Raw genomic sequence first — 115343 nt, forward strand, 5'->3', positions numbered from 1 at the left:
TCGGAGCGCTATCTAAAGCACTTCTGAATGGCCCGTAAAAAGAACTTGCATATTTTGCGGCATAACTTAAAATTCCAACATCATGAAAACCATTTTCTTCCAAAGCTTCTCTAATTGCTAAAACTCTCCCATCCATCATATCGCTTGGTGCCACAATATCTGCTCCCGCTTCTGCATGAGAAACTGACATTTTGGCTAAAGCTAAATTCGTTGCGTCATTGGCGATTTTTCCGTTTTCAATAATTCCGTCGTGACCGTAAATTGAGTAAGGGTCTAAAGCTACATCGGGCATTACCACCATTCCTGGAACAGCATCTTTAATTGCTTTAATGGTATTTTGCATTAATCCATTTGGGTTCCAAGCTTCTTTTCCTGTATTGTCTTTTAAATGTTCAGAAACTTTCATATAAAGGTTTACCGCTTTTACACCTAAAGAATACAGTTCTTTACATTCCTTCACGGTAAGATCAATACTTCTTCTGAAAATTCCCGGCATAGAAGCAATAGGTTCTTCTTTATTTTCGCCTTCCATTACAAAAATTGGCATTACCAAGTCGCTCACAGACAGGCTACTTTCTCTTACAAGACTTCTCACAGCTTCATTGGTTCTCAGTCTTCTGTTTCTTGAATATATCATTTTGGAATACTTTTTGAAATACTTCTGCAAATTTAATATAACTAATTCAAAAAACTGTTGTATAATAAGATACAATTGTCTACTTTTGTTATAGTTTATATGCAAAAATCCGTTGAATGAGAAAAATTTTATTTTTTATTTTACTTACAGGCAGTCTTTTAGGGTTTTCAAGTCAATTGAAAGCACAATTAAGAGAGCCTAATTCTGTATCTCAAAAATCTGATGATGGAGTTTTGACTGCATACCCAAATCCGGCGAAAGACATTTTGGTAGTGAAAGCGAAAGATGCTTCTTTAAAAATAAAGAACGTAACTTTCTATTCTATTATGGGTACACAAGTAGCGAGCTACAACATCAATACCAATAGAGCTGAAATTAATATCGACAGACTGAAACCTGGTAAGTACATGATTCGTTACATTTTAAGTGACAATACTCAGAAAGTAACGCAAATTGTTAAACAATAGTATAAAAATCCTGATTATCGTCAGGATTTTTTTTTGCACTTTATTCTCTCTCAATTATTCCGTAACTTTCGGCTTCTAATTTAATTATACTTAAAAACTCACATGTTAAAAGCTGAGCATATTATAAAAACGTATGATTCCGGAAGAAAAGTTGCTTTAAATGACTTTAGTATTTCTGTTCCAACAGGAAGTATTTACGGTCTTTTAGGTCCAAACGGAGCTGGTAAAACTTCGTTTATCCGAATCATTAATCAAATTACAAAAGCAGATTCTGGCGAAATTTATATCGATGGTGAAAAACTAAATCCTTCACACATCAAAAACATTGGTTATATGCCAGAAGAGCGAGGTCTTTACAAAAATATGAGCATTGGCGACCAAATTCTTTACTTCGGAGAATTGAAAGGAATGTCTAAAAACGATGCCCTTTCTGAAGCAAAAAAATGGTTTGAAAAACTTCATATAGACCAATGGTGGAAGAAAAAACTTACCGAACTTTCAAAAGGGATGGCTCAAAAAATCCAATTTGTGGTGACAGTTTTGCACAGACCCAACCTTTTGATTCTTGACGAGCCTTTTTCTGGTTTCGACCCGGTAAATGCCAACTTAATTAAAGACCAAATTATCGATTTGAAAAATAACGGAACCACCATTATTCTTTCTACCCACAGAATGGAAAGCGTGGAAGAAATGTGTGATTCTGTTGCATTAATCAACAATTCAAAGAAAATTATTGACGGAAAAGTTTTTGAGGTTCGAGAAAAATTTAAGAAAAATATTTTTGCTGTAACGCTTTCAGATTTGAATGAAGAAAACTTCACTCTTTTTGCTGAAAAACACAATATTTCAAATCTTAAATACGAACATAACTTAACTTCGTTTGATATTAAAAATGAAATTCCTCAAAACGAATTGCTTTCCGAAGTGTTAAAAACAGGAAATGTAAGAGCTTTCGAAGAAAAAATACCTAGCATGAACGAAGTCTTTATTAATGCTGTATCTAATAATAATTGATTGATGATATTTGATGTTTAATTTAAAATTAATCATCAACAAATCTAACATTTCATTTTAAATCTCTATGAACAATATAATACTTATTACTAAAAGAGAATTCTTAACTCAGGTGAAGAAAAAATCTTTTATTGTCCTTACTTTATTGGCGCCCATTCTTCTACTCGCTTTTGGAGCGGTAATCGGTTTGATGTTTAAAGCCAATGAAACGCACACCAAAATTGATGTTGTAGACCACAGTGGTTTATTCGTAAATGCATTAAAATCGGACGATAATATCAACTATAATTTCATCACAAAATCTGACGAAAGTAAAAAAGTTAACGCTTTAAAAAACGACGAAAATACGGATGGAATTTTAATAATTCCTGAATTAAAAGATTCAGATTATGCCAGTTTTGAGCAAAATACACAATTGCTTCTCAATAATAAAATTGGTTTTGATACCAAGAAAATGATTGCTTCAGAAATTAATGAAGTTCTTAAAAAAGACAAAATCAAAAAACTAGGAATCGAAAATTCTCAACTTGAAGATTTAGACAAAAAATTCTCTCTAAAAACCATTAATATTTCTGAAAACAATAAAGAAGATTCTGACCTTGCTTTTGGGGTAAAAAGTGTTTTAAGTATGCTTTTAATGTACGTAACCTTCATGTTTATCATTATTTATGGAGTACGTGTGATGAGAAGTGTTTTAGAAGAAAAAAACAACCGTGTTGTGGAAATCATCATTTCTTCGGTAAAACCTTTTGAGTTGATGATGGGTAAAATTCTAGGCGTAACCATGGTAGCTCTTACCCAATTTATCGTTTGGATTAGCATGTCTGTTGTTGGAGCACTGGTTTTGAACACAGGTTTTTCTACAATGCCAAAAAGCATTCCTGGAGCAGACCAAGATGTTGCAAGCAAATTTGATATTATGGAAATGGGAACACAGATTTCTCACAGTTTACTTGAACTGAATTTCCCTTTAATCATCTTTGTTTTCATTGTTTTTTTCCTTTTAGGATACATGTTTTACAGCTCTATTTACGCCGCAGTTGGTTCTGCGGTAGACAATGAAACCGAAACGCAGCAATTCACGATTTTTGCGGTACTTCCGTTGATGCTAGGAATGTACGGAAGCTTTACTGTAATGAATAATCCCGACGGACCGCTTGGTTTTTGGTTATCGATTATTCCGTTTACTTCACCTGTGGCGATGATTGCGAGAATTCCTTTTGGCGTTCCGGTTTGGCAAATTGTGCTTTCAATATCACTGCTTTTAGGAACCACAATATTTATGATTTTCGTAGCTGGAAAAATTTACCGTGTCGGAATTTTGATGTACGGAAACAAAGCCAGCTTAAAAGAAATCTGGAAGTGGATTAAAAATTAATCTACTCTACTAACAATTAAAGAAGCCCCGAGATTTTTAGAATCTCGGGGCTTTATTTTTATTGAAAAAAAAATTAATCAAAGATATAGTTTAAACTAAGACTAAGAACCTGTTCAGATTTTTTCTTCTCTGTATTTGGATCTTTTGTTTGAGCTTCTACTAATTTCGGATATGTATTAGATAAACCAAAATCATATTTCAAAGTCATTTCAAGTTGTCTTTTGTAGCTATACCCAAGACCTACACCAATTGCAAAGTTGAAGCTATTCGCTTTCCCACTGATATTCGGATACGCAGGATCTGTAACATTTGGATCATAATAAGGTCTGCTTACCGGCACATTTTTTACTTTTTGACTCAATAAAAAATTAAACCTTGGACCAATTAATCCAAAAAATTCAGATTCAGCTTCCGAAAAATATCCTTTGAAGGAAACCGGAACACTGATATAATTATTTGCATACAATGCATTATATCCCGAAGCCCCTTTTGCATTTTTATCTTTTCCTGTTTCTCCTGCTCCATAATACACTACTTCCGGCTGTAAGAAAAACTGGTTAGAGTTTCCTAACGGAATTAAAGCCAAAAGACCACCTTGAAAGGCAAATCTAGGCCCAGAAGGATTATGCGCATTTTTTACCCTAGAGTAATTGGCGCCTGCCGTAAGACCGTACCTCGTGTTTCTTAGGTCGATCTGAGCTGAAGCTAGGAGGGAAAAAGCTAAAGCTGATGTTAATAAAATTTTTTTCATATCAATTTGTTTATTATCCTAAAATTTTCGCAATAGTAGCGCCAATTTCAGCAGGAGAATCTACAACGTTGATTCCGTTTTCTCTCATGATCTCCATTTTAGCTTGAGCTGTATCTTCAGCACCACCAACAATAGCACCTGCGTGACCCATTGTTCTTCCTTTAGGAGCAGTTTGCCCAGCGATGAAACCTACAACTGGCTTAGTAGAACCACTTGCACTGTACCATCTTGCAGCTTCAGCTTCAAGACCACCACCGATTTCTCCGATCATTACAACCGCTTCAGTTTCTGGATCGTTGATGAATAATTCTAAAGCTTCTTTAGTTGTAGTTCCGATAATTGGGTCTCCACCAATACCGATAGCTGTAGAAATACCGTAACCAGCTCTTACAACCTGATCAGCAGCTTCGTAAGTTAAAGTACCAGACTTAGAAACAATCCCTACTTTTCCTTTTTTGAAAACGAAACCAGGCATAATACCAATTTTAGCTTCTTCAGAAGTGATGATTCCTGGGCAGTTTGGCCCGATCAATCTGCAATCTCTGTCTGCGATGTAAGATTTTACTTTTACCATATCAGCAACAGGAATTCCTTCTGTAATACATACAATTACTTTAATCCCAGCTTCTGCAGCTTCCATGATTGCGTCTGCAGCAAATGCAGGTGGTACGAAAATAATACTTACGTTTGCTCCAGCTTTTTCTACAGCGTCTGCTACAGTATTAAATACAGGCTTACCTAAATGCTCGCTTCCTCCTTTTCCTGGAGTAACACCACCAACAACGTTGGTTCCATATTCAATCATTTGGCTTGCGTGGAAAGTACCTTCGTTCCCTGTAAAACCTTGTACAATTACTTTAGAATCTTTGTTTACTAAAATTGACATTTTATTTATTATTTAAATTTATTTTTTTATTTATATTGCTCACAAATTTAATTAAATTTCTTTGATTAAAGCTAAATCTAAAGAATTTGTTTATTTGAGATTTCTCAGCTTCACTTCTTTTTTTAGATAGGTTTTGTAATCTTCTGCAAACATCCCAATATAAGTACCTTTTTCGAGGTCTCTATTGACACCCGTTTTGCCCAAAATTACCGAGCCAGTCTCGATATTATTACCTGAAGCGATCCCTACTTGTCCCCACAAAGTAACTTCATCCCCAATAATGCAGCACCCTGCAACGCCAACTTGTGAAGCTATCAAGCATTTTTTACCAATCACGGTATCGTGCCCAATCTGAATTTGATTATCTAAAACCGAACCTTCTCCAATAATGGTAGAATCTGTAACGCCTCTATCAATAGTACAACCGTTTCCAATTTCTACATTGTTTTCGATGATAACGTTTCCTACGGAAATAAGTCGGTCGAAGTTTCCATTTAATTTTCTATAATAAAAAGCATCGCCTCCTAAAACGGTATTGGATTGAATGATTACATTATCGCCAATTACAGTTCTATCGCCAATTACCACGTTTGGAAAAATTAATGTGTTTTTCCCAATCGTCACATTGTTTCCGATAACTGCGGATGGATGAATTTTCGTTCCTTCACCAATTTCCACATCATGAAGTGTCTCTGTGAAGTTATAAATTCTCGTAAAGTGGGTATTGATTTTATTAAAATCTCTGAAGGGGTCTTCAGAAATTAAAAGGGCTTTTCCTTCGGGACATTCTACTTCTTTATCAATAAGAATAATGGTCGCAGCAGAGTTTAAAGCTTTATCGTAATATTTTGGATGATTTACGAAAACAATTTCGCCAGCTTTTACTCGGTGAATTTCATTAGTTCCTAAGACTTCAAAATCTTCGGCTCCTACAAATTTTGCTCCGATAATTTCGGCGATGGTTTTTAATTGTTGTGGTTGATGAAACGTCATAATTTATAATTAATGAGCGATAAATGATAATTGATACGAACACAAAAAAACACCAAGAATGTGTTCAATTATAGGTAGATAAAACTGTCCAAAAAAAACAAAAGCTGAAAGTTATTAGCTTTCAGCTTTCTATTATTCTGAATAATTATTCTTTTACTCTTTCTAAGTAAGAACCATCTTCTGTGCTTACTTTGATTTTGTCTCCTGGCTCGATGAACAAAGGAACCATTACTCTTGCACCTGTTTCTACGATTGCATTTTTAAGAGCGTTGGTTGCAGTATTTCCTTTTACTCCTGGATCTGCTTCTACTACTTCTAGGTAAACAGAAGCTGGAAGTTCTGCCGAAAGTGGAGTCTCATCAATCTCTTTCAAAATGATGGTAACTTCTTCACCTGCTTTCATTAGGTTAGAGTTTTCAATCATTTCTTTGTTTAAATACAACTGAGAGAAATCGTCGTTATTCATAAAGTGGAAACCGTTCTCTTCATCATAAAGATATTGAAATTTTCTTGTGATTACCTTTACTTCGTCGATTTTGTGACCTGCAGAGAAAGTATTGTCGATTACCTTACCGTTTGTTACAGATTTTAGTTTTGTTCTTACGAAAGCAGGACCTTTACCTGGTTTTACGTGAAGGAATTCGATTACTTTAAAAATATCGTTGCTGTACTCGATGCACAGACCTTTCTTGATATCGTTGCTTGTTGCCATTAATTCTTTATATTATTTTTTTATTTTGATTTGTACACCGGGATGCTCATTAGCATTCTTCCGGCTCTGTCTACTGCATCAATTCTTGGTTTGGTAAATGTTCCTGCTTCTACAGAAGTTACATATTGACCATTAACAACCGTGTTAAAATTGATGGTATTTACCAAAAGCTGATTTAAATTTTTGTTCATCGCAGATGAGTTTTTTACATCAGATTTTAGGTTTGAATATGATTTTTTAGAATAATCCAAAATTGAATTCACATTTTTTACCGCTACAGAATCTTTTGTAGACCAGTCTAAATTTCTTTTTTGCTGACCATAAACGAAAGCTGAAAATACCGTAAAAACAAAAACCAATTTTTTCATATTGCTATTTTTTTATTATTCTTTTCCAGTTCCGTATCCTTTTACGATACCTCTTGGTGAATTTTGAATAAACTGTAAAATTTCGTCTCTTTCAGCAGTTGGAAGCATTTCTTTTTCGATATGCGTAATTGCCTGAGAAACATTCATTTTCATTTGAAAAATTGCTCTGTAGATTTTTTGAATTTCGAAGATTTTCTCATTCGTAAAACCTCTTCTTCTTAAACCAACAGAGTTTATTCCCGCATAAGACATTGGCTCTCTCGCCACTTTTACATAAGGCGGAATATCTTTTCTCACCAAAGTACCACCAGAAATCATCACATGTTTTCCGATTTTACCAAATTGATGTACAGCAGATAAACCTCCCATTACGGTGTAATCTCCGATTTCCACATGTCCTGCGATTCCGCAACCGTTTACAATAATTACGTGATCCCCGATTACACAGTCGTGTGCAATGTGAGAAGTCGCCATAATTAAACAGTTTGAACCAATTTTGGTGAATCCCAAAGCTTTAGTTCCTCTGTTTACCGTAACACATTCTCTAATCGTGGTATCGTCTCCAATGATGGTTTGCGTGTCTTCGCCGTCGAATTTTAAATCCTGAGGAATAGCTGAAATTACCGTTCCCGGAAAAATTCTACAGTTTTTACCGATTCTCGCCCCATCCATAATTGTAACGTTTGGCCCAATCCAAGTTCCCTCTCCTATCTCTACATCTCCTGCAATAGTTGTAAAAGGCTCTACAATTACGTTTTTACTGATTTTTGCACGTTTATCAACGGCTGCTAACTGGTGAATCATTTAGTCAACTTTATTTTTTGCTACCTGAGCCATTAATTCTGCTTCTACCGCAACAGTATCTCCCACATATCCGTATCCTTGCATGTGTACGATACCTCTTCTGATAGGTTCTATCAATTCAATTTTGAAAATAATTGTATCTCCTGGAACAACTTTTCTTTTGAATTTTACTTTATCTATTTTAATGAAATAAGTAGAATAATTTTCTGGGTCCGGAACGCTTGCTAATACAAGAATACCTCCTGTTTGTGCCAAAGCTTCAACCTGAAGAACTCCAGGCATTACTGGTTCTTTCGGGAAGTGACCCACGAAGAAAGGCTCATTCATCGTTACATTTTTCAAACCTACAACGTGAGAATCTGAAAGTTCCAAAATTTTATCAATCAACAAAAATGGAGGTCTGTGTGGCATCAAACGCATAATTCCGTTGATGTCATAAACAGGCTCTTTTGTTAAATCGAACTCAGGAACGTTTTTCTTTTTCTGAAGTTTCCATTGGCGGTTAAGTTTTTTAGCAAACTGAGTATTCACGAAGTGACCTGGCTTGTTTGCAATAACTTTTCCTTTAATTTTAACTCCTGTTAAAGCTAAGTCTCCAATTACATCCAACAATTTGTGTCTTGCAGCTTCATTTGGATAGTTTAGATTTAAATTATCTAAAATTCCGTTTGGTCTGATTGAAACATTGTCTTTTCCGAAAGCTTTTTTCAACTTTTCAGTAGTTTCTGGAGTAAGATCTTTGTCTACATAAACGATGGCGTTAGAAATATCACCACCTTTAATTAAACCGTGATCTAAAAGCATTTCTAATTCATGCAAAAAGCTGAATGTTCTTGCTGAAGAAATTTCTTCTTTAAATTCTGAAATATTTTTTAGCGTAGCATTTTGAGTTCCTAAAACTTTAGTTCCAAAATCTACCATTGTTGTAATTTCGTAAGTATCTGAAGGAATAATGGTAATTTCAGAACCTGTGGCAGGATCGCTGTAGCTAAGTACTTCTTTTACAACAAGATATTCTCTTGCAATATTTTGCTCTACAACACCAACACTTTCAATAGCTTCTACAAAAAACTTTGAAGACCCATCTAAAATTGGTGGTTCAGAAGCATCCATTTCCAAAAGAGCATTATCTATATCGCAACCTACCAAAGCAGCCAAAAGGTGCTCGCAAGTATTGATTTTAACGCCTAACTTTTCTAAAGTTGTACCACGTTCTGTAGCCACAACGTAGTTTACATCAGCTTCAACTTGAGGATGCCCCTCTAAATCGGTTCTTACAAATACAAATCCTGTATTTTCTTTAGCTGGTTTAATGGTAAGTTTTACTTCTCTACCGGTATGAAGGCCAATTCCAGAAAGAGTAACTTCTTGCTGGAGCGTTTTTTGCATATCACTCATTAGTATTATCTTTTGAGGTATTCTCAAGATTATTTATTCTTTTAGCCATTTCAGGTAAATTTCTGAAATGTACGTAACTTCTTAGATAGTCATTATAACTGATCGCAGGAGAGCCATACAAAGTTTCTTTATCATTCACACTAGAGTTTACCCCACTTTGTGCCTGAATTTTCACTTGGCTTCCTATTTTTATATGTCCTACAATTCCTACTTGCCCACCGATTTGGTTCCAGTCTCCAATGGTTGTAGAACCTGCAATCCCAGCCTGCGCTGCAATTACATTGTTTTTACCAATTTTTACGTTGTGTGCAATCTGTATTAGATTGTCGATTTTCGTTCCTTGTCCAATAACGGTAGAACCAATTGTAGCTCTATCTATACTACAGTTTGAACCAATTTCTACATCATCTTCAATAATTACATTTCCTAGTTGAGGAATCTTCTTAAAACCTTCTGGAGTAGGTTGGAAACCAAAACCATCACCACCAATTACCGTATTAGAATGAATGATACAATTATTCCCAATCACACAATAATCGTAGATTCTTGCGCCACTGTCGATTTTACAATTTTTTCCAATTTTTACACCTTTGCCGATGTAAACTTGCGGATAAATCTGAGTACCGTCGCCAATTTTTGCTTTTTCAGATACGTAAGTGAAAGCACCCACGTAAACATTCTGTCCTAAAACAGCAGATTCGTGAATTGAAGAACCTTCTTCAATCCCCTCTTTTCTTCCTCTCATTTCCTGATACAAATTCATCAGAACCTGAAAAGAAAGATAAGCATCTTTAACAACAATTAAGGTAGGTTGGTAAGTTTTTTCATTAAGAAGATGCTCGGATACAATGATAACCGAACATTTTGAAGTATCGAGATACATAGAAAAACGATCCTGAGCAATAAAAGATAAATGCCCTGATTCGCCGTTTTCTATGGGTGAAACGCCTGTAATTAAAGCGTTTTCATCACCAATGATTTTTCCGTTAATAAAACTTGCAATTTGCGAAGCTGTAAATTCCATATTCTGCAAAGATAAGAAATTCTGTAATTCGCAAACAAAAATTGATTTTCTGATGTTAAATTTTAATAATATTTAAGACTTCAGATCAGAAACTTCTCTGGGAAAAGTAAGTATAAACCTCTTGGTTTTTGTATTCAACAAACCAGACAAAAGCTGATCCTGAGATTGATCTAGCCTTATTTTCTTGCCATTTTTCTGTAAAAGATTAATGGGTTGTTTTTCTGTATCATAAGGAAGAAGCTTGCGTGTAATTTCGTGCACAAGATCACCTCCGTTATTGATTCCGAAAAAATCGTTTGTATTTTTTATTTTTTCTTCAATAAAAGATGCATCGAAAGGCTGTGAGGAAATAATTGTTTTCGGTAAATTTCTCTGAATTACACATTTACAGAAATAACTCAAGATAAAATCTTCCGAATTTTGCCATAACTTCATTGCCTGAATGATGTCGTTATCGTCTAACTGAGTAAAACGTAGAATATCTTCGTCTGTAGCTTCACTTTTTCCTCTGTAAAGAAAATATCGCAAGTTTTCTGTGGCAGGAAGATCTATTCCTTGCGAGATTACATATTTTGCACGCTCCAAAATCTTCACAAGAAGAAACTCTGCTAAAGCAGATGTTTTGTGATAATAGACCTGCCAATACATAAACATTCTTGCCGTAAGAAAGTTTTCTATGGAATAAATTCCTTTAGCATCGATCACCAATTCGCCTTCTTCACAAACATTCATCATAGAAACAATTCTTTCTGTATTGATGTTTCCTTCGGAAACCCCTGTGAAGAAACTATCTCTCTTTAAATAATCTAAACGATCAACATCAAGCTGAGAAGAAATTAATTGGTTGAAAAATTTCCTATGGTATTTCCCTTGAAACATCTGTAATGCTAAAGTTAATTCTCCGTTAAACTCATCATTCAGACGATTCATTAATAATAATGAAAGATTTTCGTGATGCCAATCGTCCATCAACATACTTTCTAAAGCATGAGAAAATGGGCCATGACCAATATCGTGCATTAAAATTGCCAACATTGCCGCTTTTTCTTCTTCCAAAGAAATAGATACTCCTTTTTGCTTCAACGTTTCTATCGCTGTAAACATCAAGTGCATCGCACCAATAGCGTGATGAAATCTAGTATGCGTTGCTCCTGGAAAAATTAAATTTAAAAGTCCGGTTTGCCCAATTCTCCTCAAACGTTGAAAATAAGGATGCTCAATAATATCGAAAAGAATTTCGTGAGGAATTTTTATAAACCCATGAACGGGATCGTTGATGATTTTAAGCTTATTCTGCATACATTAAATACTGGTCGTTGCAAAAATACTTCATTATATCTTAGTTGAGTTTAAATTAGAAAGAAATCTCAGAAATATTCTTCAAAAAACTTTTGAGTACGCTTTATTTGTTTTAATTTCATATCGAATTATAATGTAAAGAGAAAAAAATTTCGCTTTAACTTAGATTTAACTGAAATCTAAAAAACTTTGGCAGAAATTACAATAACTTGGTCGAAGTTTTGATGAAATAACCATACAAAAAATAAATGCAAACATGTCAGACAAGATATTATGGATCGATGATGAAATAGATTTACTAAAACCTCATATCGTATTTTTAGAAAAAAAAGGTTACCATGTAACTCCTGTAAATAATGTGAACGAAGCTTTGGAACTTATGGATTCAGAGAAATTTGCGCTCACATTAATTGACGAAAACATGCCTGGAATTTCCGGTCTTGAGGCCATCCCGATGATTAAAGACAAAGACAGCTCTCTAAAAATCGTAATGGTAACCAAAAGCGAGGAAGAACACATTATGGAAGAAGCCATTGGCTCTCAGATTGCAGATTATATTTTAAAACCGGTAAACCCTAATCAAATTCTACTTTCATTAAAGAAAAATCTGCAACAGGATGATCTTGTTGAGCAAAAGACAATTTTGCAATATCAACAGGAATTCAGAAACCTTTCTATGGAACTGTCTTACCTAAGAACCTACCAAGACTGGGCAGAATACTATAAAAAAATCCTAAACTGGGAAATAAAATTTGATAAAGTAGCAGACAATGAATTTGCAGACCTTCTTCAATCTCAAAAAGAGGAAGCGAATATTCAGTTTGCAAAATTTATCGAGAACAACTACGAAGATTGGCTTCAAGGAAGTGAAAAACCAATGATGAGCCATACTTTGTTCAAAGACAAGGTAAAGCCAGAAATAGAAAAAGACAAAGTTTTACTTCTAATGATTGATAATCTCCGATACGATCAATGGAAAGTAATTGAGCCACTTTTCACCAAGTTTTACAACAAAGTTTCTGAAGATTATTATTACAGTATTTTACCAACAGCAACGCAATATGCGAGAAATTCTTTTTTTGCAGGTTTGATGCCTTCAGAAATTGAAAAACGTTTCCCAGACAAATGGTTTAATGATAATGAAGAAGGCAACAAAAACGAGTTTGAAAGAGATTTCCTAGAAGACCAAATGAAAAGAATTGGTTTAAGCTCGAAATCCATGAAATACTTGAAGATTCTGAACGCCGATTTTGAAAGAAAAATCTATGATGATTTTAACCAACACAAAAACAATGACTTATTGGTGATTGTGTACAACTTTATCGATATTCTTTCTCACGCAAAAACCGACAATCATATTGTAGACCAATTAATTAGAGACGACAAAACTTTCCGTTCGCTTACTTTAAACTGGTTTGAAAATTCTTCTTTGATAAAAATTATTAAAACTGCTGCTGAAAATGGTTTCAAGCTAGTTATCACCACCGATCACGGAACGGTTTACGTAAAAAAACCAAGCCGTGTTGTAGGAGACAGAGAAACTTCTACCAACATTAGATACAAAACCGGAAAAAGTTTAACCTACGAAAACAGCGATGTTTGGGCGGTTACAAACCCTGAAAAACTATTTTTACCAAAAGGAAATCTAAGCTCGAAATATATTTTTGCGAAAAATAATATCTTTTTAGCGTATCCTAAAAATTACAATCACTTTGTAAATTACTATAAAGAAACGTATCAACACGGAGGAATTTCTTTGGAAGAATGTATTATTCCGATCAGTGTTTTGGAGCCTAAATAGCAGATTGTTTTTGTTTGCTTAAACAATCTCAGGTAAATTATATTATAATGTTTCGGGCGGAAAAAATCTTCGATTTTTTCCGCCCGAAACTGTTTTACATTATTTTTATCGCAAAGATTATTTTTAAATCTTTTACTTTAGTGAGCAAAAGATAGTGAACGAGTCGCTTAAGCTTGAATTTATTTATACTTATTGAATAAAAGCTGCTCAATAATTTGTGGGCTTTAGTTTTTTGGATGTTTACTATTAACTTTATTCGTTTGTTTGCGTTTCTTTTTTCTGTAGCAAAGGCAAAACAATTCTTTTAACCATAGGTTTATCACTTTTCCAATCCGGATCATTTTCGGAGTCTTTATAGTTCGTTACCAACTCTACTTCTCCTTGTTGGTTCAGTACAATATATTTTGACATATCGTCGATATTCTCAAATTTTGCAGGAGTTATCGCCGTAAGAAATTCTTTATATTTCTTTGTTCTTCCCCTACCTTTTATATCTTTAATCACAAGAATTTTGGCATGAGGATAAGCCTCTAAAACCATATCTCTTCCTTTTTCTATAAATTGATGATCTTCTGGATCAACCAACAAAACATAATTATCTGTTTTGTAAAACTTCTCTATTAAAAAGAAAGTTGGAATATGGTAGATACAAGGTTTGCACCAACTCGCAAAAGTAAAAAACAGAGTATTAGGTTGTTCAGAATTTTTAGCCAGACATTTTACATCTTCTGCTGTTACAGCATAAATGTTTTCAAAATGTGATTGCGGTAATTTACATTTCTCAATAGGCGTTTGAGAAAAAACTTTTACAAAACAAAATAAAAACACAACTACAAAACACTTTACCTTCCAAAAAAAATTCAACATTATAATATTTATAGTTAACAATCATTTCACCTTTCGCTCTTACCTTAAAAGCTATTATTTTTTAAGTGATGCTGCTAAGATAATGAAGAAAATTCTAATTTTTGTGACTTGTACTTTTTATTTTTTCACCCAAAAAAAATTTCTTGTCATGGAAAACAATATTTACTGTAAATATGTTTCTGATTTAAAACTAATTTTCATTTTGTATTTTTGAAAAAATTAAAATTTTGAGATTAATTACATATAACGTTAACGGAATTAGAGCCGCTTTTACGAAAGATTTTTTAGGTTGGTTAAAGTCTGCAGATCCGGATATTATTTGCATTCAGGAAAGTAAGGCTGGAAATGATCAAATCGATATTGAAAGTTTAGAAAAACTAGGTTATCACAGTTTTTGGCATTCTGCGCAGAAAAAAGGATACAGCGGTGTCGGAATTGCTTCAAAAATAAAACCTAACCACGTAGAATACGGTTGCGGAATTGAAAGCTATGACAATGAAGGCAGAATTATTCGTGCCGATTACGATGGTTTTTCTGCAATTTCAGTTTACGTCCCATCAGCTTCGAATATTGAAAGACTCGACTTTAAAATGCAGTTTTGCCATGATTTTTTAGACTACATCAAAAATCTAAAGAAAACAATTCCGAATCTGATTATTTCTGGAGATTTTAATATTTGCCACGAAGCCATCGACATTCATAACCCAGTTGGTTTGAAAAACACTTCCGGATTTTTACCCATGGAAAGAGAATGGATGACTAATTTCATTAATGAATGTGAGTTGATCGACAGTTTCAGACTTTTTAATAATGAGCCTGATAATTATACTTGGTGGAGCTACAGACAAAACGCAAGAGCCAATAATAAAGGTTGGAGATTAGATTATAATTTCGCTTCTTATTCGCTTAAAGACAAACTTTCAAGAGCGGTTATTTTAAAGGAAGCGGTGCATTCTGATCACTGCCCCGCTCTTTTAGAATTCAATTTATAAAAATTAGAAAGCCAAATAAAAAAGCCAACTGCGTGCAGTTGGCTTTACCATTTAATTATAAGTCTATTATTGCTCGACTTCTACAACTTCATATTCAATTGGGATTCTTCCGTGTGAAAGATCACCAATTTCATCGAACGCTGCTTTAGACATATCTAAAGCTCTTGAAGAATGAAAAGGACCTCTATCGTTGATCTTTACAATTACTTCTTTCCCGTTGTTCAGATTGGTAACTTTTACCATCGTCCCGAAAGGAAGCGTTCTGTTTGCTGCGGTGAATTTGTCATTATCAAATATCTCTCCGCTTGCTGTTTTTTTACCATTAAACTTATCGTGGTAATACGATGCATAACTTGTTTTCTTACCTTCTGCCGAATTCATTGTAAATGAATAAGCGCCAAATGTAGAAATCATCATTATGATTACAAGAATAAATCTTTTCATCACTTTGAAATTTTTTGGGTTATTGACAGGGCAAAAATAAAGGGACAAATATTACCCACCTATTTTTTTTCTTAACGATAGTTAATGAAATCTTAATGAAAAGTTAAAAACCATCAAAAATCGCTTTTCAATAGCATTCTGACAAAGAATGTTAAATAGTGTTAAAAATAAAGCTAAAAAGTTAACTAATTTAACTAATTACAGCATAACAAGTTTCAAAACCATCAAAAAAACCTTTAATAATCAGTATTTTAAAGAATTTTATTAAATAAAAAACCAACACTTAAAAAAGCATTGGTTTTCTATAATTATATATTGAAACTTAAACAAGTTCTCCGTACAAATCAAATTCTTCTGCTGAAGTAATTTTCACATCAGCAAAATCACCGATAGAAATATACGTGTCTTCTGCTGAAACTAAAACCGTATTATCTACATCTGGCGAATCGTACTCTGTTCTTCCGATAAAATAATTACCTTCTTTACGATCAAAAACACATCTGAAAGTTTGCCCAATCTTTTCTTGGTTTTTTTCCCAAGAAATTTGAGACTGCAGTTCCATAATCTCCTCTACTCTCGCCTCTTTCACTTCTTGCGGAACATCATCTTCCAAAACATAAGCTCCAGTATTTTCTTCATGAGAATATGTAAAACATCCCAAACGATCAAATCTCTGAGTTCTTACCCATTCTTTAAGCTCTTGGAAACGCTCTTCAGTTTCTCCAGGATAACCAACAATTAAAGTCGTTCTAATTGCCATATCCGGAACTTTCTCTCTGAATTTATCTAAAAGCGCATTGGTTTTCTCATGCGTTGTCCCTCTCTTCATCGATTTCAACAAATCTGAATTGATGTGTTGTAAAGGAATATCAATATAATTACAAACCTTTGGTTCTTCTCTTATAATATCTAAAACATCTTCTGGAAAACCACTTGGGAAGGCGTAATGAAGCCTGATCCATTCAATTCCTTCTACTTTTACCAACTCTTTTAAAAGCTCTCCTAAAGCACGTTTTTTATAAATATCTAAACCGTAATACGTTAAATCTTGCGCGATAAGAATCAATTCTTTAGTTCCTTTTTTGGCTAATTTTGCCGCTTCAGAAACCAATTTTTCGATTGGTGTAGAAACGTGACCACCTCTCATTAAAGGAATTGCACAGAAAGAACAAGGTCTGTCGCAACCTTCTGAAATTTTTAAATAAGCATAATGTTTTGGTGTAGTTGTCAATCTTTCGCCTACCAATTCATGCTTATAATCTGCTCCTAGATGCTTCAACAAAATTGGCAAATCTCTCGTCCCAAAATACTGGTCTACATCCGGAATTTCTTTCACCAAATCTGGCTTATATCTTTCTGAAAGACAGCCGGTAACAAAAACTTTTTCTACTTCGCCTCTGTTTTTTGCTTCAACGTAATCTAGAATAGTGTTAATGGATTCTTCTTTAGCATTATCGATAAATCCGCAAGTGTTGATTACCACGATGTCGCCGCGATCTTCGTGCACTACTTCTTTTCCGTTTGCTTTTAGTTGGCTCATAAGTACCTCAGAATCATACACATTCTTTGAGCAACCTAGAGTTACCACATTAATCTTTTTCTTCCCTGTTGATTTTGTACGCATCTTTCTATTTTTCAGGGTGCAAAGATACAAAATATTAAAGAGGGATTCATAAAAAAACAAAACCACTTTTATGAAGTGGTTTTCAGTATTTTAAATCAAAAATAATTGAATATAATTTAAAAGTTTTTATCCTTAAAAGAAGGTGCGTTTTTATCTTTTTCTGAAAGAACAGCTTCTTCTGATGAAATTTTCCAGTCGATATTTAAATCGGCATCATCAAATTTTACAGCTCCTTCGGATTCTTTATTGTAAAAATTGTCGCATTTGTAAGAAAAAACTGCGGTTTCGCTTAATACAGAAAAACCGTGTCCAAAACCTCTCGGAACATACAATTGAAGCTTATTTTCAGCAGTCAATTCAATTCCAAACCATTTTCCGAAAGTTGGCGAATGTTCTCTTAAATCTACTGCAACATCCCAAACTTTCCCTTCAAGACAAGAAACTAATTTAGCTTGTGCATGTTCTCCTTTCTGTAAATGAAGTCCTCTTAAAACGCCATAAGAAGATTTAGAAATATTGTCTTGTACGAAATGACCGTTCATACCTGTCAATTCTTCGAACTTTGCTTCGTTGTATTTTTCGAAAAAGTAACCTCTGTCGTCTTCAAAAACGGTTGGTTCTATAATGTAACAATCCTTTAAGGGAGTTTCTTTTATTTTCATAGCGCAAAATTAATGACTGTTGAGTGTAAAAACAACTTTTATTGTTTTAAAAAATATTAACAAGTCTAGTTTTAAGCTGTAGTTTTTAATATAATAAAGATCGTATTCTAGTTTTTTAAGATTTTCTCTTGGTGTTGCCTTTGGAAGATGTACTTGTGCCCAACCGCTAATTCCGGGTTTTACAAGGTGTCTCAAATCAAAATAAGCGTTGTCTTTTATTGATTCTTGTACAAACTTTTGTCTTTCAGGTCTTGGTCCAATCAAACTCATGGAACCATTAAGTACATTAAAAAGTTGTGGAAGTTCGTCTATTTTTGTTTTTCGTAAAAACCTACCCACTTTCAGTAAACGGTGGTCATTTCTTGTGGTAAAATCACCATCATGCCTCTTCGTCATCGTTCTTAATTTAAAAATTCTGAACGGAACCGAGTTTTTCCCGACACGCATCTGAGTAAAAAAAACATTGCCCGGAGAACTAAAGAAAATAAGCATTGCTCCAAAAGCAATAAGCGGAAGTGTTATCGGGAGAAGAAGTAAGCTAACTAAAATATCAAAAACTCTCTTGAAAAAAATATCATCATCACCTAACCCAATCGTAAAAACATCGTCTGCTAAATATTCGTTAGAGGAAAACTTTACCAACGGAATTCGTTTGCTGACTAATTCGTAGAAATTTTGTGCATCAAAAACCTTTACTCCTTTTATTTTAGATTCAATGATTTCGTTGGTCACTTTCTCGGAGATATGATTAACGTTGGTCGTATCAATAATCACATTTTTTATTTTTAATTTAACTATATAATCAGATATATTTCTTTTCTCCGTGTTTGTGTTAAAAAAAATCACCTTATTATCCTTAAGAAAATCTGTTTCCTTTAGAATTTTATAGGAAATATCACTGACATTTACAATGAGATATCGTTTAGGAAAGTTAGTGAGCTTAGAAACTTTCATTTTTTTGCTATCAAAGAATACAATTTGCTATATTTATTATACATTTCATCTACATTAAATCGCTCTTCAAACACCATCCTTGACTTTTTTGCAAATTTGTTATAAATATTTTGATTATTCAGCATAAAAGTAACGCTTTTTGCAATTTCTTCCAAATCAGAATTTAAAAACAGCGCACCGTTCTCATTAATAAGTTCAGAAATTCCTCCCACATTAGTGGCTATAATTGGTTTAGAAAAACACAAAGCCTCTATAAGAGACATCGGAAGTCCTTCATAATTAGAGAAAAGCGCCGCAATATCTGCAAATTTGTAATAATAAAACGCATCTTTAATCTCTCCTAAAAGAAATACATTTTTTGGAATATTTTTTTCATTTTTTTTATTGCCAATCCACAGAAAAACTACATTTTCTTGAGATAAACTTTCCGCAACTTTACAAAAAACATCAAATCTTTTCGGAGGCGCCAATCTCGAAATACTTAAAACCACTTTCGTTTCGCTATTTTTTTTGAATTTTGAAAAAGGGTCGGTTAAAATTGGTTGGGTTTGTGTAAAATCTTTTATTCCGTTGTGAATAACGTGTATATTTTTTGTAATTCCTTCGGCTTTTAAATTTTCAAAATCATAATTACTTACGCCAACAATCGCGGCGCAGCGATGTTGAAGTATTTTTTCAAGCGGTAAAAACTTACGATGTTGCACACGAATAGAATCAAAACCATGAATGGTATAGACAATTTTAACACTTGGAAACGCCAATCTTCCTAAAATTCCAATCTTTGAAGAATGCAAATGAATGACATCTGGTTTTATCTTTTTATGTAAAGCCGATAATTCTTTTGCAACCAAAACATCTTTAAAACCAAGCGCATGTTGCAAATTTTTGATTTTAATTTGTTTTACTTTTGGATGAAGCAATTCCCACATTTCGCCATGAGCCGAAGAAGCTACAAAAACCTCATCTCCATTTTCAGCTGATTTTTCAGCCAGATTAATGACGACAGATTGCGCACCACCCAATTCGGCAAGCGTTATAACGTGTAGAATTTTCATTCTGTAATCATTTTTACATTACGAATTCCTTTTACACTTTCTTCAAAACTCTTTTTCTGAGCAGAATCATCAATTTTTATATCAGAAAAAATAAGTTCTATATTATGGCTGTTTTTGGTAAACCAATAGGGTTTTTCGTTGTTCTTCCAAACCACATTTTGAATCTTTATCAATCCATTAGCGTCGTACAAAGCGTCGTCCGTATTTAACGAAGTTAAAAAACCATGTTTTGAACCGTTATCGTTATGATTTTCAATCTGAATTCGAACCGTTTTAATATCCTCTTTACTTTGTTTATTGAAAGCATTTAAATTCACAGAAATTCCTGCAAGATTATTATGATAGGTATAAATATTCTTTAGTTGAATATCCGTAAGTATGTCTTTTTCCCAGCTTGGCTCAAGGTCGATTCCGCTTTCTGGGTCGTGTCCGTATGTATTTGAAATTAAAATATCTTTCAACAAAACATTTTTTGCTGATGTTACAGAAATTCCGTTTCGTCTTGCTTTATTGATGTAACCGCCTTCAACCGTCACGTTTTGAGAAAAACCACCATTTTCTGAACCAATAAAAATTCCATCTCCAAAAGTACTAGAAATATTGGCATTGATAATTTTCACTTCTTTAGAATTGAGGACACAAATTCCGGCAGACCATTGTCCAGTTTGCGATTTTGTTTTAGAATATCGGCTTCCTACCACAACAGGATTTACGAGCGTTACGTTTTCTGCATCGTAAATTTTTATAACATCAGAAAACCTTCCGTTTGCTTCTCCAATAAACGAAATGGAAGAATTTTTCTGAAAAACGACAGTTTTATTTGAACCAATTTTTAATCCTTTAGAATTGATGTATAATTTGAAATCCGGAAGAACAATAATTTTATTTTCGTCGATTATTTTTTGAACAATCTCTGTGTGGTCTTTTGATTTTTTAAATTTTGAATCGGTGGGAAAAAGATTAGATTTTGCACCGTTTAGATTCCAATTTGGTTTTAAATATGCATCGATAAGCTCTTTTGGAGCAGAATTTTGTGCACGACCATTTTGCGCATTTGATCTACAACCTAAATGCAAAAAGCAAATTGCCAAAGCAAACAAAAAACTAAACTTTTTCATCTTCTAAAAATTGAGTAAATGGTTTCTCACTTATCTTAACCTGATTTCTCCTTTCAATTAAAACATTTTCTTTTCCGAAAAGATAAAAAATAAAATACACAAAACTTGCCATGAAATATCGAAAGCAAAATTTCAAATAATTTAAAGAAAAAAAATTCTTCCTCAACATATAAAATACTCCCGGAAAACCTTTGAAATACTTTTTATAATACTGATTTCCGATTTCTCTGTAAAAAAGCAGCGGCTCTCCCATTGTTTTGAAAACACTTGAATTTTTTGTTCGCATCCAAAGTTCTGCATCTTCCACACGCACCGCTTTCTCGTTGTAAGGATTTTGTCTAAACCAAGATGTTTTCGCCAAAACCGTCGGATGAATAAAAAGAATATTTTCTCCTAAAAAATCATCAGTTAAGTCATATCTTTTCCCAACAACATTATTATTTTCATCAATAGAAAAAGCGTTCGTTCCAAGAACATCAATTTCGGGATGCGCTTCTAAAACAGCCATTTGTTTTTCTATTTTTTGAGGATGCATGATATCGTCGCTATCCATTCTCATCAAATATTCTGTCTGAACTTCTTGCGCAATTTTATTCAATCGAATAGAAAGTTGAAGATTTTTACCATCTGAAAAAACTTTTACGCGGGAATCTTTCAAATATTTTTCAGCAATTTTCATGGAATTATCTGTTGAACCATCGTCTACCAACCACAATTCGAAATCTTTGTACGTTTGTGCCAAGACAGACTGTATCGCTTCATCTAAAAATCGTTCCGCATTGTAAATTGGTATGGCTACAGTAAGTTTCATGCTAAATTTTTGCTGTTGTAAATCGAGAAAAATATAAAGATGAAAACCATAAAAGCTAATGTTCCCATGCTGTATTTTGCTGTTTTATTAATGGTAAATAATGGCGTCAACAAAAACGGAATCGTAATCCACGACATCATTCCCCATCGGTCTGAAAACGGAATCTGAAACATCAAGAAAAACACAGCACTCATCACCATGTAGTATTTTAATAAAATCTGATAACTTTCGTCTTCATAATGCAAAATTTTAGCATTAATAAAAGAAAAGAATCCTAAAAATATAGTATTAAAAGCAGCAAACTGAGCTTTAAACCCAATTGCGTAATCTTCATTATTTTGATTGTTAATATAAAACTCCGCTCTTTGATTATCGACCATGAAAAAATAACTCAAAAGCGAACCGAAAGACAAAATACTTCCTCCAACTGCCGAAATCAACAATACTAAAAAATAGAGAATGTAGTAATAAGCAAGTTTAATTTTTTTCAGAAAAATTACAGCGCCAAAAATCAATAAAACAACAACGGTTGTAATATGGAAACCAACTCCCAAAACCAACGGAATAAGCCAAAATAGTTTCGATGGACTTCTAAAATACAAGCTTATCGCCAAAAGGAAAAACGCCAAAGAAACACCTTGTCTTACGATATTGATTCCGAGATTTTCAAAAAAGTAAAAGCTTACAAAACTGAAACTTACCAAAAAAATATTAAAATCTATTTTCTTTGAAAGAAATAAAATCGAACTGAAAATCAGCCCATTAAACAACAAACTTACAAAAAGCAAAAAAACATGATAGTTATCTGTAAATCTGCTGATTAAGTAAATAAAAACATCAAAAACAAACTGAAAACCAAAATCTAGTCTATCATAAAATTCAAATTGATATTTCACGATAGACGTATCGGTTCCCACTTCTTCGTCTCTCAAACCGAACAGAAAAGCCACCGCTAAAAAAAGTAGACACGCCAAAAAAGTAGATATTGCGTTGTAATGTTTCTTTTTAATATCAACATACATCGAAAAGATGATTGCGACAATCGCAAAAATCCCGTAGATGGCGTATAATTTTAGCTTAAACTCCTCCATTACTCATTCATTCAAGATAATTATTGAATTTTGGATTTGCTAAAAGCGAGACTTTAATTTTTCCCAAAAACTAGATTCTTCGTGATTTCCGTAGCCGTATCCTTTTTGATTTCCGTACCCGAAATTATCAGATTTTACATCATTCAAGACAATATTTACTCTGTTGAGTTTATCATCAGAAGCTGTATGATCTGCATATTCTACATAGCTTTTTTCTGATTTTTCAGAACGCATAATATACAAACTTAAATCTGCCAATTTTGCGATAATGTAAGTATCGGTTACAGGCATTAGCGGAGCAGAATCAATTAAAATATAGTCGTAAATTTCCTTTGCTTTATCAATCAAAATCTTGTATCTGCCGTTATCCAGCAATTCTACAGGATTTGGCGGAATAATTCCCGAGTAGATAAAATCACAATGATCATTCAACTGACTTGGATGAATAATTTGCTGAACATCATCAATATTTCCATATAAAAATTCAGTAAGACCTTTGGCAGACTTCATTTCTGGTCTGTATCTCTGTAATTGCGGATTTCTGATGTCTGAACCAATCAATAAAACCTTTCTTCCTTTTTTCGCTAAACTTAAAGCTAAATTAATTGAAACTAAAGTTTTCCCCTCTCCTTTCACGCTGGAAGTAATCAAAATCACATGATTTTTCTTTTGTGGAGGCAATTGAAGATTAATATTGGTCGCCAAAATTCTAAACGATTCCGCAAGTGCAGAAACATCATTTTGCTGAATTAAATCGTCTTTTTTAGATTTCAAATGAGGAATTTCGGCGATAACAGGTAAAGAAGTTCCTTTCTCGATGCTTTTCTTGTCGGAAATTCTTGTGTTAAAGAAAACTCTAAGGAAAATAATTAAAAACGGAATTCCCAATCCAAGTAGAACTGCGACTCCTAACGAAATCATCTTTTTCGGAGCAACCGGTTTTTTCTTTTTATAAGCCACATCTAAAACGCGGGCTTTATTAGAAGACATTGCAAGCATAATTGCAGTCTCTTCTCTCTTTTTTAGCAATACCAAATAAAGTTCTTCTTTAATCTGTTGCTGCCTTTCAATATTTCTGAAAACACGCTCCTGAACAGGAACTTTTCTCATTCCGGAAGTACTTTTATTTTCTACTGACGCAATGCTGTTGATCGCAGATTGAAGACTTGCACGGTTTTTATCTAAACTTTCTTTAATAGCTTGTTTCTGCTTACGAATCTCGTCGTTCATCGATTTTACAAGAGGATGTTCTGATGTAGAACTTTCTAATAAACGATTACGTTGTAAAACAAGTTGATTATATTCTGCAATATTCGAAGAAGCTTCGCTTTCTTTATCTGAACTTACACCGGTAGGCAAAATATCTGTGTACGATTTATTGTTAATATAATTAGCATACATGTTATTAATTTCCAACTCCGTATACAATTCCATCTTTCTTTTCTCAGCTTCTGCATTGGTTTGTAGATTAATTCCTGCTTGTGCAACAATATCAACCAAATCATTAGAGCTTTTAAAATTTTGCTTCTGCTGTTCTACATCGCCTAACTCTCTAGAAATTAAATCGATTCTATCGTCAATAAATTCTTTTGTTTTTTCAGACTCTGTGTTTTTTTCTGCAATGGCTTCCTGGTTATAAGCAGCAACTAAGGTATTCAGAATATCTTTTGCCTTTTCGATGTTGGGATATTTTACAGAAAGGTCGATTACTGTTGCGTCTTTATTGCTGAGTTTTACAGTCAATAATTCCTGTAATTCGTCTATCAAACTAACTTTATCAGTATAGGTAAAGAAAAGATGGTTTACATCCAGCTTTTTCACCAAAACTGGATTGAATTTATCATTTTTAACAAACATAATGTTCGCGTAAGGCAAACTGATTGTTTTATTGAAAGTTGTTACTATTGGTTGGTGAAGCTCTTCTGAATGTAAGGTAATCTGACTTCCTTTTATCTCAACATCGATTCTTTTTTTCGGAAGTTCGCCAAAAGGCTTTTCATTAATCACCTGAATTTTAACCGGAGATTCAGCCTTGTACAATTCCACATTGTATAAATTTCCTTTTGTATAAATAGGACATTGAAGCGGAAGCGCATCTACCAATTCACCCAGAAGCTTTTTGGAAGCCAAAACTTCCATTTCATTTTCTACGGTGTTAGAATTAAAACCCGTTAAACCCGCTAAACCTTCCATTCCTGGAATTGCATCTGCAGGATTACCCGATTTTTTCGCGTCTTTTATTAAGATTTTTGTGATAACTTCGTAAACTGGAGCGGTTGTTTTTATATAAACCATCGCCAGCAAAACCATAAAAAATACACCAATGGCAAACCAATACCATTTCTTTTTATACGGCTTTACTATTTCTTGCAGAGAGTCTTCTTTATTGTAATCAGTCTTCAACTTTTAGCCCTTTTATTTTGGGTCAACGAAGATAAAGATTTTAGGGCGAAAATAAAAGCAGAACAACGTAAGAGTCCCAATCCTTTACAAAAAATAAAGGCTTTATTTTAAGTATTCGTAAAATTAGCATGAAAAAATAAAAAACTTCACAATTCTTAAACTTAATATAAAGTCAAAAATCATCTTTTGAAGAATAAAAACTTTCTAAAAATCAAAAAAACACTAAAAAAAAGTGTAATCGAACATACAAAAAAAGCAAAAGCAACACCCTTCAACCCCATTGAAGGCACAAAAAACAAAGACAAAACTACATAAACAAAAGCAAACAAAACTTCTGTTGCGATGAATGTTTTCGTCATTACTTTAGAAAGCATGAGGTAAGAAAAAATCAAGGATAAAACTTTGAAAAAATCACCTGCCAATTGCCAAAAGAAAAGCTCCTGCATGGCAAAAAACTTTTCGCTATATAAAATTTGAATAATATAAAATCTGCCCAAATAAATTCCCAAACACATCAAAAGAAATAAAGGTGCAAGAAATTTCATTCCATTTACGACTTCTTTTCTAATTTCTGAATTATCTTTCAAAGCCGAAAGTTTTGGCAGAAAATAGGTTCCCAACGTAATATTAATCATCAAAAGATATCCATCGGAAATCCTTATTAACCCTTGCCAAATTCCTGCATGGTCTAAATCTATCTCTTTTGTAATAAAATTTCTAATTAAAATCTGCGCTAACGGCATTGCCGAAGAACTCACAATCGCCATTACAGAAAAATGCGAAAGGTTTTTAATTATCGTAAAATCAGGTCGTAAAAAATCAAAATTGATTTTATTTTTCAAATGCTTTACCACCAAAAGACAAGCGACAAAAAACACCAAAAACTGGCTTAAAACCAAAGCATATAAAGCTCCTGTAACATTGTAATAATAAATAAGAACAATGGTAAGAACTAAGGTAAAAATACTACTCAAACCATTGATTAAAGTGTATTTTTTAATATATCCTAAACCATTTAAAATGGCTAAAAGTATTGTGTTTAAAGAATAGAAAATAATTCCTACCCCGAAAAGAACAATAACCGATTGATATTTTACGCTATGAAAAATCTTCTCACTCCAATATTTCGAAAAAAGCAGCAAAACCAATGATATAATAGCAGAACAAACCACAGAAATAAAGATGGAAGTATCGTATAAAATCTTTGATTTTCTAGAATCATTTTTAAATTCTGCTGTATATTTTACAATTCCGGAATTCACAGAACCATTGGCTAAACTCAGCATTACAGCCATAAAATTCGTCAAAGAACCTACCAAAGCTACTCCAGCCGGACCTGCAAAACCAGAAATAACTTTCGTCGCAATAAAACCGGACGCAATTTTCACAAAAGCGGTAAATCCAGAAAATATGGTGGTGCTGAAGAGTTTCATTTTTCCTTTTAATTAAGTTTCAAAATAACTTTTACAGCCTCCCAAATAATCTGAACATCATTTTTAAATGACATGTGATTGTAATAATCGAGATTCATCCTCACTTTATCAGGAAAAAGCACTTCATCATTATACTTCAAAGGATTTTCTTTTTGGTCTAAAATATCGTCTTCATTTCTGTATTTTAACCCAGCTTTGCTGATGATTCCTGGTTTCAAATTTAAAACTAAACGATTTTCGCCTTCAAGTAAGTCGTAATATCCTTTAATATCGGGTCTTGGTCCTACAATCGACATTTCACCTTTTAAAATATTAAAAAGCTGAGGAAGTTCATCAAGCTTCGCTTTTCTCATCCATTTTCCAAAATTCGTTTTTTGATGAGACACAGAATGGTAGGTTTGAAATTTATAAATCGTAAAACTCCGCCCAAATCTCCCCACTCTTTCTTGCGTAAAAATACCCGGAAAACCAGTATCGATAGACGCCAGAATAAAAAGAATGAAATAAAACGGAAGCAGAAGAATAATCGCAATAAAAGAAATACTACAATCCATCGCCGACTTCCAAAACGGATATTTTTTCACTATAAAAACGAAGTTTAGGCAAAGATAACAAATTCTGATAGCGCAAAAGACATCTGTTTCAATATAAAAATAACTTAGAGCCTGTTTAAAATTTTATCGATTTTTTATTATCTTTAATGAAATTAATCTTTGCTCAATTTTGATGCTCTTTTGAGCGTATTTTTCACTTCCTATTTTTGATTTAGCCCGCTAAATCTGCAAACACGAAGCAAAAAATCCATCTCAAAATTGCTATAAAAATTTTTGGCAATAAAATTTAAACAGGCTCTTACATCGGTTCAATTTTTTGCTAATAGAAATATATTTAATACATTCGCTTTATGAAAACAAACGCTCAAAATTATTATTACCTGTCTGAAAATTTTTTCGGATAGAGATTTTGTGCTTTACAATACTGAAAACCTCGTCCGATGACGGGGTTTTTTGATTTTTTATTTAATTAGTTCTTCCAATAAAAAGAACGCTTTAAAATCTAAAATTATGAAAGTAACTATTATAGGAGTTGGTTTAATTGGAGGTTCTATCGCTCTAAAACTGCAACAAAAAAAATTCACCGATTTCATCTACGGAATCGACCAAAATATTGAAAACATAAATGATGCTTTAGCTTTAAACATCATCAATGAAGCAGCAGATTTCGAAACTGGAATTAAAAATGCAGACCTCATCATAATCGCTATTCCTGTAGACGCAGCAAGGAAAATTTTGCCAAAAGTCTTAGACTTAATTTCTGACCAGCAAACAGTAATTGATGTAGGTTCTACCAAAGCCGGAATTGTAAATGCAGTGAAAAATCACCCTCAAAGAAATAGATTTGTTGCGTTTCACCCAATGTGGGGAACGGAAAACCACGGTCCAAAATCTGCTATTGCCAAAAGTTTTGCAGGAAGAGCCGGCGTAATCTGTAATCGAGAAGATTCTGCCGAAGATGCTTTAAAAACTGCAGAAAAAGTAGTGGAAAGCCTGGAAATGCACCCTATTTACATGAATGCAGAAGACCATGATATTCACACCGCTTATATTTCGCACATTTCACATATTACGTCGTATGCTTTGGCGAATACTGTGTTAGAAAAGGAAAAAGAAGAGGAAACTATTTTCCAGTTGGCGAGTTCAGGTTTTTCGAGTACGGTTCGATTGGCAAAATCACATCCCGAAATGTGGGTTCCGATTTTCAAGCAAAATAAAGACAATGTTTTGGATGTATTGAACGAACACATTTCTCAGCTAAGAAAATTCAAATCCGCCTTAGAAAAAGACAATTTCGAATATTTAGAAGAGTTAATTAGAAACGCCAATAAAATAAGAGGGATTTTGGATAAATAAATATAAACCTTCAAGGCTATAAAACCTTGAAGGTTAGTTTTTTTTAACATTCAGGAACGTTCACAGCAATTGCTAAACCACCTTCTGATGTTTCTTTAAATCTGTCGTTCATCGATAAAGCAGTTTCCCACATGGTTTGTATTACTTCGTCTAAAGTTACTTTTGCTTTTGCAGGGTCGCTTTCCAGAGCAATATTTGCTGCGGTAATTGCTTTCATGGCGCCCATAGTATTTCTTTCGATGCACGGAATTTGAACTAAACCTTTAATTGGGTCACAGGTTAAGCCTAAATGATGTTCCATTGCAATTTCTGCCGCCATCAAAACCTGACCAACATTTCCGCCTAAAATTTCTGTTAAACCTGCTGCAGCCATCGCGGAAGAAACACCAATTTCAGCTTGACAACCGCCCATTGCGGCAGAAATCGTTGCATTTTTCTTGAATAATGTTCCAATTTCACCTGCTACCAATAAAAACCTTACAATATCATCGTCGCTTGTAAATTCGGTAAAAGCTTGTGCATACATTAAAACTGCTGGAATTACACCACTTGCGCCGTTTGTAGGTGCTGTAATAATTCTTCCGAAAGATGCGTTTTCCTCATTTACCGCCAAAGCGAAACAAGCAATCCATTTATTGATATTAGTAAAATTTTCTTCGGCATCAACCACCTGCTGAAACCATTCATCAATATTTTTATAGACTTTATCGCCTAATAATTTTCTATTGATTCCTGCTGCACGGCGAGAAACATTCAACCCACCTGGAAGAATTCCTTCTTTGTTTACCCCTTTATAAACGCATTCTTTAATATTTTTCCAAATATTTAAGGCTTCTGCTCTGGTTTCTTCTTGAGATCTCCAACTTTCTTCGTTCATTAAAATAAGGTCTGAGATTTTATTTAAACCTAATTTTTCGCAATATTTTACAATATCAGAAGATTTATGACAAGGATAAAGCGTTCTTACACAATGTTTATCAATCGATTTTTTTTCCTGACTCATGATAAAACCTCCTCCAACGGAATAAAAATCCTGCGAAAGTTCGGTTCCATCTTCAAAAACAGCTCTGAAAATCATTCCATTAGGATGAAAATCGAGAGATTCTTTCATATTCAAGACCAAATGATGCCCATAAACAAAAGGAATTTCTTTTTCGCCTCCTAAATTTATGATTTGCGTTTCTTTAATTCGATGAACAATTTCATCAATCTTTGTGGTATCAATGGTTTTAAAATCTTCGCCATTCAAACCCAACATTCCGGCAATGTCTGTTCCGTGCCCAATTCCGGTTTTAGCTAAAGAACCAAAAAATTCTAAAAAAACTTCCTTTACTTCCGCAACAGATTTTTCGCGATTTAGAATCCTGATAAATGCCGAAGCAGCATTCCAAGGTCCCATTGTGTGTGAGCTTGAAGGTCCTATTCCAACCTTAATAATCTCAAATACAGATATTGACTCCATATAAATTTTCTACTTTCAAGAAAAGCAAATATACACGGAAAATACGTTACTACGAAAGATTAGAGAAAAGAGTGATAAAAGACTGAAAATGAATAAACAATAAAATTTAGATTTAAAACTTACTCCAAAAACGATTGCTTTTAAAAGTAATTCACAAAAAAAGCAGCAATCATTACGACCACTGCTTTCACAATATAATTTTAAACACTTACCATTTTAAGCTTTCGCCATGTTGAGACAAATCGAGTCCCATTTCTTCAGAATCTTCTTTTACACGGAGAGAAATCATTGCATCTGTAAGTTTATACAAGAATAAAGACCCGAAAAAAGCAAATACAGAAACGAGCAATAAGGCAATCATGTGATGAGAAAACACTTCAATCCCCCCATGAAGAAGACTTGCGTTTTCGCCATGAGCAAAAATTGCGGTGAGAATCATCCCCATAATTCCGCCAACACCATGACAAGCGAAAACATCGAGCGTATCATCAATTTTCTTTAAAGCTTTCCAATTCACCATAATATTAGATACAATTGCCGAAATAAAACCGATAAAAACACTCTCCTGAATCGAAACAAAACCACAACCCGGTGTAATTGCCACCAAACCGACAACCGCACCAATACAAGCTCCTAAAGCCGAAACTGGGCGACAGTTTAACCTATCAAAAAAGATATACGTCATCATCGCAGATGCAGATGCAATTGTAGTAGTTCCAAAAGCGGTTGCTGCGGTTGCATTTGCCGCCAAAGCCGAACCTGCATTGAAGCCAAACCAACCAAACCAAAGCATTCCCGTACCTAAAATCACGTAAGGAATATTTGATGGTTCATGATGCGGATTTTTTCTACTTCCCAAAACCAAAGCTCCCGCCAAAGCTGCAAAACCTGCGCTCATGTGCACCACAGTTCCGCCAGCGAAATCTTTTACTCCGAAATACTTATTTAAAAGTCCGTCTGGATGCCAAACCATGTGACAAAGCGGCGTGTAAATAATTAAGCTAAATAAAACCATGAAAAGCAAATACGAAATAAATCGTACTCTTTCAGCAAAAGAACCTGTAATTAATGCCGGTGTAATTACCGCAAACTTCATCTGAAATAGAGCAAAAAGTACAAACGGAATGGTTGAAGCCATCGCTTTATGAGGGAAATTACTCACATTATTGAAAAACATATAGGTGAAAGGATTTCCAATGATACCGTAATGTTCGCCGTTCAATTCAAAACCGATAGATTCTCCAAAAGAGAGAGAAAAGCCAACCACAACCCAAAGAATAGAAATCACTCCCAAAGCAATGAAACTTTGAAGCATAGTAGAAATCACGTTTTTCTTACCTACCATTCCGCCATAAAAGAATGACAAACCGGGAGTCATTAAAAGAACTAAACCTGCCGCAGCCAAAATCCAGGCTACATCTGCGCCAACAATGGCAGATTCACCAAGAAAATCCCCTGTATTGGGTGCTGTAAGGTCTGGTCTCCAAAAAAGTCCCCCTATTGCAACGATAGAAATTATGACAAATGAAACAATCCATTTCAATCCTACTTTCATATTATATTTTGTTTTACCCCTACAAAAATATAAATAAATTTAAATAAAAATAGAATTTTTAAACAACTACCCCTTAAAAAATAACATTAATTTAAATAAATATTAATTTTAACAAATTTGAAACATCTTTTGACCGGGTTGCGGGGAAAAGATGGGTTCCACCTTTGATGATGTAATCTGGGTTTGAATTTTTAATCGGAAAAACGATGTCTCGATCTCCTAAAATTTGGATGACATTATTTTGAGGTTCAAATTTCCATTCAGAAATGCGCTGAATAGACCATTTTAAATAATATGGATCGGTAAATCTGAAATACTGAATTACTTTTGGATTTTTAGGGTCAAAAAATTTACGAAACACCGAATAAGTTTCAAGCGTTTTAAGGTTGAATAAATTTACAGGAAGATATTTAGGAATTCTCGTCATTTCTCCCATTTTTATCAATCGGGATTTCTCCTTATGAGATCTGATACTTCCTAGAATTACAGTTTTTTCAGCAGTTTTCAATCGATTAATTTCCTGCACCATAATTCCTCCAAAAGAATATCCTAAAAGGTAAAAAGGTTCAGAATCGTCTACAAATTCTGCCATTCGATTTACGTAGTCTGCAAATTCTTCATCCCGTTTCGGAACCAGCCAGTTGATAAATACCACCTCATGTTGTTCTGGGAAAACCAATCTTTCCAACACTTTATAATCTGCACCTAAACCGCTTACTACATAAATTTTCATTTGTCTATTGTATTCAAACTTTAATATCGCTAAAATAAAAAAAGGACTGCTTCTAAAAAACAGTCCTTCTTGTATTTATAAGAATTTTAACCTTTTATCTTGGTCTTTCGTTATCAACTTTCACTGTAGAAAGTTTAAACTGGATTTCCATCTCGTCTTTAATAAAATGATCTTTAAGAGAAGTTTGGTAGTAAATTTTAAAATCTCTTCTGTTCAAAACAAATTTTGAAGATTCGATTTCTACCGTAAACTGCGTGATGTGAGCATTTGCAGGGAAAGAAATAGTTTTTCTAACACCTTTAATAGTGATATCACCCACAATAGTAGAGTTGTATTCTGCATTTGCTAAAGGAATAATTTTTTTCAAATGGAATTTCGCAGTTGGGAATTTTTTTACTTCAAAAAAGTTTGTTCCTTTTAAATCGGTTGTAAGCTTTTCTTTATCGCTTCCAGAAAGATCAGAAACCTCAAGGCTTCTCATATCGATGATAAACTCACCATCTACTAAAACTGTTTTATCGAAATTAAATTTTCCGCTTTTTAGTTTTAGAGTTCCATAATGAGATGTCGGAACAGTCTTAACCACCTTATGACCCCACCATTTGATCTCAGAAGTAACCACTTTAGAAATTTTATCACCTTTCTTTTGAGCAAATACAAACGACATACTCGCACACATCATAGCACACAATAATAATCTTTTCATTCTTTTTTATTTACAATTCAACAAAAATAAAAAAAAGTGCAGAACTTCTACACTTTTCTCAATATTTTTTTAGATTAAATTACTTTGCGCTTACTTTTACTGTCATATCAATTTCGTCTTTAATAATCGCATCTTTCATTGAAGACTGATAAACGACATCAAATTTCTGTCTATCGATCGTAAACTTGTCTGATTCTAGAGTAATTACACCTTTATTATTAGTAATTTTTGCAGGAAAAGAAATAGCACTTGTCTTTCCTTTTACTGTAAGATTTCCGTTTACTAATGAAGTATATACTTTATCATCATTCTTTTTTACGGAAGTAATTTTAAAAGTTGCTGTAGGAAATTTTTCAACCTCGAAGAAATCACCGTTTTTCAAGTGAGCATTTAGCTTAGTTTGGCCTTCACCAGAAAGATCGGTTGCGTTAATAGAATTCATATCTAAAACGAAAGTACCACCTACAACCTGATTTCCTTTCAAAACAATATTTCCGGATTTCACTTTCACTGTTCCATCATGAGCTCCTGCTTCAGATTTTACAACTTTATACCCCCACCAATGCACGTCTGATGAAACTACTTTTTTTGTTTGTCCAAACGCAAGACCACTTGCCAAAACCGCTAATAGTAATATTTTCTTCATGTATAAATTATTTAAATTATTTTATAATACAAATGTAAAAAACCGCCACCAATAAACAACTTATCCTACGATAAGATATTTTATTTTTCTGGCATGAATATTATCATAAAAAAGCTCCGGTAAAATACCAGAGCTATATATTAATCTTGATAATAAGCGGTATAAAGAGCGACGCCGTTTATACTTGTGCTTTTTGATTTTACAAGATAGATAGGGATATTCTGAAGCATAGACTCCATTTTATCACTGATTTTAAATTTCTGATAAAACTTATCTTTATCGATATAATTAACAAGCATCTGAGGAATATCTCCCGCCAAAATCAAACCTCCTGTTGCTTTCAGCTTAAGCGTTAAACTATTTGCTTCTCTAGCCAAAAATTCTAAAAAGGTATCTAAAGCAATTTTGCTAATCATTTCATTTTCTTCTGTCGCAGATTGGTAAAGCGTTTCTACAAAGTTACCTTTATTCAATCTTTCAGAAAGGTCTTCAGATTCAGGATGCCTTTTTACATCTCTCAAAAATCTATAAATATTAAACAACCCAGATTTAGACAAAACATTTTCCCAACTTACAATACCATACAGATTATTCAAAAACTGATAAAACTCTACTTCTACATTGGTACGTGGCGAAAATTCTGAATGACCACCTTCTGTTGCAAAAGGTCTTAAGTATTTTCCGTCGAAAAAATACCCTGCTTCACCTAATCCATTTCCAGGTGCAATGATAGCAACGTTTCCGCTTTCCAAATGTCCACCAGAACGGATATCTTCCAAATCTGTATCATTTAAAAGCGCCATTCCGTATGCTGAAGCCTCTTGATCGTTCAACATATAAACCTCTTTGAAACCAAATTCTGTTTTAAAATCTTGTACATCAAGATTCCAACCCAATCTTGCAGGGCTACTTTTCCCGTTAATGACAGGTCCAGGAACAGAAATTCCAAAACGCTCTGTGCTCGAAAGAGAGTTTTCTGCAATAAAATCGCGCACAATTTCGTTTAAAGAAGAAAAATCTTTGGTAACATATTTTTTCTGAATCTTCATTTCCAGACCTTCACCTCCCGAAACATAGTATGCAAGTACCGTTTCATCTTCACGAAGGTTGGCTCCTAATATGGTTACATTCTCATTTTTGGTATTTTTTACTCCCGGTAGATAGAGGGGGAATTTCGGGTTCAAGTTCATAATCACAAATTTTAGTAAATATAATAATTGTTTTGGTATTTCTGAGAAGATAAAATAAAACCTTTTCAAAAATAAGAAAAGGTTTGTTTATTAATCGGTTATATTGATTTTTTTTTATTTCCCAAGCGGAATATTGTAAGAAAAACCTGCACCTATACTTCCCACATTATAATCTTGTGACGGCAAATCTGACCCACTTCCTGTAAATACCTTTTGGTACTGAACAAAGAAATTCCAGTTTTGATTATGGTATCCAAGCTCTGGTTTTAGATAAAAACCTCCATCTGGTCTAGAAGCTGTACTGTTAGAAGCAACATTTTTATCTCCCACCAAGAAACCATATCCTAAATCTGCTCCAAAATAAAACCCGGTTTGTTTAGGATATACTCTGAAAAGAGCTGCAACAGGAACAACGCCTACATCGTTATTATCATACCCTTGATTATCTTTTCCAAAATAATGAGTATAACCAGAAGCGATACCTAAACCAAAACCTGGTGTAATTAAGTTTTGATATGCCACATCTACCCCAACTGCAGCAGATGTATTATTAGAAGGAACGGCAATACCTGCAGTAGCTCCAACTTTAATCATGTTATTCATTGCCGCATCTTGTGCACTTACTAAACCTGCAGTAAGAAATGCCGCAGCAAATAGTGTTTGTTTCAACGTTTTCATAATAATGAATTTTTTAAATTTTACGAGTCGGAAAGTGTAAAAACTATGCCAAAGAGAAAAAACAACCCGAAACGACATAATGAAAAACTTACAAAATATTAAAAACCAGTATTTTACAAAAACGAAAATAAAAACGATTTACCTTAAGAAAAACAATAAAAAATCTGATATTTTTCACCTTTAAACTTAATGATACTTCATTATTGATTTAATTAATATTAAATTAATGCTACATATTTTAACTTTAGCTATTAAAAAAATATCCAACTAAAAAAAAGATTTCTATGGGCGAGTTAAATTTCATCAATAATAAACATCTTCTTTGGCGTGCCGGTTTTGGCATTGGTCTTTCGCAAGTTTCAGATTTAAAAAAGATGAATAGAAAAGAGCTTTTAAAAGAACTTTTCACAGAAGATCATTCGCAAACCATAGAATACACAACTGCAGATATTGAAGCAGAAGAGTATACGGCAGCAAAAGCAAATGCTGAAATGCGAAGCCAAATTCAGAAAACCAACCAACGCCAAAATCAGGAGCTCAATCTTAATTTTCTAGAAAAAATGGTAAATTCTAAAAACCAGCTTCAAGAGAAAATGGCTTTTTTCTGGCATGGTCATTTTGCAACACGCATCAACAATCCGAAATTCAACAAACATCAACTTAATATCATTCGAAAACATGCTTTAGGAAATTTCAGAGAACTTCTTTTTGAAGTAAGCAAATCTCCCGCAATGCTGAGCTTCCTCAATAATCAACAGAATAAAAAGGGACATCCTAACGAAAATTTTGCCCGTGAAGTAATGGAACTTTTCACAATGGGGATAGGAAATTATACCGAAAAAGATATCCGCGAAGCTGCAAGAGCCTTTACAGGTTGGGGTTTCGACAAAGTAGCTAATTTCATTGAAAGAACTAAACAACATGATGAAGGCACAAAAACTTTCCTCGGAAAAACAGGAAACTTTAGCGGAGACGATGTTTTGAATATTATTTTAGAACAAAAAACAACTGCAAAATTCATCACGACAAAAATTTATAAATTTTTTGTGAATGAAAAAACTGATGAGACCATTATTAATCAATTAAGCGACAGTTTTTACCGTTCAAATTATGACCTCAAAAAACTAATGCGCGAAATTTTCGAAAGCGACTGGTTTTATGATAAAAAAAACATAGGAAATCGGATAAAATCTCCCACAGAATTGATGGTCGGAATGATGAGACTTCTTCCCATGACGATACAAAATCCTGAAAATTTAATTGTTTACCAAAAACTTTTAGGTCAAATGCTTTTGTACCCGCCCAATGTTGCAGGTTGGCCAAGTGGAAAATCTTGGATCGACAGCTCAACTTTAATGTTAAGACTTCAAATTCCGCAAATCTGGTCTGGATTACGACCTTTAGAAGTTGCGCCTAGACAAGACGACGATATTGATATGGGAATGAAATCTCGAGAAGCGATGAAAAAATCTTTCAACAACCCAAATATCGAAATTGATTGGGCAAAAGTAGAAAAAGCCTTCAACAAAAAGGATTGTGAAGATTTTTTACTTTCTAATCCCGAAAATTTGAATATGAAAACGGTTCAGAATTTTTCTGATAACAGTTTAAAAATGAACATCATCAACCTCATGTCAACACCAGAATATCAATTGATGTAACGTGTTTCAAGATTTGTTTTAACCAAAAATCAAAGTCATGATTATTAAAAGAAGAGAATTCCTCAAAATAAGTTCGCTTGCGACTGCTTCATTTCTCATGCCCAATTTCCTTAAGGCAATGACGCTTAATGAAGCTCTAAACCCAAGCCAAAAAATATTAATCGTTTTACAATTTACTGGTGGAAACGATGGCTTGAACACGATTATTCCGACAAGAAATGATATTTATTTTAAAGAAAGAAATACGATTTCGATTAAAGATTCTTTAGCCTTAAATGATGAAACCGGGATCAATCCTGCGCTTTCCTATTTTAAAGAACTTCATGACAATGGCGAATTATCTGTTCTAAATAATGTTGGCTATCCCGATCCCAACAAATCCCATTTCAGAAGTATGGATATTTGGCATTCTGCAAGCCGAAGTGATGAATATTTAGAAACCGGTTGGCTCGGAAGATTTTTAGATGAAGAATGCTATCGTTGCGAACACCCAACTCAAGCTTTGGAAGTTGACGACATGCTGAGTTTAGCTCTAAAAGGCGACAACAACAAGGCTTTCGCCTTTAAGGATCCGAAGAGATTATACCAAACCAGTCAGGAAAAATATTTTAAATCTTTGTATGACGAACATCATCATGACGACGAAACAGTTTCTTATCTGTACCAAACTTTAGGCTCTACCATCAACAACGCCGAATATATTTTCGAGAAAAGTAAAGCAAAAAAAACAGACCAAACGTATCCCAATTCTCAACTTGGGAAAGACTTCAAAACCGTTGCTTCCCTGATTAAATCAGACATCAATACACAAGTGTATTACCTTTCTATTGGAAGTTTTGATACACACGTAAATCAAAATGAAAGACAACAAAAACTTTTTGGCGACATTAATGAAGCTGTAAAATCTTTCGTTGCGGATATGAAAGCCAACGGAAAATTCAACGATATTTTATTAATGACATTTTCGGAATTTGGAAGAAGAGTTTCCCAAAACGCAAGCAAAGGAACCGACCACGGCACAGCCAACCAAATGTTTTTCATTAGTGGAGGTTTGAAAAAGAAAGGAATTCTAAATGCTCTCCCCGATTTACAAAACTTAAATGAAGGCGATCTAATCTACACCGAAGATTTTCGAAAAGTATATGCCACTGTTCTTAAAAATTGGCTAAATGCAGATTCTTCCAAAGTTTTAGGATGGAAGAACGGAGTGTATGATTTTATTTAAATCTTTACATCAAAATCTAATACAATAATTACCAAAAAGAGACCGCATTTGCAGTCTCTTTTATCTTTTTAAATCTGAGCTTTTGGTTCAGGAATCTGTGGTTGTGTAGATTTTTTCTGGTCTAATTTTTCTGAGATTTTCTTTACGATAAACTCAATCACCAAAGGAGTAACCAAAGCTACAACGGTGCGTAATATTCTGCTTTTCATAATAATTGATTTGTAAGCGATATTACAAGTTTCAAGCCATATTCAATTAGTTCTCTTCATTATTTTGAAGTTGATAGTTGGCAAACGATTCTTTCAATGATTTTTCAATTCTTCGTCTTAAAATATTAGGTTTTAAAACGGTTATAAATTCTCCTAAGCCAAGAATCATCCTTTCCAGTTCAAAATTCAGCTGAACACAAATTTTAAAAGTTGTAGAATCTTCATCTTCCTTTAAAATAACTTGCGAATGATGAAGTGGCTTTGTAATTACATAAGGAGCGTGTTTTGCATTAATTTTAAAAATCACATTCTGTGGTCGCTGACTTTCCGAAACCGTAACGCCAATTACCTCTCCAAAATATCTGTCGAAATCACATTCTGTATCAAAATATTGAATTTTTTCTTCGTGATTAATTTCCAAAATTCTATCAAGAGCTAAGTTGTACATTTTCTGTTTGTGCCAACAAATTAAAAACCAACGGTTGTTATACTCTTTCAAAAGTTGAGGATGCACAATCATAAAATTAGCATCTCTCGCCTTAAAACTTTTGTACAAAATCTTTAAAACCTTTCTATTGACAATGCTTTCATACAAAACATCAATAAATTCTAAGCCCTTCAATCGTTCATTTTTATCCAAATGAATGACCGATTTTTTCTGTGTCGACTGAATAGAATCCTCCAATTTCTGAATAACACCATTCATATCTTTAAACATCGAAAAATCTTTAAACTGCTTCAAAATTTGCACGGCATTATTCATCGCTTTCAAATCGTTTTCATTTACCGAAATTTGATGAATACTGTATTCCGGGTCGCTGTAGCGGTAATATTTTCTTTCGTAAACCTCAATTGGCGCTTCGTAGCCAAATTTTTCGCTTCGCATATTCTGCAAATCAAGCTGAACTGTACGTTTACTCACGAAAGATTCTTTTCCTTCGAACTCAAATAAAGCTTCGGAACATTCATCAATTAAATCTTCCAGCGTATATTTTCTGTACTTATTTTTCAGACACTTGTCTAAAGCTTTGTAGCGAATAAGAGCGTTTTTATTGGAGGACATTTTTTGAGGTTAAGGTTAAGGTTAAGGTTAAGATTGAGTTAAATTGATTCAAGAATATAAAACCTGTAAAAATTCCCCTCCTTTGGAGGGGTGGCGAAAAATCTAAGATTTTTTGACGGGGTGGTTAAAATATAAAGCTTTTTTTTCAACACCAATATGAAATTAATTCTAAAAACTTTTAGGAACCATTCATTATTAATTTTTATCTACGATAAATCCTTGCGTCTTATAAATTTGAGTAAAAAAAGTTACGCTTTGCATTTAACCCAAATTTATTTCCTCGTCAAAGCCTTCCCTTCAAAAGAAACTCCGTCCCAACCGAATTGTATGAAGTTTCTGATGTTTTGATGGTCTGTTCCTTCTGGATTTTTAAGCACATCTTCTCTGTAAAATTCACCGAAAAGATTTAAAGTTTCTTGTTGTGAAAGACTATTCAATTCTGCAAAACTGAAAACTTTGCAAGAACCATTATTTTGGTTGGCTTCGTTTACCGTATTTCCGTTGGTAAATTTTGTAGGCGTGAAATCGTAATGTTCATCGATAAAAGCGATAACATCTTTAAACTGAATTTCCTCTGCCGATTTTTCTAATTGTTCGAATAACATAATATAATTTTATATGTGAATAAATTGTTTTTCCTCGTTAGTTAAGTTTTCTAATCTAATTTCTATACTATTATAAAATCCATCAGATTCTACACATTCTATATAAACATCTCCATTAAAAGAATTAAGGTTGCTTTTAAATTTTTCAGGTATTTTAATTGTAGGAAAACTTTTTTTGTAAAATTCGTAATTTGAGGTTATAATGATATGAGATGTGTATAATTTCTTTCCAAGCAAATTGTTAAAACCAAAAATAAAAAGTGCATCTTCCAACATCACTAGATCAACTCTCTTAAATCTGTATTCTGCATTCCTTTTTCCCGTCACAAAAGTGAAGCATTTTACATTTTCAATCTTATTTAAAATACAAAGATCGCTTCGCAATAATCGCCACATAAAATCTTTTACTGATTTTGACTTTTGCATTTTAATAAAAAATATAACACAAAAAAACAAAACAAAATAAAGAACCAGAAAATAAACCATCTTTATTGTTTACATTAATAAAATACTATCGAACAAATTAAAACCTCATCCTCTCACTACACACCATAAAAAATCAAAGTTTTTTTTTAAACTAATAGCTGTTAAATACCCTAAATCATGTAATTAAAAACCGATATGACTCATGTCTTAAAAAATTCTCATGTCTTTTATCGCAAATTAAATTCAAAAATAATTAAAAAAATTTTTACTACGCAAAAAGATTGCACACTTCAGTATTTACTTTGCACTTAGAAAATGAGAAAACAACTTGTCTTTGCGAGCGAAGCAAAGCAATCCATTAAAAACTAATGAAAAAAATTCAAAAAATTGCTTCGTCGTCCCTCCTCGCAATGACAAAAAACAGGCAAAAACGCCCAAATAAAAACAAAAACAATGAACACAATTACAGGAAACGAATTGATTGCTTTAGGATACAGACCGGGAAAATGGTTTGCCGAAGCTTTGGAACATATTAATAACAACAACTTGGATGAAACCCAAATGATGGAATATTTGGAGCAGTTTAAAACACCAGACCCAATTCCGTTACATAAAGTGGCGAAAGATTTTGTCATTAACATAAGAGCAGAACACGAAAATGAAACCGATAATGTGGAAAAAGTAATCAACACGATGAAAGTTTTGATGAAAACACCTACTTTGGTTCATGGTGCGATTATGCCCGATGCTTGTCCGACTGGTCCTGAAGGTCAGATTCCTGTAGGCGGTGTTGTGGTGGCGAAAAATGCGTTGCACCCAGGTTTTCACTCCGCAGATATTTGTTGCTCTGTGATGTTGACGGATTTTGGGAAAACTCATCCGCAAGAAGTTTTAGATGCAGCCCATTCTATCACGCATTTTGGATATGGAGGAAGACCAAGAGGAGAGCAAATGGCGATGTCTCAAGAGTTGATGGGTGCTTTCAGAGAAAATGATTTTTTAAATGATGAAAAATTAATCAGCATCGCACGTTCACACATGGGAACTCAAGGTGATGGAAACCACTTTCTTTTTGTAGGAACATCAAAAAAAAACAGGAAATACAATGATGGTAACGCATCACGGTTCCAGAGCTCCAGGAGCTGCGTTGTATGATAAAGGAATGAAAGTCGCCAATCGTTTCAGAATGGAACTTTCGCCAGAAACTTTAAAAGAAAATGCATGGATTCCTTTTGAAACCGAAGAAGGACAACAATATTGGAACGCCTTACAATTGATTAGAAAATGGACCAAAGAAAACCACGAATCTATTCACAACGCGACTTTAGAAAAGCTGAATATTGAAAAACAAGACAGATATTGGAACGAGCATAATTTCGTTTTCAGAGATGGAGATTTGTTTTATCACGCCAAAGGAGCAACGCCACTTGATGATAAATTTATGCCCGATATTACGGGTCCAAGATTGATTCCGTTGAATATGGCAGAACCTGTTTTGATTGTTCAGGGAGCAACCAACGAAAGAAATTTAGGATTTGCACCTCATGGAGCAGGAAGAAATTTCAGCAGAAGTTTTCATAAAAAATCTTTGGCGCATAAAACCACAGAAGAAATCTTCGCAGAAGAAACTCAAGGAATTGACGTTCGTTTCTTCACCAATGATATCGACATCTCTGAATTGCCAAGCGCCTACAAGTCTGCCAAAAACGTAAGAGCTCAGATTGAAGAATATGGTCTTTGCGAAATTCTAGATGAAGTAATGCCTTTCGGATGTATTATGGCAGGAGACGTGCAGAAAAATGCGCCATGGAAGAAAAAGAAGAAGTTTAGAAAATAGTTAGGAGATTACGGGCTGCCGTAATCTTTTTTTATGGAGAAATCATATATTTGGGAAAAACTAATTTCAACACATTCTGAAAATCACCGCTGCGCAAAGTCTCCTGACTTTGAGCAATATCAACTCAAACAAATTTTCGTACACAGCTGCGCAAAGTCTTCCGACTTTGAGCAACACAAAGCCAAAACAAATTTTCTTAAATTTATCTTCGCTACTGAAAGTCCCCGACTCCACAACATTTAAAAACAAAAACAAATGAAAGAAGGCTACACTATAAAAGATCAGGAAAAACCGCATTTTATTACCTGTACAGTAGTAGATTGGATAGATATTTTCACAAGAAAAATTTATAAAGACATTGTAATTTCCTCTTTAGATTATTGTATAAAAGAAAAAGGAATGTTATTGTTTGGCTACGTCATTATGAGCAATCATATCCATTTAATCGTGCAATCGAAAGATGGCAAATTATCAGATCTGATTAGGGATTTCAAAAAATTTACGAGCAAAAATATTTTAGAAGCAATACAGACAGAGCCTGAAAGCAGAAGGCAATGGATGCTTGACTTATTCAAAAAAGCTACAGAAACTCATGGTAGAAATAAAAACTATCAGTTTTGGCAATACGGAAATCACGCAGAAGAAATATACACCCTACATTTTATGTGGGATAAATTGAACTACATACACCTAAACCCGATAAGAGCGGGTATTGTTGAAAAAGCACAACATTACATCTATTCTTCAGCAAGTAATTATGCAAATGACAAAGGATTATTAAAAGTTGAACTGGCAGATAATCCTATAATTGATATAATAAAAAAGAATGAGTTTTGGAAGTATAATAGCTATGATGAATAGCATGCACAAAGTCGGGAGACTTTGCGCAGCGGGGTGTTATTTTAAACGAATTTATGATTATTTTTGAAAATAGGCTCAGATTATAAAATCCAAGCCTAACTTTTCTACTTACACACTTTACGGGATAGTGTCAAATAACAATAAAATAAAGTATTATGAGTTTAAATTTTTTTATGCTAATTGTGGCGGTTGTATTGATTATTACAATTAGTATTGGTAAGTTCAATGATTTGCTGTACTCTATTATACAATTTATTTTAGGACTAGTAGTACTTCACTTATGTTGTGACTATTATTTGGATAATGGTATTTTTCATAAAGAATATCCTCACGCTAAAGAAGGGGCTATAATATATTTGGCAAATTATATTTTTTATAGTACACTCTTTTTTTCTTCTTCTTTATTTCTTTTGTTTATAAAAAAAGAAAATAGGAAAAAAAAATATTTCGTAATCCCTGCAATTGTATTTGTTTTAATTTTATTTGTAGTCATTTACATTGAAAATTCTTTTAATTCCTTAGCATTTTTTTTGATAAGTTTGTTTATATCATTTTTCCCATTATATTTTTATTCGTATTATTTAAAGTTTTTGAAAAAATAATTTTTTGAAAAAACACCTTTCAATATTAATTTTACTTTTAAGCATAACTTTTAGTTTTGCTCAAATTCCTCGGCACGAATCCCTTCGTGTGGTTTTTTTTTTTAAAAAGCAATTTCTAAAATTGTATTATTTTTTACCTTTATAAAAATCCTGTGGAAGCAGGTTTGGTTTTTCGAGCCGAAGACTATAGATACAGCAGTGCTGTAGACTATTCTGATGAAAAAGGTTTGTTAGACAACATTGTAGTTTTTAGAATGTTTGATTTCTAAGAAGTCTGACCACACGAAAGGATTCGTGCGGCAGCAGGGACGATAATTTACCTAGTTTTAAATATAAATTTTAGTATTATGAGTACAACAATAAAATACACCAACCTATTAGGCAAAGATATTACATCTCAACAAGTTAGTAATATGAAAGAATATATAGAAAATGTTTTTATAGGAACTCTTTTAAAAAAGAAAGAAACATTAAGGTATATTAAAAATTGGGACAAACTAAGTAAAAAAATTGAATATTATTTAGAGGCTAATGAAAATTTACAGAATGTATTGAGTACAATTATTAGCCAAAATAATCCAGATAGAATAATAATTTTCACCAAAGAAAATGAACAATATGGTTTTGCTCAATGGAGATGGAGAACGTATAATAATTTAGCTCAAGAACAAGGTTTTGGCGGGCTAAAAGTATTGGACAATAAAAATAGAGAGATTTTTTCTTGTAATTATTCTGGAAATAATGCTTACGAAACTGCGACTAAAAATCTATATGAAAATCTTGTAGACAATGCCTCTGAAGATTTACTTTTGACTGTAAAATATGATATTCTAAATAACGAAATCTGGATTACTGATATTAATCAAAAACTAGATTATGGTAATTTTAAACCTTTTGACCCTGATTATATGATTCTATTAAACCCTTCATTATGGTCTTCGCATTCATATTATCATAGTCATTTACCTATTTTACCAAACTCTACAACAGTTTAATACTCATTTCATATAAATAAATGATAACCCCACCGCTGCCGTACGATTTTATCGTGTGGCTTTCTCTTTTAAAACAACTTTCTCAAACCAAAAAAAAGAGCTTCAAATGAAGCTCTTTTATATCTTATTTCACAATCTTGATGTCGATTGCTGAAAAACCTTTCGGCGACTTTTCTTTTTCGTAAGAAACTTTGTTCCCTTTTTTCAAAGGTTCTGTAGCGTTATTGGTATGGAAGAAAATATTCTCTTTCGAGTTGTCTTCTGTAATAAATCCGTATCCTTTTTCGCTGAAGAAAGTAATGATTCCTGTCTTTCTTGGGTCTTCAGCCTCAATTGGCGCTGCCCCAAGACGAATATCATCTAGGCTAATCTCTACTTTTTCTCTTTGATCTGGTGGTGTAGAAGTAAGTTGCCCGTTTTCGTCAACATACATAATCATATCATCCAGACTTTTGCCTTTAGCATTATTTTCCTTACGCTCTTCACGACGAAGAGCTTTTTCTTTTTGCTTTTGTAGTTTTTTCTTAAAGTTTTCTTTTTTGGAGAAAGAATCTGCCATATATTTTTAAAAATTTAAATTGTAAAAAATAATTTCAACAACCTTTGTTGAAAAGTGATTTTAAATTTTTGTCGGAAATCTAAAATATTTTTCAGTAGTGAAAATTCAGATTGCCGGCGCATAAATTCGGCAGTGAGAAAAATGAAAACTGAGGGAGTGTAATGAACAGCAAAGATATGAAAAAGAATTTAAAGCATAACACTCTATTACACAACAAAAAACCACCGGAGCAAATCCGATGGTTTTCATTATTTTAAGCTTCTTCAGTAGGAGCTTGGTTTTCCGCAGGCTTATCACCTTGTGGTTTTCCTTCTGTTTTTGGTTTCCCTTCAGGTCTTGGAGGTCTTGGTAAAAGAACTTTTCTAGAAAGTTTCATTTTCTTACGGTCGTCATAACCCATAAATTTCACCTCAACTTCATCACCTTCAGCATAAGGAACTTTGTCTAATCTCTTCCACTCGATTTCTGAGATATGAAGAAGACCTTCTGTACCTTTAGCAATAGCAACGAAAGCTCCAAAATCCATTACTTTTACTACTTTACCATTGTAAACTTCTCCTACAACTGGTACGAAAGTAATTTCATTAATTTTAGCAACCGCAGCATTGATTTTTTCTCTGTCAGTTCCTGCGATTTCGATACGACCGATTTCTCCAATTTCTTCAATTGCAATAACCGTTTCTGTATCTTTTTGCATCTGCTGAATGATTTTTCCACCAGGCCCGATTACTGCACCGATGAATTCTTTAGGAATTTCCATTACCACCATTTTCGGAGCGTGAGGTTTCACATCTTCTCTTGGTTCAGCAATCGTTTCCGTTATTTTATTTAAGATATGTAATCTTCCATCTTTAGCTTGCATAAGAGCTTTTTCCATGATATCCATAGAAAGCCCTTGGATTTTGATGTCCATTTGGCAAGCTGTGATTCCGTCTGCAGTTCCTGTTACTTTAAAGTCCATATCACCTAAGTGATCTTCATCTCCTAAGATATCAGAAAGTACAGTCCATTTTCCAGATTTTTTATCGGTAATTAATCCCATTGCGATTCCAGAAACTGGTTTCGTAATTTTCACACCTGCGTCCATCAAAGCCAATGTTCCTGCACAAACTGTTGCCATTGAAGACGAACCGTTAGATTCAAGAATATCAGAAACGATTCTGATTGTGTAAGGATTTTCTGCAGGAATTACAGCCTGTAAAGCTCTTTGAGCTAAGTTTCCGTGACCAACTTCTCTTCTTGAAGTTCCTCTTAAAGGTCTTGCTTCACCTGTAGAGAATGGTGGGAAGTTATAGTGTAAGAAGAATTTTTCGTCGTGCTGAGAAATTACGCTATCAACCATATTAGCATCTTTTACAGATCCTAAAGTAACAGCAGTTAAAGACTGAGTTTCCCCTCTTGTAAATACTGCAGAACCGTGCGCTCCTGGAAGATAATCGATCTCTGACCAGATTGGACGAATCGTTTTAGGATCACGCCCGTCTAGACGAATGTTGTCTTCTAAAATCATTTGACGCATTGCTTCTTTCTCTACGTCGTGGTAATAAATTTTTACGAAAGGTGTTACTCTTTCTAGCTCTTCAGCATTATCTACATACTGAGCAAGGAATTCTTCACGTACCGCTTTGAATTTTTCTGCTCTTTCTTCTTTGCTTGAAGGTGTTTTTGCAACTTCAAATACTTTATCGTAAGTTTCTTTCCAAACTTTTTCTCTGATTTCCTCGTCGTGAACTTCGTGAGAATATTCTCTCTTAGGGAAAGCTTTTCCTACTTTTTCTGCTAATCTTTCTTGTGCTTCGATTTGTTTTTTAATCTCTGCGTGAGCGAAAATAATAGCTTCTAACATTTCTTGTTCAGAAATTTCTTTCATTTCACCTTCCACCATTACGATAGAGTCTTTTGTAGCTCCTACCATAATGTCTAGATCTGCTTTCTTAAGGTTTTCGTAGCTTGGGTTGATGCTTAGTTCACCATCAATTCTTACGACTCTAGCTTCAGACATTGGTCCATTGAAAGGGATATCTGTAATTGCGATTGCCGCTGAAGCAGCCAAACCAGCCAAAGCTTCAGGCATTACTTCTTTATCATAAGAAATCAAAGAGATCATTACCTGTACTTCTGCGTGGAAATCTTCAGGAAATAACGGACGTAAAACTCTGTCCACCAATCTCATTGTTAATACTTCATCATCAGAAGGCTTTGCTTCTCTACGGAAGAAGTTCCCAGGAATTCTTCCACCTGCATAGAATTTTTCTCTATAATCTACCGTTAAAGGTAAAAAATCCACACCAGGATTTGCTTCTTTGTTGGCTACAACAGTTGCTAAAAGCATTGTTCCGCCACATCTTACTACTACAGATCCATCGGCTTGTTTCGCCAATTTCCCCGTTTCGATAGTGATTTCTCTTCCGTCTGCAAGAGTAATCGTTTCTGTAAACGCTTGAGGTATACTCATAAATAATTTTGTTTAAACACTCCGTATTGAGTGCGATTTATATAAATTCGTCTAAAAATTCGTTTGCAAATTTAAGCTATTATTTGGTAAAATAGATTTTATTTAAAGATTTAGCCTATATTTTATCTTTTCTACATGATAAATATTTTCAAAAAACTACTTCCGATTTTTCTTTTTGTAAAGAGTATATCCCAATCTCCACTCTAAATAATCTGCAACATGGAAATCTGATGCACGTATTCCAAATGAAGCAGAAAGCCTGTCTGTAATCTGATATTGCAAAGAAACTCTCTGAAAAATCATATTCTCGTCGTATTTTCTTGTTGTTTTAAAAGGATAAACTCCTAAACCAACGTTCACGTACATTTTTCCTATCATCAAACGATACGTAGGAACTACGCTTATCAATAATCTATCATGGGAAAATCGCTTCTTTTCGTATAATGTACTATCTACAACATAACCTTGATGATTGTATTCTTCGTCATAGGTAAGCCCAACTCCTACTCCATATGCAGATTTATTGGAGTATTGATGCATATATAAAGCATCACCACCATACACATTATAATTGTAGCCTTCATACATTTTCAAGTCGAAACGGTTATCGCCTCTGTAAAATGTATCTTTTCTTGATCCAAAAACTGAAAATTCTAGAGTATTATGTTTTTCTACCGGAGTGGAAACAGTATCTGAAACGATAGGTTTTGCTCTTTCAGGATAATAAACAAGGCTTAGTTGCGCTGCAGCCATATTCAAACCTTTGTTGGGCATTTTTGTAGACCCGTTGGAAAGGTGATTGAATTTTACATTCAGACCTAGATCAAAATGCTCCCCAATTTCATACTGCAAACCAGTTCCCAAACTGATAAACATATTTGTTTTCGAACCTAAGGTAATATTGTAAAACTTATTATCGAAATCGTATTCGTTAGAATTAAAAGACATTCCTAAATTTACGCTATGCATCCATTTTAGGCGATTCCATTGTTTTAATTTCGCATTATAAACACCGTAAAAACCATACGGACTTCCCATATCTTTCCCTTTCAACAAATCAAGTGCAAAAAAACCAAAACCAAATTGCGGATAATTATATAATTTTTCCCATTCACGGCTTCCGTCTGTTTGCTTTAAAAACTGAACATTGTATCCCGTAAAAGCTTTGTGTCGGTAAAAATTGAGTTGTTCATTGGTAGGAATAATTCCACCATACTCAAAACCTCCGGAATATGCCCATTTACGATGTTTTAAACTATCTAAACTTTGAGAAAAAAATAAAGAAACTGATAAAATAACAGCACAAAAAGTAAAAATTCTTTTATTCACGAACATTTTAATTATCGAAGTGGCAAATGTAATAATATCTTGATATATTTTGGTGAAAAACAGCAGTTTTCATGAAAAATAAAAAGGCAACCTCTTTCGAAGTTGCCTTGTTTTGAAAATTGTATTGATTATTTTCTTAATCCCAATTCAGCGATAATCGCTCTATATCTTGCGATATCTTTGTTTTTAAGGTAATCTAATAAGCTTTTTCTTTTACCTACCAATTTCACCAAAGATCTTTCTGTGTTGAAATCTTTGTGATTATTCTTCAAATGAGAAGAAAGGTGGTTAATTCTGAAAGTGAAAAGAGCGATTTGTCCTTCAGCACTTCCTGTGTCTTGTGCAGATTTTCCGTGTTTTGCGAAAATTTCTTGCTTTTTTTCGTTTGTTAAGTACATTCCAATATTGTTTAATGATTATTATGTAACAGGTGCAAAAGTACAACATTTTTCCGAAACTGAAAATATTACAATAAAATTATTTAAAAAAGCATCTCTTATCTCACTAAAAGACAGTATTTTTGCATTCGGAAAATGAAAAAACAACTACTCCTCTGTTTACTTACTGTTTTTAGTCTGAATTTTCAAGTAATTTCAGCCCAAAAAACACTTGATGATACGAATATACTTTACTTCAACCCAGAGGTAGAACCCGATGTTGAGGAGATTAAAGAACCTACCAATTTAGCATTCTTTAGCGCAGTTTCAGATAATGTAAGTTTACATAAAAGAACTCGAATGCTAAAAACTGAAACCCAACTCCCCTTTGAAACCAACGACCAGCAAACAATTTCGGATTACGCTCTAAATAATGACGCAGATTTTGTTACGGTTTCTAAAGTAAAATATTTCAAAGTTGGGCTTGGTAAATATGTTTTTTCAAACCAAGTTATTGTAAGCATGAAGCTTTTCGACAAGACAGGAAAACTGGTAACAGAATCTTCTTATGACACCTACAAAAAAAACATGCGTTTGTTGGGATCTGCCGAAAACTCCATCAAAATAGGAACCGCAGGAGCTTTAAAAGAACTTCAGAAAAATCTCAGAAAAATAAAACCTCAGAAAAAAACCAATATCTAGGTTTAAAAAATCCTTAAATTTAACCAGTTCGGCGGTCATTTTTAAAATTTGAGTTATTTTTGCATTGCTAAAAATATTACACCTTGAATCATACTGACGAACTTATCTTCAATCCTGCCGATATTGCCGAAAGACTTAGCGAATTACCCGCTGACGAAAGACTGTTGGCTTTTTTGAAAGTTCCGAAAGAGTATAAAGCAGATGTTTTCTCGCATTTAGACCCAGATTTCCAGGAAGAAACTATCCGAAGTATCGGTAGCGACGATGTTTCTGAAATCCTAAACGCCATGACTCCCGATGATAGAACGGCGCTTTTTGAAGATTTCCCAGACGAATTGATTAAATATTCCATTAATCATCTCAACCCACAGGAAAGAAGAATTGCACTTAAACTTTTAGGTTATAAGTCTAATTCTATTGCGCGTCTAATGACTCCATATTACATTCAAATCAGAAAGGAATGGACCATCAAAAGATGTCTGCAACAAATAAAAAAAGTAGGAAGCAAGGTAGAAACCATGAACTATCTTTATGTAGTTGATGAAAGAAACCGATTGATTGACGATATTGCATTAGGAAGTTTACTTCTTGCTGAAGAAGACACTTTAGTTTCAGAAATAACTGATAATCACTTCGTTGCCATCACCACCAACACAACAAAAGAAGATGCGGTACAATATTTCGAAAAATACGACCGCGCAGCACTTCCCATCATCACAGAAGCTGGAGTTTTGGTAGGAATTGTTACGATTGATGATATTTTAGACCAAATTGAGCAACAAAACACCGAAGACATTCAGAAATTCGGGGGTGTTGACGCACTTGATGACCCGTACATTCAAACACATTGGTGGGAAATGATTAAAAAGAGAGGACTTTGGCTCATTGTACTTTTCTTTTTACAGCTTATCACCGCTTCTGTAATGGGTTTTTACGAAAATGAAATCGAAAAAGCAGTTGTTTTAGCATTATTCATTCCGCTTATTATTTCGAGTGGCGGAAATTCTGGTTCGCAAGCTGCCACTTTGATTATCCGTGCAATGGCTCTACAAGAAATCACGATAAAAGACTGGTGGGTTGTTATGAAAAAAGAACTCCTTACCGGAATTGTTTTAGGAACATTTTTAGGTTTAATTGGTTTTCTTCGAATTATGATTTGGCACAAACTGGGCTGGTTCGATTACGGAACATATTGGCTTTTCATCGGCATTAGCGCCGGAATTTCTTTAGCTATGATTGTACTTTGGGGAACAATTTCTGGCTCTATGGTTCCGTTTATCCTTAAAAAATTCAAACTAGACCCCGCAACTTCATCCGCTCCATTTGTAGCTACTTTGGTAGACGTAACCGGTTTGATTATTTATTTCACAATTGCAGCGATGTTCTTAACCGGAAAACTTTTGTAAAACACATAAACGATGAAAAAAAACTTAATCATCACTTTTTTCACCATTTTCACCTATGGATTTTCGCAAAATACTTACAATACTGAAACAGGTACAATCCATCCATCTAAAGCTACAGTTTCTTTAGAAAACGAAAAAGCAGCCCTCGCAAAACAAATTAGAATTAATAAAATTGTAGGGTTTGCATTTGTAGGTTTAGGAACAGGAGCTATTATATACGGAATAAACATTATTAATACTCACAAAAACGATGAAGAAGGTGTAGGAAAATCAATAGGCATAATGTTTATAACCGCTGGAGGACTTCATCTTGGCGCTTCAGTACCTTTTTTTATTCGTGCAAGCAAAAAGAAAAGGGAAAAAGATTCACTTGAAAATATTTACAAACAAGCAAATTAAGTTACAATGAAAGTTGTTTCTCTCGTCCCCTCTATTACCGAGGCTTTATTTGATTTAGGCTTAACTGAAAACGAAATTATTGGTCGTACAAAATTCTGCATTCACCCTTCTAAAAAGGTAAAAAATGTTCCCATTATTGGAGGTACAAAAAACATCAATATTGAAAAAATAAAAGCACTAAAACCCGATTTAATACTTGCTAACAAAGAAGAAAATGTAAAAAAACAGGTTGAAGCTTTAATGCCAGAATTCAAAGTAACCGTAACCAATGTTGAAAATATTGAAGACAATTATTATCTTTTAAAAAGTTTAGGAAAAACATTCCACAAAGAAGAAATTGCCCAACTTTTTAATCTTAAAATTTATGAAATTCTTCAAAGCACCAAACTAAAATCACCCATTAAAGCTGCTTATCTTATCTGGAAAAACCCTTATATGACGATTGGTTCAGATACTTTTATTCATAAAATTTTACACGAAATAGGTTTCATTAATATTTTTAAAGACCAGAAACGTTATCCTGAAATTCAAGTTGAAGATTTAAAAGATGCCGAAGTTATTATGCTTTCATCTGAACCCTTTCCTTTTAAAGAAAAACATATTGAAGAACTGAAAGAAATTTACCCCAATAAAAAAATTATGATTGTTGATGGTGAAGCTTTTTCTTGGTACGGAACACATATTGCAAAGTGCGAAAGTTATTTTAAAGAATTAATGGCGGAATTTAATTCTGAAAACCTTTAAAAATTTGATTATAAAAATGTTTCGGGCGGGGAAAATCGAAGATTTTCCCCGCCCGAAACCAATAAAAATCTCCGGCTCGAAGAGCCGGAGATTTTGTTTATATTTTACTTATTAAAATTGATAGGATTGCACCGTACACTTTAATAAAACGTCACTTCGAGACTTTAAAATTACTTTAAATCTACTAAAGAATTTTTGCAACTTCTTCACAAAGCCACTCCAAAAGCTCTCTATCTTCGTCTGTGAATGGATTTATCGTATGAGAATCTATATCGATTTGCCCGATATTTTGTCCATCTTTAAAGATTGGAACCACAATTTCTGCTTTAGTATCGATAGAACAGCTTAAATAATTACTTTCTTCGTGTACATCTGGAACTACAAACGTTTCGTTTGATACCGCCACTTGACCGCAAATTCCTTTTCCGTAAGGAATAATCGTATGGTCTGTTGGAGCTCCAACATAAGGACCTAATTTCAACTCGTCTTTATCTCCGTTTTTGAAATAAAAACCTGTCCAATTGAAATAAGCAATCTCCTGATCCAAAAGATGACAAACTTTTTCTAGTTTCTCTTCTACATTATGTTTCGGACTTTCAAGAATAGACGAAAGTCTCTTTTTTAATTCTGACATATTTTAAAATTTTATGAGAATTGTTTTAATGAAAGTTCTTTTTTGTAACCAAACATACTTCTCTCCTTTATCATCTCTGCAACACCATCGGGAACTTGTTTTTCCCAACCTTCAATATTGCACGTAATTTTTCTAAGAATTTCTCTAGAGTAAATCTCAAGATATTCAGGATTGTAAGTAGTAATATCTACGATTCTTTCGTTGGTTTTAAAATACTTATAAAGCTCTTTTAGATTATCTCCCACTTTTAGAGTAGAAGAATCTAGCAACTCTTGCGTTTCTGGGTCTTTGTAAGGGTAAAGATACACTCTCATTCCATTTCTGAAGAATTTACCGAAAGCTTCCAAAATTCCACCAGAAAGGTTTTTATAATATTTCTCGTCAAACACCATCAACATATTATTTACCCCCATTGCTACACCAATGTCGCCACTTGTATAAGCAGAGAAATAATCAATCAATCGATAATATTCTGAGAAGTTTGAAATAATTACAGTGTATCCTAATTTTCCTAAAACATCTACTCTGTCTAAGAAATCTCTTTCATCAATATCGCCATCTGCACGAAGGTTTGAAATGGTAATTTCAATAAAAATCTCAGTCTGCTCTTGTGTACATTGAGAATCTTTCATAAACATATCCATCCCATTTTTCAGCATATCAATGTTTACCTTTGTTACAGGTCTGAAACTTCCTCTTACTGCAAAAATATTCTTTTTGTATAATAAATCTGCTGGAAGCATATTGTTCCCTTCCGAATTGAAAACCACCGCATCGGTCATTCCGTTTTTCACCAACTGCAGCGACATCAAACGATTATCTACATATTCGAAAATAGGACCGCTGAAATCAATCATATCAATCTCAAGATTATCTTTTGCGATATCGTCATAAAGAGATTCAATTAAGATTCTTGGGTTGTCTGAATATTTATAAGCTCCGTAAATTAGGTTCACCCCAAGATTTCCCAGCGTTTCCTGCTGTAACGTAGCATCATTTTCCTTGAATTTTACGTGAATAACAATTTCGTTATACTCCGCTTCTACATCGCTCTGAAAGCGAATTCCTACCCAACCATGACCTTTCATTGTTTTATCAAAGTTGATGGTCGTTACCGTATTGGCGTAGGAAAAGTATTTTCTGTTTGGATAATTTTCTCTAGAAATACGCTCTTCAATAAGAGCTACTTCATATCTAAGCATTTTGCGGAGACGGTTCTGGGTAACATATCTGTTTTTAACCTCTTTACCGTAAATGGCATCACTAAAATCTTTATCGTAAGCCGACATTGCTTTTGCAATAGTTGCCGACGCTCCACCTGCTCTAAAAAAATGTCGAACAGTCTCCTGCCCTGCTCCAATTTCTGCGAAAGTACCGTAAATAGTAGGATCTAGATTAATTGTCAATGCTTTTTGCTTGGGCGTAAGTTTCTGATACATTAGGACGTTTAAATTTTTCGTAAATTTACCAAAATTAAACCAACCTCAAAAGAAAATGAAGTTGAAATTTTTAGGCACCGGAACATCACAAGGCGTTCCCGTTATAGGTTGCAGTTGTGAAGTCTGTACCTCATCAAATCCAAAAGATACAAGATTCAGGTCTTCTGTAATGATTACCTCAGACGAAGGTAAAAAAATACTTATCGATTGTGGGCCCGATTTTAGACAGCAAATGCTTCTGAATCATGAAGGTCATATCGACATCACTTTACTCACTCACGAACACAACGATCATGTTATCGGTTTGGATGATATGCGACCGCTTATCTTCAAAAGTGGAAGAAACATGCCCATTTATTGCTTGGAGCGCGTAGGAAATGAAGTAAAGAATAGATTTCCATATGCTTTTGCAGATGTAAGATATCCTGGAGCTCCTGCTTTTGATTTACATCCTATTCATAACGATAAATTTAATTTTGAAGACGCAGAAATAGATCCTATTGCAGTTTTTCATCACAATCTTCCGATTTTAGGATATAAGTTTAAAAATCTAGCTTACATTACTGATGCAAGCTCTATAAACGATAAAGAAAAACTGAAAAATTTAGATGTTTTAATTGTAAACTGCATTCGTAAGTTTGATCCGCATCCTGCACATTTTATCCTTCCAGATGTTATAAAGTTGCAACAAGAGTTCAAACCTAAAAAAATATTTCTCACCCACATCAGTCATCACTTTGGACGTTATTCTATTGAGGAAGAACAACTTCCCGAAGGAATGCACCTTGCCTACGATGGATTGGAAATATTTTTTTAAAAATTTCTTCAAAATAATTTTTGAGTTTTAATAATTCTTTCTATATTTGCACACCGATTTACAGCACACTGTAACACTTGCCCAGGTGGCGGAATTGGTAGACGCGCTGGTCTCAAACACCAGTTCTTAGGAGTACCGGTTCGATCCCGGTCCTGGGTACCAAGTCGCTTAAAAAGCACTTAAAATTTAAAAACAGAGATAGTAGTATTTTTTACGAAATCTCTGTTTTTGTCGTTTAAAACAGGGTTTTCATAGCGGTTTCAAGAAAATTGAAACTAACATGAAAACAAAAAAAAATTGTCTTCTAGACACAAAATGGGGCACAAATAACATCTTTGTGACCAGCAAGCATTATTTTTCACTTAGAAACTACGTAAACAAAGACAAAAAATCTTTGATTTATCTCGTTATTACTGATGCAAAAGATAAATTTCGCATCAATACACATATTGCCGTGGTGCCAAAATATTGGGATAACGCAAAAAAAAGACTGAAAGATTCTGAAAACTTCGAGGAAATAAATCTTATTCTTGATAATATCGAATCTCGATTAACTACCATTAGAACTCAATACGTTTTGCAAAGGCGACATCTTTCAGCAAAACAAATGCTGAAGCAATTTCAAAGCGAAACTCCCGATTTTGATTTTATCTCATTTTATAGACATCATTTAAAATTTCAGAAATACAAGCCTCAAACGATTAAAAACCATAATACAGTTATTAATAAACTTGTAAAATTCCAATCTGAAATCGCCTTTCACGAAATAACTTTGGAATTCTTCAAGCGATATCGAAAGTTTTATGAAGATAAAAATTCAGAAATTAGTTATCAAAGCGATTTGAAGTGTATTAAAACCTTTCTGAAATTAGCTCATGACGAAGGAATTAATCTGAACATCAATCTAAGCCAATTAAAAGTAAAAGTAGAAAGCACTAATCTAACCTACCTTTTACCTCATGAGGTTAAAAAATTGATTGCCTATTATTTTAATGAATTCATTAATCCTTCGCATATTTTACCGCTTGGTTACTTTTTATTTTCATGCTATACAGGTTTGAGAATTTCCGATATTAAACAAAGAACCCGTGAAGAGATTCTCGGAGAAATGTTTCAGTTTCAGCAACAGAAAACTGGTAATTTTCAAAGTATGAGACTCAATAATGATGCAAGAGCAATCATTAATCATCAACCCGATTTATTTGAAAAATGGATTGTCGAGCAGAAAATAAATGCGCATTTGAAAAAGATTGCGGAAGTCTGCAAGATTGATAAAAACATCACAATGCACGTCGGGCGACATACTTTTGCTACCACTTTCTATCGAAAAACAAAAGACATCAAGAGATTGCAGAAACTTTTAGGACATGCCAATATTCGGCACACCATGCATTACGTGCATTTGGTAGATTCTGAATCTCTTGATGATCTTGACTCAGTTACCTTTTAGTCTTTATTTTCCGTTGTTAATTCTATTTCATAGGTGCTTTCACCTATGAATTTTTTTTGCATATCCTTAATTGAGTGGAAAGAACCGTAACAATATATTTTATCTGAAGCAACCAGATCTCTCAATAAAAAATTATCACTTTTAAAAGTCCATCGAACTGGAACTGCCGTTAATCTATTTTGCACCCAATCATTATAAAAGTTATTATATATATAAGGTACAAGAAAAGAGTTCATATTTAAACAGCGGTTAAATCCACCTTGTAATCCCTCATATCTAATCAAAGAAACCATTGAATCTTCTTCCACCAATTCTACAGCCGTTATTACATCATCAACCGCACCATTTCCCGATGTTACAGGAAGCGGATAAGCTCCGATTTCCAAAGTTTCATATTCATTTTCTGAGTCATCGAATTCTGTTTTTATCTCCGTGCTTGAAATTAAGTACTTTGTATGCTCATACTCGTCTGGACTTCCTAACTTGACCACGTAAGCTTCACGTTCGTTAGGTAATATTTCTTTTAAATCAGTTTCCGAAAAAGATAAATCTTTTGCCGAGTTATAATTTTTATAATTCTTCATAAAGTAAACATAATTTCCAGAGATAATCATTTTGTACTTACGTGCTTTTCGTATTGAGTTAATCAAATTTCCAAATGTAATATCAGGCACGTAATCAACAGCTCTTACATCAAGCGTTTTCCATTGGTAACTATAACCAGGACTCGGCCCTGTTGGAATTAAAAAAACTGAAAAATTCTTTTTCACATCAGTACCTCTACCATCGTATTCTATAGTTACAGAAATTTTCAATACAATATTCGTCCACGTCGTAAACTCTGGAAGAAGTTTCTGAACATCAACCTGTCCACTTGTAACTGTTTCTGAGAGATCTAAAGTATAAATGGTGACGATACCTTGATAATTCGTACATTTTAATTCTGCATGAAAAGAAACAATTTTGTCCCCATCTTCCAAAACTGAAAAGTAATATTCTCCTATAATAGTATCACTTATTGAAGTTTCTTGAGTAACTTGATATCTTTGCCCTGTGTAAAACTTTGCCGGATCAGGCGATAAAACCACCATTGCACGCTTTTCCGCTATATACTCTCTTTTTTCAAATGGAATATTACTGTGATTAAGCATCGCATACCTTAATTCCGGATCATTTAATATATCGCCTGCCAAGATTAAATTCTCAGATGCAAATCCAACTTGAAGAATATGAAATAAATAAACGAAAGCTTTATAACTATAGTAAATGTTATCAATTGGATCATAAATCGAACCGAATGAGCCCGACTTATAATAATTATAAACTCCCCTTCTTTTATATTTTTTTTCATCATCACTATATCTCTGAACTTCTACAGCAGGAAAATTAATATTAACTTCTGGATACTTTTTATCAAGCACTAATAAAGGATAATTATTATCATATCCTTTTTCAATAACATCTAAATCCAGTTCTGCTAGTTTTTTCGCGAAAACAGACAAACTGCTATATCCAAATTCAAGCTGCAGTTTAATTTTTTTATTAACACATCCCACAAACTTTAAATAACCAGGATAAGCGACTCCCTCTTGCCAAACCGTACCATAATCCTTTCTTTTTCTATTTTCTAAATTGATATTACTCGGATCTCCATAAATTCGGATTAACTCATCGGTTAAATATTGCTCAAAAGGATAAGACCAACCCGCGACTAAATCTTCCGAAAAATCCTGATTCGATTCATTGATGGTAAAACCATTTCGAGGAATTTCAATCTTAAATTTCTCGTCTTTTTCGTAAAAAACAATACTGCTATTCATTGATGATAAATTCTAAGGTAAATTCATTAAGCTCACGCATTGAAGATTCTTCTTGCAATTTTTCGGAGATACAAACTGCTTCTATTTTTTTTGTTGGATCATCGCCAAAAATCCAACAACGGTTTGAAGCCATTAATTCTAAAACTTTTTCGGTCTCAGAAAGTAATTTCCACCCAGTATTCAAAGACATTTTTTTTGTTCTGATATACCCTGCTTTTTTCGCTTGAAAATACACAGGTAAGTCGTTGATGAAGTGCGAAAACTCCACATTTTTTTCATTATGACCCGTGAAAGTTATTCCGTTAAAATTATTGTTTTCATCAAGCCAAAAAACATTGATTGAATTGGTTTGCCACGGAAAATTGATTCCTTTTATCGTGTACGCAGATTCGATTAAATTCAAATAATTTTGATCGTACTTATACAAAGGATTTGCCGTTAATAACGCTTGAACCGTTGCAAAACCAGACGAAAATCCATTTGAAAAACCTGCTGAAATTCCGCTTTCATTCGCAAAATGATACTTTTGAATAAACATCATCTGAAAGATATTATCTTCTTCCGAATTCGCCTGTTTATTGTAGGATTTTGAATATTCTTTAAATTTAAAAGTAACCGTTTCGAAAGGATATCGATACACCAATGGAAGCCAAGTATTCCAACTCAAACTTCGCTCCACCGTCGAACCATCTTCCGGAATATTCTTCGATTTTCCTGCATGAAATTTTAAACCTGTAAATTCTTCAAACAAAATTTCATTAAAATCTTCATCGTAAATTGAAACTTTAAGATCAACCAAAGCGGGCTTCATATCTAGATTTTTGGCAGTAAAAAACGATTCGATTTCAGCTTCCGAAAGATAGATATAGGGTTGTATTTCTTTGCCTACGTTCAACTCGCAAAGATCACGATAAATAACATGTCTTGATTTTACAGAGTAAGTGGTTTCTTTGAAAGTAATTATAAAAAACAAGTCGACAAACCTACCCATTTTCGATTCTATGTTAATTATATTTTCATCTAAACAAAACAAATACTGTGGTTGATTTATATCCGTTGAAATTGTTCCCGGATTTTTTATATTTAATTTTACAGGAATTGTTTTTGTTTCAATTGTATTTCCATTTGAAATCTCCTTAACAACTATTTGAATTTCAGAATCAAAAATACCTTCTTGTAAGGTTTGAGTATTTTCTATTTTAAGAGCAAGAACATAAATACCTCCATATCTTTCATCAGTAAGTATTTTAGTAGCCCCAAAAGTAAACTCACCTGATAAAACTCCTACTGAATTATTTCCCGGCAATGCACTGGTGAATGACCATGTAATATCTAAAGTATCAACAGCATGATCTTCTATGTAATTTTTAATAGTTACAGTAAAATCTTGCTTTTTGGTTGAAGTACTGCCTAACAAAATATCAAAATTTAAAACCGAAGGCAAGTTCCATGGCTCTATAGTGGTAGGAAGATTATTTGAACTGCCATTTGCGTTTGGATCAAAAGGATCATTTGGATCAAATGGTGGATTTATTGGATTTCCGTAACTAGGCATAATTATTTCTTTTTAGCTTGATTTTGATAAGAGTTATATTCATCAATCATTTCGATTGTATTCTTCGCAGAGTCCATATCTTTTACGACATACGCTCTAATAGTTGTTCGCTTAAATTCATTCAAAGCTTGAGTATTATTATTCAAAGCTTCTGCATAAACTGAATCGCTTCCTCCTGAATAGTTTGGATCTCGCAATACTGGATAAGAACCTCTTTCATAACCTTGCGCACCTTGCGAATATGCAATCTCATTATGAAGTGCTCTTCTAAACGATGCCGGAAACCCTCGATAGGTTTTATTATCTATGACCATTTCCATTTTATTGTTTTCACCTGCGATAAAGTGAGTAGGTCGGTAAACTGGTCCCGATTTCAACGGTTTACGTACAACATTAAATCTTTTGCCATCTTGCTGTCTGAGCATATCGTACTCCATTCCGAACCCATCTTCGAAACCTGGTGCTTCTGGAAGTGGCTGTTTTGCGATATTGGCAACCTGCATTAAACCAAGCGCACCAACAACTATTGACATTGCCGCAGCAACATATGGGTTTTGCGCTGTCGCCCATATATTCATAATTGCCATCGCTGTATTTGCAGTTGTCTGTGCAATCATGTAATTTCTTTGTCGTTTCGCCGCATCATACTCAAGTTTGTATTTTTCCATTTCAGTTTCTTGATTGAGTCTCTGGATTGCAGCTTCATATTGCTCTTGGTTGATTTGACCATTATCAAGCATTTGCTTTAATTTGTTCTCTCTTCGCTTGGCGTTATTCGTTACTTGTGTTAATTGCGCTTGCTCCTTTTGCTGAACAAAAGAATAATATTGAGAAAATGCACTCTGCACTGCTCCAATTGCAGCACTTATGGTTCCAAGTTTATTGGCACCTGTATCAATATTGGTGAAGAAAGTATCCCAATCGTCGATGGACATTCCGAGAATATCTGTTGAGCCTTGATTCCCAAGTTTATTTTTACTCCCTAACCCTTTCTTACCTTTTTCTTCTTCACCATTTTTTAAATCATTTTTAGCCGCAGAAAGTTTCGCAATTTCATTCTTTGCAAATTCAATTTGCTCGGTGATTTTCTTTCTCTGGTCATCATTAAGAATTGATAAATCTAAACCTTCATACAACGCCATCATATCTCGCAAATGCTTAATATGAAGGTCGATTTCTTGCTTTTGATAAGATTTGGTTAAAGCTTCTTTCCCTTCCTGCCAAGTCGTAATATTTCTGAGTTCTTTTTTAGAAATACGATCTTGTAACCCGGCTTTTAGCTGTGCAAGATTTTCGTAGGAAGCCAATTCTTCATTTTTCTTACGTTCTAAAAGTGCGGCTTCTTTGGTATAAGCATCATCTTGCTCTTTCAGCCATTCTACTTCAGTTTTAGCTTGTAAAGCTTTTCTCTTTTGCGCAAAAACAGATTGTTCACGCAATTTTAAGTTTTCTAAATTATCGTTATTTTCTTTCCAACTTTTCATTAAAGCTTCGTAAACAGCTTTATCTTCTTTGGTTGCTGTATCTATTTTTTTCTGAAGAATATTGATTTCCGTAGCGCCGACTTTCTTTTTATCGATTTCCGCCAACTTTCGTTGCTCTTGAAGATTAATCATATCGATTTCCTTATCATACCCTTCTTTCATCGCTTCAATGGTTGCATCTTCGATATCTAACTGAATTTGTCTAGCCAATTGTGCAGAAGCCTCCCCATTTTTGGCGACATCGTTCATTTCTCGCTCATGTTGCTCTTGTAACCTTTGTGCTTTACGGTCTTCTGCTTCTTTTTCTTTTCTAGCTTTTTCGGCATCTTTTGCCGCCTTGTCTCCATCAGGATCTGGAACGTCGTAATTAGATTTTGCACCGCTTTCGGTTGCAACCGCCATTTTTCTGGTTATCAGATCAATATTAGCATCACTTTCTTTTAATTTTTCATTAAAACCTTCAGCTAAACTATTAAACAATTGTAATTTTCCTTCACTTTCAGCACTAACTTTACCTTTAAACTCTACCTTTTGACCATTAATTGTAGCTGTAGTAGTTGGTGCAATTTCAGATTTAGTTTCATCAATCATTTCAGATTGAGCCTGTAATTTTTCACGCTTTTTATATTCTTCATCCAACAGAGCTTGCAATGCTCTTACTTTAGCCGCTTCTTTAATTTTGGCAATTAAACTATCGTAAACCGATGATAAACGATTGGTTGCTCTGAATTCATCATCCAAAGTACCTTTAAATTCTGGCGCAATTTTAATAAGGTCGTTATATGCTTTTTTCCTTTGGTCTAGCTGTGAATTTTCATCTTTCAAAGTTCTAATTAAAGGATCTACTTTTGCTTTAAATTCTCCAACAGAATCCGCTTGAGCATCTACAACTGCTTTATTCATTCTTCCAGCAATAGTTACATCTTCAATTGATTTCTTCGCCTCGTCTGCATTATCACTCAACATAAAATAGGCAGAAGCCAATAAAGTAATTAAAGTAACCGCAGCTCCTATCGGATTAGCGGCTATTGCTGCACTAAAACCACGCATTGCAAATGTTGCCTGTGCTGTATTTCTAGTCACCAAAGCATAACCTGCCCCGAGCAAATACATACTTGCGGTGTAAAGAGTAGTTAATCCATTAGCGGTTGCTGTAACGAGATTACGGGCTTTTTCAACAATCGTTAATCCCAATACTCTTTCAGAAGTAGTTCTTAACAAAGCATTATACACTCCAGTAATAAGATTTAACCCCGTGTAAGCGACAACCGCCACGGTAACAACTTTTACTAGAAGCAAAAGCTTTTCTCTATAAAAAGTCATCGCACCATTTCCATCTTCAATAACTCCGATAAACTGCCCGAATAATCTTACTGAATCATTAATGAAATTTGCCACGGTTTTACTTGTGAAGACTTCCGCCATTTTCTTCTGAACCTTCTCGTAAATTCCCGCTGCATTATTATTTACCTTATTAAATTCATTGGTTAAAGAAGTTCCTTCCGCAACAGCTTCGTTTGCCAAAGCAACGCTCTGTCTAAATCTATCTGTGTTTTCAGAAGCCGCACCAATAACACGTTGAACTTCATTGTCGCTTAACTTCAACGAATCAAGCACAGTCGATAAATCAGTGCCTTCTAAACCTCGCAGACCTTCAGCAAATTTTAGAAAGAATTCCGCAGGATCTGAATTGATTAAATCCTTAACCTCTTTTTGTGATAATCTCATCACTTTAGCAAAAGCGGCAGTTTCTGTTGATGCAACTCTTATAAACTTTGCAAAACCAGATGAAGCAATTTCTGAGTTGATATTTGATTCTTCAAATGCAGAACCGAAACCTAATAAGGTATTAAGCGCAGGCTTTAACTCTGGAGGCATAGAACCAAGCCTTGCAACGAAGTCAGCAATGTTTTGCTCACTACTTGCTCCCTGCGCAGCCAATTCATTGAGTGCAGAACCAATCTGGTTGATTGAATCTGCAATAGGTAAATCTTTCGTTTCTGAATATAGGGTGGAGATACGCCCAAGACTATTCGCTAATTTATCTACACCTCCTTGCCAACTATCACCGAGTGCGACATAAGCTTTATCTATCTCCCGAGTAAATTCGGATATTTCATTCTTAGCAACACCTAATCTTCCACCTTCTTCGGAAATCTTTAATAAGTCAATTCGCTTTGTTCGGGTATCGAAATCAGCGTATGTTTTCGCTAATGCTTCAACCTCCTTTCGGGTCATACCGGTGGTTTTCTCAACTCCCGACATTGCATCTGCCATCTTATTGTTACGATCGATAACCGCCTGTACAGAAAGACCGAAACCAACTAATATTGCAACAATCCCTGCAATAATTCCAGAGTATTGATTGAATCGATCTGCTAAAGCTCCAAAGCTTAATGAAGTATCTCTCGCTCCATTTCTAACTTCTGCTAACCTAGATGACACTTCGCCTATTCTTTCTTGCAATGCACGATACTGGTCTGAACCAGGCACAACCCTATCCAACTCACGGCGAAGTAAAACCAACTCTTGTTTGAGTTGTTTTACACTCATTTGGCTAATATCTAAGGTATCGCCTAACTCTTTAATCTTTCGATTGTTATTCGTTATTGTGGAAGAGTTATCGTTGATTTGCTTGGTTAAAGCTTTATACTCTTCTGATTCTTTGCCTAAAGTTTTAGCAATCTTTGTACGCTCTTCTCGAAGCTTCTGCGTTTCTTGGGTAAGCTCCCTATTTTTTTTCGTGAGATTGTAAATCTCCTGTTGTGCAGGATTAGAATTAACGACTATGGTCATCGTCATTATCTCATCACGTATCTTTTTTGCTGATGCCATTCTATTGATTTGGTGCAAGATGGCAACAGACGGTGGGATAAAGTGTGACAAAAAATAACACTCATATTATATACAATAAAATGAATGATTTTTTGTGAATTTCATAATGCGTTAAATCCTCAATTATGAATTTAATAAAGAAATTACACTTTTTCGCTTTTAAAAAGGCAAAAACCACCTATTTTACAAAAATAAATGTGAAATTCGTAAAAATACCACCTAAAAACCATATTTCCCGCATTTTTTGAGATTTCGACCGCCCTTTGACGGTCTGAGCGGGTCGTGCACTTCGTAAAATTCACATTTTCGCATGACGAAAACGGAGGGTTAACACATTGATAATATGATAATTAAACTTTATAAAAATTTAAAATCATTCAATTTTGTATGATTTTTTATTGAAAAAAGAACTTTTATTTAATAAAATAAAAAATCTGTTTTATTTGCTTTTTTAAATAATAATTCGTAAATTTAAGTACTTAAATACTTAATTATGACACAGTTAACACAAAAGGCGAACGAAGCGAAGAAAGTAACTTCCGCCACAACAACAGAAACAGCGAAACAAGGCGAAAACACAAAAAAGGCAGATTTGAAAGCCATTTTTGAGACAACAGCAGAAAAACGTATCAAAAACCATCAGCTTTTTATGAAGATTTGCGAGAAATACAATTTTCTAAAGGTAAAATCTGATAAACTGAACGCTTATTTAGTTGGTAGGGATGCGCTAAAAGAATCAGTAATCATTGAAAATTCAGACGGACAAACCTTTGAAATCGGTAACAGCGTAATAATTTCTAAAATATTGGAAGTCTGCCAAACCGAGTTATTTAGATTACTTGAGGAATCAGAAAAAGAAGTATTAAATTTTAACATCTAACAATAAATAATGCGGAGTTCTCGACCGCTCCGCATTATTATAAATACAATGATTAGTTATGACACACATCAGCGACCACAAAGATATTAAATTATCTACCAAAGTACAACAAGTTTTATTTTCAAGAGGTTACAGTCACATTTTTAACTGGGCAGAGTATAGAGAATATAAAGAGCAGACCAGGAACGCTATTTTTAGAGCGGAATCAATTGCGGATTTATTTGTAAAAAATACCTGTGAAATTTCAGATTTTGCCGATTATGAGTTTTAAAGTATTAAAAATTTGCTATTTGTGGCAAAACAAAAAGCAAGTTCCTAAAATCAATATTTCGGGCGAATGGCTGAAAAAAGCAGGTTTTGAAATTGGCAACAGTGTAAAAATGGAAATTATAGAAAATAAAATAATAATCTCGAATGACCATAAAAGTATATAACGGAACAACCGCAGAACCGACCGAAACGGAAACCGTTTTTTATGTGCAAAGTAAAGGCAACCGAGCAGGGCGACCGCTAAAAGAACCACTTCCCAACTGTTGGGAAGTAAGAACGCACAGAAGAATAGATTTTGAAATTTTATACATAGTCTATGAAAGTAGAATTTTAGAGGCTTTTTCACGTGGTTCTGTGATTCCTTTCATCACCTTAACAGATTATAAAAATGTAGTTTTCCCGATTTTAGAAAAAGCAATACACAATAATAGAATCATTAACACACACTATCTGCAGATAAGAAAAATTGAAGAAAATATTTTGCACCAGGATAAAATAAAATCATTGCTTTTTGAAATGAAAAAAACACTATCAAACGAAGTTTTTAAAAATTTATCTATTCACAATTAAACAGAAAACAAATGAATACTTATTTTAAATATTACACAAATGTATTTTTGGCAAAATGCACAGAAAGACACCATAAAGGTGAAATTATTAACGTTACAACCAAGCACGGCAAAGAAAATGAAAGCGAAGTTTTTAATTTAATCTTTGAAAAAGATGGTTTTTTCTATTACTCCATAATAAGAGCAGACGGAACCAACGCACAGACAAGAGCAGAAGCCAAAGCGGAGAGATACAAAAACTGGTCAATTAGCGCAGAAAAAAAAGGAAACCAATATTATCAAGCTTCGCAGGAGGGAAGAGAATTTTTAGCACTCGGAGAACCTATAAAAATAGGACATCACAGCGAAAAACGACACAGGGCACTGATTGAAAGAAATTGGAACAGAATGGGAAAATCTATTGAAATGAGCGAGAAAGCAGAAGCCCACCAAAGTAAGGCGGAATATTGGGAAAGCAAAGCAAACACAATTAATTTGTCTATGCCTGAAAGTATAGAGTTTTACGAATACAAATTGGAGGAAGCAAAAGTAAAACATGAATTTTATAAAGCCAACCCCGAAAAACGAGAGCACTCATTTTCCTTAACCTATGCAAAAAAAGCAGTAAACGAAGCAAATAAAAACCTTGAAATCGCTAAAAAACTATGGTCGTAATAAAAACCCCAATTAAAGAAAGATATCCGCAAGAACTAGCGGAAAAGCTAGAAGAAATAAAAGCCGAAATTAGAGAACGTATGAACGAAAACGATTTTGATTTTATGGAAGTTGAAGAAATTTTCGAAGATTACGGACTAGAACCCGATTATATTTTCGAGGTACTAAATGAAATTTTATAAAAAAAGCGCCATTAATTGGCGCTTATTTTTTATATCAAATTAACCGTTTACAAACGCTTAAAAATTTTTTCCGCTTCGCGGAACGGAAAATAGATTTTTTACTTTCAGAAATTTTCTTTTGTAAAATCTATTTTTTAGGCTGAAAAAGTGTATTTGTGTAGGCGTTTTGATTTTCAGCCTTTTAAGTTGAATTAAGTTTTGTATTTGTCAAGTTTTGACAGTTTTTTAAAGTGTACTATAATTTGAATGATTAATAATAACTATCAGAAAAACAGCAAAAAACAAATATTTGGCTTTATATTTGCAAAATAAAAGGAAGATGCGCTAACATCTTCCTCCAAAAGTTCCCTTAAAAACTTTTTATCAAGAATCCTTAAATTCTCAAGTTACTAAACCGGCACCCAAATAGGCATTGGTCTTTTCTAATAAATGCGTCTACCGTTTACCAGACGGCTTCTGCGAAATATTAACTTATGGGGTATCCCATTTATCATGCGAATTTCTTCCATGGCACTAAATATTTATTGAGGATCATTTACCCATTCATAAGCATCCTCTGACTAGTGATGAGCGTTACCTATTTAGATAACTAAAGCCCTCTATGTAAGGATAAGAGGGCTTATTTTTTTGCTATTAATATTCACTTTATTTTTAGATCACGGTTAGTTTTCCATTTTAATCATAATTTTTTTTGCTTTTTTATTTCCATAATAATAGATTAATATTTAAGTTTAAAAGCAGTGAATTTTGTTTTTTTGAAAAAAGCTGGTAACAATTTTCAAAAATTAATAGCAATAAATATTTATTGTGCTGTTAATATTGATGCAAATATATAATTTTTTTCATTCAAAACGTAATATTTGCGTAAGACTTTTTTACACCACTTCCGGCGCATACGCATAAGAAGAACCGTTCGGACTGCGCACCAATTCCATGTAACGAGGGCGGCAGAGATAGTATTTTAGAGCGTCTGAAAAATTAGTCGATTGCATTGGCAACTTACTGAGAGCCAATTTTTCGGAGGTTTTATTTTTATGGATGGTTTTAATTCCTTCTTTGTCGGTTTTAAGAATCTGAACGGTAAGTTTTAATGATGCTTTGAGCTGCATACACTGTGAGTTATCAATCAAAATCCGAGGCAATCTAGGGTTTGAACCCGATAACATTTGATTGACCACAACATATTCTTGTTGTTGGTAAATCGTACCCTGTCCTTCAGACATTAAATTTACTTTCCAATTTTGTCTGATTCCATCGATTTCTAAAGATTCTAAAGCATTTTTAAAAGATCTTGCCATATCTCTTCCGATTAGCTTCCATTGGTTTCCGGAACGGTCAAAATACAAATCGAGAACTTTATATTGATGGTATTTAAAGAATTTTCCAAACTCTTTTGCCAGTTCTGGAACATCTTTCCCTAATGTGAAAATATTTTTTAAAATTCGTTGAACTCTACCCTGTTCCTGTCCGACAACCAAGGACATCATAGTACCCCAATCGGCTCCTGCTTCTAATTTTCTGTTATGCTGAATAAATCGCAAAGCTCTTGAGGTAATTTCAGGCTTTTCCCCGAAAGAAAAATTGTCGAAAAATTCCATGATTAAACCTTCATCATAAAAATGAGTATCGTCTAATCTCGGATAAAACTTTTCTCCTTCCGAAACTTCCTGCTTCATACTGAGAATTGCCGCTTTAAATCCTTCGATTCCTAATAAATCTAACTGATCATTAAACCAATCTAAACCATGAATATCAGCAATTGCCATCGAAGAAACGACATAAAATAAATTTGACTTGAAACGGCTTTTCATTAGTCGCTCATTCCATCGGTAGAAAGCTCTTTTTTGCTTTTCAAACTCGTTCCTGTCTTTTTTAACGTATGCTTTTACAAGCTTTTCCTTGATATCGTTTACTTCCAAAGAACATTTTAAAATCAATTCGATTTGCTCAACATTCATTAACTCTTCCTGGTCCAGAATCCAATCGTATTCATTCGGCGCCAAAACATTGGGCATATCGGTAGTAAATGTTGTTCCGAGATAGTAATGAGAACCGCCAAAACGAAGCAGCTCTCCACGCTTTGCAGGAAGTAATTTATCCAGTTTAGATTTCGCAATATATTTTACTTCGTCTCCAAAAACATGTTGATATGAATCTCCCGCCAACGAAGAAACCACATCCATACTTGCCAATTTGTAGAGACATCCTTCTTTTGTCGATATTGTATGTTTATAGGTAAGTGGTTTTTTGTAAGGCTTTGCGAAGTTTCTTGGCGGAGCTTCATTCGTAACGTAATCAATCCCTTCTTTATAACCGAGATCATTCCATCCTTTAATCATAGACGGAACAGTATTTCCCAATAAATTCGAATAGTAATCTCCGACAAAGGCTAAGTATGCACCAGGCATTGCTTTTTGAATACGCTGCGAACGGCGCGCATGAATAGTCGTTGTTTTACCAAAAGCACGACCACCAATTACGTTTAAATCCTTTGGATCCACCAAATCAATAAATTGATGTGCAGGATTCAAGTAAACGTATTCTACTAAACCTCCATACTTCCCGTCTTTATCTTCGTAAACTCTTCCCATTACTGTTCTTTTCTAGGATTATTCTCTCCGAAAATCAGTTTGAACGGCACCATATCCACTTCTTTTTTCGCCAATTCTTTCATCTTTTCTGAAACATCCGGAAGCGCATCAATCATTGCAGCGAGTTCGTTTCTGTTGGTTTTTTCAAAGCCGAATTTGGTCACATCGGAAGTTGTAATCTGAATTTGGCGGATAAAATCTTCGTCTACACCGTCCATTTTATCGACATTCCATTCGAGGAATTTCCCGAGTTCCAATAAAATCATAAATGAATCTTTGAAATCACGAGAATTTTTAGCGACTTTAATCGCAGCAACAAAAGCTTTCATTCCATTATCGGCTAAAATTCCCTTCCAAACTTCATTGGATAGCATATTTTCACGATGAAAATATGTGAGTGCATCTTTCACCAACTGCATTGCCTTTGGTCTTTTCATTCGATAAACAATCATTAAGTGATTAATTATCGCCTGATTATTCGGATAGTTGAACATTTGGCGAGACATTCCCCAGATCTTTTCCAAAATTTCCATGTACGCGACCAAATGATCAGGTACATTTTTTGGATCTCCAGTTTCTAAAAATTCCACGAGAAAATCGAGCTCGATTTCGTCGAACTCGGAAGTGAAAATAATATTTGGATTTTCGTCTAATATGCTTTTTCTCTCAAGCTTCATTTTTAGTCGGTATTAAAGATTTCTTCTTTCATATTGTCGAGTTTCTGCTCTTCCTGGAGTTTTGCATATTGCTGTATAGCTGTGAGATTTCCTTTTGAAGCATTTTCGTAAACCACTTTATCAATTATAGCTTTTGCCTGTAAAGTTCCCGAATGATAGGCTTCATAAATGGGAGTTCCCACCGTTTTCCAATCTCGCTTTACCAATCGAACATCTTTCTGCAGCACTCTCGCAATTTTCACAATATCAAAACCGATTGCTGCCAATTCTGTTACCATTTCTAATTCTTCATAAGCGAGAAGAATACACGCTGTAACCGATTTTGAAATGTTTGGATTTTCTTTCTTTTCTTCAACCAAAACTAAAGACGAAATTGGATAAGGCGCTACTTGTGAATGCTCTTCCATAGGATCATCCCCTATTGGGAATTCAATCATTGCAAAATCATCATCTAAAAACTCTCTTACAAAACCTATATTTTTAGGTTTGGCGTCTGGATCAAATTGTAACATTGTTTTGTAAAGCATTTCTAACCCTTTGTCTAAAACCTTTACTTTATCATTTAATTTAATTTTAGCCATTTTAATTGATTTTAAATACCACTTTACATTCTTCAAACAAAGATTTTCTCAAGTCGAAAGCTTCTTTAGAATTCGCAAAAACGTATTGTTCGTAACAGGCATTGTCGCCCCAGTTTCCAGAGCCTTCGATACAATAATAGTCTAGTTCTGTTTTGCAAAGCGTTATTTTGCTGTGATTCCAGGTATAGATTACTGAAATATTTGTAGAAGAATTTGCCCATGAATTGAGCGCATCAATTACCTTCGGATTTCTTTTCATCATAGAATCTGAAACCAAAATATTGATCTTCCCGATTCTCCCTTTATTCTGGAGTTCCTGCAAAGCTTCAATTACCCGCATCGAAACGCTGTAGGTTGTGGCATACAATTCTTCGATAAACTGCAACTGCGAAATATACTCTACAAAAGTGAAAGCATTAAACGCTTGAATGGTCTGCAAAAAGAATATTTCTGAAGGTTCTGGAAGCCTCGGAAGATCAACTTTTACTTTCTCTACCTTAAACGCTTGAACGTTCAGAAATTTAGAAACAAAGGCGGATTTCTCTTCCGCCTTTTCTTCTTTTATTTCAATATTACTTTTCGCAAATAGCATTATTCTTACGTTTTAATTCTTAAACCAATTTTTAATTGAAAACCATAAATTTTTAATACCTTCAATTATATTAGTTTTAAGTTCTTTTTTACAATACTCATTTAACCCATCTTCAATTCCTTGGAATCTACCAGTATGTTGAAGAGATTTATTAAATGTAATCTCATAAGTCGCAGAGCCACTTTCGTTATAACCTAAGAATTTGTGACTTAAAACTGAATACTTCTTATTCTTATCCATTTTTACTTCTCACTTTTTTTAAATTCGTTTTCCAGTCTTTCGTTAGAAAGTTTCTCACGGAGCGTCCAATCGGCAAGGCGTTTTTCACGCGCTTCGTTTGGTCCTTGGTTTTCGATTTCCTTTCTTGCTTTAGAAGCGTTTTTCTGCGCTTTGTTTTTCATTTCTACCAAACCGGCTTCTGAAAGCTCGTAGATTTCTTCCTTAATTTTCAAGTTTGAAAGCTTTGGATTTTCTCCTAAAACTTTACCTGTTTCTTTGTAGAAATCTAATTCTTTTCGGATATCGTCGTTCAGTTGGAAATTATCTACAGCAGATTTTGCCAACTCGAAGAGCTTATCTTCAGCTTCATTGGCATCTAGACCATCAACTAAAGCGTTTTGACTTTCCGCAAACTTTTTCCAAGCTGAAATTTTATCTGCCACTAAAATTTTAAATTCATCAGGACAAGATTCTTCGTTTAAGAAAGGATATTGATCTCTAATTTTTAATCCTTCTTTTGCAGCTTCGTTTTGCTCAAGGGCAACGAAAACAGCTTTTTCGTGTTCAGAAACTTCGGTCGCATCTGCCGAACCTGCGTCTGTGTTTTGGGTTGTGATTTCATTTTGTATATTGTTTCCGTCTGTAGGATTTGCGGGATTTACATTTTGTAATACCTCTTGTGTGAGATTTGTTGTTTCATCACCTACCAAGAATTCTTCCGCTTTGTATTCGTGAATTTCCAAGTCGGAAACTTCAAATTGCTTTTTCACTTCATACTCCAGTTTCTCCAATTTTGTAGCGGAATAACCAAGTTGAAAATTTCTAATCTGCATAAAATTTGCCTTTTGCGAAAGCAAACCCAGCAAGTCGTTGTATCTCTCTTCCGGAGATTTTGTTTTGTCTGCCAAGGCAGCAATAACTTTATTTTTCATACGTAAAATTTTTATAGATATAAATTTTCCTAATAAGAGTGTAGGTTAAAATCCCGTAGAAAAACGGCGGGTAAGTCTGCCATTCTTTAAATACAATAAAGAGAACTGCATAAAACAGAAAAGCGACGATAGAAAGTAAATCTAGCAATGCAAACCATCCCGATTTTCTATACCGAATCTGTTCCGGTTTTATTTTCCTCTGAAATTCTAAGAGAATGATTTCTGAAATAAAGAAAATTCCTGTAAGGATTTTCAGAAGTAATACATCTTGATTATAAAACCATCCAACTGCAATAAAGACTAATAAAATAGACCATTGCAACCAACTAAAGAATCTATGCCCAAAACTCATTTTAATAATTTTGGTAAAGATAAAATGAGGGCGACCGCCAAAGTGTGACAAGTGCGTAGCCGTACAGGAACATAAAAAAACCTCCCGAAGGAGGCCATTTGAAACTATGAAAACTAATAATCAGTCTAGGACTAAGTAAAATATATTTCTGTCTAATGTGTGTGTGATGTACTGGTCGTCATCATCAAGCACAAGTAAATCGTCTTCGATATACCAAAGCGATTCTGCATCTACCAAAATCCCTTGTTGGCTTTTTACATCAACTTTGTTACGGTACTTCATTTTTTTGATTTTATTGGTTCGAATATTTTCAAATCTAACTCTGTAATCTCAAATCTTTTGGGATTGTCGATTTCTAAAATAGGAACATCTTTGGCTATTAATTTCCATCGGGAATTCTTTTTTATTTTTCCAAAAATGCTTTGTAGAGCAATCTTATTCTTGTAATACATAGGATTCTCTTTCCATAATTAAATCATTGAAGGTTTCTGTCTCACTTGCAATTAGATTATTGATGCATCTAAAGGCTCCCTGCACTTTGGTAAACTGCAGTATTTCTATGTCGGTTGAATGAGGAAAAGCTATTTCGAACATTCTGAACAAAACATCATTGGCTTTTTCTAAAGAACCGAGTTCTGAATGTAGATTTAAAACGATTTCAATTACTTTCGTCTGAAAGTCTGTCATTGGATAGCCTGTTTTTGGCAATACATACGGTGTATTCATCTTTTGTAAAAATTTAAAATGTTCTACAAATTGTGAAAAACACATGAATATTTTATCTGAAAATTGCTTAAAACATTGGCTTCTGCACGTTTTTTTGTTTTTCCGTAAGCATGTGTACCACGACCTTCACTGTCTGAAATTTTGGCAAGATAAACGCCATTGAATTTTTGAAAAGCAATTACTGGAGCTTCGTTGCTTTGTTGTACTTGGTTTTGTGTTGTGTTTGACATTTTATTATGATTTAAAAGTTATCCTCATAAAATCCCACAAAAAAAGCCTTGGCTTTCGTGGGAGTCGTCAAACACAAACAGATCCGAGGATAAGTTAACCACTACTTGCCGAGGCAGGTTTTATAATCGTAAAAAATGATTGGATAATTTAAAGGCTTATCCTCTTCCGTTTATGTTTGACACTGCAAACGTAAGACATTTATTTTATTTGTGCAAGAATTATTTTCAATTACCAATCCTCTTTGGTTGTAATTTTTTTATTCATTCCTGCTTTTAAAGTTGAAATTAAATTTTCAATATCATTTTTAATAATATCTCTTATTTCAGTAGTTACTTTTATCTTATATTTTTCAGGTCCACCCGCCATCATCCCTTTCATAGTTGGCAAAAAATCATCATTTGTAATTAGTCCATAGCTCACACTTTTTCCTTCGTGAATAAAATTTGAAAAGGTATATTTATACTTGCCATCTTTGCAGGCAATTTGCGTATCAAAAGTTATCCAACCCTCCCTCGCTACTGAACCTGTAAATATTTTACTTGAGTAACGTATGTTACCCCGACCAACTAAAATATTATTATTAATATCGTCAAGAACTATAACCTCTTTAGGGTCTTTAAATGTATTTGCAAACCACATTTTAGCATTTGCATAGAGTTCCTTTGCAGATTTTGTTGAGTCTGATATTTTCACAATCTCTGAAAATGAATAGGGTTCAGAATTTTGTGCGTGTGAAAGCGTTGCACAAAAGAATACGCTTAAAAATAATAGTCTTTTCATTTATTAGACATTTTCAAATGAAAACTCATCATTAAGCTCACTGCTTTCAAATATAATAACGCTATTTTTTAGAAGTTCAGCAGGAATTAAAGTGGTGTGTCCATCTTTACGATAGCCATAACCGTTTCTTTTTCCATTTAAGCAATCCAAAATACCTTGAATTGTTTTTTGAACTTTTTCGGTAGGAATGTCGATTGAATATTCTCCGTTAACATTCTTGATTGTAATTTTTTTTGTATCCATTGTATGAAAATTTTCCCACTAAAGTAAGAAAAAACCGTAAGACTTTTTTATATAAAAATTCCCGCTGTGAGGCGGGAGGTAAAATTTAAGAAAGCGATTAAGTACATACAACTATAGACTTTGTTAAATTTGATGTTTACAAATTTTCAATGTCTTTCTTAAACTTCTCAATCGCTTCATTTACTTTCAAAACGTACTTTTCTGAAAGTTCCTTTTCGCCATTCAAGATTCGGCGGAAATGGTCGTAACCTAAATCGTATTTTACGCAAAAGTTTTTTAAGTGAATCACCTGGAAGAAATCGTTCCAGTCTTTAAGTATTTGTGGAAAATTCATGTGTTATCTTTTGGTAAAGATACAAAAATAAATCCGTTTTATTTGCTTTTTAAAATAAAAAAGCTCCGATTAAGGAGCTTGGAAACAGATTTTAAAAATTAAATTACGATACATTTAGTATTGTCTTGTCGTAATTCAAATATACAACAATTTATTGTATCACAACTATTTGTTGTGAAATAAAAAAACCGCTCCTAAAAGAAGCGGATAAAACACAAATGATGAAAATTTTTAAATAATAACCAGTTAAAAAATATTATATGGACTATTGTTGCATTTCAAATATACAACAATTTACTGTATCACAATATATTATTGTGAAATTAAATTTCTTTTCCGTCTAAATCTTTTTTCATTTGATTTCGTACAGCTTCCGTTAAACCATACGTTAATTGCCCTTGAATTCCTGCAAAATTCCCCATCAAAATACGGTTGTGAATTTGGGTATCTTTTACAAATTTGATGAGTTTTTTAGGCTTAAGCTGATTGTTTTTGTTAGGTCTTGGTCTACGGCGCTTCATCTCTGCTACTCTGTGGATGAGCCTATGGCTATACTTCAAAGAAACATCTGAAGAATAAAACGAACGACCATCGAAATTATCAGATTCAAAAGCTGAAATTTTAGAAGACTGCTCTTCATCAATCTTATCAACATGCTCTTTCAGCGTGCGTTTTACAAACGCTCTGAAAATTGCCAATTCTTCGTCTGAATTATTCCCCAAAACGTCCATCGTAACCAGTATATGTTTCGTCGTTAAACTGTACTTCCCAACCTGCACACTGTCCTTTGTTGGTAATTGCCATAATGTCTACGCTATTTCTTTCCAGATTAGCGAAAACTTTACAGTCGTTTTTAGAATATTCAAAGAATTTCCCTAAAAAATCCTGCATTACAGGTTGTAATATTTGCTGTTCCTCTTCCGGTTCCTGCGTTTTGTAGTCGATTTTATTTAAGATAAAAAACTGAAAATAGGTAACAAAACCGCCATTGTCGTTTTCATCATTCCAAAAACCTTTGTACGCAGGAATTACCACGACCAACAAAGCATTATCTGTTTTCTGGTGCTTTTCCAATTTATCAATAAAACGATCATCATTAGAAACGAGCTTCACTGAATTAATTTCGGGAATTGTGGAAACAATTTCCATCACCGCTTCTTTTAAAACTTGTATTGTAATCATTTGTTCTCGTTTTTCTGTGCTTCCATTTCAGCTTCACGTTTTTTATTACGAACGGTCATGTCATACATCCTGAGAATGACATCCCAAAAATTCGATTGCTCCAGTTCTGCAAGAGTTCCAAACACGCCACTTTCTGCCAACTGATAAGATGTTGATCGAAAACCGAGCTCTGCCAATTCTGGAAGCACTTCTTCTTCGTCTGAAGCTTTTGCTTCAAACATAATTCTCAAATCAATCTCACGACCATCTACACCAATCACAGATTGAGTTCTCAAAAACTTCCAGAAACTTGTAAAAAGCAGGAAGAAACCGTAAATGTATCGGATGTCTAAATGCTTGAAAAAATCGACACGCCTTTCTAAATCTATCTTTCCGAAAGTTTCACGAGGTCGTAAGTAGAACATGGCAAAAATGTTTACCAAATGCTCAATTTTCCCATCTGTAGAAAACGTCTGCAACTCTCCAACCGCTTCAATAAACTGCTTCCAAGTCATGTCTTTCAGTCCGTCTTTTGGTCCTACAAAAGTCATCATCTTGTACTTTACAGATTTTACAGGATTGTGAACATAATCTAACACCACAGATTCTCTTCCTTCCTCGTCAATTTCAAAAAATGTATCGATAATCTGAGAAGCGACATAAACATTTTCCCATTTTTCTTCTTCTACATTTTCGAGGTCTGCTTTAGAATATTCCATATTCATCAAATTGTAGAGCGCCAAAACCCGAAACTGTCTTTTGTTGAGCTCATTCATTTGATACATCAATATCAGTTTACTCATATCGAGGTACTGATTTCTGTTGCATTCTGCTAAGTTTTCGGGAATCCAAAAACGTCTGTTGATTTCCTGTATCGTAATATCGTGCATAATTAAAGCGTTACAAAGTTATCTTCGGGACCGAAGTTTATCATCGTTACATTTCCTGTTTTGGCATTTGTTTTTGCGACTTTAGTTTCCAACTGGATAAGTAATTGAGCCAATTCATCATCGTAGTACATTACAGCCGATTCAATATCTAGCTGTGAAGCCGACTGATGTTTTTTGCTGCCCGAAGTTTCACGAATGACACCTCTTGGCCACAATTGAACCGATTCTTTTCTTAAACCGTTTTTCATGGCAAAAAAAACGCAAATCTGTTTGGCAAGAGTATTTATGCTCTCTTCTTCATTTGCTTTGAAAAACTCGTACTTTTCGCCCATTCTCGACTTTAAAAGTCGGTTTTGTGCAGAGCGCAATTCTGGAATAAGTTTAAAATACAGCAAATAAAAATCGTTGATGTTTACAAACTCCTGAAAAACCGAAAGATCATAAACAAACAATTCCGAAAGTTTGTAAGCCTTGGTAATTGTTTCGGCTTCCTCTGCCATTTCTGAAAAGATATGACGCAGAATTTCATTTACAGATGAGTAATAAGATCGCTCCATTGCATCGTCGGATTTATCGATCATCCATTCAAAAGCCGATTTTGTATTTTCATCGGTACGGAAAAGCCTTCCCGAAGTGGTATAAGAAACATCGCTTAAAGGCGCGAACTTTCTGAAAGCTCCCAAAGCAATGGCGTAACGGAGTAAGAAAACTAATTCATCTGCCGTAAATTCATCTTCCTCAAAAGTATCTGCTGCAATATTGTAAATTGTTTCACCGATAATCTGTATCACATCTTTCGTTGCTGATTTTATATAAGGCTTTAGCTGAGTCATTGTAAAATCGGCATCTACAAAACCTAAAATCTCATGCAATTCAGATGCATCTTCTGTATCAAAATCGAATAAATATTTCATTTCAGAATTTTTTAAACATTATTTTTTATTCTGTCTTTCGAAGACTGGTCTTGCTGGCGTTGCGCCTCTTCATGGTAAAAGCCAAGTTTTAATTTTGTTCCAGGGAAGTTTGCTTTTATCGCTGCATTAATTGCTTTGGTCACAACATACTCCGGAATATCTTTGCTGATTAACTTAAACATCATATAAGCATACAATTGTTCACTTCCAGAATCTGCAGAACCGGCAGCCGACATTCCGCCCAAAGCTTTATGAATTCCCGCAGAAGTTGCGACAGAAGCATCTGCCTTATCCGCAATTTTTATTTGTGTTTCCACAAAATCTTTAATGTTTTCTTCGATGGGTTTTATCGTCCAACCTTGCTCTATTAAATTCATCCCATCCTGTGCAAGGAAAGTTTTTGTGTGCAAAATTTTGCCGACATTATCTTCATCCGAAAGCGTAGCAATAATGGTTTTAAAAAGCTCTCTTTCATAGGCTTTTATTTCTTCTTCCGAAAACTCACGTCCTTCGTTCATCGCTTTTGTTTCGAGTAATTCTCTTTGGGTATCCCAGAATTTTGCAGGCGAAGTAATGTGATATTTTGCCGACATTGAATTCTTAGACAGCGCACGAAGAATCAACGGAACTGCTGTAGAACGACGAATCCATTCTAACGCTCCAAAAATTGTAGGAATTGCGTAAAAATCTGATGCAAAAGTTTTTGTTCGGGAATACATCACTGCATTTGGCGAAGCAAAAGGATCTTTCGCATCAAACAGATTATAGACTTTGTACGTACTCGGATTTAAAGCATACCATAAATCGCTGAAAATAGCGTGTGTTGGTTTTTCTTTTCCAAACTCCCGAGCCAATCTCGTGTTGTGCGCGCCAAGATTTTCGAGTGAATGAAATTTATTTCTTCCAATTTTAGCTCCATTTGTACGCACAAACTTTGTAAAACCGCCTTGAATAAAATTAAAATCGGTAATGGATTCTAATAAATAATCTTGATAATCCCAAGAATCTAACCATTGCTGAATAACTGTATTTTCCTGCCATTCGCGAACCTTTATGTTTTTATTGTCGGGAGACTTTTCAAATTTTTCAGCGTATAAAAGAGGTCCATTTCCCCAAAGTAAACCTTGCTTTTTTTCAAAAACACCAGGAATACTTGAATTGGAATACACCACATCTCGCAATACTTGCGGAATATCGTTGCGATGTCCATACGGAAGTATTTCTAAATCTTCCAGAAAACTCGCTCCACGATTTACAGACCAATCGAAAGGCGAAATTCCTTCACGATCAAAAAGCCGAGGATCTTCAACTTGATAACTGAAGGTAGCCATTGGCGAAGACACTACTGCATCTGCACCATAATATTCAATTTCTATTTTTTCGTCTTTCATTGTTTGATTTTTATACCGTTGAGCTCCGTAATTAATGGAATATAAAAATGACGTCTTTCGCCTGTGTCCAATCTTATGAAACTGGCTAAAACCTCAGATTTATCGCTTTGATTTCGTCGATATCCTTGCGCGAGAAGTACATTGGTTTCACGCTTTAATCCATCCGATGATTTTCTGCTTTCATCATAACTGTAAAAACTGAAAGAAAACGGAACATTATCACGGGATAAAGTTCGCATCACTTCCATTGCTTTCAGTACAGATATTGTTTTTGTAGCACTCATACGCCAAAAATAAAATATGCCACACTGAAAAAGTGTGACATATTTCTGAGTAAAAAACAACCAAAAAAATTAAACTCTCGACGTCTCCACCAAGTATGTTTTTGTGGCATCTTTGAAGATTCTGAAAGAGATTGACGATCCCGAAAGAGACTTCCAAGCAATACCATCTTTCAGCAATACAATCACATCACCAGTGAACGCTGTTGATGAATTTAAAGTTGCCGCTTTTGCTTGATCTGTATCTTGACCAATTAAGGTCACGATTTGCCCGCTTGTTTTGGTTACAGAAGTAATCGCTGCAGTTGTTGCTGCAGTTCCTACCGTAATTCTTACAGACGATGGATTTGCCAATAAGAACTGAATAGCCGTAGAACCCATTTCCGGAGTAACAGATGTTTCTGTTGGAAGTACTCCAGAGTAAACTCTATACATTGATCTACTTCCGTCCATTTGTTCCCAAGTAAATTCAAAACCTGTTTTATCCTTGTTTGCTTTGAATGCAGGTTTCAAATACAATGGCTTGCAAATGTCTCCAATAATTTTTGCAGTTCCAGAACCATCGCATTTACCTTGAATCAAAATGAAAGGTTTACCCAAATTGTTTACAGAAAACTCTGCCGCATCTGTATCGTCTCCAGGATAATTTCCTACAACTTTTGATTTGAACATTTCCGCATCTTGCTCACCTGTAGTTTCTACAGAATAATCTTTAGATGAAGAAGTAAGGTTGGCAGGAACAGGATACATTCCTGGTTTGAAAACAAAATCTGATGTAGTTCTTACACCATTTTCGTCTACAACGGGAAATCCATATTCTTCCAAATAATCTACAGGAATAAGATGCAAAGGTCTTTCTGTAGTAAAATTAGGAGCACCTGCACCCGCAGGAGCTTTTTTTAAATTACCGATAACTAAAGTCATGATATTTTGTTTTATTGATTAAAAAATTAAGAAAAGAAACCGCCGATTGACGGTTTCAAAAATATTTACCCTCTAGATGTTTCCACCCAAATTCCGTCGAATTTCTTCAATACGATGTATTTCGCAGCAGTATCTAAAACAGCTTCTGAACCTCCAGTTACGATAATCTTTCCGTCTACATTATCCACTGTTAAAGTGTTTGTTGCCTGACCGTAGATTTTCACTTCTGCACCTTCCACTCCGTTAATGATGTCTGCCAATTCTACAGAAGAATTTCCGTCGTAAACAAATTCTGAACCTAGTTTAGAATCGATGGAAGTTGTGCTAAACGTTACCGCTGCAGAAGATGCCACTTCCGGAGCCGATGTTCTGCTCACTTCTTTCCAACCTGTTGCTGTTTTCAGCAAGGTAAGTGTACCTCCGGTTTTCGGATCAAAATCGGCAGTCAAATTTAAGTTACCAATACCACCAGAAATATTCTTAATTAAAGAATTCGTCGTTTGATTAACGTCTCCTTTAATTTTGATGATATGACCAATAGGCATATCAGAATTAATGGTTTGAACATGACCAAGCAAAGCTTTGTCTGTTTTAATTCTGTTGAAAGTAACATCTACCGCATTTCCAATTGGTGCACCGTACATTGGCACATAAAAATTATCGCTGAACATTGGCGCATCATTCGTCCAGATGAACTGAGCCTGACCTAGGAAGTTTGAATTTTCAGGAAGTTTAAAACCTGCAAAAACGAAAGCACAACCTAATTTGTAATCTGCATGAATGAAAGTTTTTCTTTGCAACATTTCCATTCTGTAGATTGATTTTTCGTTTGGAACGTGTTCCAAAATTTCAATATTCTGATCATCCGTCATGAAAAAGGCGTCGCAACCTTCTAAATCTGTAAGTACTACAAATTGAAGATTAGAATAGCCATCTACATAATTTAGATCGTTACCTTGGTAATCGTTGTTCAACTGATTTGCCAATTTGTACCCCGCTTGATAAGCGTTCAGCCTTTTCTGAGATACATAGATTTTCATTCCCAAAGCCATTCTCACTTCGTTTGGCAACCACTCTACAAATTCCTTAATGTAGTCGTAAGTATTAGCATCGGTAATCTTCCCCATAGAAGATTTGAATGCTGCAATTTTTTTATCTAAATCTCTGAATTTGTACAACTGGTATCTCAAACCATTTTGACGGAACAAATAGCTTCCTCTCGCTGTAATACCTTGAGGTTTGAAAACATATACTCCATTGATGCATGAAATTCTGTCTTCCAATCTTGCTTGAGCGTCGATTAATCTTGTTAAATAAGCCATAAAAGACAGCTTATATGGAGAAGACGCGTCTAAATCGTAGATTGAATTGATCCAAGAAGTTTCTAATTTCTGCAATTGATACCCTGTAAACATAAGGTCAATCTCTACAGGATAGATTTTTCTTTTTTCTGCTCCAATAAAGAAGTTCGGATTTTCAGACCATTCTGGTTTTCTTGCTTCTGTTACGTTTGCAACATCAATTACAGCATCTGAAATTTCATCTACAACGCCCATTTGTTTCGGCCAGAAAACCGGAAGACCAAATCTGTCTTTTCTAAGCTCACGTAAAACCTGCGGATTTCTTACATAATATTCTTTCAAATCGTCGTTCAAACGAGCGATAGTCGAAGTATCTGCAAAATCCGTTTCAGCGGCTACTTTGTTTGATAAAACTGCCGCAGCTCTTTTATTCCAAGGAGCGTCTGTACTGAACTCTTTGTTTGTTTCCATACCGAAAAGAGCGGTTGGAGTGGTCATTGCAATCATTGCTGCAATTCCGAAAGCTTTTGCGCCTTTTTGGAATTTCTGCATTACTTCGTCTGGTTCTGGAGTGTTTGCCATAGCTTCGATTTGTTGCTGTTGTTCGTTAATTTTTTGCGTTGCCGCCGCAATTACAGGCGCAGGATTTTCTGGAGTAGGTTTATTTTCATCATCTACACCAACCGCAGTTGCCAAAGCATCTAATGCAGATTGTTTCTGAGCGTCCAAACCTTGCTCTTCATCCAAGACTTCCTGAGCGGCTTTTAAAGCAGCTTCGTACTTTTCACCGAAACCTTCTTTAATCTTTTCGTCTTGCTCCGGAGTAAAAGCGAGTTTTCCAGAGTCGTCTTTCGGTAATTCTTTAATACCCACTAAAGAGTATAAAAAAGCAATCACCGCAGCGAATTTTGTTTTTTTCATAATTTTAAATTTTACTATTGTTAATTAATTGTTGAGTTCCATGAGTGCAATTGCCAGTTGCACGGCTTGTTTTTCGTCTCCGATACTGTCTATCAAACCTATTTTTAAAGCCTCTTTTGCCGTGAAAGTACTTCCGGTAAATAAACCAGGTGTATCTTGTTTTAATTTTTTACGAAGTGCTTTTACATCTTCAATAAAAAGATTGCACATTGGCTCCATTTCCTTTTTCTCTGCTTCGATAAATGCTTCATCGTTTCCTTCGTAATAATCGACTATAGATTGAGCTTTTGTGGTAGATTGAGGAGCGCGAATAATGAGCATTTTATATCCTTCTTTTTCCATCCACTCACGGCTGTCTGAAACCATGGTTAAAACCCCGATAGAGCCGAAAGCTGAAGAAATATTTCCGTACGCCATAATATGATCGGCAATATGGCAAGCCGTCCAATAATGACCAGAAAAAGCTTTGTTTGCTAAAACAACAAAGGGTTTGCGTTTTTCGCTTGCAAATTCTTTCATCATGTTGATGGCATCAACCGAAGAACCAGGACCATCCATTTTTACGACTACCGCACCAATAGATTCATTACTATTAAGCATTCTGAATAATTGCAAATAGTCATCGGCGCCATAATCCCACCAATCGCCATAAGCCTGCAAAAGTCCACGCATAGAAATTACCACCACTTTTTTTTCTACTGCAGACGGAGCTTCGGATTTTGCTTCTGAAAGCATTGCTGCTGCAAAAAATTCTTCACGATTCACTTCAGGAACTTTTATAAGCCCTGCCTGAATATTGATAAGACGTTCTAAGTTTGATGCATAAGCATCATGCAAAAGCCAACGTCCTTGAGCCGGAGAAACGAAAACATTATTTTTCATAATTCCAAAAATAGAATGTGACACGTAGAGAAAGTGTGACAAAGGCCTTTTTGAAATTTGGGAAATAAAAAAGCCACCTGTTAGATCAGGCGGCTCATGCTTTAATTAAATTTTTTGTATTGTGATACAACGCAAATTTAGAATGTATTTTTTATTCTGCATTACGGTTTTCCGTATTAACTAAAAAATATTCTTTCATATTCAGTTTTATCAAGCTCTGCGGGAATCCAAAAAGGTCGAAGCTCTAAAGCTCCACAGATTTTTAAGGAGGTTGCAAAAGTCATTTCGCTTTCATTTTTTAGATTTCTCACCAATGTACTTTCATCTATACCAATAAGTTTGGCGAGTTCTAGTTGTGTTATTCCTTTTTCCTTTCTTCTTTCCGTAATGAAGTTGAAGAATAATTGTTTGCCAGTTTCCGCAGAATTATCGAATTTTGCCATAAGATTTTAATTAATAGTTAAAATTTTATTATTACAAGTAAGCCCTCTTCGGAGGGCTTTTTTTAATTACTTTGAAGTATTAAATTTTTCATCAAATAAATACTTCTTTGCAATTTCATGATTTTCAGAGCCTTGCTCAACATCTACACACAACCAAGCTGATTTCAAATTATTAAATCCACTTCTGAAATTAGGATTTAGATTTTTAGATTTTAATGTTTCATAAGCTTCTTTAGCGTTGCTAGAACTTGAAGTGATGTTAAATCTTAGTGTTGTAATTGCTTTCATTTTGTAAAATTTTAATTTGTTAGTATTTGTTTTATTATTACGATGTAAAGATATAAACTTTTTACTAAACTTGCAAATATGCAAGTAAAAATTTTAGCAAATAACTATGCATTACATATAACTATACGATTACGGTTTTCCTTAAATATCAAAAATTGATAATAGTACTATCTTTGCAAAATGGATAATCTAGAAGAAATAGAAGAAAAGTTTTTAGAGCTTGTAAAAGAACAACACCGTAGATCTGGAGTCGCCAACGGCATCGATTTATTTCACATAAATCTTGAACTGAAAACAGATATCGAAAAATTGAAAACCGTAAGAGATAAACTTCTTAGGGAACAAAAAATTGTAAAAATTAACCACCTAAATGGTGTTTCTTATACGTTACCAAAATAAACTATGTCTCCGACATTGATGTCGGAGACATGGTTTAAGCTTCATTCGTAGAAATCTTCCCTGAAGCTTCGACAATATATTTTTTTACAGCATTTGGTTGTGCAGTCTTCCAGTCGCATCTGCGAATACCTACACATCTATATTTTGCAATGCGAGTAATACTCACGGAATCGCTTTGATTTCCACCGAGAACATGATAACAATCTTTATCTTCAGCTACATAAAAACCAACATGACCACCACCATCACGCTTGAAAACCAAAATATCACCGAGCATTGCGGTTGTTTGTTTGGTTCCAAAGTTATTCCAGTTTAAAGCCCAAAGTGGATTATTCACAGGCTCAAATCCTGCTTTTTGTACAACCTTTGCAACATATAAACCGCACCAAGCAATTTCATCGGAAGTGTAAATTTTCTCAACCCCGACATCTTTTGCCCACGACATGATTGTTGCATTATGTGCCTTTCCTTTAATTTCGTGGATTCCTAAATAACGAACTCCTTCCGCTATAACTTTTGGAGAACCGAGTAAAATATTTGGGTAATTCATTTTTAAATTATTTATAATTATCTAACCTTTATTTTGCTTAAAATTTTAAATAGCTGCTCACATCTATTATTTAATTCTTAAAATTTTCAATTAAAATCTCACTAAATTATAACTCGCTCCAAAGCCTACGGCGGGTAGAGTTTTCCCGATTTCTGGCACAAAATAATATCCTGCTTGAATGCCAATCCCGAAACGTTTTGCGGGTAGTGAAACATCTTTTTTGAAATGCTCCACTCCATTTATTTTTAAATTCTTATCGGGAGAAGTAACAGTAATTTGCTGAACATCTTTAGAAAACAAACTGCTTTTTGTCTCCGTAATCATGTCGAGCTGTGCATTGTATTTATATTCTAAACTCGAATTTCCGAGAGAGTCGGTTTTAGTTTTAGCGGAAAAATACTTGTCTTGATAATATACTAATCTGCTTTTTTCTTTATCGATTTCAGATTTCTGCGCTTTTACCGTGCCTTCAAGTTTTGCCTTAATTCCTTGCAACTCGGTTATTTTTTCGGTTGCAATTTTAAGAGCCGGCGCAAGTGTATCGTAGATGTAATTCGTATAGGTTTTGGTTATGTTATTGGATGCAATTTGTCCAACATTAGGAACATACTTTACTACCGTACTATCGTGATTGTAGATCACTTTAATCGTGTCGGTTTTAGGGTTGTGAATTTCTTTTGCGAGTTTTTCTTCAGGACTTAGCGTAACCCAGTTAAAAAAACTGTTTGCCACTAAAACTCCAATGATAAACAGGAGTGCGATAATTAACATTTTATTTTTCATTTTTTTGATTTTAAAAGTTTCTTTGCTTCTTCTACGGTTTTTTGTCTTAAAGTAGAATCTGCTTCAATAATTACTTCGTTTTGTTTTTTCAAGATTCCTGCATTAACAAGCAGTTGATACGTAAGATTATCGTTTTTAGATTTCTCTTTTTCGTACAATTCTTTCCATTGAGCTTCTGAACTGTCGTTTTTTCTGATATTAATAAAATAGGTAATTCCAAACATCAGAAAGAAAACAGAAGCAACAAAGCCAATTGGATTCTTAATGATAAGCTGCTGAAACTTACCGACCTCTGTACTGTTTGGTAGTGCCATTTTATTTTTTATAATTTCTTAATATTTCTTTGAGATTTGATGCGTTTTTCAGCATTACATTGGTGCTGTCGATTTTTGCGGATTGATGTTGTGAGATTTCCGCCCGCTGCTTTCTGGCGGAAACAATTCCGAAAACGAGAAGCAGAATGTTTATCACCAAAAGAACAAGAATACTTGTCATGATCTCCGCAAAATACTTGTGGTAATAATTATTGAGAATTGTTTTCATTTTAATATTTTGTTTTAAAGCACTCCCATAAAGAGAGTGCTTATTGTTATTTTAGTTTACAAAAGCCTCCCAATCAAAACTACCTGCTCCTGTTACTGTAAATCCTTTTTTAGTTTTAGATGAAATTACAATTGTAGAATTATTGAAAATTCTAACAGTAGGAATCTCTTTAAATTCAAAACCAAAATCTATACTTGTTGAGCTTGAACTTCCTGTTAATTTTTTAGTTGTAAAAACAGAGCTTGGAACACCTAAGAAATCGCTGTTTACATCCAGTACTGATAGAATTAAATCCTTATACAATTCAACTCCAGAATCATTTAAATGCGTTCCGTCGGGTGCGAAAATTCCTGTAATAGCATTCTCTTTCTGATAATAATTCAAATCAATATATGTGATTCCAGCTTCTTTTAACATTAATTTTTGAAGCTTTAAAGCATAATCGAAAGTAAATGGTTTCTCTGCGAATGAAACAGAATCGTGAGTCACAATACATAATGTTGGTACTCCTTGCTGTCTGATTCTATCGAAAACAGCTTTATTATCTTCAAGATAATTAATATCAATTTCATTATACAGTGTAGTACTTCCTTTTCTCCAAGCTCCTCCAAACCATTCTAAGTACTCTCCTTCATATAGATATAAGTTATTGAAATTGACATATAAACCAGTTTCAGCAGCTCGATAGAATACATAATCTGCCCATCCGGTAATTGGTGATTGCGCTAATGTAATATCGCCAAAAAAATTATTAATACGACCTATTCCATTGTCATTTAGATAAGGACCGTTATAAACTACTAAGTCTTGGTTATAAATCGAGTGATAAAATCTGTCTGGTCTGCTTAATTGATCAGCCGCTAAGTTACCTCCCTCTGCTGTTACAATAACATCAACTCTAGGATTAGCCCATGTTTCGAAGCCCCATACATCTAATGTGCCACTTCCATCTATCTTTCTAACCCTGAATATATAATTTGTAGTTTCATTAAATCCACTGATAATAACATTACCCCATTTCAAATCCTCATTTGGAATTTGAAATGCACTGTCTGTGTCTAATACAATACTACTCGTCAATCCAGCATCTGAAATTTTTTGAAAGGTAGAACCTCCATTTGTCGAAACCATTAATTCTAACCTTCTTGTTTTTCCGTTAGAATTATATGTAGACCAAATAAATTTAGCAAATTTAGCACCTGTAAAAGAGAGTTGAATCCCTGCATTATTTTCAGATGTACTACAAAGTCTTAACGAATCTGCTCCAACAGGATAAATATCAGACCATGTGCCTGTTTTAGTAACCTCGGTCGCTACATGATTATAATATTTTACATCTGCATCTTCATATTGAAGTGCTTTTAAAATATAATAAGCAACATTTTTCTGCCACATATTTGGCGGAAAATGCCCCGTAATATACCCTGCTTGAGTTTCAGAAGGATTATTAAAATCTTCTGAGTTAGAAATACCCCACGTTGGGTCTTGCCCTCCAAAAATAGAATCTCCTACTACCGCGGCATTTATTCGATTATAAGCATCTACTTTTTTAGCTTTACGCTTTTTAAAAAATGGTGCTAATTGACTTTGCGATTCAATAATATTCCTTGATAAATCAACAGTAAAACTAGGTAAATCCGCTGATTGAACATATCTTGCGTCTCCCTCAGCTTGTGTTATGTAATTAGCATTAGGTTGCCAATCTCCTATGATTTCACCGTATAATTCTTCTTTAGTGTCTGCAAAAGCTATTTTCAAACCTGTTACAGCAAAATCACCATTCACAAATCCTACTGGCACATCAGCATCTTCTAACACTGTAGAAACACCTATTGTTGTATAAGTTCCTGTATATTCAAATAGTAATATTTTTTCAACTTTAAAAATATCAGTAGCAATTTGTGTAATAGTAACTGCACCATTTACTGAATCACTACCTATTAGTGGGGTATTACCAGTACTTGTAATTATAAAAGCCCCTAGTCTACCAGAAGTATCGCTAGATGGTTGCACTCCTGTTTTAGAGTAAATATACCATTCTATTTTCATGTATCTTCCGTTCTGATTCTCAATTATATTACCAAGTCCTTTATCTACTCCTACACCATTATTAAAATACCAGTAATTCTCGACATTACCACTTCTTGCTGTCCAATTTAACTTATTTATCCCTATACTATTTAGATAAGCATTATCTGTCATAGCAATAGGCAAATCTCTATAATAATTTTGTTCTGCATCATTTTGAAATGCTCCAGAAACTACAATAGATTTTTTTGGATTTGAAGCACCTTGAGCAATTTTGATAATTGTTTCATCAGATTTTCCAACTTCTTTCCAAATAGTTGGAGAAGTAGAAGGTAAATTCGCATTCGTAGATGTTTGCCCATCTAGTAATTGATAAGCAACAAAATTATCCACGCATTGCACTTTCTCCCCTACCGAAGGATTGGTAACAGGGAAATTAAGATCAGCGAATTGCGGGATGCTTTTTGTTGCCTGTGGCAACGGCAAAGCCACTAAAGAATAAACACTTCCATCAAAAGAAATTACGCCAATATTATTTGCAGGTACTACCAAGCCATTTGCATTGGCGTATGTTCCTGGTCCTGCAAAACCCCAGGATTTTGCGGAAGGGAAAGTGGTAGATGTTGTAACGGTTCCAATGAAGTCGGAGGCTTTAAAATCTGCGAGCTTCTTCCACATTGCCAATTGCTCGGTCGTAAGTTCTGGAGAGATTAGCGAAATCTTTGTATCGAGAACGGTTACGATTTGATTGAGAACAAATCGCAGTGTAGATTCTTCAATAAGACCGGAAGTATTATCGATGATATTCTGAATAATTAAATCCAAAAGATCATCAACATTGGAAGGAATATTTGGCATAACTTTTTTATTTATGCCAAAATTATTTCGTTACGTATTGGGAAACTGTGACAAAGATTTGTTCTGAATTTTGAAGTAACTAATATCTCTTGTCTGCAAACGATGCATTGGCCCATCATCTCGCATTCGGTAAAATAGGCGGCGCATCATTTCTATATCGAAATTGAAATTCCACAGGTTATAATCGTCCATCCATTTACGGATTACCGTTTTTATTTTATCTTCCTTGCCTTCCGTCTTACCCAGAACGTAGAAGAAAAAGTTTTGGCGGAAGATCTCGTCGAGTTGACTATCTATTTCCGTCATTAATTCTTCGGGGATTTCTACAAATGAAGTACTTAAATTTTCCCTTTTAAAAAGTTTCTGTTTTGTACAGTATTTCAATCGGTTAGAAGTCTTCATTTCAATGAAGAGATTAAAATCTTTGATGTTTTTTACCGGATAGTCTATTTTCTTGATATGGGAGACAATGAGCTTTCCGATAAAGCTGTGCTTTTCTATCGGTATTACTTTTACTTCCAGTCCGGCATATTTTTTTTCTTTTCCCTTGAGCTCTTTAAAAAAATAGTGGACTAGATGCTCTGATAATTTGAAGGGAACAATCATGTAATATATTTATGTTTTGGTTTGAAATTCAAATGGGAAAATGCTATTGAGTGCCCACGACATGGTGGTAAATTCTTTCACGGTAGATACTGCAGCCGTGATCGATTTGTTTTGATGATAATCGTTTCGGCATAGATCTGTGAAACTGCCATTGCAATAATGCAAACGAATTGCTTTCAGCTCACGGAACCGGTTTAAGATTGTGGTTCTTTGGGTATTCGTAGGAAATTTGAAAGAAAATTCTTTGGTCCACAGGAAACCGGAATCGGTATCTTTTCCATCTTCGGTAAGTGATGGACTGGAAACGGTGAAGTAAACTTCATCAAATGCCGCCTCGCCAATTGATGAGGCGGCAAAGTTTCCCTCCGGAGGAGTGATATTTAGAGACACTTCATCGAGTAGAGATATCAATTCTACTCTATTTATCATATTATCAGTTATTTCCCTTAAAAAATTCATAGAGTAAATATACAATTATATATTGTGAATACAACAATTTGTTGTGATAAATCTCTTCTCTCAATAGCTTAAAAAGTGTAATTGTGTAAACTGCTTATCTATAAGGAAGTTGCACTGTTTTCAAAAGTGTAACCAGGAATATAGCGAAAGTGTATTTGTGTATTTTATCTTTTTAGTACAGTAATTTCTGTATTCTCTTTATAGAGTTACAGTTTTATAAAAAAAGTGTATTATATAGAAAATCAGCGTTTTACCTTGCTAAATACAGAATTACACTTTTAAATCAATTTTTTATATGGGGTAAGGGGAAGGAAAAGGAGGCGGAATTCCGCAGTGGGGTTTGCGGATGAAAAATTGTTGTGGTATTTTTGGAGGAAATAAACTAAACCATGATGGAAAAACTTACCGAAGAGGCAGGAAAGATTAACGAGACCGCTGCAAAGTTCACTGACGAAGCGGGAAAAATAGTTCTCGACCGTTTTAAAAATCCTTATATCTCTACATTTTTAATTTCCTGGCTACTTTTTAACTGGAAACCAATTTCCTTATTTATATTTTCAAAAGGAACTGTTGAATATAAAATTATTTTGATCTCTCAGGAATACTCTGACTTACTACATTATTTTATTTTTCCATTTTTAACGACGATATTATATCTTTTTGTTTTACCTTATTTAAATCAAGCAAATGAGTATTTTCTTCAGAAATCTGTGAAGCATAGAGCAAATTTTGAAAAGAAAAAAGCTTTGTTAAAGATTAATAATGACAAAGAAATAGCAATTGCTAACAATGAAAAACAAGATGAGATAAAGAAAGCTAAAGAGGGGGAAGATCATAATAAATATGTTGACGAACTTAAATTCACTATACAAAAACTTCAGGAAAATTTAAATGAAGAACGAACAAAAACCAACGATTTATTAGTGGATTATGATGAAAAACTTAAGATTGTGAGGGAAGAAAAACAGAATCTGATAGATGAAAATATAGAGATTAATAAAGATAATGATAATCGATTCAATAATCTAAATGATACCATCAATGTTCTTCACGATGAAAATAAATATCTGAAAGAAGAGAAAGCTAGAATAGACTATCAGCTAGATGTTGAAAAATTTGTCAACAGTCGCTATAGAAACATGAAATCGAAAGTTTTGCGATTTGAAGGTGCACAAATATTAGAATATTTTAATAATCTTAATGAGTTAAGCTATTTTGATGTGGATCGTAAACAAGTTGTTTCAAAATCTAGAGTGTACAATATTATTACGGAAGCGGAGCAATATGAAGAAGACGATCATGAACTTAGTGTTAAAAATGCGGTAAGAATAATGAATGAATCAATCAAATAAAAACACCCGCTCAAAACGAGCGAGTGTTTTCATTTAAAATCATTCTGCCCACAGGTCGGGCAACAATTATCTTTTTTCCTGTCGAACCAATCGCCACAAGCAGAGCATTTATGCCATGCTTCGTGGTTAGATTGTTTCATTTCTTTCGCCATATCGGCAACGGTAATAATTACCTTGGTTGCGCGAACGAACGTTTCTGTAAACGCTTTCAAGGCTTCGCTATTGATAGACAGATCCTGTATTGCTTTGTTGAGCTTCTGTTTTTGTATTTGTTGGCGATGCTGTTTCATTTTTTTGAATTAAAAGTTCAAACTTCCATGCGTTGAGATTCTGCGCGATAAACTTTTCTTCTGGCTTATCTCTTTTGCTTACCTCTTTTCCTTGCAGATTGAAGAATACTTTCACTCTTGAGTTATCAGGAATTTCACCGAGCCTTTCGATGGCGTTTCCTGTGACCTGAAATTCTAATGTGTTTTCGTAGGTTTGCCCAGTTCTGTTATCCGTATAAGAAGCATCGAGTACGAATTTCTGCACTTTAAAAGTTTCTGTTTTTTGCTATACCGCTGTGCGGCTTTTAATTGTTCCGAAGATTTCCATGTTAGTTAATATTTTTAAGTTCTGTAAATAAATTTTCTCTTTGTTCTTCTAAATATCTCTTTCGGTTTTGATAAGAGATTTTACCGTTTACATCTTGCCAAACGATGGCATCCTGTATGCAAATCGTGCAGTCGTCAATCTTTTTGTTCAGCTTTAGAATCTCACGGCTGAGTTTCTCGGCTTGCTTTTGTTGGGTGGTTTTAAAAAATTTTATCATTAGTTTTTCTTTTTACCAAAGTTGTTTCCGTAGATAAGTTCCTGTTGCTTTACGAGTGCGAAAGCCCGAAGTTTGGCAGTCATAGGAAAATCGCCAGCTTCTGAAAGTTCCTTGAGGAGATTGCCTAAACTGCAAAGCTCTTCAATCGTCTTGCAATCGTTGAGAAGACCAATTAACATCTTCTGCGAATATTGCGGGGGTTGTGAGGGGGTGGTGTTCATTAGTATAAAGGAGGTTTGGGAGGTTCTATATCTTGATAGTGTGTATATTTCTCTTTCCAAAACCAAAGATTTAAATTATTATCTACATCAATAAACCCTGTTTTAGTATAGACAAAATATAATCTAACTTCTTTCAGTTCTTTAGGAAATTCTGGAAGGCTATCTTCAATTTTCATCCAACCGTTATTATACTCAATACCTTTTATACAGATAGGTCTAATACTTGTACTTTCATTATCTGTTTTATACTCAACTTTATTATTAAAAGGAAGATTATAACAAATATTAAATCTATCTAAGTTATTATAAAGTTCACCATATTGTCTAGAGGAAACCATTAACCATCCATCTTCTTCGATGTTTTGTTTTAAGAATTCATACTGCCCTCCGTAAGCTTCTTGTATTTTTTCCTGTTTTGTCATTTTTTCGTTTTTACAATTTTTGAAATTTCGTTTTCGTTTATCCAGACGTACATGTCTTTTCTGGGTTTTAAGATTTCCACAAGATGTCCGAAGTTTCTTTCGTAGGTGGTTTCTAGCTCGTTATAATCTTCTGGAACGTCGCCAAAAATTTCGTCTATATCTTCCTTTGTAAGGTTTCCTCCTTCGTACATGAAGCCAGTTTTTTTGGCACCACGATACGTGATAATCACAATCTCATAGCTTTTGCGCAACCGAATCCCGATAAGATCAAGATTTAAAAACGCACATTGGAAGCTTAGATATCCAAAGCTTTCCATAAGCTCTTTTTTAGTGGGAAATTGGGAGATGGGCATTAGTCAAAAAGGTTAGAATGTTCATAATTGGTAATCAATATTTCAGTTTTTCGGTTTTTAATATTTGCTCTTGATTTAACCGGAAAAACATTCAATCCTCTTTTTTTGGCTTCAGATAAAACAAATGGGTGAGGAAATTCAGACATCGCGGATTTAATTCCACAATTCTGAACAATATCAAGGCAATCAATTGTATCATCTTTTGACCATGATGGAACGTTATAATAATGCTCTGTTTCAAAATAAATTGGATCTAGATATACAAAGCAATTATCCTTATCATTTACAGTTTTACTGAATGATATCTTAGGCAAAACATCCCTAAAATCTCTATTAGTGATCTTTGCTGTTTTTAGGGCCAATAATGTATTATCAATATTATTCAATAAGGTTAATTTCGCATTGTCTAATCCTAATCTTAAAGTGTCTCCTTTTCCCATGTAAGTAAAATTGGACAAAAAGAGAAATCGCACTGCAGACATTAATTCTGAATCTTCTCGATTTGAACGCCAAAACTTTATTAAACTTTCAGACAGAGGAACTCGTAGAATTTCTTTTTTTAAATTTTCTGTTTCATTTAAAACAATCATATATAAATTAAAAACATCATTATCTAAATCGTTCAATACAGAATATTGTGCTTTGGGTAAGTAAAAAAAACTACCACCTGCACCAAAAAACAACTCTATTCTCATCTTATGCTTGGGAAAATAGTTAACTAGATTCTTCGCTAATTTCCTTTTGTTTCCTAATCTTGTTAAAATCATAATCTCTATTTTAAATAAGCTGAAGTTTTATTTTCTGATTCTTCTGAATCGTCTATTTTTGGCATAATCGAAATATGTTCTACCGATTTATGATAGTGAGATCCTTTTACCATAATTGGATAACCCTGTGAATCATACTGCGGAAGTGTTTTATTGAATCTGTCTTTGAAAACATACCCATTAACAGTACACCAAGCTCTCATTTTCTTCTTGAAGGTATTGCTCACAATATCTCCGAGATACTTTTTATTTCCTTCCCTGCATTTTTCCAAGACAAAATCTTTCTCCAGTTCCTGTCCTACAATTTCTGGTAAATATCGATCTGCCCACTCCTGAAAATGTTGCCCCATGTCTGAGATATGTTTACGCTTCAGAATATTATCACTTGGCGCATTAATCTTATTTCGGCAGCTTAAATAAAACTGAAGGCAAAACCAGTTGAAGTTGATGTCTTTAAACCATTGTTCCTGGTTCCAATCGGTAAAAAGATTATATCCAAAATCGTCTTTCGGTTCGCGCTTTTCTCTGTGCTCATTAGGTGCGTGATAATAATCACTAAAACCTACATCAATACGCCTTCTTACTGTCGCTCCTTCTTGATCTCTTAAAGAGTAATTTGAAGTAAAACAGAATTTTGGAACATATTTAAAAGGAAGTTTGAACTTCTTTTCATTTTTAGTATTTACTTTTAAATCACCTTCAATTACATTGTAAAAAAGTTTCATATCAAAATCACGCTCTACATCATTTACAAAAATTATATCTGTATGCATCGATACTCCTTCGTAGATAAACTTATCATCCTTAAAATTATCTTTACCATTGATATCGAAAACAGTACAATAAAATTTTAACCCTTTAAAAAAAATACTTTTACCCGACCCTCCTTCGGCAACATTATCTTCTAAAACAGCATCATCAATCGCGAACGGAGCAAATGGTTTTGAAGGGTCATTGTAACGGTGAAGCATATAACCTCTTGCGTAGATTTTGTTCACCAAATGTGCTATTTGTCTTTCGTTTTGCTCTTCATTCAGATAGGTAGAGGTAATCTTGAATTTTGTTTTCTGGAAAAATGAGACATCATCGAAGCCGCTTTCTGCCATATTCTTTTTTTCGGTATCCCAATGACAGCGGGAAGTCTGAATCATGTAGTTCAGAGAGTCGCATTTTTCTTCCAAAATATCGATGGTAAATTTTCCAACTTCGGTTTCTTTAATTTTGAAATAAGGTTTTTCCGCAATTTTGAAATCTTTTGGATTAATTTTCATGCAGTCGTTTTCCTCAATAAGATTTTCAAGTAACTGGGATTTTAAAACATACCTATCAAATTTTGCCTGTGTTGTTCCAGCTTTGGTTGTTTTAAAAATTCTATCGCCTAAAAACCAATACTGCGCATCCTGGTCGAAATCCGAAAAATCTAATTCTCTTATGTGCAACCTATCGATAGTAGATTCTGAAATACGATTGGTTGTGATAAGTGAATCCATTAAAGAATAAGACACTTCGCGTACACCTTCACGGCGTTGTTTTTCAATTAAAAAATCTTTGAAGTAGTTTTTAATGTCGGTAACATCTACTTCTTCCACAACGTTTCCGTAGACTTTAGCGAAATAATACCCATCCTTTCGTGATTTATCTAAAATTCTGCAGAAACCATTCAGCCTTAAAAAATAGAATGAGAACATCGGACTGAAATTGTGCGTATATCTTTTCGTTTTTTCGTTGTAAGAAGAAGTCCAAAACTTTGCAGGCATTGTCGCATCCATCATTTCGCCTACTCTTTTGGTAAGTTGCTTTTTCGTCATGTGCTGATTTTCAAAAGCAAAATCTTTGAAGTCTTTTTTATTTTTATTTCTAAAATAATTGTCGAGCCAAAGTGTTCTTACTTCCAAAAATTCTAAAGCCAAATCTTTTGCTTCACGCTTTCCGGTTGCGTCACAATCTGGAACGTTTATAATATCTTCTGCTAACTGCTTTAGATTGTTAAGAACATATCTTGATATTTTTTCAGTTTCAGAATTAAACCAAATAACAGGCTCTCCTAATGCTATAAGATTAAGCCCATCACTTCCGCCAGTTGCAATGGTAATACGTGGAAGCTTCATGTCTTCTCTTTCCACATCGCTTTCATCTGAGTAATTATCATCACGATAATCTTCCAATAAATCTCTAAGACGATTTAAGCCAAATATAAAATCCTTCGGACGACCACCGAGATGATGAAAGCGGTAATCTTTACCATCTTCCGTGAATTTTTTCCCCGCTCTTGGCTTGTAGATTTTTAACCATTCGCCAATCTCTTTATCATCATTAATGAAAGCGAGAATCGGAAATTTGTCGGTGCTTTTGTAGGTTACAACCTTAGAACCATCTTTCGATAGGAAAGAATATTCTTCCAACGAAAAAAGATTTACTTCCTTACAAACTTCTGGAGTAATAAGATGCGATCTGAAATTCCCGTTTTCGTTGTCGCCGTTTTCAGTTCCTTTTATCTCTGGTCCTAAAAGGCCGAGTTCAAAAGAGGTAAAATCTTTTAGCTTGTAGCAAAAGCCTTTGGCGTTTAAAGTACCTTCAAAAAGTTCGGGAGCGCACTCGCGATATTCAGGTTTGTAGACTACTTTTTCGGTCTCCAAAATCTTTATTCCTTTGGCTTGGTACTGGTTTGCCAATTCCAAAACCGCTTCTGTATAAGAGCAGTTATTGGCAAGCGCATATAAGCCAAAACAGTTTTCTGAGTGTACTGTACCACCAAAATCGGTAACACGATACGCCATAACGCCACGAACTTCGAGCAGCTTCATAGAAGCGGATTCGTTTTTATCGTCGTTGTAATCTCTAATACGGAAATTCTTTCTCTCCGTCGCTTGTGGATACAACTCTTGAATAATATCAAACCCATAGTTTGACGCATCAAGGATTTTTAATTCTATATCTCTAAATGTTTGATCTTGGTTGGGCATGGTTATGCGGCTTTTCTAAGGTTAAATAGTTTATTCGCGGTAGCTTCACATATTTTTCGAGCCATTGTAACTTCTACGGCATTTCCGATGAATTTTTTTTGATCTGCTTGAGTTCCGATAAGAACATAATCTTTTGGAAAACCCATAATTTCTTTAAGTTCTTGAATTTTCAGCATCCTCATTTTAATGTCCATAAGTCCATAAATAGCCATGAATTCTTTTATTTTTTTCATCATTAAAGAATCACTTTCATAGATTTCATAGACGATAATATTTCCATCGCTTTTTATAAATGAAAGCAGTTCAGAATTTTCTGAAATTTCAACAAGATAAGGAGGTGTTTTATCCATTCTAGCTATTAAGGTGAAGCAAGGTTGATCTATTGAATTACCGACTCTAGAGTATTGACTATCCATTAAATAATATTTTTTTGCGCTTACTTTTGCGTATTTAGGATTCGTTGTTAAAGCACCTAAAACAGTTTCTACAGAAGCAGGTGTACTTTTCCCAAATTGTTGATCAATAAATGATGAAGTAATTAATGAAAAGCGGTCTCCAGTTGTAACTGTTGGTGATGGATTTTCGATTGAAGAAGTAAAACCATTTCCATAATATGCCTGAATGAACTTCGGCTGAACTAATGAATGATGATCTATTGCTGTGATTGTATGCGCAGGTTGATTGATTGATATATTTTTGCTCGAAGGATTTCCGGAAAAATACTTTGATAGAAAATTACATTCAACTTTAGCAAATCTGTTATTTGTTGTTACAGTATTACAAACATCTTCTACACTTTTAACTCTATGCTCTGGGTTTCCCGAATTATATTGCGCTAAAAAGTTTGCACTTATAATTCCTAATCTTCCTTGACAAGAAACTGTAGGACAAGGTTCTTCGATACTTGGCGGAATGTGAACTCTCGTTTTCCCATTAATCGAGTATACTTTAGAATCCATTTATCTTTTCCTCCTGCTACGAATTTTATTAATCCGTGATAAATTCTTTCCAATGTAGCTTCAACCAAAGGTTTTTTTCGTGTGAAAATACTTTCTCCTTCATCTTTAAAATCTAAAACCTCTTTTACAGCTCTCCATTTTTCTAAGCTTTCAAATAAACCTGTTTCAGGATTCTTTGCGTGCGTTGGTTCCGGCCAAACTGTTGGAATACCCGGAGAATTAAACTGAGCAAAAAAGCGTTTTCTAGAAGTAAGAGCTCCGAAGTCTGCAGAGTTCAAAATTCTATAATCGTAAGAGTATCCAAAATCCTTAATATGATTTACCCATTTCGTGTAGAGTCTGCCTTTATCTTTGCTTATAGGCTTTCCTTTTTCGTCAAGATCACCCCAACTCATAAATTCTTCTACGTTTTCAATCTGAATAGAATCTGGTTTTAAAGCAATAATATATCTGTCTAAATGTTCAGCTAATGTTCTAGAATCAGCATCTCGCGCCAAACCTCCTTTTGCTTTTGAAAAATTGGTACATTCTAGAGAAGCCCATAAAACAACTTTTGCAAAAGGATATAGTTTTCGCATTTGCTTTAAATGCTCAACAATTGGTGCCATTTCTGCGGTTCTAATATCTTCCGTTAAATGCAAAGAATCTGGATGATTTTCAGCATGAGAAGCGATTGCATTTGCATCATGATTAATACAAACAATAACTTTCGCACATTTCTCTCCGTGAATTTTTGCTGTTTCAACTCCTGTTGAAGTTCCACCCGCACCGCAGAATAAATCAATGTACAAAAGTGTTACTGAGAGTAATCCAAGTTTTATGTATTTGTTTTTCATTAGAAAATTCCTTTTTCTTGAATTGTGAGTGCTTTTTCAATGGCTTTTCTAGCAACATCTTTTACGTAATCTGCTTTTACCATTCCTTTTTGAATATTTTCAAATCTTGAAAGCATCATTTTTAATGCTTCTAATAAATCTGGCGCCGCAGAAATAAGTGTTGCGTTTGCATGATTCTGAATTCCTGTACCATGTGCATTTACGATATATATCATTGTATTTCCTTCTCGGTTATCGCATCGAACAATATTGGTATAAGCATCTGCATTTGTTTGAAAATACCAAGTGCCTTTTGTGAATTTTTCCTCTAATTTTTCCATTACAACAATCCGTTTTGCGTTAATAATAAAACCCCTTCCTGTTTGGTTTGGATATGAAGTTGCTTGTACGTTTTTTGCTTTAGAACATTGAAAGAACCGAGAGGCATATCTACGGTTTCGGCAAGTACTTCATTGGTAAGGTTACTTGCGCATCCTCTAAGGATTTCCAATTGCTTTTCGGTAATTTCTTCACCTTTTAGAACTAAAGGTTTACAAACGATATGTTCGCCAATACAGTTTCCACGGAGATGGCAATCAACAAAATCGTGAGAAGCATTCCCAAGATGATCGAAATCTGCTTCAAAATTGAGTGCTCCGAAACGGCAAGACGCCAACTTTTGTTGCATTTCTCTTTGGTCGTTATTACACATTTTCGAGATAATGTCTTTTAGACCAGTTTCGTTTTCGATGATAAATTGAAGTTCGCGATGCTCTTTTACATCTTCAAACTTTTTAACGGCGCCGTCTTTAATCTTGTAGACTTGTTGCCCTTCTGCGAAATACTCGATTCGAGCGTCGAGCATTCCTGGATAAATTTTTGGTGTCATAATTATTATTGTATTTAAAAAGTTAATTTTCGAGTTGAAGTTTGTTGAGCTTTGCAACCGTGTACAGCGCTTTCATAATCTTTTGATTATTGATGCGCTCGTTTTTCACCTGTCTTATATAGGCTGCGTCTTTCTTGTCTTTTCCCAAAAGAGTATTTACATCTTTGGTATAGCGATTAGGCAACCATTGCTCGATGAAATCGTATTTCTTAGCGACCGTTTTTTGTCTAAGTGTTGAAGCCATATATATAAATGAATAAATTGTTCTAGTGTGCTTTTTTCTTACTTTTGCGTAAGACTACCGTAAGACTACCGTAAGACTATCGTAAGACAAATATACAATTATATATTGTATTCACAATGATTTGTTGTGTTTTTTACAACGATTTATTGTGAATATTTTATAACTAATTAATAAACAATAGGTTAAAAATGAAAATACACGAGAAAATTAAACGATATAGCGAAGATAAAAAGGAAAGCAGAACCGATATCGCTAAAGAATATGGCGTTACACAACAAGCTGTTAGCAATTATCTTTATGGAAAAAATGCAATGCCGGTAGATTTTCTAGTTTGGTACGTTTCCAAACATCCGGATATAGATTTGTATGCGTTATTCAGTACTTCACAACAAAACATTGTGAAAGAAGAATCTGCAAACTATGCAAGAAAACCAAGAAAACAAGAAATAATCAATAAGATTGTAAAAATCTTAGAAGATGAAATTTAAACCTAGACACAATCTAGACACAAGAAAAACGTAACTTATTAATAATCAGCTTCATTTTGTTGTAAAAATATTTCGGTCCTGGGTACAGACGAAAAAATGGCGCCAACTGTCTTAAGTTGGCGCCATTTTACTTTCACACTGTTTACACACAAATAACTCTCCTTATATACAATAATTTATTTCTAATGCGCACCTTTTAAGACACTATAATCTAATATGAAGAATTGAGATTATCACGAATAAATTTTGGGCGTATTTAAATAACTCCCTTTTAATTAAGTGATCTGTATTCCAAAGGTGTAACACCTGTATTCTTCTTAAATGCCCTTGTGAAATGAGTAGGATGTTTAAAACCCAATTCGTACGCTATTTCACTAATGGTAGCCCTAGGATTTAATATCTTTTCTTTTGCAATATCCATAGTTTTTAACTGAATATATTCCAATGCAGATTTGCCAGTTTCTTTTTTAATGACATCTCCAAAGTAATTGGGTGAAAGATGAAGTTGTTCTGCAAAATAGCTTACGGAGGGAAGTCCGATTGACTGTGGCTTATCAGAATAAAAATATTCACTAAGGAAACTTTCAAATTCCTCGACGACACCCTTATTTATTTCGCTGCGTGTGATAAACTGACGATCATAAAAACGAACGCAATAATCGAGAAACAATTCAATATTTGAAGCGATTAACTTTTTGCTATGTTTATCTATTCCAAGCTCAAGTTCGTATTTAATCTTATCAAAGCAATCTAACACCAATCTGCGCTCCTTTTCAGAAATATGCAATGCTTCATTAGACTTGTAAGAAAAAAAAGCAAAGCTGTCAATTCGCTTTCCCAGAGGGGTACCTCTAATTAAATCAGGATGAAATACCAACGCCAGACCATATGCCTGCTCACCCTCCTTAAGTGAGACTTGGATAACCTGCCCTGGTGCCACAAAGATTAATGACTTATCTTGATAATCATACGTACTTTTGCCGTAAGCAATATCACCACATACAGTATCCTTGAGATAAATTGCATAAAATCCGAAGCTCATCTTTGATGCATAAATTTCAGGATATGTTCCGTTAAAATCAATAATACTCACCAAAGGGTGCAGGTTCTCTTTTTTGTAGAAAACATCATATTGGCTTACTGTGTCAACCTTGACAAAATTTTCCATAATCTACATTATTTGTTTGTACTTCACAAAGTTATTACATTAAAACAGTTGTTTGAATAGTCTTTGCTTAAATTCAGTAAAATTGGTCAGCATATCAGTATTCTGTATAATGAAGAGAAACTAAAAAGACATCAATTTTGTATTGGTTTCAAATACCATAGGAATCACAAACTAAAAAAACTATAAAATTATTTAGATATATTTTTTTATAAACTAATTTTTGGAACAACTATGCCACGTCTTATGTGATCTAAAACATAAGCAGGGTATCAAAGACAACAAATTGATGGCGAAAAATATCAAATTAATAAAATATTTGTTACATCTAAAGATTATAGTTTTAAGCATACTGAAAATGGAGGTTAATTAAAAAAAATAATAATGACTATATCAATCGTTTATGACAGTGGCTTTGGTCACACGAAAAAACTGGCTGAAGCCGTAGCAAAAGGGGCAGGTGAACTCGAGGGAAGTACAGTTCATCTTTTTCACATCGGAGAACAAAATGACTACCCTTGGGAAATTTTAGAAAAAAGCGATGCAATTATATTCGGGTCGCCAACTTATAACGGTTCTATAAGTGCCAAGTTAAAAGCTTTTTTTGAAACATCTACGAAAGCAGTTTGGAACGAATTCAAATGGCGCAATAAAATTGCTGCCGGTTTTACCAATTCCGGATCTCTAAGTGGAGATAAACTTAATTCTCTTATTTCTATAGCATTATTTGCAGCACAAAACGGAATGATTTGGACAGGGCTTGACCTGCATCCTGCTAATCCGGATAGCACTCTGTCAACGAAAGAACTTAACAGTTTAGGAAGCTGGTTGGGAGCTATGGCATATTCCGAAAACGAAACTCCGGAAGTCACACCAGGTGAAAGCGATTTAAGAACTGCTGAATATTTAGGAAAACGTGTAGCTCAAGTTGCGGCTAGATTTAGTAATGGTTAGTAGCAAACCATAAATATATAGAAGACAAATTGTTGAGTATAAATATTAATGCCATAAAAAAAATAAAACAATAATGAATCGGATAATAGCAGATGTAAAATGTGATTTAAACTCAGTACCTAACTTGGAAGAGATACTTACACAAGAACTTGAGATTGCTAACCAATTGAAGGAAAAAGATATACTAGAGCACGTTTTTACAAAAACCGATGCAACTAGAGCCATATTAGTATTTAAAGGCATTGATGAAGAAAAAGCAAAACTACATGTCGCTAATTTTCCGCTTGCTCCATATTTCGGAGCCGTAGCTTATATAAATGTAGAAAAATATTTCTAGTACTGACACCAAAAAAAAGATATATTATGTGTGAAGATAAAAACAAACATTCAAGAAGAAAATTTATTCAACAGACCGCGATTGCAGGTGCTGGTCTAGCTTTGGTACCCTCTTTAAACTTATTCGCAAGCCCTGCCAAAAATGCAAGTACTGGTAAAAATATTAAAACAAGAGGATATGCTGCAAAAGATAGTAGTGGCAAATTGAGTCTTTGGGAATTTGAAAGAAGACCTGTAGGTGATGATGATATTTTGATTGAAATTAAATATGCGAGTATTTGTCATTCTGACATCCATCAGATGAAAGGTGAATGGGGTAAACAACCTTATCCACAGGTTCCCGGTCATGAAATAGCCGGAATTGTAACAGTGGTGGGAAAAAATGTAACCAAATTTAAAGTTGGTGATAAAGCAGGAGTTGGATGTATGGTAGACAGCTGTATGGAATGTGACAGCTGTAAAAATGGAGAAGAGCAACATTGCGAGAAAGGAATGGTTGGAACATACGGTTCTCCAGACAAAACTTCTCCATCAGGAATTACCCAAGGTGGTTATTCTAAACACATCGTAATAAGACAGCATTTTGCCGTTCATATTCCCGACAATATTAGTTTGCAGGAAGCAGCACCTTTACTTTGTGCAGGTATTACAACCTACTCACCATTAATGAAAGCAAATTTTAAGAGAGGTGATAAAGTTGGAGTAGCAGGAATCGGAGGCTTAGGACACTTGGCTGTTAAGATTGCGGTTTCAAAAGGAGCAGAAGTTTATGCTTTTACCACTTCAAAAGATAAGGTGAATGATATTCTGTCTTTTGGAGCAAAAGAAGTAATTATTGTGGACAGTCTTGATAAACTGAAGCCTTACAAAAAGATGTTAGACTATATGATTTCAACTATCCCTGTTCAATTTGATGTGGCCGCTTACAGTTCAGTAGTCAAAACCAACGGATTTTTCACCCAGGTTGGTATGCCTGTTGGATTCGAAATTATATTAAGCAATGTAGGACTTGCAGCCACAAGGGTTAACTACAATGCGTCAATGATAGGTGGTATCCCTGAGACACAAGAGGTGGTTAATTATTGTGCAGATAACAAACTGTTTCCGCAAATACAAATCATCAAAGCCGAAGAAATCAATACAGCATGGGCTAAAGTATTAAACAAAGAAGCTCGATACCGTTATGTTATAAATGCCGCTACAATATAAATCATAGAGCGCACTATGCGTATAAATGGCAGTAACAAATATCGAGCTATTAATAATATAATTAATTCACCATTTGGATTGTTTGAAATGTCAGGCAGTTCGAATGGTGAAAATTTTAATTGTCTTTTTATCAGGCAAATTTGAAATTCAATTTTTAGCAAGTAGCTGTAAAACGATCTCCTTTTATAGCTTAATATCCTCCAAAAAAAATAAGTAGATAAGGTTAAATACTGATAATGGGTCTACTATTCTCGTAACCTTGGGAAAATATAATGCTTATGGTTTTAATCTAGCAGAAGCAGTTCTTTGAGATTATGAGAAAAAAAAATAAAGAATAAATTAGATATACAGATATGAACACAGACAAGAATGGAATAGGAATCAATAAAATCGCCTATGCCGGATGCCTTGGAGCGTTAGGAATTATTAGTACAGAATTTGGGATAATAGGTGTATTGCCAAGGGTAGCTGCTCATTACCGTATCAGCATTGATCATGCAGGCTTATTACTGAGTGCATTTGCGCTAACTATTTTTTTGCTGGGACCTTTTGTTGTTCTTTTTACATCAGCTGTAAATAGGAAGAAAATAATGCTATTGGCTATTTCACTATTTTTAATTTCTAATATTGTTTCTGCATTTGCACCGCCATTTTGGGTTTTGGTCATATTCAGAATTTTACCTGCCATTTTACAGCCTGCATTTTTTTCGGCAGCAGTAGGGACCATTATCCGTACCGCCAGCAAAAATGAGCAGCACAAATTAATTGGAATTGTAATTGGTGGAGTTGCACTTGCACAAGTTACCGCCATACCGTTCACAACCTATATGTCCAGCTTTTACGGTTGGCAGACTAGTTTTATAATTCAGGGAATAATTTCAATAATCGCATTAGCAGGTATCTTTTTCTATATTCCAACTATACCTGTAAAGGATAAACTTTCCTACGGAAGTCAATTGCAGATACTTAAGAAACCTCGCTTTATCATCAGTATTGCATTTAATGTATTGCTAATATCAGCTTGGTTTTCCACATACAGCTATTTTGCAGATTATCTTGAAAAAGTAAAGTTGATGTCAGGACAGCAAATTAGTTATATGCTTTTGTTATTTGGAGCCACTGGAGTAGTTTCCAACTGGTTGGCTGGAAGATTCTTATCGAAAAATGTGGTGGCTACTACAGCATTCTTTCTATTGGGTACAATGATTTTACCTGTGATATTATATTTTTCAGGAACTAATTTCTATTTACAGATTTTGGTTATAGCTTTTTGGGGAATCATGTACGGCCCTTCCTTTTTAACAGCAATTTCCTATATGATTGACGCGGCACCTGAAGCGCCTGAGTTCGCCAATAGTCTGCAATCGGCCTTTGGAAATTTAGGTGTGTCTATTGGTACATTGACAGGAGGATGGATAATAGCAAACCTTGATATTAATAATACTCCTTGGTTTGGTGCCGGATTTGGAGTACTTGCTGGAATAACAATGATTGTAAGAGAAATACTTGATGGAAAAACTGGGATCAAAAAATTGCATGTACTTAAATAAAACCTTTGTTGTACGAAAAACATAAACTCTTTCAGGCGTTATATCTCAGTTGATTAAGACATTGGCAAAAAAATAGTCATATCATTTTTTCTGTGAACCTTGATTGCTCCATAGCTCATTGTTTCTAATCCATTTTCAAATAACAAACAACACCCATTGCCTGTGCAAAACCTACTATTTTGGCAAACTCTGCTAAATCATTCTCTCAATGCAATGTTTAGATTTTAAATTTTTGTAGATAATTTAAAAATATTCGTGGATAAATAATAGATTTAGTATTATCTTGCTGTATTTGGCTAATTAGAGCAAACAAAAAAGGCAGCATTCAGCCACCTCTTTGTATCTTGTTTTATAGGATAAGAAAATGTCCCGATTACTTTAAATTATCTTTAAAGAATGTTTCCAATTTACCAAAAGGAATAACATCAACCTTGTCGTACAGATCCACATGCACAGCGCCAGGAATAATCATCAGCTCCTTTGGCTCAGCTGCGGCCTTATAAGCATCTTCACTAAAATAGCGAGAGTGTGCCTTTTCTCCTGCAATGAGAAGCATTGGTCTTGGAGAAATCTCTTTAATGTAACTCAACAAAGGCATATTCATAAATGAAAGTGCACTGGTTAACCTCCATCCTGTTGTAGAGTTTACCGAACGCTCATGATAGCCTCTTGGTGTTTTGTAATAATCAAAATACTCTTTTACAAATTGAGGCTCTTTGCCCGTTAATTTTGCGGGTAAATGTTCAGCAGGATATTCCGGGTTCCCAGTTTCTGCATCCTTCCATCTTTGTTGATTCAGGTTTTCTAAAGTTTTAGTTCTTTCCGCTAGTGTTACCACATCATTGTATCCCTTAGAAATTACCCTAGACATATCATACATGCTTGTTGTAGCTACGGCTTTTACACGTTTATCAACAGCTGTGGCATTTAGTGCCATTCCACCAAAACCACAAATTCCGATAATACCAATTTTGTTTCGGTCTACATTTTTTTGAAGTCCCACAAAATCCACAGCAGCACTATAATCTTCTGTATTAATATCCGGCGATGCCACATTTCTTGGTTCTCCTCCACTTTCACCTGTATAAGACGCATCAAAAGCTATAACAACAAACCCTCTTTGAGCCATTTGGTTGGCATATAATCCCGAAGATTGTTCTTTTACTGCTCCAAATGGCCCACTGATAACCAAGGCTGGCAATTTTTCTTCCCCAATATTTTTTGGAAGGTATAAATCTCCGGAAAGTGTTATGCCATAACGATTTTTAAAATTAACTGCTATTCTATTAACCTTTTCGCTTAATTGAAATGTGTAGTGTTCTGTTTTTGTTTTGTCACTCATTTTTTCTGATTCTTTATTACTTTTCTCTTGTGTGCAGGATTGCCCTAAAAACATCAGGCTTAATACGGTTAATATTGATAATCTTCTCATATTTTTGATTTTTAAAATTTTAATCACTTATGACCAATATACCTCCGACAACTTGTCGGCTTGATCGAGTTAGTTTACTATTTCATAAGCTGTTTTCTTCATTTCTCTTGCTTGAAAATTGACGGCAGATGCTATGGCTTCAAAATAGATAAAGCGTTTACTTATTTGTTTCGCCCTTACCTTTTTTATGATCAAATTGCAGGTAAAATTTTGATAGTGGCATTTTTTGCTCTGTCACTTATCATTGAACCCAAATATGGACTGCTGCCATACTTTGTTTTGTAAGCTTCATCAATCTTGTCGTGGAGAAGCTCATCGTTTTCTATACGCTCAAAATGAACATCTTTTATCATCCCTGCTGCATGGATTTGTCCGCTTTTTTCTTCAATAGCCGATTGAAACCATCGACTGCCTGTGCCGTTATATGCTCTCACGTATAAACTACCGTCCACCACAACCTCCCATATCCAAGTAGGCGTTCCGTGGGTAACACAATCCGCCCTGAGACGGGATATTTTTAAATCATCTGCTTTATCTATCTCTTGCAGATCTCTGTTGGAAAATTTTGCTTTTTCTATATTCATTTTCTCTTATTTTCATGTAATTTTCTCATTCTCCACAAGGAATAATTATTTTAAAAACAGGAGTATTCTAATCTTTATTCAACCCTGTTTTTTATTCGGTTTCTCATTTATTTGCTTTATCGAATTCTTTATCGGAAACAGGTTCTAGCCAGGTCACCTGTGTTTCTCCCTTAAAATTGGTAATAGCTATGTGCGTCATTGAACTATCAGAAGAAGCACCGTGCCAATGCTCAATATTTTCCGGGATGTTTACAACGTCTCCCTTTTTTATAACTTGCGCAGGCTTACCCTTCTCCTGATAAAGACCTGAACCTTCTGTAACTATTAAAACCTGGCCTTTGGGATGCGTATGCCAATTGGTTCTTGCAGCTATTTCAAAGGTTACTGCTCCTGCAGAAAATTCATTGTTTTTATCCCTTGATACCAATGGTGAAAGAAATGCGTCACCAGTAAACCATTCATTTGATAATTTATTTCCTTTTGGAAAAAGACTTGATTTTTTTTCTATGTCCATATGTTCTTTATTTTTAAGAAGTGCTACCATTACTATGAATCCATCTATTTTTCAATAAACCAATATAGGCATTAACATTGTGCTTTACAGAAACGGCATCTATACTAATATCTTATTTTGAGCATTTTTTCATCTGCTCTTGATCGGTAGAGAAAACGATGTTACCCCCCCCAAAAACGTCTTGTATCATCAGCATTTGACTGAGAGGAAGTACATAAAGTAATGCCGGCTCCGATAGCTTTGTCAATTTTATTCTAATACAAAGTTCGTCAATACAAAACAAGTACAATTATACATACTACTGTATTATAGACCATTTTTACTGATTAAGTTTTTGATTTCCAGTAATGGCGAATTCTACCCTCATGGACAGCACGCTAGTGTAGAAAATAAATACATAAATCATACAGGTCTTTTTTATTTTTTTTATTGGAAACAACTTTTAACAGGCGCCCTTAATGCTTTAAAGAAACTGGAATCAGTTTAAATTCACATTTTCTATAAGAATACTTTTCAGCTAAAAAAAAAGAATATTTTCAGCCATACAATTTAAATGCTCTATTTTTCTAACCGCAGCAGAATTAAAAACTTTCCTATTTTATTTAGCAGTAAATCATATTTAACTGTTTTTTATTTGCTTAATTTTTAAATATTTACTTTTAAAGCATTAATCTTTTTATTTTAGTTCTTTCCATCTATTACGAATTAAAAAAGGGTGATATTTTAAGAAGAATTTCAGCCACCAAAAAATACAAAACCCACCGGAAAATTCCGATGGGTTTGCTAAAGTATGGTATCAAATATCAATTACTGAAGCTTGCTTAGTAGCTTTCGCAAATGTTTCCTGTTAATGTAGCTCCAGCATTTGCCGTAACATCCGCTTTTACCGAACCTACTGCAAGTTTCACAATAGAATAAGAAGGGGTAAATGCGGTTCCGCTTCCCGCAGTATTGCCTGTTACATTGGTAAAGGTACTTCCTGTTTGAGTAACTGCTGTATAACCGGTCATCAAATCAATGGGTTGTTTTACATTTTCGAAAACATTTCTCTCCACTAAAATATTGGCTTGATATCCCGCCGCAATACATTTATTGCTTACAGTACTGTTGAAATAGCTGTTTAGGATATGAATCTTTCCGTAGCGCACTCTTGGCATACGTTCTCTACAACCTTGTGCCCACCAACAACGAACAAAAGTCACATTCAATTTCCCTGCATCTGCTGCTGCGCCATCACTTGAGCCTATCAAATTAGAAAAACGATGATCGTCAGTTCCACCAGAACCTCCTGCTTTTGGAGCTTTTAAATAATGGAACTTCGTGTAAGACACAGTAATAAAATCTGATTTGTTTTTAATATCAAAATTCCCGTCTACCCCATCTCGGAATTCGCAATGGTCGATCCAAACATTTCTACAGTCATCCAAAATTGCATTATCCCAACCATCGGTGTCGTATGCACCTGGACCTTCAAAAATTAGATTTCGAATGATGATATTGTTACATCTTTTAATATTCAGAATTCCTGAACCATCCTGAGTTTGATCGTTTGAAACCAACTTCGCTCCACTTGCTCCATAAATTGTTTTTCCGGTTTGATCCTGAAATGAAATACGGGACGTCACCGTAATTGTTCCAACTACTTTTACCACTTTAACACTCGTGTTTTCGATGGCGGCTTTTAATTGAGCATACGTTGTAACGGTTGTTTCAGCGGATGTTCCTCCTCCCGATGTTCCTCCATTCAGAGATGCCCATCCCGGAGCGACGCAACTTGCCAAAGGAATAACTGTTTTGGCATTGAGAGAGCTTTGAGAGCTTCCTGATGAAAGATCTACTTGCGGATCATTTTCAAGGTTTGAATTGGTACAAGAATGTAATGCTAGTACAGCATTCATCGCCAACACTGAAAGTGTGGTCTTCAATGTGAATTTCATGATTAATATTTGTTTTTGTTCGATGCAAATTTATAATAATTCACTAATAAACAAAATATATTACCTATTATTTATTTATTTTTATTTTATGTTTCACATAATACAAGTACAATCGATTGCATATTCATATATCAATATCTATCAAAACAATCTTCAAAATAATATTGAAATAAAAATTAAATACAAATTATTGAGCGTATTCCAAATTATTGAAAAAGTATAGCTGAAACTTAAAAAAAACAAGTTGGTTTCTCCACCTTTAAATTGAGGTTTACTTACTTCACCAAAACTTAGGTTTTACGTAATTAACCCTCAACAAAACGGAACCGCAAATTGGATAAGAATCTATTACAGAACATCTTAAAGCGGAACCTGGAATATGATGATGGGGTTTCAACCTCCATTTTCCAGCTGGTACCTATTCGGTAATATCAGTTTACCACCAAATATTTATCAAATCGCTATTGAATGTGAAAATGCGCAAGGCTACTCTACTCTTATTGACGATATAAAGATTTCAAATGATTTACTCGCTACAAACGATCTCTTCAAAGCAAAAACCTCCACACAATTTTTCCCAAATCCTGTAAAAGATATTCTTCATTTCACTAGCGAAGAAAAAATTAACGAATTTTCCATCTTTGATATAAGTGGTAGAAAGCAAAAAATCTTCAATATCCAATCAAATGAAGGTCAAATTGGCGTAAGCTCGCTCCAAGCAGGAACTTACATTATTTCTCGAAAAAACAAGCCGAGGTCTTGTTACCTATACATTTATTAAGAAATAATAATTTATTCATATTCCGTATCAATTAAAAGGAAGTAAGACTCCAGTTTCTTTTTAATTAATTTATTAAGAAGATGTTACATTCTCAAAATTTTATCATTAATTTATCCTAGATCAAGATTATTGTAAAAATTCGCGCCTATTTTTGCTATACAATAAAATCAAAATAACAATCACAAAAATCAAAAAAATGAGCACATTAAAATTAAAAGACGGAACAGAAATTTTCTACAAAGATCAAGGAGATGGTCCAGTATTAATGTTTCACCACGGGTGGCCTTTATCATCCGACGATTGGGACGCACAAGTAATTTTCTTTTTACAAAGAGGTTACAGAGTAATTGCCCACGACAGAAGAGGTCACGGCCGTTCTAGCCAGAACATATACAATCACACCATTGAACAATACGCTTCCGACGCGGCAGAACTGGTTGAATTTCTTAACTTGAAAGACGTTGTTCACATTGGTCATTCCACAGGCGGTGGAGAAGTAATTCGTTATGTAAACAAATACTCAAACGGAAGAGCTAAAAAAGCAGTTTTAATAAGTGCAGTTCCTCCAATAATGGTAAAAAGTGAAACAAATCCCGACGGCGTTCCCATGGAAGTGTTTGATGGAATTAGGGAGCAAACTTTAAACAACAGAAACCAATTTTATTTCGATTTAACTTTTCCTTTCTACGGTTACAACAGAGATGGCGCAAATATAAAAGAAGGAATTCAAAGAAATTGGTGGAGACAAGGAATGATGGGTGGAATTGTCGCTCATTACGACGGCATCAAAGCTTTTTCTGAAACAGATTTTACAGAAGATTTAAAAGCTGTTGATATTCCGGTTTTAATTCTTCATGGTGAAGATGATCAAATTGTTCCCATCGAAAATTCTGCAATAAAATCTGCAAAACTCGTAAAAAATGGAACACTTATTACTTACCCAGGTTTTTCTCACGGAATGCCAACCACAGAACACCAAACTATTAACAAAGATTTATTAGCATTTATCGAAGCTTAATAAACAACAATTTGCACAGAAAAAAGATGAATCCGTATGATTCATCTTTTTTTGACTGCAAATAAAACGTTTATTTGAAATCGAAAAAAATCCCGAATGAACGGGATTTTAATTTATTTTATCTCTACAGGAACAGAGATTTTGTCCCAATCCATTGTGAAACCATTTTTGTTGATTTTATAAACCAAAGTTTCCTGTGTTACGGGTAAAGCTTTTGTTTTTACATTCACACGTAGAGCATCGTGTTTTTCGTCATATTTATAAGCTCCCCATTGTTTTGATTCTTTATTGAAAATTGCCGTCCAAGTTCCTGAATCTTTAGGAATTAAGAAAAAACTATATTTACCAGCAGGCAATGATTTCCCTTGAATGGTAATGTTTTTATCTGTTTCAAAAGTTGTAGCTTCATTAGCTCCTGCACGCCAAACCTGATTGTACGCTACCAAATTACCCCAAATTTCACGACCTTTTACCGAAGGACTGCTATAATTTATGGTGATTGTAGCATCTTTAACCTTCCCCGTCGCAGCAGCAGGCGGACTTGCAGGCTTTTTAGCTTCTTGAGCAAAAGTATTCACAGAAATCGTTAATGCCGCAAAAAGTACAGTTGCAGATTTAATTGTTGTTCTCATAATATTTCTATTTATTTGTTTACGAATTTACAGTTTTCGGTTTACAAAATAGCAACCCAATAGTCGAAAATATAATGACCGCAACAGCTCCGATTACGTTTAACCAAAGAAAAGAAACTATATCGAACTGATAAACGGTAATCACCACAATTTCTGATAAAATAGCTGAAACAAAAACGTTAGCTCCATTGATTTTTTTAAAGTAAAATGCAACCAGAAAAATTCCCAAAATTGGACCATAAAAAAGCGAACCCAATACATTTACCGCTTCAATAAGAGAACCCATTTGTGTAGCAAACATTGCGACCGCAATTGAGAAAATCCCCCAAGCTAAAGTGTGTAAACGGCTATATCGTAATTCAGTTTTTTCATCGGGAAGTTCTTTTTTAAAAATAAGATGTACATCTTTTAATGAACAAGCTGCAAGAGAATTTAATGCCGCTGAAATTGAGCCCCAACTCGCCAAAAAAATCACCGCAAACAACAACCCAATCATTCCGACAGGTAATGTATTTTTTACGAAATACAAGAAAATATAATTGGTATCTGTTTTCTCTGCATTGAAATTGGATGTATTAATAGCTTCTTCTACTCTACTATGAAGATTTTTTATTTGAGATTGCGTTTCTTTAAACTCCTGAATGATTTCATTAAGTTTAGGAGAATTTATTTCTTTGAGTTTTAAAATTTCTTTCGATTCTGCATTGAATTTTGCCTGTAAATCTTGATGTTCTTTTTCAAAAACTGCTGCTTGTTCAGGTTTTGAATTCTTTAAATTTTGATAGGAATTTTCATTAAAATAAATCGGAGCTGGCTTTAATGAAAAGAACGCAAAAAGCAAAGCACCAATTAAAAGAATCGAAAATTGCATCGGAATTTTAACCAATCCATTAAGCAACAAGCCCATTTTTGCATTGGTAGTATCTTTCGCTGTGATATATCTTCCAACCTGACTTTGATCTGTCCCAAAATAAGATAGTGCCAGAAAAAAACCACCAATCAATCCGCTCCAAATATTGTATTTATCTTTCCAATCAAACTCTGTTGTGATCACATTCAACTTTCCAGATTTCCCAGAAAGATAAAGAGCATCTTTAAAACCAATTCCATTCGGCATATTTTGAATGAGTAAATAACCCGCAAAAGCCATTGTT

At 34.2% G+C, this 115343-nt stretch carries 123 protein-coding genes, 1 tRNA gene and 1 pseudogene (2 of these 125 cut by a window edge); 33 read left to right on the forward strand and 92 right to left on the reverse strand.

Annotation, left to right across the window (positions count from 1 at the left end):
• A protein-coding gene (gene hemB, locus AC2A1D_RS02935) for a porphobilinogen synthase (protein WP_484042173.1) crosses the window boundary here: on the reverse strand, positions 1-637 show its 5' portion. The gene continues 353 nt to the left of window position 1, outside the view; 637 of the gene's 990 nt are visible here — the first part of the coding sequence; it begins with the start codon at positions 635-637; its stop codon lies off the left edge, out of view.
• A 116-nt stretch (positions 638-753) separates the two neighbouring features.
• On the opposite strand from hemB, the gene AC2A1D_RS02940 reads away from it, so the two are divergent.
• From AC2A1D_RS02940 to AC2A1D_RS02950, 3 genes are all read left to right on the forward strand, one after another.
• Positions 754-1104 carry a T9SS type A sorting domain-containing protein gene (locus AC2A1D_RS02940; RefSeq protein ID WP_484042174.1) on the forward strand — a complete coding sequence of 117 codons (351 nt, stop codon included), beginning with the start codon at positions 754-756 and terminating at the stop codon, positions 1102-1104.
• Positions 1105-1206: 102 nt separating this feature from the next.
• Positions 1207-2118 (forward strand): ABC transporter ATP-binding protein, encoded by a 912-nt coding sequence (locus tag AC2A1D_RS02945; protein WP_484042175.1) that lies wholly within the window; start codon positions 1207-1209, stop codon positions 2116-2118.
• A gap of 67 nt (positions 2119-2185) precedes the next feature.
• The gene (locus tag AC2A1D_RS02950) at positions 2186-3496 is read left to right on the forward strand and encodes an ABC transporter permease (RefSeq protein WP_484042176.1); all 1311 of its coding nucleotides are present in this window, start codon (positions 2186-2188) and stop codon (positions 3494-3496) included.
• A gap of 73 nt (positions 3497-3569) precedes the next feature.
• On the opposite strand, the gene AC2A1D_RS02955 is transcribed toward AC2A1D_RS02950, so the two are convergent.
• The 9 genes from AC2A1D_RS02955 to AC2A1D_RS02995 all read right to left on the reverse strand — a co-directional run bounded on the left by AC2A1D_RS02955 (position 3570) and on the right by AC2A1D_RS02995 (position 11731).
• Positions 3570-4247, reverse strand: a complete 678-nt coding sequence (locus tag AC2A1D_RS02955; RefSeq protein WP_484042177.1) for a porin family protein — start codon at positions 4245-4247, stop codon at positions 3570-3572.
• A 13-nt stretch (positions 4248-4260) separates the two neighbouring features.
• Positions 4261-5133, reverse strand: coding sequence for a succinate--CoA ligase subunit alpha (gene sucD / locus AC2A1D_RS02960; RefSeq protein WP_484042178.1), 873 nt, complete (start codon positions 5131-5133; stop codon positions 4261-4263).
• A gap of 90 nt (positions 5134-5223) precedes the next feature.
• Positions 5224-6126 carry a UDP-3-O-(3-hydroxymyristoyl)glucosamine N-acyltransferase gene (locus AC2A1D_RS02965; protein WP_484042179.1) on the reverse strand — a complete coding sequence of 301 codons (903 nt, stop codon included), beginning with the start codon at positions 6124-6126 and terminating at the stop codon, positions 5224-5226.
• 145 nt (positions 6127-6271) lie between these two features.
• Positions 6272-6838: an elongation factor P gene (gene efp, locus AC2A1D_RS02970; protein ID WP_484042180.1), complete on the reverse strand. Its 567-nt coding sequence runs from the start codon at positions 6836-6838 to the stop codon at positions 6272-6274.
• Positions 6839-6858: 20 nt separating this feature from the next.
• Complete coding sequence (locus tag AC2A1D_RS02975; protein ID WP_484042181.1) at positions 6859-7206, reverse strand: hypothetical protein; 348 nt, start codon at positions 7204-7206, stop codon at positions 6859-6861.
• A gap of 15 nt (positions 7207-7221) precedes the next feature.
• Positions 7222-8010 (reverse strand): acyl-ACP--UDP-N-acetylglucosamine O-acyltransferase, encoded by a 789-nt coding sequence (lpxA, locus tag AC2A1D_RS02980; RefSeq protein ID WP_047440774.1) that lies wholly within the window; start codon positions 8008-8010, stop codon positions 7222-7224.
• On the reverse strand, positions 8011-9408 hold the full coding sequence (locus AC2A1D_RS02985) for a bifunctional UDP-3-O-[3-hydroxymyristoyl] N-acetylglucosamine deacetylase/3-hydroxyacyl-ACP dehydratase (protein ID WP_484042182.1): 1398 nt from the start codon (positions 9406-9408) through the stop codon (positions 8011-8013).
• A complete protein-coding gene (gene lpxD / locus AC2A1D_RS02990) occupies positions 9401-10432 on the reverse strand; it encodes a UDP-3-O-(3-hydroxymyristoyl)glucosamine N-acyltransferase (protein ID WP_484042183.1) in 1032 nt (343 codons plus the stop codon). The genes AC2A1D_RS02985 and lpxD overlap by 8 nt, the downstream gene beginning before the upstream one ends.
• A 72-nt stretch (positions 10433-10504) precedes the next feature.
• Positions 10505-11731: an HD domain-containing protein gene (locus tag AC2A1D_RS02995; protein ID WP_484042184.1), complete on the reverse strand. Its 1227-nt coding sequence runs from the start codon at positions 11729-11731 to the stop codon at positions 10505-10507.
• A gap of 256 nt (positions 11732-11987) precedes the next feature.
• On the opposite strand from AC2A1D_RS02995, the gene porX reads away from it, so the two are divergent.
• On the forward strand, positions 11988-13532 hold the full coding sequence (gene porX, locus AC2A1D_RS03000; RefSeq protein ID WP_484042185.1) for a T9SS response regulator signal transducer PorX: 1545 nt from the start codon (positions 11988-11990) through the stop codon (positions 13530-13532).
• 252 nt (positions 13533-13784) lie between these two features.
• Here the strand turns inward: porX and AC2A1D_RS03005 are convergent, their stop codons facing one another.
• Positions 13785-14399, reverse strand: coding sequence for a hypothetical protein (locus AC2A1D_RS03005; RefSeq protein ID WP_484042186.1), 615 nt, complete (start codon positions 14397-14399; stop codon positions 13785-13787).
• 227 nt (positions 14400-14626) lie between these two features.
• Between AC2A1D_RS03005 and AC2A1D_RS03010 the strand changes: the two genes are divergently transcribed.
• A complete protein-coding gene (locus AC2A1D_RS03010) occupies positions 14627-15391 on the forward strand; it encodes an exodeoxyribonuclease III (protein WP_484042187.1) in 765 nt (254 codons plus the stop codon).
• 66 nt (positions 15392-15457) lie between these two features.
• Here AC2A1D_RS03010 and AC2A1D_RS03015 read toward each other — a convergent pair whose 3' ends face one another.
• The 11 genes from AC2A1D_RS03015 to AC2A1D_RS03065 form a co-directional block, all read right to left on the reverse strand.
• Positions 15458-15838: a septal ring lytic transglycosylase RlpA family protein gene (locus tag AC2A1D_RS03015; protein ID WP_484042188.1), complete on the reverse strand. Its 381-nt coding sequence runs from the start codon at positions 15836-15838 to the stop codon at positions 15458-15460.
• A gap of 319 nt (positions 15839-16157) precedes the next feature.
• On the reverse strand, positions 16158-17459 hold the full coding sequence (gene rimO / locus AC2A1D_RS03020) for a 30S ribosomal protein S12 methylthiotransferase RimO (RefSeq protein ID WP_484042189.1): 1302 nt from the start codon (positions 17457-17459) through the stop codon (positions 16158-16160).
• Positions 17460-17575: 116 nt separating this feature from the next.
• Positions 17576-18121: a dTDP-4-dehydrorhamnose 3,5-epimerase gene (gene rfbC / locus AC2A1D_RS03025; RefSeq protein ID WP_484042190.1), complete on the reverse strand. Its 546-nt coding sequence runs from the start codon at positions 18119-18121 to the stop codon at positions 17576-17578.
• Positions 18122-18130: 9 nt separating this feature from the next.
• On the reverse strand, positions 18131-18895 hold the full coding sequence (locus tag AC2A1D_RS03030; protein WP_484042191.1) for a sugar transferase: 765 nt from the start codon (positions 18893-18895) through the stop codon (positions 18131-18133).
• Positions 18896-19071: 176 nt separating this feature from the next.
• On the reverse strand, positions 19072-20130 hold the full coding sequence (locus AC2A1D_RS03035) for a glycosyltransferase (RefSeq protein WP_484042192.1): 1059 nt from the start codon (positions 20128-20130) through the stop codon (positions 19072-19074).
• Entirely contained in the window at positions 20127-21248 is a 1122-nt protein-coding gene (locus AC2A1D_RS03040) for a right-handed parallel beta-helix repeat-containing protein (RefSeq protein WP_484042193.1), read from the reverse strand. Before AC2A1D_RS03040 ends, AC2A1D_RS03035 begins: the two co-directional genes overlap by 4 nt.
• On the reverse strand, positions 21235-22059 hold the full coding sequence (locus tag AC2A1D_RS03045) for a glycosyltransferase family 2 protein (protein ID WP_484042194.1): 825 nt from the start codon (positions 22057-22059) through the stop codon (positions 21235-21237). Before AC2A1D_RS03045 ends, AC2A1D_RS03040 begins: the two co-directional genes overlap by 14 nt.
• On the reverse strand, positions 22056-23150 hold the full coding sequence (locus tag AC2A1D_RS03050; RefSeq protein ID WP_484042195.1) for an EpsG family protein: 1095 nt from the start codon (positions 23148-23150) through the stop codon (positions 22056-22058). The genes AC2A1D_RS03045 and AC2A1D_RS03050 overlap by 4 nt, the downstream gene beginning before the upstream one ends.
• A gap of 39 nt (positions 23151-23189) precedes the next feature.
• Positions 23190-25553 (reverse strand): GumC family protein, encoded by a 2364-nt coding sequence (locus AC2A1D_RS03055; protein WP_484042196.1) that lies wholly within the window; start codon positions 25551-25553, stop codon positions 23190-23192.
• Between the two features lie 179 nt (positions 25554-25732).
• Positions 25733-26986, reverse strand: coding sequence for an O-antigen translocase (locus tag AC2A1D_RS03060; protein ID WP_484042197.1), 1254 nt, complete (start codon positions 26984-26986; stop codon positions 25733-25735).
• Between the two features lie 8 nt (positions 26987-26994).
• Positions 26995-27570: a sugar transferase gene (locus AC2A1D_RS03065; protein WP_484042198.1), complete on the reverse strand. Its 576-nt coding sequence runs from the start codon at positions 27568-27570 to the stop codon at positions 26995-26997.
• A 480-nt stretch (positions 27571-28050) separates the two neighbouring features.
• Between AC2A1D_RS03065 and AC2A1D_RS03070 the strand changes: the two genes are divergently transcribed.
• Positions 28051-28896 (forward strand): prephenate dehydrogenase, encoded by an 846-nt coding sequence (locus tag AC2A1D_RS03070; RefSeq protein WP_484042199.1) that lies wholly within the window; start codon positions 28051-28053, stop codon positions 28894-28896.
• Between the two features lie 43 nt (positions 28897-28939).
• On the opposite strand, the gene AC2A1D_RS03075 is transcribed toward AC2A1D_RS03070, so the two are convergent.
• From AC2A1D_RS03075 to AC2A1D_RS03105, 7 genes are all read right to left on the reverse strand, one after another.
• On the reverse strand, positions 28940-30358 hold the full coding sequence (locus tag AC2A1D_RS03075; RefSeq protein WP_484042200.1) for an L-serine ammonia-lyase: 1419 nt from the start codon (positions 30356-30358) through the stop codon (positions 28940-28942).
• 208 nt (positions 30359-30566) lie between these two features.
• On the reverse strand, positions 30567-31913 hold the full coding sequence (locus tag AC2A1D_RS03080; protein WP_484042201.1) for an ammonium transporter: 1347 nt from the start codon (positions 31911-31913) through the stop codon (positions 30567-30569).
• Positions 31914-32004: 91 nt separating this feature from the next.
• Positions 32005-32646, reverse strand: coding sequence for an alpha/beta hydrolase family protein (locus AC2A1D_RS03085; protein ID WP_484042202.1), 642 nt, complete (start codon positions 32644-32646; stop codon positions 32005-32007).
• A 94-nt stretch (positions 32647-32740) separates the two neighbouring features.
• Positions 32741-33352: a YceI family protein gene (locus AC2A1D_RS03090; protein WP_484042203.1), complete on the reverse strand. Its 612-nt coding sequence runs from the start codon at positions 33350-33352 to the stop codon at positions 32741-32743.
• 79 nt (positions 33353-33431) lie between these two features.
• The gene (locus AC2A1D_RS03095; protein WP_484042204.1) at positions 33432-33998 is read right to left on the reverse strand and encodes a YceI family protein; all 567 of its coding nucleotides are present in this window, start codon (positions 33996-33998) and stop codon (positions 33432-33434) included.
• 140 nt (positions 33999-34138) lie between these two features.
• The gene (locus tag AC2A1D_RS03100) at positions 34139-35188 is read right to left on the reverse strand and encodes a glucokinase (RefSeq protein ID WP_484042205.1); all 1050 of its coding nucleotides are present in this window, start codon (positions 35186-35188) and stop codon (positions 34139-34141) included.
• Positions 35189-35302: 114 nt separating this feature from the next.
• Positions 35303-35866 carry a hypothetical protein gene (locus AC2A1D_RS03105; protein WP_484042206.1) on the reverse strand — a complete coding sequence of 188 codons (564 nt, stop codon included), beginning with the start codon at positions 35864-35866 and terminating at the stop codon, positions 35303-35305.
• 284 nt (positions 35867-36150) lie between these two features.
• Here AC2A1D_RS03105 and AC2A1D_RS03110 point away from each other — a divergent pair, with 284 nt between their 5' ends.
• Both AC2A1D_RS03110 and AC2A1D_RS03115 read left to right on the forward strand, forming a co-directional pair.
• A complete protein-coding gene (locus AC2A1D_RS03110) occupies positions 36151-37527 on the forward strand; it encodes a DUF1800 domain-containing protein (protein ID WP_484042207.1) in 1377 nt (458 codons plus the stop codon).
• A gap of 37 nt (positions 37528-37564) precedes the next feature.
• Complete coding sequence (locus tag AC2A1D_RS03115; protein WP_484042208.1) at positions 37565-38752, forward strand: DUF1501 domain-containing protein; 1188 nt, start codon at positions 37565-37567, stop codon at positions 38750-38752.
• A 68-nt stretch (positions 38753-38820) separates the two neighbouring features.
• Here AC2A1D_RS03115 and AC2A1D_RS03120 read toward each other — a convergent pair whose 3' ends face one another.
• The 4 genes from AC2A1D_RS03120 to AC2A1D_RS03135 all read right to left on the reverse strand — a co-directional run bounded on the left by AC2A1D_RS03120 (position 38821) and on the right by AC2A1D_RS03135 (position 41055).
• The gene (locus AC2A1D_RS03120) at positions 38821-38961 is read right to left on the reverse strand and encodes a hypothetical protein (protein ID WP_484042209.1); all 141 of its coding nucleotides are present in this window, start codon (positions 38959-38961) and stop codon (positions 38821-38823) included.
• A 46-nt stretch (positions 38962-39007) separates the two neighbouring features.
• Entirely contained in the window at positions 39008-40024 is a 1017-nt protein-coding gene (locus AC2A1D_RS03125) for a helix-turn-helix transcriptional regulator (protein WP_484042210.1), read from the reverse strand.
• Between the two features lie 272 nt (positions 40025-40296).
• Positions 40297-40629 (reverse strand): HopJ type III effector protein, encoded by a 333-nt coding sequence (locus tag AC2A1D_RS03130; protein WP_484042211.1) that lies wholly within the window; start codon positions 40627-40629, stop codon positions 40297-40299.
• 9 nt (positions 40630-40638) lie between these two features.
• On the reverse strand, positions 40639-41055 hold the full coding sequence (locus tag AC2A1D_RS03135) for a hypothetical protein (protein WP_484042212.1): 417 nt from the start codon (positions 41053-41055) through the stop codon (positions 40639-40641).
• A gap of 453 nt (positions 41056-41508) precedes the next feature.
• On the opposite strand from AC2A1D_RS03135, the pseudogene AC2A1D_RS03140 reads away from it, so the two are divergent.
• The 3 genes and pseudogenes from AC2A1D_RS03140 (at position 41509) to AC2A1D_RS03150 (ending at position 45350) form a co-directional block, all read left to right on the forward strand.
• Positions 41509-42892, forward strand: a pseudogene (locus AC2A1D_RS03140) (RtcB family protein).
• Positions 42893-43147: 255 nt separating this feature from the next.
• Positions 43148-43753, forward strand: a complete 606-nt coding sequence (locus AC2A1D_RS03145; protein WP_484042213.1) for an REP-associated tyrosine transposase — start codon at positions 43148-43150, stop codon at positions 43751-43753.
• 949 nt (positions 43754-44702) lie between these two features.
• A complete protein-coding gene (locus AC2A1D_RS03150; protein WP_484042214.1) occupies positions 44703-45350 on the forward strand; it encodes a hypothetical protein in 648 nt (215 codons plus the stop codon).
• Positions 45351-45474: 124 nt separating this feature from the next.
• Here AC2A1D_RS03150 and AC2A1D_RS03155 read toward each other — a convergent pair whose 3' ends face one another.
• The 4 genes from AC2A1D_RS03155 to rpsO form a co-directional block, all read right to left on the reverse strand.
• A complete protein-coding gene (locus tag AC2A1D_RS03155) occupies positions 45475-45909 on the reverse strand; it encodes a cold shock domain-containing protein (protein ID WP_484042215.1) in 435 nt (144 codons plus the stop codon).
• 253 nt (positions 45910-46162) lie between these two features.
• On the reverse strand, positions 46163-48364 hold the full coding sequence (locus AC2A1D_RS03160; RefSeq protein ID WP_484042216.1) for a polyribonucleotide nucleotidyltransferase: 2202 nt from the start codon (positions 48362-48364) through the stop codon (positions 46163-46165).
• 156 nt (positions 48365-48520) lie between these two features.
• On the reverse strand, positions 48521-49693 hold the full coding sequence (locus AC2A1D_RS03165; protein WP_484042217.1) for an acyloxyacyl hydrolase: 1173 nt from the start codon (positions 49691-49693) through the stop codon (positions 48521-48523).
• Positions 49694-49821: 128 nt separating this feature from the next.
• Positions 49822-50091 (reverse strand): 30S ribosomal protein S15, encoded by a 270-nt coding sequence (gene rpsO, locus AC2A1D_RS03170; protein ID WP_484042218.1) that lies wholly within the window; start codon positions 50089-50091, stop codon positions 49822-49824.
• Between the two features lie 135 nt (positions 50092-50226).
• Here rpsO and AC2A1D_RS03175 point away from each other — a divergent pair, with 135 nt between their 5' ends.
• The 4 genes from AC2A1D_RS03175 (at position 50227) to AC2A1D_RS03190 (ending at position 53321) form a co-directional block, all read left to right on the forward strand.
• A complete protein-coding gene (locus AC2A1D_RS03175; protein ID WP_484042219.1) occupies positions 50227-50772 on the forward strand; it encodes a pyruvate decarboxylase in 546 nt (181 codons plus the stop codon).
• Between the two features lie 83 nt (positions 50773-50855).
• Positions 50856-52178, forward strand: coding sequence for a magnesium transporter (gene mgtE, locus AC2A1D_RS03180; protein WP_484042220.1), 1323 nt, complete (start codon positions 50856-50858; stop codon positions 52176-52178).
• A gap of 12 nt (positions 52179-52190) precedes the next feature.
• A complete protein-coding gene (locus AC2A1D_RS03185) occupies positions 52191-52577 on the forward strand; it encodes a hypothetical protein (protein WP_484042221.1) in 387 nt (128 codons plus the stop codon).
• Between the two features lie 6 nt (positions 52578-52583).
• On the forward strand, positions 52584-53321 hold the full coding sequence (locus AC2A1D_RS03190) for an ABC transporter substrate-binding protein (protein ID WP_484042222.1): 738 nt from the start codon (positions 52584-52586) through the stop codon (positions 53319-53321).
• A 184-nt stretch (positions 53322-53505) separates the two neighbouring features.
• On the opposite strand, the gene AC2A1D_RS03195 is transcribed toward AC2A1D_RS03190, so the two are convergent.
• Both AC2A1D_RS03195 and AC2A1D_RS03200 read right to left on the reverse strand, forming a co-directional pair.
• Positions 53506-53955, reverse strand: coding sequence for a GAF domain-containing protein (locus AC2A1D_RS03195; RefSeq protein ID WP_484042223.1), 450 nt, complete (start codon positions 53953-53955; stop codon positions 53506-53508).
• Positions 53956-53966: 11 nt separating this feature from the next.
• Positions 53967-55394 carry a TonB-dependent receptor gene (locus AC2A1D_RS03200; RefSeq protein ID WP_484042224.1) on the reverse strand — a complete coding sequence of 476 codons (1428 nt, stop codon included), beginning with the start codon at positions 55392-55394 and terminating at the stop codon, positions 53967-53969.
• Between the two features lie 55 nt (positions 55395-55449).
• On the opposite strand from AC2A1D_RS03200, the gene AC2A1D_RS03205 reads away from it, so the two are divergent.
• The 3 genes from AC2A1D_RS03205 to AC2A1D_RS03215 all read left to right on the forward strand — a co-directional run bounded on the left by AC2A1D_RS03205 (position 55450) and on the right by AC2A1D_RS03215 (position 57661).
• The gene (locus tag AC2A1D_RS03205; protein WP_484042225.1) at positions 55450-56211 is read left to right on the forward strand and encodes an MBL fold metallo-hydrolase; all 762 of its coding nucleotides are present in this window, start codon (positions 55450-55452) and stop codon (positions 56209-56211) included.
• Between the two features lie 79 nt (positions 56212-56290).
• Positions 56291-56373, forward strand: a tRNA-Leu gene (locus AC2A1D_RS03210).
• A gap of 118 nt (positions 56374-56491) precedes the next feature.
• Positions 56492-57661 carry a site-specific integrase gene (locus AC2A1D_RS03215; protein WP_484042226.1) on the forward strand — a complete coding sequence of 390 codons (1170 nt, stop codon included), beginning with the start codon at positions 56492-56494 and terminating at the stop codon, positions 57659-57661.
• Here the strand turns inward: AC2A1D_RS03215 and AC2A1D_RS03220 are convergent.
• Genes AC2A1D_RS03220 through AC2A1D_RS03230 form a run of 3 tightly spaced genes read right to left on the reverse strand, consistent with a single transcriptional unit; the run spans position 57658 to position 65355 of the window.
• Positions 57658-59481 (reverse strand): hypothetical protein, encoded by a 1824-nt coding sequence (locus tag AC2A1D_RS03220; RefSeq protein ID WP_484042227.1) that lies wholly within the window; start codon positions 59479-59481, stop codon positions 57658-57660. The two genes, AC2A1D_RS03215 and AC2A1D_RS03220, sit on opposite strands and share 4 nt — an antisense overlap.
• Entirely contained in the window at positions 59474-61036 is a 1563-nt protein-coding gene (locus AC2A1D_RS03225; RefSeq protein WP_484042228.1) for a hypothetical protein, read from the reverse strand. Before AC2A1D_RS03225 ends, AC2A1D_RS03220 begins: the two co-directional genes overlap by 8 nt.
• 2 nt (positions 61037-61038) lie before the next feature.
• Complete coding sequence (locus tag AC2A1D_RS03230) at positions 61039-65355, reverse strand: phage tail tape measure protein (protein WP_484042229.1); 4317 nt, start codon at positions 65353-65355, stop codon at positions 61039-61041.
• A 493-nt stretch (positions 65356-65848) separates the two neighbouring features.
• Here AC2A1D_RS03230 and AC2A1D_RS03235 point away from each other — a divergent pair, with 493 nt between their 5' ends.
• Genes AC2A1D_RS03235 through AC2A1D_RS03260 form a run of 6 tightly spaced genes read left to right on the forward strand, consistent with a single transcriptional unit; the run spans position 65849 to position 67910 of the window.
• Positions 65849-66235: a hypothetical protein gene (locus tag AC2A1D_RS03235; protein WP_484042230.1), complete on the forward strand. Its 387-nt coding sequence runs from the start codon at positions 65849-65851 to the stop codon at positions 66233-66235.
• A gap of 58 nt (positions 66236-66293) precedes the next feature.
• Positions 66294-66506 (forward strand): hypothetical protein, encoded by a 213-nt coding sequence (locus AC2A1D_RS03240; RefSeq protein WP_484042231.1) that lies wholly within the window; start codon positions 66294-66296, stop codon positions 66504-66506.
• Positions 66496-66669: a SymE family type I addiction module toxin gene (locus AC2A1D_RS03245; RefSeq protein ID WP_484042232.1), complete on the forward strand. Its 174-nt coding sequence runs from the start codon at positions 66496-66498 to the stop codon at positions 66667-66669. Before AC2A1D_RS03240 ends, AC2A1D_RS03245 begins: the two co-directional genes overlap by 11 nt.
• A complete protein-coding gene (locus AC2A1D_RS03250) occupies positions 66650-67075 on the forward strand; it encodes a DUF6943 family protein (RefSeq protein ID WP_484042233.1) in 426 nt (141 codons plus the stop codon). Before AC2A1D_RS03245 ends, AC2A1D_RS03250 begins: the two co-directional genes overlap by 20 nt.
• Before the next feature lie 11 nt (positions 67076-67086).
• The gene (locus AC2A1D_RS03255) at positions 67087-67728 is read left to right on the forward strand and encodes a DUF3560 domain-containing protein (protein ID WP_484042234.1); all 642 of its coding nucleotides are present in this window, start codon (positions 67087-67089) and stop codon (positions 67726-67728) included.
• Complete coding sequence (locus AC2A1D_RS03260) at positions 67719-67910, forward strand: hypothetical protein (RefSeq protein WP_484042235.1); 192 nt, start codon at positions 67719-67721, stop codon at positions 67908-67910. The genes AC2A1D_RS03255 and AC2A1D_RS03260 overlap by 10 nt, the downstream gene beginning before the upstream one ends.
• A gap of 875 nt (positions 67911-68785) precedes the next feature.
• On the opposite strand, the gene AC2A1D_RS03265 is transcribed toward AC2A1D_RS03260, so the two are convergent.
• The 24 genes from AC2A1D_RS03265 to AC2A1D_RS03380 all read right to left on the reverse strand — a co-directional run bounded on the left by AC2A1D_RS03265 (position 68786) and on the right by AC2A1D_RS03380 (position 85564).
• Positions 68786-70501: a hypothetical protein gene (locus AC2A1D_RS03265; protein WP_484042236.1), complete on the reverse strand. Its 1716-nt coding sequence runs from the start codon at positions 70499-70501 to the stop codon at positions 68786-68788.
• Entirely contained in the window at positions 70501-71178 is a 678-nt protein-coding gene (locus tag AC2A1D_RS03270; protein ID WP_484042237.1) for a hypothetical protein, read from the reverse strand. The genes AC2A1D_RS03265 and AC2A1D_RS03270 overlap by 1 nt, the downstream gene beginning before the upstream one ends.
• Before the next feature lie 2 nt (positions 71179-71180).
• Positions 71181-71759 carry a hypothetical protein gene (locus AC2A1D_RS03275; protein WP_484042238.1) on the reverse strand — a complete coding sequence of 193 codons (579 nt, stop codon included), beginning with the start codon at positions 71757-71759 and terminating at the stop codon, positions 71181-71183.
• Between the two features lies 1 nt (position 71760).
• Entirely contained in the window at positions 71761-72351 is a 591-nt protein-coding gene (locus AC2A1D_RS03280; protein ID WP_484042239.1) for a hypothetical protein, read from the reverse strand.
• Positions 72352-72363: 12 nt separating this feature from the next.
• Positions 72364-72591 (reverse strand): hypothetical protein, encoded by a 228-nt coding sequence (locus tag AC2A1D_RS03285; RefSeq protein ID WP_484042240.1) that lies wholly within the window; start codon positions 72589-72591, stop codon positions 72364-72366.
• A gap of 2 nt (positions 72592-72593) precedes the next feature.
• Entirely contained in the window at positions 72594-73502 is a 909-nt protein-coding gene (locus AC2A1D_RS03290; RefSeq protein ID WP_484042241.1) for a hypothetical protein, read from the reverse strand.
• Positions 73492-73854 carry a DUF2463 domain-containing protein gene (locus tag AC2A1D_RS03295; RefSeq protein ID WP_484042242.1) on the reverse strand — a complete coding sequence of 121 codons (363 nt, stop codon included), beginning with the start codon at positions 73852-73854 and terminating at the stop codon, positions 73492-73494. Before AC2A1D_RS03295 ends, AC2A1D_RS03290 begins: the two co-directional genes overlap by 11 nt.
• 120 nt (positions 73855-73974) lie before the next feature.
• Complete coding sequence (locus AC2A1D_RS03300) at positions 73975-74136, reverse strand: hypothetical protein (RefSeq protein WP_484042243.1); 162 nt, start codon at positions 74134-74136, stop codon at positions 73975-73977.
• 153 nt (positions 74137-74289) lie between these two features.
• Positions 74290-74580, reverse strand: a complete 291-nt coding sequence (locus AC2A1D_RS03305) for a hypothetical protein (RefSeq protein ID WP_484042244.1) — start codon at positions 74578-74580, stop codon at positions 74290-74292.
• Positions 74581-74603: 23 nt separating this feature from the next.
• Positions 74604-74810, reverse strand: coding sequence for a hypothetical protein (locus AC2A1D_RS03310; RefSeq protein WP_484042245.1), 207 nt, complete (start codon positions 74808-74810; stop codon positions 74604-74606).
• Between the two features lie 229 nt (positions 74811-75039).
• Positions 75040-75591, reverse strand: a complete 552-nt coding sequence (locus AC2A1D_RS03315) for a DUF4468 domain-containing protein (protein ID WP_484042246.1) — start codon at positions 75589-75591, stop codon at positions 75040-75042.
• Positions 75592-75594: 3 nt separating this feature from the next.
• The gene (locus tag AC2A1D_RS03320; protein WP_484042247.1) at positions 75595-75834 is read right to left on the reverse strand and encodes a hypothetical protein; all 240 of its coding nucleotides are present in this window, start codon (positions 75832-75834) and stop codon (positions 75595-75597) included.
• A 136-nt stretch (positions 75835-75970) separates the two neighbouring features.
• Positions 75971-76168, reverse strand: coding sequence for a hypothetical protein (locus tag AC2A1D_RS03325; RefSeq protein WP_484042248.1), 198 nt, complete (start codon positions 76166-76168; stop codon positions 75971-75973).
• A 323-nt stretch (positions 76169-76491) separates the two neighbouring features.
• On the reverse strand, positions 76492-76899 hold the full coding sequence (locus tag AC2A1D_RS03330; RefSeq protein WP_484042249.1) for a hypothetical protein: 408 nt from the start codon (positions 76897-76899) through the stop codon (positions 76492-76494).
• Positions 76880-77350, reverse strand: a complete 471-nt coding sequence (locus AC2A1D_RS03335; protein WP_484042250.1) for a hypothetical protein — start codon at positions 77348-77350, stop codon at positions 76880-76882. The genes AC2A1D_RS03330 and AC2A1D_RS03335 overlap by 20 nt, the downstream gene beginning before the upstream one ends.
• Positions 77347-78219 carry a hypothetical protein gene (locus AC2A1D_RS03340; protein WP_484042251.1) on the reverse strand — a complete coding sequence of 291 codons (873 nt, stop codon included), beginning with the start codon at positions 78217-78219 and terminating at the stop codon, positions 77347-77349. Before AC2A1D_RS03340 ends, AC2A1D_RS03335 begins: the two co-directional genes overlap by 4 nt.
• 2 nt (positions 78220-78221) lie before the next feature.
• Entirely contained in the window at positions 78222-79133 is a 912-nt protein-coding gene (locus AC2A1D_RS03345; protein ID WP_484042252.1) for a DUF6712 family protein, read from the reverse strand.
• Between the two features lie 11 nt (positions 79134-79144).
• A complete protein-coding gene (locus tag AC2A1D_RS03350; RefSeq protein ID WP_484042253.1) occupies positions 79145-80524 on the reverse strand; it encodes a hypothetical protein in 1380 nt (459 codons plus the stop codon).
• Positions 80521-80808 (reverse strand): hypothetical protein, encoded by a 288-nt coding sequence (locus AC2A1D_RS03355; RefSeq protein WP_484042254.1) that lies wholly within the window; start codon positions 80806-80808, stop codon positions 80521-80523. Before AC2A1D_RS03355 ends, AC2A1D_RS03350 begins: the two co-directional genes overlap by 4 nt.
• Positions 80809-80877: 69 nt before the next feature.
• Complete coding sequence (locus tag AC2A1D_RS03360) at positions 80878-81729, reverse strand: hypothetical protein (RefSeq protein WP_484042255.1); 852 nt, start codon at positions 81727-81729, stop codon at positions 80878-80880.
• A gap of 65 nt (positions 81730-81794) precedes the next feature.
• Complete coding sequence (locus tag AC2A1D_RS03365) at positions 81795-83951, reverse strand: hypothetical protein (protein ID WP_484042256.1); 2157 nt, start codon at positions 83949-83951, stop codon at positions 81795-81797.
• Positions 83952-83975: 24 nt separating this feature from the next.
• Positions 83976-84833 (reverse strand): S49 family peptidase, encoded by an 858-nt coding sequence (locus AC2A1D_RS03370; RefSeq protein WP_484042257.1) that lies wholly within the window; start codon positions 84831-84833, stop codon positions 83976-83978.
• 176 nt (positions 84834-85009) lie between these two features.
• Complete coding sequence (locus AC2A1D_RS03375; protein ID WP_484042258.1) at positions 85010-85276, reverse strand: helix-turn-helix domain-containing protein; 267 nt, start codon at positions 85274-85276, stop codon at positions 85010-85012.
• Between the two features lie 66 nt (positions 85277-85342).
• The gene (locus tag AC2A1D_RS03380) at positions 85343-85564 is read right to left on the reverse strand and encodes a hypothetical protein (RefSeq protein ID WP_484042259.1); all 222 of its coding nucleotides are present in this window, start codon (positions 85562-85564) and stop codon (positions 85343-85345) included.
• Between the two features lie 180 nt (positions 85565-85744).
• Between AC2A1D_RS03380 and AC2A1D_RS03385 the strand changes: the two genes are divergently transcribed.
• On the forward strand, positions 85745-85963 hold the full coding sequence (locus AC2A1D_RS03385) for a hypothetical protein (protein ID WP_484042260.1): 219 nt from the start codon (positions 85745-85747) through the stop codon (positions 85961-85963).
• Between the two features lie 34 nt (positions 85964-85997).
• Here AC2A1D_RS03385 and AC2A1D_RS03390 read toward each other — a convergent pair whose 3' ends face one another.
• From AC2A1D_RS03390 to AC2A1D_RS03420, 7 genes are all read right to left on the reverse strand, one after another.
• The gene (locus tag AC2A1D_RS03390) at positions 85998-86513 is read right to left on the reverse strand and encodes a TIGR02594 family protein (RefSeq protein WP_484042261.1); all 516 of its coding nucleotides are present in this window, start codon (positions 86511-86513) and stop codon (positions 85998-86000) included.
• Between the two features lie 90 nt (positions 86514-86603).
• Positions 86604-87296: a hypothetical protein gene (locus AC2A1D_RS03395; RefSeq protein ID WP_484042262.1), complete on the reverse strand. Its 693-nt coding sequence runs from the start codon at positions 87294-87296 to the stop codon at positions 86604-86606.
• Positions 87293-87610: a hypothetical protein gene (locus AC2A1D_RS03400; RefSeq protein ID WP_484042263.1), complete on the reverse strand. Its 318-nt coding sequence runs from the start codon at positions 87608-87610 to the stop codon at positions 87293-87295. Before AC2A1D_RS03400 ends, AC2A1D_RS03395 begins: the two co-directional genes overlap by 4 nt.
• Position 87611: 1 nt before the next feature.
• Complete coding sequence (locus AC2A1D_RS03405) at positions 87612-87839, reverse strand: hypothetical protein (protein ID WP_484042264.1); 228 nt, start codon at positions 87837-87839, stop codon at positions 87612-87614.
• Positions 87840-87890: 51 nt separating this feature from the next.
• Positions 87891-90725: a hypothetical protein gene (locus tag AC2A1D_RS03410; RefSeq protein WP_484042265.1), complete on the reverse strand. Its 2835-nt coding sequence runs from the start codon at positions 90723-90725 to the stop codon at positions 87891-87893.
• 30 nt (positions 90726-90755) lie between these two features.
• A complete protein-coding gene (locus AC2A1D_RS03415; protein ID WP_484042266.1) occupies positions 90756-91331 on the reverse strand; it encodes a hypothetical protein in 576 nt (191 codons plus the stop codon).
• Between the two features lie 9 nt (positions 91332-91340).
• Entirely contained in the window at positions 91341-91760 is a 420-nt protein-coding gene (locus AC2A1D_RS03420) for a hypothetical protein (RefSeq protein WP_484042267.1), read from the reverse strand.
• Between the two features lie 419 nt (positions 91761-92179).
• On the opposite strand from AC2A1D_RS03420, the gene AC2A1D_RS03425 reads away from it, so the two are divergent.
• The gene (locus AC2A1D_RS03425; RefSeq protein WP_484042268.1) at positions 92180-93142 is read left to right on the forward strand and encodes a hypothetical protein; all 963 of its coding nucleotides are present in this window, start codon (positions 92180-92182) and stop codon (positions 93140-93142) included.
• Positions 93143-93361: 219 nt separating this feature from the next.
• On the opposite strand, the gene AC2A1D_RS03430 is transcribed toward AC2A1D_RS03425, so the two are convergent.
• The 12 genes from AC2A1D_RS03430 to AC2A1D_RS03485 all read right to left on the reverse strand — a co-directional run bounded on the left by AC2A1D_RS03430 (position 93362) and on the right by AC2A1D_RS03485 (position 101589).
• The gene (locus tag AC2A1D_RS03430) at positions 93362-93676 is read right to left on the reverse strand and encodes a hypothetical protein (protein ID WP_484042269.1); all 315 of its coding nucleotides are present in this window, start codon (positions 93674-93676) and stop codon (positions 93362-93364) included.
• Positions 93677-93740: 64 nt separating this feature from the next.
• Entirely contained in the window at positions 93741-93956 is a 216-nt protein-coding gene (locus tag AC2A1D_RS03435; protein WP_484042270.1) for a hypothetical protein, read from the reverse strand.
• The gene (locus AC2A1D_RS03440; RefSeq protein WP_484042271.1) at positions 93956-94177 is read right to left on the reverse strand and encodes a hypothetical protein; all 222 of its coding nucleotides are present in this window, start codon (positions 94175-94177) and stop codon (positions 93956-93958) included. Before AC2A1D_RS03440 ends, AC2A1D_RS03435 begins: the two co-directional genes overlap by 1 nt.
• On the reverse strand, positions 94177-94599 hold the full coding sequence (locus tag AC2A1D_RS03445; protein WP_484042272.1) for a hypothetical protein: 423 nt from the start codon (positions 94597-94599) through the stop codon (positions 94177-94179). The genes AC2A1D_RS03440 and AC2A1D_RS03445 overlap by 1 nt, the downstream gene beginning before the upstream one ends.
• A complete protein-coding gene (locus AC2A1D_RS03450) occupies positions 94596-94916 on the reverse strand; it encodes a hypothetical protein (RefSeq protein ID WP_484042273.1) in 321 nt (106 codons plus the stop codon). The genes AC2A1D_RS03445 and AC2A1D_RS03450 overlap by 4 nt, the downstream gene beginning before the upstream one ends.
• A gap of 35 nt (positions 94917-94951) precedes the next feature.
• Positions 94952-95719 carry a DNA adenine methylase gene (locus AC2A1D_RS03455; RefSeq protein ID WP_484042274.1) on the reverse strand — a complete coding sequence of 256 codons (768 nt, stop codon included), beginning with the start codon at positions 95717-95719 and terminating at the stop codon, positions 94952-94954.
• Positions 95720-95724: 5 nt separating this feature from the next.
• Positions 95725-98682: a hypothetical protein gene (locus tag AC2A1D_RS03460; protein ID WP_484042275.1), complete on the reverse strand. Its 2958-nt coding sequence runs from the start codon at positions 98680-98682 to the stop codon at positions 95725-95727.
• Between the two features lie 2 nt (positions 98683-98684).
• Complete coding sequence (locus AC2A1D_RS03465; protein WP_484042276.1) at positions 98685-99641, reverse strand: DNA cytosine methyltransferase; 957 nt, start codon at positions 99639-99641, stop codon at positions 98685-98687.
• Positions 99542-100477 carry a DNA cytosine methyltransferase gene (locus AC2A1D_RS03470; RefSeq protein WP_484042277.1) on the reverse strand — a complete coding sequence of 312 codons (936 nt, stop codon included), beginning with the start codon at positions 100475-100477 and terminating at the stop codon, positions 99542-99544. The genes AC2A1D_RS03465 and AC2A1D_RS03470 overlap by 100 nt, the downstream gene beginning before the upstream one ends.
• Entirely contained in the window at positions 100477-100797 is a 321-nt protein-coding gene (locus AC2A1D_RS03475; protein ID WP_484042278.1) for a hypothetical protein, read from the reverse strand. The genes AC2A1D_RS03470 and AC2A1D_RS03475 overlap by 1 nt, the downstream gene beginning before the upstream one ends.
• Positions 100797-101345 (reverse strand): hypothetical protein, encoded by a 549-nt coding sequence (locus AC2A1D_RS03480; protein ID WP_484042279.1) that lies wholly within the window; start codon positions 101343-101345, stop codon positions 100797-100799. The genes AC2A1D_RS03475 and AC2A1D_RS03480 overlap by 1 nt, the downstream gene beginning before the upstream one ends.
• Before the next feature lie 22 nt (positions 101346-101367).
• Positions 101368-101589: a hypothetical protein gene (locus AC2A1D_RS03485; protein WP_484042280.1), complete on the reverse strand. Its 222-nt coding sequence runs from the start codon at positions 101587-101589 to the stop codon at positions 101368-101370.
• 188 nt (positions 101590-101777) lie between these two features.
• Between AC2A1D_RS03485 and AC2A1D_RS03490 the strand changes: the two genes are divergently transcribed.
• Positions 101778-102077, forward strand: coding sequence for a hypothetical protein (locus AC2A1D_RS03490; RefSeq protein WP_484042281.1), 300 nt, complete (start codon positions 101778-101780; stop codon positions 102075-102077).
• A 271-nt stretch (positions 102078-102348) separates the two neighbouring features.
• Here the strand turns inward: AC2A1D_RS03490 and AC2A1D_RS03495 are convergent, their stop codons facing one another.
• Positions 102349-103245 carry a helix-turn-helix domain-containing protein gene (locus AC2A1D_RS03495; protein WP_484042282.1) on the reverse strand — a complete coding sequence of 299 codons (897 nt, stop codon included), beginning with the start codon at positions 103243-103245 and terminating at the stop codon, positions 102349-102351.
• A 381-nt stretch (positions 103246-103626) separates the two neighbouring features.
• Between AC2A1D_RS03495 and AC2A1D_RS03500 the strand changes: the two genes are divergently transcribed.
• From AC2A1D_RS03500 to AC2A1D_RS03515, 4 genes are all read left to right on the forward strand, one after another.
• On the forward strand, positions 103627-104196 hold the full coding sequence (locus AC2A1D_RS03500) for a flavodoxin family protein (protein WP_484042283.1): 570 nt from the start codon (positions 103627-103629) through the stop codon (positions 104194-104196).
• A 73-nt stretch (positions 104197-104269) separates the two neighbouring features.
• Positions 104270-104533 carry a hypothetical protein gene (locus AC2A1D_RS03505; RefSeq protein ID WP_484042284.1) on the forward strand — a complete coding sequence of 88 codons (264 nt, stop codon included), beginning with the start codon at positions 104270-104272 and terminating at the stop codon, positions 104531-104533.
• A 26-nt stretch (positions 104534-104559) separates the two neighbouring features.
• Positions 104560-105741 (forward strand): NAD(P)-dependent alcohol dehydrogenase, encoded by a 1182-nt coding sequence (locus tag AC2A1D_RS03510; protein WP_484042285.1) that lies wholly within the window; start codon positions 104560-104562, stop codon positions 105739-105741.
• 353 nt (positions 105742-106094) lie between these two features.
• Positions 106095-107291 carry an MFS transporter gene (locus AC2A1D_RS03515; RefSeq protein ID WP_484042286.1) on the forward strand — a complete coding sequence of 399 codons (1197 nt, stop codon included), beginning with the start codon at positions 106095-106097 and terminating at the stop codon, positions 107289-107291.
• Between the two features lie 373 nt (positions 107292-107664).
• On the opposite strand, the gene AC2A1D_RS03520 is transcribed toward AC2A1D_RS03515, so the two are convergent.
• The 4 genes from AC2A1D_RS03520 to AC2A1D_RS03535 form a co-directional block, all read right to left on the reverse strand.
• Entirely contained in the window at positions 107665-108633 is a 969-nt protein-coding gene (locus tag AC2A1D_RS03520) for an alpha/beta hydrolase (RefSeq protein ID WP_484042287.1), read from the reverse strand.
• 281 nt (positions 108634-108914) lie between these two features.
• On the reverse strand, positions 108915-109307 hold the full coding sequence (locus AC2A1D_RS03525) for a DUF2255 family protein (RefSeq protein ID WP_484042288.1): 393 nt from the start codon (positions 109305-109307) through the stop codon (positions 108915-108917).
• 103 nt (positions 109308-109410) lie between these two features.
• Positions 109411-109821 carry a (R)-mandelonitrile lyase gene (locus AC2A1D_RS03530; protein ID WP_484042289.1) on the reverse strand — a complete coding sequence of 137 codons (411 nt, stop codon included), beginning with the start codon at positions 109819-109821 and terminating at the stop codon, positions 109411-109413.
• 821 nt (positions 109822-110642) lie between these two features.
• Positions 110643-111758, reverse strand: a complete 1116-nt coding sequence (locus tag AC2A1D_RS03535) for a pectate lyase family protein (RefSeq protein ID WP_484042290.1) — start codon at positions 111756-111758, stop codon at positions 110643-110645.
• A 379-nt stretch (positions 111759-112137) separates the two neighbouring features.
• Between AC2A1D_RS03535 and AC2A1D_RS03540 the strand changes: the two genes are divergently transcribed.
• Positions 112138-112539, forward strand: a complete 402-nt coding sequence (locus AC2A1D_RS03540; protein WP_484042291.1) for a T9SS type A sorting domain-containing protein — start codon at positions 112138-112140, stop codon at positions 112537-112539.
• 196 nt (positions 112540-112735) lie between these two features.
• Positions 112736-113557: an alpha/beta fold hydrolase gene (locus AC2A1D_RS03545; protein WP_484042292.1), complete on the forward strand. Its 822-nt coding sequence runs from the start codon at positions 112736-112738 to the stop codon at positions 113555-113557.
• Positions 113558-113670: 113 nt separating this feature from the next.
• Here AC2A1D_RS03545 and AC2A1D_RS03550 read toward each other — a convergent pair whose 3' ends face one another.
• The gene (locus tag AC2A1D_RS03550; protein WP_484042293.1) at positions 113671-114189 is read right to left on the reverse strand and encodes a DUF2911 domain-containing protein; all 519 of its coding nucleotides are present in this window, start codon (positions 114187-114189) and stop codon (positions 113671-113673) included.
• 19 nt (positions 114190-114208) lie between these two features.
• Positions 114209-115343, reverse strand: partial view of a sodium:solute symporter family protein gene (locus AC2A1D_RS03555; protein WP_484042294.1) — the 3' portion only. 557 nt of this gene lie beyond the right edge of the window; only the last 1135 of its 1692 coding nucleotides appear in the window; its start codon lies beyond the right edge, outside the window; it ends in the stop codon at positions 114209-114211.

The organism is Chryseobacterium sp. HNCC26DJ239 (genome assembly GCF_057180445.1).

Excerpts from the sequence above, each read along its gene's own strand:
- AC2A1D_RS02940 (WP_484042174.1), top strand. The coding sequence starts at position 754 with ATGAGAAAAATTTTATTTTTTATTTTACTTACAGGCAGTCTTTTAGGG.
- AC2A1D_RS02945 (WP_484042175.1), top strand. The coding sequence starts at position 1,207 with ATGTTAAAAGCTGAGCATATTATAAAAACGTATGATTCCGGAAGAAAA.
- AC2A1D_RS02950 (WP_484042176.1), top strand. The coding sequence starts at position 2,186 with ATGAACAATATAATACTTATTACTAAAAGAGAATTCTTAACTCAGGTG.
- AC2A1D_RS02955 (WP_484042177.1), bottom strand. The coding sequence starts at position 4,247 with ATGAAAAAAATTTTATTAACATCAGCTTTAGCTTTTTCCCTCCTAGCT.
- sucD (WP_484042178.1), bottom strand. The coding sequence starts at position 5,133 with ATGTCAATTTTAGTAAACAAAGATTCTAAAGTAATTGTACAAGGTTTT.
- AC2A1D_RS02965 (WP_484042179.1), bottom strand. The coding sequence starts at position 6,126 with ATGACGTTTCATCAACCACAACAATTAAAAACCATCGCCGAAATTATC.
- efp (WP_484042180.1), bottom strand. The coding sequence starts at position 6,838 with ATGGCAACAAGCAACGATATCAAGAAAGGTCTGTGCATCGAGTACAGC.
- AC2A1D_RS02975 (WP_484042181.1), bottom strand. The coding sequence starts at position 7,206 with ATGAAAAAATTGGTTTTTGTTTTTACGGTATTTTCAGCTTTCGTTTAT.
- lpxA (WP_047440774.1), bottom strand. The coding sequence starts at position 8,010 with ATGATTCACCAGTTAGCAGCCGTTGATAAACGTGCAAAAATCAGTAAA.
- AC2A1D_RS02985 (WP_484042182.1), bottom strand. The coding sequence starts at position 9,408 with ATGAGTGATATGCAAAAAACGCTCCAGCAAGAAGTTACTCTTTCTGGA.
- lpxD (WP_484042183.1), bottom strand. The coding sequence starts at position 10,432 with ATGGAATTTACAGCTTCGCAAATTGCAAGTTTTATTAACGGAAAAATC.
- AC2A1D_RS02995 (WP_484042184.1), bottom strand. The coding sequence starts at position 11,731 with ATGCAGAATAAGCTTAAAATCATCAACGATCCCGTTCATGGGTTTATA.
- porX (WP_484042185.1), top strand. The coding sequence starts at position 11,988 with ATGTCAGACAAGATATTATGGATCGATGATGAAATAGATTTACTAAAA.
- AC2A1D_RS03005 (WP_484042186.1), bottom strand. The coding sequence starts at position 14,399 with ATGTTGAATTTTTTTTGGAAGGTAAAGTGTTTTGTAGTTGTGTTTTTA.
- rimO (WP_484042189.1), bottom strand. The coding sequence starts at position 17,459 with ATGCGTACAAAATCAACAGGGAAGAAAAAGATTAATGTGGTAACTCTA.
- rfbC (WP_484042190.1), bottom strand. The coding sequence starts at position 18,121 with ATGAAAATAAAAGAAACTCCCTTAAAGGATTGTTACATTATAGAACCA.
- AC2A1D_RS03035 (WP_484042192.1), bottom strand. The coding sequence starts at position 20,130 with ATGAAAATTCTACACGTTATAACGCTTGCCGAATTGGGTGGTGCGCAA.
- AC2A1D_RS03040 (WP_484042193.1), bottom strand. The coding sequence starts at position 21,248 with ATGAAAAAGTTTAGTTTTTTGTTTGCTTTGGCAATTTGCTTTTTGCAT.
- AC2A1D_RS03045 (WP_484042194.1), bottom strand. The coding sequence starts at position 22,059 with ATGAAACTTACTGTAGCCATACCAATTTACAATGCGGAACGATTTTTA.
- AC2A1D_RS03050 (WP_484042195.1), bottom strand. The coding sequence starts at position 23,150 with ATGGAGGAGTTTAAGCTAAAATTATACGCCATCTACGGGATTTTTGCG.
- AC2A1D_RS03060 (WP_484042197.1), bottom strand. The coding sequence starts at position 26,986 with ATGAAACTCTTCAGCACCACCATATTTTCTGGATTTACCGCTTTTGTG.
- AC2A1D_RS03070 (WP_484042199.1), top strand. The coding sequence starts at position 28,051 with ATGAAAGTAACTATTATAGGAGTTGGTTTAATTGGAGGTTCTATCGCT.
- AC2A1D_RS03075 (WP_484042200.1), bottom strand. The coding sequence starts at position 30,358 with ATGGAGTCAATATCTGTATTTGAGATTATTAAGGTTGGAATAGGACCT.
- AC2A1D_RS03080 (WP_484042201.1), bottom strand. The coding sequence starts at position 31,913 with ATGAAAGTAGGATTGAAATGGATTGTTTCATTTGTCATAATTTCTATC.
- AC2A1D_RS03085 (WP_484042202.1), bottom strand. The coding sequence starts at position 32,646 with ATGAAAATTTATGTAGTAAGCGGTTTAGGTGCAGATTATAAAGTGTTG.
- AC2A1D_RS03090 (WP_484042203.1), bottom strand. The coding sequence starts at position 33,352 with ATGAAAAGATTATTATTGTGTGCTATGATGTGTGCGAGTATGTCGTTT.
- AC2A1D_RS03095 (WP_484042204.1), bottom strand. The coding sequence starts at position 33,998 with ATGAAGAAAATATTACTATTAGCGGTTTTGGCAAGTGGTCTTGCGTTT.
- AC2A1D_RS03100 (WP_484042205.1), bottom strand. The coding sequence starts at position 35,188 with ATGAACTTGAACCCGAAATTCCCCCTCTATCTACCGGGAGTAAAAAAT.
- AC2A1D_RS03105 (WP_484042206.1), bottom strand. The coding sequence starts at position 35,866 with ATGAAAACGTTGAAACAAACACTATTTGCTGCGGCATTTCTTACTGCA.
- AC2A1D_RS03110 (WP_484042207.1), top strand. The coding sequence starts at position 36,151 with ATGGGCGAGTTAAATTTCATCAATAATAAACATCTTCTTTGGCGTGCC.
- AC2A1D_RS03115 (WP_484042208.1), top strand. The coding sequence starts at position 37,565 with ATGATTATTAAAAGAAGAGAATTCCTCAAAATAAGTTCGCTTGCGACT.
- AC2A1D_RS03120 (WP_484042209.1), bottom strand. The coding sequence starts at position 38,961 with ATGAAAAGCAGAATATTACGCACCGTTGTAGCTTTGGTTACTCCTTTG.
- AC2A1D_RS03125 (WP_484042210.1), bottom strand. The coding sequence starts at position 40,024 with ATGTCCTCCAATAAAAACGCTCTTATTCGCTACAAAGCTTTAGACAAG.
- AC2A1D_RS03130 (WP_484042211.1), bottom strand. The coding sequence starts at position 40,629 with ATGTTATTCGAACAATTAGAAAAATCGGCAGAGGAAATTCAGTTTAAA.
- AC2A1D_RS03135 (WP_484042212.1), bottom strand. The coding sequence starts at position 41,055 with ATGCAAAAGTCAAAATCAGTAAAAGATTTTATGTGGCGATTATTGCGA.
- AC2A1D_RS03145 (WP_484042213.1), top strand. The coding sequence starts at position 43,148 with ATGAAAGAAGGCTACACTATAAAAGATCAGGAAAAACCGCATTTTATT.
- AC2A1D_RS03150 (WP_484042214.1), top strand. The coding sequence starts at position 44,703 with ATGAGTACAACAATAAAATACACCAACCTATTAGGCAAAGATATTACA.
- AC2A1D_RS03155 (WP_484042215.1), bottom strand. The coding sequence starts at position 45,909 with ATGGCAGATTCTTTCTCCAAAAAAGAAAACTTTAAGAAAAAACTACAA.
- AC2A1D_RS03160 (WP_484042216.1), bottom strand. The coding sequence starts at position 48,364 with ATGAGTATACCTCAAGCGTTTACAGAAACGATTACTCTTGCAGACGGA.
- rpsO (WP_484042218.1), bottom strand. The coding sequence starts at position 50,091 with ATGTACTTAACAAACGAAAAAAAGCAAGAAATTTTCGCAAAACACGGA.
- AC2A1D_RS03175 (WP_484042219.1), top strand. The coding sequence starts at position 50,227 with ATGAAAAAACAACTACTCCTCTGTTTACTTACTGTTTTTAGTCTGAAT.
- AC2A1D_RS03185 (WP_484042221.1), top strand. The coding sequence starts at position 52,191 with ATGAAAAAAAACTTAATCATCACTTTTTTCACCATTTTCACCTATGGA.
- AC2A1D_RS03190 (WP_484042222.1), top strand. The coding sequence starts at position 52,584 with ATGAAAGTTGTTTCTCTCGTCCCCTCTATTACCGAGGCTTTATTTGAT.
- AC2A1D_RS03195 (WP_484042223.1), bottom strand. The coding sequence starts at position 53,955 with ATGTCAGAATTAAAAAAGAGACTTTCGTCTATTCTTGAAAGTCCGAAA.
- AC2A1D_RS03200 (WP_484042224.1), bottom strand. The coding sequence starts at position 55,394 with ATGTATCAGAAACTTACGCCCAAGCAAAAAGCATTGACAATTAATCTA.
- AC2A1D_RS03205 (WP_484042225.1), top strand. The coding sequence starts at position 55,450 with ATGAAGTTGAAATTTTTAGGCACCGGAACATCACAAGGCGTTCCCGTT.
- AC2A1D_RS03215 (WP_484042226.1), top strand. The coding sequence starts at position 56,492 with ATGAAAACAAAAAAAAATTGTCTTCTAGACACAAAATGGGGCACAAAT.
- AC2A1D_RS03220 (WP_484042227.1), bottom strand. The coding sequence starts at position 59,481 with ATGAATAGCAGTATTGTTTTTTACGAAAAAGACGAGAAATTTAAGATT.
- AC2A1D_RS03225 (WP_484042228.1), bottom strand. The coding sequence starts at position 61,036 with ATGCCTAGTTACGGAAATCCAATAAATCCACCATTTGATCCAAATGAT.
- AC2A1D_RS03230 (WP_484042229.1), bottom strand. The coding sequence starts at position 65,355 with ATGGCATCAGCAAAAAAGATACGTGATGAGATAATGACGATGACCATA.
- AC2A1D_RS03235 (WP_484042230.1), top strand. The coding sequence starts at position 65,849 with ATGACACAGTTAACACAAAAGGCGAACGAAGCGAAGAAAGTAACTTCC.
- AC2A1D_RS03240 (WP_484042231.1), top strand. The coding sequence starts at position 66,294 with ATGACACACATCAGCGACCACAAAGATATTAAATTATCTACCAAAGTA.
- AC2A1D_RS03245 (WP_484042232.1), top strand. The coding sequence starts at position 66,496 with ATGAGTTTTAAAGTATTAAAAATTTGCTATTTGTGGCAAAACAAAAAG.
- AC2A1D_RS03250 (WP_484042233.1), top strand. The coding sequence starts at position 66,650 with ATGACCATAAAAGTATATAACGGAACAACCGCAGAACCGACCGAAACG.
- AC2A1D_RS03255 (WP_484042234.1), top strand. The coding sequence starts at position 67,087 with ATGAATACTTATTTTAAATATTACACAAATGTATTTTTGGCAAAATGC.
- AC2A1D_RS03260 (WP_484042235.1), top strand. The coding sequence starts at position 67,719 with ATGGTCGTAATAAAAACCCCAATTAAAGAAAGATATCCGCAAGAACTA.
- AC2A1D_RS03265 (WP_484042236.1), bottom strand. The coding sequence starts at position 70,501 with ATGGGAAGAGTTTACGAAGATAAAGACGGGAAGTATGGAGGTTTAGTA.
- AC2A1D_RS03270 (WP_484042237.1), bottom strand. The coding sequence starts at position 71,178 with ATGAAGCTTGAGAGAAAAAGCATATTAGACGAAAATCCAAATATTATT.
- AC2A1D_RS03275 (WP_484042238.1), bottom strand. The coding sequence starts at position 71,759 with ATGGCTAAAATTAAATTAAATGATAAAGTAAAGGTTTTAGACAAAGGG.
- AC2A1D_RS03280 (WP_484042239.1), bottom strand. The coding sequence starts at position 72,351 with ATGCTATTTGCGAAAAGTAATATTGAAATAAAAGAAGAAAAGGCGGAA.
- AC2A1D_RS03285 (WP_484042240.1), bottom strand. The coding sequence starts at position 72,591 with ATGGATAAGAATAAGAAGTATTCAGTTTTAAGTCACAAATTCTTAGGT.
- AC2A1D_RS03290 (WP_484042241.1), bottom strand. The coding sequence starts at position 73,502 with ATGAAAAATAAAGTTATTGCTGCCTTGGCAGACAAAACAAAATCTCCG.
- AC2A1D_RS03295 (WP_484042242.1), bottom strand. The coding sequence starts at position 73,854 with ATGAGTTTTGGGCATAGATTCTTTAGTTGGTTGCAATGGTCTATTTTA.
- AC2A1D_RS03300 (WP_484042243.1), bottom strand. The coding sequence starts at position 74,136 with ATGAAGTACCGTAACAAAGTTGATGTAAAAAGCCAACAAGGGATTTTG.
- AC2A1D_RS03305 (WP_484042244.1), bottom strand. The coding sequence starts at position 74,580 with ATGAATACACCGTATGTATTGCCAAAAACAGGCTATCCAATGACAGAC.
- AC2A1D_RS03310 (WP_484042245.1), bottom strand. The coding sequence starts at position 74,810 with ATGTCAAACACAACACAAAACCAAGTACAACAAAGCAACGAAGCTCCA.
- AC2A1D_RS03315 (WP_484042246.1), bottom strand. The coding sequence starts at position 75,591 with ATGAAAAGACTATTATTTTTAAGCGTATTCTTTTGTGCAACGCTTTCA.
- AC2A1D_RS03320 (WP_484042247.1), bottom strand. The coding sequence starts at position 75,834 with ATGGATACAAAAAAAATTACAATCAAGAATGTTAACGGAGAATATTCA.
- AC2A1D_RS03325 (WP_484042248.1), bottom strand. The coding sequence starts at position 76,168 with ATGAATTTTCCACAAATACTTAAAGACTGGAACGATTTCTTCCAGGTG.
- AC2A1D_RS03330 (WP_484042249.1), bottom strand. The coding sequence starts at position 76,899 with ATGGACGTTTTGGGGAATAATTCAGACGAAGAATTGGCAATTTTCAGA.
- AC2A1D_RS03335 (WP_484042250.1), bottom strand. The coding sequence starts at position 77,350 with ATGATTACAATACAAGTTTTAAAAGAAGCGGTGATGGAAATTGTTTCC.
- AC2A1D_RS03340 (WP_484042251.1), bottom strand. The coding sequence starts at position 78,219 with ATGCACGATATTACGATACAGGAAATCAACAGACGTTTTTGGATTCCC.
- AC2A1D_RS03345 (WP_484042252.1), bottom strand. The coding sequence starts at position 79,133 with ATGAAATATTTATTCGATTTTGATACAGAAGATGCATCTGAATTGCAT.
- AC2A1D_RS03350 (WP_484042253.1), bottom strand. The coding sequence starts at position 80,524 with ATGAAAGACGAAAAAATAGAAATTGAATATTATGGTGCAGATGCAGTA.
- AC2A1D_RS03355 (WP_484042254.1), bottom strand. The coding sequence starts at position 80,808 with ATGAGTGCTACAAAAACAATATCTGTACTGAAAGCAATGGAAGTGATG.
- AC2A1D_RS03360 (WP_484042255.1), bottom strand. The coding sequence starts at position 81,729 with ATGACTTTAGTTATCGGTAATTTAAAAAAAGCTCCTGCGGGTGCAGGT.
- AC2A1D_RS03365 (WP_484042256.1), bottom strand. The coding sequence starts at position 83,951 with ATGAAAAAAACAAAATTCGCTGCGGTGATTGCTTTTTTATACTCTTTA.
- AC2A1D_RS03370 (WP_484042257.1), bottom strand. The coding sequence starts at position 84,833 with ATGAAAAATAATGTTTTCGTTTCTCCGGCTCAAGGACGTTGGCTTTTG.
- AC2A1D_RS03375 (WP_484042258.1), bottom strand. The coding sequence starts at position 85,276 with ATGGCAAAATTCGATAATTCTGCGGAAACTGGCAAACAATTATTCTTC.
- AC2A1D_RS03380 (WP_484042259.1), bottom strand. The coding sequence starts at position 85,564 with ATGAAAGCAATTACAACACTAAGATTTAACATCACTTCAAGTTCTAGC.
- AC2A1D_RS03385 (WP_484042260.1), top strand. The coding sequence starts at position 85,745 with ATGGATAATCTAGAAGAAATAGAAGAAAAGTTTTTAGAGCTTGTAAAA.
- AC2A1D_RS03390 (WP_484042261.1), bottom strand. The coding sequence starts at position 86,513 with ATGAATTACCCAAATATTTTACTCGGTTCTCCAAAAGTTATAGCGGAA.
- AC2A1D_RS03395 (WP_484042262.1), bottom strand. The coding sequence starts at position 87,296 with ATGAAAAATAAAATGTTAATTATCGCACTCCTGTTTATCATTGGAGTT.
- AC2A1D_RS03400 (WP_484042263.1), bottom strand. The coding sequence starts at position 87,610 with ATGGCACTACCAAACAGTACAGAGGTCGGTAAGTTTCAGCAGCTTATC.
- AC2A1D_RS03405 (WP_484042264.1), bottom strand. The coding sequence starts at position 87,839 with ATGAAAACAATTCTCAATAATTATTACCACAAGTATTTTGCGGAGATC.
- AC2A1D_RS03410 (WP_484042265.1), bottom strand. The coding sequence starts at position 90,725 with ATGCCAAATATTCCTTCCAATGTTGATGATCTTTTGGATTTAATTATT.
- AC2A1D_RS03415 (WP_484042266.1), bottom strand. The coding sequence starts at position 91,331 with ATGATTGTTCCCTTCAAATTATCAGAGCATCTAGTCCACTATTTTTTT.
- AC2A1D_RS03420 (WP_484042267.1), bottom strand. The coding sequence starts at position 91,760 with ATGATAAATAGAGTAGAATTGATATCTCTACTCGATGAAGTGTCTCTA.
- AC2A1D_RS03425 (WP_484042268.1), top strand. The coding sequence starts at position 92,180 with ATGATGGAAAAACTTACCGAAGAGGCAGGAAAGATTAACGAGACCGCT.
- AC2A1D_RS03435 (WP_484042270.1), bottom strand. The coding sequence starts at position 93,956 with ATGATAAAATTTTTTAAAACCACCCAACAAAAGCAAGCCGAGAAACTC.
- AC2A1D_RS03440 (WP_484042271.1), bottom strand. The coding sequence starts at position 94,177 with ATGAACACCACCCCCTCACAACCCCCGCAATATTCGCAGAAGATGTTA.
- AC2A1D_RS03445 (WP_484042272.1), bottom strand. The coding sequence starts at position 94,599 with ATGACAAAACAGGAAAAAATACAAGAAGCTTACGGAGGGCAGTATGAA.
- AC2A1D_RS03450 (WP_484042273.1), bottom strand. The coding sequence starts at position 94,916 with ATGGAAAGCTTTGGATATCTAAGCTTCCAATGTGCGTTTTTAAATCTT.
- AC2A1D_RS03455 (WP_484042274.1), bottom strand. The coding sequence starts at position 95,719 with ATGATTTTAACAAGATTAGGAAACAAAAGGAAATTAGCGAAGAATCTA.
- AC2A1D_RS03460 (WP_484042275.1), bottom strand. The coding sequence starts at position 98,682 with ATGCCCAACCAAGATCAAACATTTAGAGATATAGAATTAAAAATCCTT.
- AC2A1D_RS03465 (WP_484042276.1), bottom strand. The coding sequence starts at position 99,641 with ATGGATTCTAAAGTATACTCGATTAATGGGAAAACGAGAGTTCACATT.
- AC2A1D_RS03470 (WP_484042277.1), bottom strand. The coding sequence starts at position 100,477 with ATGAAAAACAAATACATAAAACTTGGATTACTCTCAGTAACACTTTTG.
- AC2A1D_RS03475 (WP_484042278.1), bottom strand. The coding sequence starts at position 100,797 with ATGGAAAAATTAGAGGAAAAATTCACAAAAGGCACTTGGTATTTTCAA.
- AC2A1D_RS03480 (WP_484042279.1), bottom strand. The coding sequence starts at position 101,345 with ATGACACCAAAAATTTATCCAGGAATGCTCGACGCTCGAATCGAGTAT.
- AC2A1D_RS03485 (WP_484042280.1), bottom strand. The coding sequence starts at position 101,589 with ATGGCTTCAACACTTAGACAAAAAACGGTCGCTAAGAAATACGATTTC.
- AC2A1D_RS03490 (WP_484042281.1), top strand. The coding sequence starts at position 101,778 with ATGAAAATACACGAGAAAATTAAACGATATAGCGAAGATAAAAAGGAA.
- AC2A1D_RS03495 (WP_484042282.1), bottom strand. The coding sequence starts at position 103,245 with ATGGAAAATTTTGTCAAGGTTGACACAGTAAGCCAATATGATGTTTTC.
- AC2A1D_RS03500 (WP_484042283.1), top strand. The coding sequence starts at position 103,627 with ATGACTATATCAATCGTTTATGACAGTGGCTTTGGTCACACGAAAAAA.
- AC2A1D_RS03505 (WP_484042284.1), top strand. The coding sequence starts at position 104,270 with ATGAATCGGATAATAGCAGATGTAAAATGTGATTTAAACTCAGTACCT.
- AC2A1D_RS03510 (WP_484042285.1), top strand. The coding sequence starts at position 104,560 with ATGTGTGAAGATAAAAACAAACATTCAAGAAGAAAATTTATTCAACAG.
- AC2A1D_RS03515 (WP_484042286.1), top strand. The coding sequence starts at position 106,095 with ATGAACACAGACAAGAATGGAATAGGAATCAATAAAATCGCCTATGCC.
- AC2A1D_RS03520 (WP_484042287.1), bottom strand. The coding sequence starts at position 108,633 with ATGAGTGACAAAACAAAAACAGAACACTACACATTTCAATTAAGCGAA.
- AC2A1D_RS03525 (WP_484042288.1), bottom strand. The coding sequence starts at position 109,307 with ATGAATATAGAAAAAGCAAAATTTTCCAACAGAGATCTGCAAGAGATA.
- AC2A1D_RS03530 (WP_484042289.1), bottom strand. The coding sequence starts at position 109,821 with ATGGACATAGAAAAAAAATCAAGTCTTTTTCCAAAAGGAAATAAATTA.
- AC2A1D_RS03535 (WP_484042290.1), bottom strand. The coding sequence starts at position 111,758 with ATGAAATTCACATTGAAGACCACACTTTCAGTGTTGGCGATGAATGCT.
- AC2A1D_RS03540 (WP_484042291.1), top strand. The coding sequence starts at position 112,138 with ATGATGATGGGGTTTCAACCTCCATTTTCCAGCTGGTACCTATTCGGT.
- AC2A1D_RS03545 (WP_484042292.1), top strand. The coding sequence starts at position 112,736 with ATGAGCACATTAAAATTAAAAGACGGAACAGAAATTTTCTACAAAGAT.
- AC2A1D_RS03550 (WP_484042293.1), bottom strand. The coding sequence starts at position 114,189 with ATGAGAACAACAATTAAATCTGCAACTGTACTTTTTGCGGCATTAACG.